This window comes from Desulforegulaceae bacterium (genome assembly GCA_034006035.1).
Taxonomy (GTDB): Bacteria; Desulfobacterota; Desulfobacteria; order Desulfobacterales; family JACKCP01; genus JACKCP01.
The window spans coordinates 173,015-274,909 of record JAVETN010000002.1 but is presented as its reverse complement, the minus strand read 5'-3'; the positions used below and the strand labels follow the sequence as shown (position 1 = coordinate 274,909).

The following is a 101,895-nucleotide window of genomic DNA, read 5'->3' as shown; positions in this document are numbered from 1 at the left end:
GAATTCCTTTTTCAACAGCTATTTCTAAAACCTTCATTTTAAATGGGTTGGCCTTATAAGTTCTTCCAGCGTTACACTCAGACTGCCCAAGGCTTACACCAAAACCGAATGAAAGCTTGTCACTGAACTTGTAAGCTACTGTAGGAGTAACTGCAACTCTCACATAATGGGATTCCCATGCAAAAAATGAAATCGGGTTTTCATAAGGATTTTTATTGGACTCAATTGTAAGTCCGTATGGTGAATAAGCCGCAACACCAAAACTTACTCTGTCTGTAATAGGCATTGCATAACCAAGGGCAGGGTTTATCAGAGTGTCATTGTCTGTTTCATTGTCGCCGGCCATTAGAACTGAGCCATCTGCCGCCTTAACTTTCATTTTTGAAGTAACGTCTGCATTATAAAACACAGCACCTGCTGAAAAAGTAGGCCCTTCAATCTGTGTAAGACCTGCCGGGTTGTAATAAACTGCAAACGGTGTGTCTGCCTGTGCTGCAACTGCTTTTCCCTGTGCTGTTTCTTTGGCCCCTATTCCAAAGGTTTCAACACTTCCGGCGTAAGCTGAAGCAGCGGTAAAACAAAAAATTATTGCAAGAATTAAAATCCTCTTCAATTGATCCTCCCGCCTAAGTTAAGTAAATATATAATTATCTTTTTTTATAACCTGTTTTTTCAGGATTAACTCTGTTAGCTCGGCGCAAACTCACTTGTCAATGATAAATAGTATTTTTGTTCTGATTTTAGAATATCAATTCTGTACAATGCTCTATTAGTCATAGATTAAGCAGATTTTTGAAGTTTGTTGTAGAATTTGTATTTTGAAAAATTTTGGCTGATAAATTGTTTAAGGTCTAAAAAAATGAATTTAGTTTTTTTAGAATAAAGTTTGTTTTCAGGTGGTAATTTGGTTTGGCCTTATAAGTTTGTTTAGCTTGTGGTACATTGTTAATTGTTTTGTGATAGCCGGGAAAGTTGACATATAAATTTATCTTGATATAATGATTTATATCTGTTAGTCATTTCAAAATTAAATCACTCAGGAGAAATTATGCTAGTTAAAGATATATTAAACTCAGTTAAAACAAGTTTTAGTTTTGAATTTTTTCCGCCTAAAACTGAAAAAGGATTTGAAAATCTTTTTAAAAATATTTCGGAATTAAAAAAACTTGAACCAAGTTATGTAAGTGTAACATACGGGGCAGGAGGAACTACAAGAAACAGAACCCATAATCTTGTTGAAAGAATAAACAAAGAAACAGGAATTACCGTTGTTTCTCATCTGACCTGCGTTGGAGCTTCCAAAGATGAAATAAGAGAAATTTTAGAAAATTACAGTGAAATCGGCATAAACAATATTTTGGCTTTAAGAGGTGATGCACCTGATATAAATTCAGGGTGGGAGCCCCATCCGCAAGGATTCCATTATGCTTTTGAGCTTGTTGATTTTATAAAGAAAAACTTTCCTCAAATGTGTGTTGGAGTGGCAGGTTTTCCAGAAGGCCATCCTGAAACTCCAAACAGAATTTTGGAGATGGATCATCTCAAAAAAAAGATAGATTGCGGAGCTGATTATATTGTGACCCAGCTTTTTTTTGATAACAGGGACTTTTATGATTTTTGTGACAGATGTCTTTTCTATAAAATCGAGGTTCCTGTAATTGCCGGAATTATGCCGGTTCTTACAAAAACCGGAATGTACAGAATGGCAGAGCTTGCAGCAGGTGCCAGATTTCCAGCCTCACTTCTCAAGGCGGTTGAAAGGGCAAAAGATGATGAGGGTGTTGCAAATATAGGAATCCACTGGGCAACTGAGCAGGTAAGGGATTTGATTGATAATAAGGTTAGAGGAATTCATTTTTATACTCTTAACAAATCTCCTGCAACAGTAAAAATCTACCATTCCCTTGGAGCTGAAAACTCAAGCAGTTTTTTAAATCATAAATAAAAAATTAAAAAAGCAGGTTTTGTAGAAAACCTGCTTTTTTATTAAAAATAAAAACCTGGTTAAAAGCTGTAGGGCATTCCAAGTTCTATAAAGTCGTGATTAACACTTTTTGATCCTGCAAGTTTTACCTGGGCAAATCTTCCTGTGCAATGACCTGTTATAAGATTTTCAATTTCAAAATCTTTAAGCTTTTCAATTATAAGATCCATTTTTTTTGAATCAGCTCCCCCAAGATGAAGCCCTCCCATTACAGTATGGAATTTATTTGAGCCAACAAGCTTTGAAACATGGGTTAGGGTGTTTATTATTCCCCTGTGGGTACACCCAAGTATAAGAACATTTCCTTTTTTTGTATCAATTACAATTCCAAGGTCATCTGGAATAGTATCTTTTATTTTTTTTCCGTTTATTTCAGAATAAAAATGCTCCTCAATCATTTCAAAGTCATTTGTAAATTCAACTTCACCAATTGTGATTATATTTTTGGAAACTTTTTGGCTTTTTTCTGAAAGCTTAAGCTTAACTCCCTTGGATTCAAGGTATTCCTTTGAAAAAGAGCATCCTATGTCAAGGTAATTTATTTGGTCAAGGGATGCCAGTTTTGGAAGAAAACACCCTGGATGGGCAAAAAGTTCAAAAGCTGTTTTTTCAGCTATCAGTCCAAGTGCTCCTGTATGATCATAGTGTCCATGGCTTAAAACAACTTTTTCAATTTTAGAAATATCTTTTCCAAGAACTTTCATATTGTTTTCAAAAGCAAGCCCCTGGCCTGTATCAAAAAGAATTGTTTCTCCATTGTTTTCAATTAAAAAAGACAACCCATGTTCGCTTATCAGGCCCATTCCTGTTGGAGCAGTATTTTCCACCACAGCTGTGATTGTAATTTTGTTCATTTTTTCTCCCATGAGGTTGAAATTTATAGAACATTAAGGCAGTCTTCTCTTTTTTTGTCTGGATGTCCCTGGGAATTTGGTTTTGCCGCTGAATTAAAAACCCCGTTTTTGTACTGCTGAATAACGTCAATAACCCTTCCTGCACCATTGACAATAATATCAACTCCTGCCTCTTTTAAAACCCTGAAAGCCTTTGGTCCTATATTGTTTGTTATTACAACTTCAGCCCCGGCGTCAATTACAAGTTTTGCAGCACTTACCCCGGCTCCCTGTTCTGCTTCTGAATTTTCTAATACTTCAAATTCAAGAGATTCAGGATTTATTAAAAGAAAGTAGGGGCATCTTCCAAATCTTTCATCCAGTTGGGATCTAAGCTCGGGGCCTTGTGAACTTATTGCTATTTTCATTTTCTCGCCTCTTGATTTTCCTGGTTTACAATTGCCATTACATCTTTGAATATTTCTTTTAAAATTGTTGAGCCCGGTCCATTGGAATACTCAACCGGAGCTTGTTTATTCATTATTGCCCTGGGAAAATCTTCATCAAAGGGGATTTTACCCATGAAAAGAGAGTTGGATTTTTTTGCATAGTCTTTAATCTGCTCTGTGATTTCAGGGTTTAAATCATATTTATTAACTATAATCATCACAGGTACTTTAAGAAAATCACAAAGATCTTTTGCCTTTATCATATCGTGCATTCCGGAAAGAGTTGGTTCTGCCACAATAAGGCTGTAATCTGCTCCTGTCAGTGCTGAGGTTGCAGGGCATCCTGTTCCTGGAGGGCCGTCAGTTAAAATTATGGAAACATTTTGCTTTTCAGCTTCTTCTTTTGCTCTTTTTCTTAATTGATTTATAAGAAGGCCCGAGTTTTCTCCGCCAATATTGAGTCTTGCATGGACCATTGTTCCCAGGTCTGTTTTTGAAACAAACCATTTTCCAGATTCTTCAGGAATAAGCTCCACTGCTTTTTCAGGACAGAATTCATGGCAGACTCCGCAGCCTTCACAATCAAGATCGTTTACAATATAGTCATCGCTTATTGCATCAAACTCGCATCTTTCAATGCAAAGTCCGCATTCACTGCATTTGTCTTTGTGGATTTTTGCCTTTACACCTGAAGTATATGAGTTTTCTTCTGAGTCAGAGGGTTCTATTATAAGGTGAAGGTTTGCAGCGTCAACATCTGCATCTATAAGGATTTTTTTATCTGTACAAAGCTTTGCAAAAGAGGCACTGACACAGGTTTTACCTGTTCCTCCCTTGCCGCTTATAATCACAAGCTCTTTCATTTTAAGCCCCTAAATTTTGAGAAATTATTGTTTCAATGGTGTTTTTAAACTCTTCCATTAGTTCTTTTCTTGAGGAAACAACCAGGTTTCCTTTGGAATAGTCCACAGCAAGATCTCTGGAATAAGGAACTTCCATTAAAATCGGCAGATTTGCTTCTTTTGCATAATCATGAATAATTGTTATTTCTTTTTCGTGTTTGTTTATGATTACTCCGCATGGTTTTTTAAGAAGCCTTGCTGTTTCCACTGCAAGTTTTAAATCACTTAATCCAAAGGGACTGGGCTCTGTAACAAGAAGCACATAATCACAGTCTTTCATTGCAGCAATTGCAGGGCAGGATGTTCCGGGTGGAGCATCAATAATTGAATGAATTTCAGGATCCAATCTTTTTTGAACCCTTTCAATAAGCATGGGAGATGCCATTTCTCCGGTTTTTAAATCTCCTGAAATAAGAAAAATGTTTTTATCTATCTGCTTTGAATATATTGAACCCAGCATTTTTTCGCCCTCGGAAATTGCATTTTCCGGACAGATATAAAGACAGCCTTTGCAACTATGGCAAAGGGTTGGAAAAATCATTACTTTATTAAGCACAACTGCAAGAGCATTGTATCTGCAAACTCTTTCACATTCCTTGCAGCCTGTACATTTATCCTGCTGAATTGAAGGAATAAAAAGATAAATATCCTCTTGCTTGGAATTAGAATCGTCAAAAAAAATTGAGGCGTTTGGAGCTTCAACATCACAGTCTGCCAGCTGGATTTTTTTACCGTATGAGGCCGCAAGAGACGTTGCAATTGTTGTTTTTCCTGTGCCGCCTTTTCCGCTTGCTACGCAAATTTTCATTTAAAGCCTCCCAGACTGATTTCTGCCTGTTCCTTTTCGGCCACAGCTTCCCATTCCACGGCCCTGGCCCATTCCACGACCACCGCGGCCTCTGCCTCCACCGCCTTGACCCATTCCTCCGCCTTGTCCAAGACCTCGGCCTTGACCTGTTCCTCTGCCTGCTCCTGAGCCTGGTGTTCCAGGTGAAGAAGGTGGACCTGCTGGCGGAAGATTCCCCTGCTTTGCAAATTCCATTGCTTCGGCCACAGTTCCTGAAAAGCTTATAAAAGAAATTCCTGCTTCATCTAAAACAGCCTGGGCTTTTGGCCCGAGATTTCCTGCAAAAAGCATTTTTACACCTTTTTCAGCTATAAGGCTTGCAGCTCCGGTTCCAGCTCCTGTTTCGCTGTTTTTAGCATTGTTATCAATAACTTCTTCTATTGAAGTTCCCTCTTCATTTGTAAGAAGAAAATAATCAGCTCTTCCAAAGCGTTCGTCTACTAATGCTGAAGAGTCTTTTCCGTTTGATGCTATTGCTAGTTTCATTTTGCATCCTCCTTAGTTTCGGATGATTTAAATTAAACTGGTGAGCAAAAACAGCTGAGTTTTTAATCAGCTTGTATTTGTTCAACCAAGATTACGCCTGTTTTTGTGTTTACCCTTAAAATTGGGGTGGATTTCAAAGTTTCCGCCTTCAATATTAATTGCTTTTCCATTAATTATTGCATCGGCAATTTTGTTTCTTGCACTTGCAAGAATTCTTCCAAAAGTCTGTCTTGAAACTTCCATTTTTTTCCCTGATTGCTCATGGGACAATCCCTTTAAATCAGCAAGCCTGACTGCCTCAGTTTCATCTATTGTAAGTATTTTCTCTTCAAGTTCCCTTAAAGGAACTCCCCTTGGCTTAAAGTAGTTTGATTTTGGTTTTTGTCTGACCATTCTTTGTTTAACAGGCCTTGCCATTACCCCTCCTTTATGAGCGTATGCTCATAACAATATTCCCATGATCCTGAGTCTGTCAAGGTAATAATCAAAAAAAAATTTGTTGTTACAAAAATCTGGCCATGTTAATTTGAAATTAATTCTACTAATACAAACTGCAGGTAATTAATGGAGCAAGTTCTTGAGGAAATAAAAAAAATAGCAATTGAAGTTGTAAATGAATCAAGGGAACCTGCCTTTTATAAAGATTATAATGAGCTTTTAAAGAGGTCTAAAATTTTTTTTGCCCAAAACGATCTTATAAGAAAAATCAGGGGTGATTTATTTGAAACCCTTCAAGACAATTTTGGTCATGGATATGGGCATGCTAAAAAAGTTGCAATTGAGGCAGGAGTTATTTTTGTCATAGAAATGGAAAGAGCAGGGGGCAATAAAAGTGAAGAACATTATTTGTCCATAGCCCAATCAGCAGGCCTTTTGCACGATATCTGCCGAAAGGAAAAGGATCATGCTAAAAAAGGGGCTATTTATTCAAGGTCTTATCTTGCCAATATTCTCCCTGATAAAAACAATATAGATTCTATTGTTCATTCAATAGCAAATCATGAAGCCTTTTGTTCTTCTTATGAGCCGCCTCCTAGTTTTGAAGCCTTGATATTGTCGGGCTCTCTTTATGATTCAGATAAATTTAGATGGGGCCCAGATAATTTTTCACATATGCTTTGGGCCATGCTTGAACATATTGATATAAGTCCTGCTCAATTTATGGGAGGATATAAAAGAGGAATAGATTCCCTTAGAAAAATCAAGAAAACTTTTAGAACTCCCACAGGAAAAAAATATGGTCCTGAATTTATTGATACAGGCATAGAAATAGGAACAATTCTTTTTGACAGGATAAAAAATGAGCTTGGAATTGGTTGATATAAATGAAGAAAATGCTTCGGAAAATGTAAGAAAAGTACCTGGTGGGGTTTATCTGTGTCAGAATGATTATCTTTCCTGCGGAGCATGTTGTGGAATTTATAATTTTTATTATAATTCTTTTAAAGATTTTTTTGAGGTGATCCTTGAAAGAACCTTAAGTTTTGACAAGGTTGAAAGGGAAATGGAAAGTGTTTTAAATTTTGGAGTAAAAGAAACACAAAGAATTGAAAAACTGGGCAAAAAACCTTTTCCAAAATTTCATCATTGTCCCTTTGCAGGATTTATGGATTCAAACTATGAAAAACCGGGTTGCCTTTTACACCCTCTTTCAGAAAAAAACAAAGGAATAGATTTTAGAGGTCTTAGTTATTATGGAGGCCTTGCCTGTGCATCTTATTTTTGTCCCACCTATTATAATGTTTCTGCTAAAAGAAAAGCTGTTTTACGCAGTGCAGTGGAAGATTCATACTCATACGGTCTTTTAGTCACTGAAGATAAAATGATTAATTCTGTTTTTGATCTTATAGAAAAAAAAAGGGGAGCAAACCTGCTTCCCCATGAACTGAATGACGAGGCTTTAATTAAGCTTGAAAAAATTTTTAAGCTGAAACTTGACTGGCCTTTTAAAACAAAAAACAATCACCCTGCTAATTATTTTTTTGGTGATAAGGAAAATGAGCAGGGTAGCTTAGTTCTTGAAAGTTCAGAAGTCGCTGAAATTTTAAAATCAGCAAAAGCTGAAATTTTTACTAAAAAAGATATTATTGATGCTGAAACATTTATAAATAAAGAGATTACAGAGTTTATAAGTCTTTTATAAATTATTTACTCTTTCTTTTTGCAGAAAGAATAGGAGTATTCAGTTCCAGGGCAGATAAGTCATCCTGTCTTTTAATATCAAGTTTTAAAGAGTTTTTGTCTATTTCAAAATATTTTGAAATTACATCAACTATATCTTTTTGAAGTGCTTCAAGTATTTCATCTGACACCTCCAGCTTGTCGTAAATAAGTGCAAACTGAAGTCTTTTTTTGGCAATATCTCTTGATGATTCTTTTGTTTTACCAAAAAATTTACCAAAGAATCCGTTCTTCATAATTCTCACCTTTAAGGGAAAAAGATTTTATTTTTTCAATCCAAGTTTTGAGCCTATCTTGCTCCAAATGCCTTTTTGATCATAATCCGGCTCTTTTATGGGAATGGTTTTGTCTCCTAACATCCTTTGAGCTATTCTTGTATAAGCTTGTCCGGCCTTTGATGTTTTGTCGTTTGTTATATAACTTCCTGTATTTGTTGCTGCTATTACTCTGTCGTCCATTTCAACAAGTCCTATAAGCTCTATAGAAAGCACGTCTTCAACATCTTTATGGCTGAGCATATCCCCGTTTATAACCATTTGGGGAACTATTCTGTTGACTATAAGTTTGGGAGTAATTGATCTGGCATATAAAAGTCCGATTATTCTGTCAGCATCTCTTACTGCTGAAACCTCGGGAGTGCATACAACAACTGCTTCATCAGCTCCTGTTACCGAGTTTTCAAAACCTTGTTCTATTCCTGCAGGGCAGTCTATGAGAATATAATCAAACTCTTGTTTTAATTTTTTGGTTACCCTTGCCATATCATCTGTATTTAAAGAATTTTTGTTGTCACTCTGGGATGCGGGAATAAGATAAAGTCCTTTTATTCTTCTATCCCTTATGGCAGCCTGCTTGACCTGGCATCTTCCAAGAGCAAGATCCACCACATTGTAAACTATTCTGTTTTCAAGGCCCATTACAACATCGAGGTTTCTAAGACCTATATCCATATCAACAACAGCAACAGTTTTTCCAAGAGAAGCAATTGCAGCTCCAAGGGAAGCAGTTGTAGTGGTTTTGCCGACTCCCCCTTTTCCTGATGTAATTACTATAACTTTGCCTTTCAAATCTGCACCTCTTTTTTGGGTTGACATAAAGCTTTGTTTTATCTGACTTCCGGCCAGGGAAGTTTTGAAAAAGGATTTTGTTCAAGATAATCGGTGATTTCAAGTTCTCCTAGATTATTTAAAAAAGCTATTTCAGCCAGGCTGGTCTTTTTTTTCTTTCCTCCCACTCCTATAACATCATTAATTTGAATCTGAGAAGGTCTGAAATCCAGAGCAAAAATTACAGAGTTGTTATTTTGTTTTTGACCGGCAATGGCTGTTCCGAATAAAGAGCCCAGGATTATAATATCTCCGCCTGCAATTATTTCAGCACCCGGGTTTACATCCCCATAAATCACAAGGTGGTTTGAAGCGTCAATTTTCTGGCCGGATCTTACCCGGCCTGTAATCAGGAGAACATCACTTTTTGAGTTTTTCCATCCCCTTTCAACTTCCCTTGTGCGAATTCTTTGTTTTAAATCAGCTTTGATTTTTTCCTGACTTTTGAAAGGTTGAACCGATTCTACAGAAAATTTATCTTTTAAAAAAGGAAACAGTTCTTGAGAAATTTCTGAATTGTCAAATTCCGAGTCAATGTAAATATGAGCTCCTTTGACAAGATGGCTTAAAGGTTCAAGAGCTTTATACACTTCTTTGTTTAATTTTTTTTTTGAAATACTTTTATCAATTACAAGCCGGAAACCGTCACCGACCCCTTTGATAAGTATTGATTTTTCAGCCATTTTAAAGCCTTTTACGGTAAGTTACCTGAAATTTTAAAAAAACAGAAGTTTTTGCATCATGACTTTATAAAAAAAAGGAGTTGATGTGTCAAGATGAGTGTAGTTAAACATACACTCTTTTAGCTCTTGAAGTAAGGGAAGATACTATTTCATAATTAATAGTCCCAAGTTTTTCTGAATGATAATCTGCAGTAATAATCTTGTCTGTAAAGATTATGGCATAGTCGCCTGGATTTACATTTTCAATTTCACTTATATCTGCAACGCAAAGATCCATGCAGATCTTGCCTCTCAGGGGTGCTTTTTTGCCATTTATAAGAACATGGGTTTTTGATGATAAAAGTCTGGAAAATCCATCTGCATACCCAATGGCAATAGAGGCAAGCTTTGAATCTTTTTTTGCCCTCCAGGTTCTGCCATAACTTACATAGGTTCCTTTTTTTACTTTTTTAACCTGGACTATTCTGGCTTTTAAGGTCATTGCCGGAACAAGATTTATTATGTTTTTGTCTATTTCAGGAGAAGGGTAGAGTCCATAAATTGAAATTCCAGGTCTTACAAGGGATTTTCTTGACTCCTTGATGTTAATAAGTCCTGCACTGTTTGCACAATGAAAAAACTCAAAGAATATTTTGTCTTTTTCAAGGTTTTTTAAAAGTGAATAGAATTTATTCATCTGAAAATAAGTATATTCAAGGTCTTTTTCATCTGCTGATGAAAAGTGGGTAAAAATTCCAATAGGGTCAATGTTTTCAAGGTTTATTATTTTTTTAACTTCTTTTGTAATCTCATTAATATCGCCGGGGATTCCCACCCTTCCCATTCCTGTGTCAATTTTAAGATGAACTTTAACCTTTGTTTTTATTTCCTTTGCTCTGGCTGAAACAGCCCTTGCAGTTTCATAGTCATAAATTGAAATATCAATATTGTTTTTGCAAACATCTTCAATCATGTTTTTGCAGGGATATCCAAGAGTTAAGATCCTTGAGTTTATTTTGTTTTCTCTTAACTCAAGAGCTTCTTCAGCCCTTGAAACTCCAAGAAGAGAAGCTCCGCTTTCAATTGCTTTTTTGCTCACTTCAACTGCACCATGGCCGTATCCGTTTGCTTTTACTACAGCCATTAAAGAAGTGTTTTTTCCTGCAAGGGTTTTTAGTGCTTTTACATTTTGACCGATTCTTTTTAAATTTATTTCTGCAATAAGATCGGTTTTTTCCATGGCTAATTCTGCTCTTTTCAGGTTTAAATATACTTACAATTTGCAGAGTTTCCTGAATAGGCGGGTAGATGTCAATGATTTAATTTTGATAACCATTTTTTTAAGAATTGATATAAAACAATGATTCTGGGTTGTAAAATTTATGGAAAGAACTTGGATAAAAAACTTCAGGGCGGAAAAATCCGCCCTTTATTTGCAAAAATTAAATAAATTTCAAGTTTTAAACGTCAAGGGTCCACAAAGAGTTTACAGATGGGCCACCGCCAACACAAAGGGAGGCACCGCCAAGGGTTTTGCCCTGTCTTTTAAGCTCATAGTAAAGTGAGACAATAATTCTTAGGCCTGTACATCCAACAGGGTGTCCAAGGGCAATACCTGAACCGTTTTTGTTTACCTTGTCCATGTCTATTTTAATATTAAAATCTTTCTTAAGCATTCTTCCTACACCAAGCCATTGAGCAGCAAAAGCTTCGTTTATTTCCCAATAATCTATATCGTCAAATTTAAGTTTTGCCTGGTCAAGACATTTTGGAATTCCCACAGCAGGTCCAAGTCCCATGAATTTAGGATCAACTCCTGCATCGCAAACATTCACAAGCTTCATAAGAGGCTTTAGTCCAAGCTCTTTTGCTTTTTTTGCAGACATTAAAACTGTTGCAGCAGCTCCGTCATTTATTCCGGATGCGTTTGCAGCGGTAACAACCCCGTCTTTTTTAAAAACAGTTTTTAATTTTCCCATTGTTTCCATACTGGCGTTTTTTATTGGATGCTCGTCAGTATCAAAAATTATTGTTTTTTTCCTTGAAGGAATTTCAACTGGAACAATTTCTTCTTTAAAAATTCCGGCTTCAATTGCAGTAGTTGCTCTTTGGTGGCTGATCAATGCCAGCTCATCGCACTCCTGTCTTGAAATTGAATATTTTTCTGCAATATTTTCTGCTGTAATTCCCATGTGGCCGGGAACAAGTTCATCAACAAGACCGTCATGAAGCATTTGATCTTCCATTTGTCCTGGTCCCATTCTGTAACCCTGTCTTGCTTTTGGAAGAAGATAAGGGGCATTTGTCATGCTTTCAACTCCAATAATAAGAGCAGATTCAGTTTTTCCAAGCATTATATTATGGGCTGCAATTTCCAAAGCTCTCATTCCAGATGCACAGTTTTGGTTTACACTTACAGCACTGCTTTCATGGGAAAGGCCTATCCTCATGGAAACCTGTCTTGCAGGAAGGGAACCCTGCATTCCAGAATATACCTGTCCCATACAGATTTCATCCAAAAGCTCAGGCTTTATTCCAGTTCTTTTTATTGCTTCTTTTCCAACACAGATGGCAAGATCTCTTGCGTTTACACTTTTAAGACTGCCAAGAAAGTCTCCAATTGCAGTTCTGCAGGCTCCAACCATTACAACATCATTTAATTCCATAAACCTTCTCCTTTTATTAAAAATTTTGATTTTTATACAGGCGATAATATGGATTTTCTTTAAAAACAGTGTTTTGCATATTTTCCAAGGGTTATCAAGTGAAAATTAAAAAATCCGATTGTAAATTGTTTTTTAAACCAGGATCTTATCGTTAAGATTACTCTTAATTTAGAGATTTTTTAATTTTTATATACTTTAAGATTTAGCTGAGTGGTAAATGAGAAGAAAAATTTTTAATTGAAAAGCCAACCCTTTCTTCAGGTGTAAAAATAAGATCAGGGTCAATTCTTTCTATGGTTTCAAGCCTTGGAAGAAGTCCTGCTCCATTGGCACTTTGAATGGCAAGTCCGGGGCGGGCATTGAGTTCTAAAAGCATTGCCCCGTAGTTTTTGTCAACTACAAGATCTGCTCCAATATATCCAAGTTTTGTCATTTCATAGCTTTTGGCAGCCAAAAGAAGAAGGTTTTCCCAGTCAGGAATTTGAATTTTATTTAAGGGGATGCCTGTGTCAGGGTGGTTGTAGACTCTTTTTGAATGCTGGATGGAATGGAGTCCTTTTCCTGTGGCAATATCAAGTCCTACTCCCACTGCTCCCTGATGCAGATTGGCTTTACCATCTGAGGCTTTTGTTGAAAGGCGAAGCATTGCCATTATGGGATATCCCATAAAAACAATAAATCTTATATCTGGAACCCCGTCATAGGAAAGTTTTTTAAACATTTTTGATGGGCGGACAAGGTCTTCAATAATTATGGAATCTGGAACACCTGCAAGGGAATAAAGCCCTGCAAGAATATTTGAAAGATGTCTTTTTACATCGGAAAATTCCATTTTTCTTCCAGATGATCTTATAAACAATCCGTTTTTTTGTCTTTTAATAATTAAAATCCCTTTGCCACCAGATCCTTTGGAGGGTTTTATGGCAAAACCATTCAGGTTTTTGACCATTTGGGGAAAATATGAGGTTTCATATTGATATTTTATAACTCCCCTGAGTTTAGGAGTGGAAACCATGAATTTTTCTGCAAGGATTTTTGTTTTGAGTTTGTCGTCAACAAGAGGGTATCTGCTTCTTATATTATATTTGTTTATATATGAAACATTTCTGCGGTTCATACCTAAAATTCCGTGTTTATAAAGAAGGGAAGGCAAAATCCACATTTACAAATCCTTTTTAATAACTCCAAAGCGTTTGAGCTCAGTAAGTTTATACCCTGTATATTGTCCCATCATTAGGATAAATGCCAGGATGATGAGGTGGATTTCCGGGAAATTGAATGTAAGGTGTCTTGTTATCTCCATGTTCATCCAGATATAGGCAATTATTGCAACACAAAGACTTCCAAGGCCTTGTATAAATACTTCATGACTTCCTTCTTCTTCCCATAAAATGCTCATTCTTTCTATTGTCCATGCAATTATTATTATTGGGAAAAAGGTAAGGGTCATTCCCAGTTGAAATCCCAGTTCATAGCCGATTACGCTTATAAGCGAAGTTAGAAAAATTACAAGTACAATAAGGGTGGATATCCTGGCAACCATAAGAAGATTGAGTTTGGAAAGATAGCCTCTTAGCATAAGGCCTAAGGCCACTATACTTACAAAAGCTGTAACTCCCTGAACAAGCTGAGTCTGGAGAAATGAAAGAGCAATAAGAACAGGCATAAAGGTTCCTGATGTTCTGATTCCTATCATTATTCTCATAAAAGTTACTATAAGGGCTCCCACAGGAAGAAGGAGAAGAAGTTTAAAAACACTTTGCTCTTCAATGGGAAGTGAATATAAATTTAGCTTTGAAAGGCCGTTATGTTCAAACTGAAGTCTTGCAAGATCCGTAGCAGGAAGAGTTTGTCTTAACATGGAAAATTTTATTTCAGAGTTTTTTCCTCCAACAACATCAATTATTGATTTTCCTTCCCTATGCCATAAAAGAGTGTTTTCAGGAATACCCTGAACACCTGTACGTGGGTTTATTGCAATCCACTCTTTTTCATGGAAAACTTCAAGCACTGGCTTCAAAGACTGATATCGTCTTGCATCTTCAAGTTCAAGAGCCATTGAAAGTCTTGCAGGAATTCCAGCATGATTGAGGAGCATCATTAAAAGATTTGGGAGACTGTGCTGGCTTAAAAGAAGGGAAGCATTTTGATCTGGATCCGGATATGTGAGAAGTTTGGAAAGCTCCCTTGCAAAGCTTGAAGGGGTGCTTGATTTTTCATAGGCTTTTTCAACAAGTTGCTGTGCTGCAATTGTTTGAAGAAGATCCCAGTAAACTGTTTTGGGCTCTGGTTTTTTAGGAATTTTCTGGGGCTTATGTTTAGGATCTTGAATCATTTGTATTTTATAATAAATGGCCTGGGGGCCTTTTGCTGTTCTTTTTGTCCATTCAGCCCTTCTTCCTTCAGGGCTTTTAATTATTGAATATCCGTATCCTGCTGAGGCAGCCTGTTCAGAAACCTGGATAAAACCCGGAGGGTTATCTGGAAGGTCAAGATTTACTTTTACCGGCTTTCCCTGAGCTGTAAAGTCAATTCTTGCCTCAATAAGCCATACAGGTTTGTTTTGTCCGGGTCTGAGGGGAACCTTGAGATAGATATGCCTGTGCCAGGAAATACTAAGTCCTGCCAGGACAAGACCCAGGATGATCAAATAAAAAGGCAGTTTTGATCTCATGGGATTTGTTTTCTGCTTTCTTTTTCTTCGGGAAGGGGAATGATAAATTCCTGGGCAACGTCAACAATCATAAGATCCCTTAAGATATTCCGGCCTATTAAAATTTGAAAGTCAAGATGAGATCTGTCTTCCAGGGTGAATTCCTCAATTCTTTTAATATTGCCTATTTGAAATTGAAGCTCTACCACAGGTCTTTTACTTGCTTCATCTGTTGAAGCTTGTTTTATTTTTGCTTTTCTGACAACGGGTTTTTCCAAATCATATAAAATATATCCTGTGGGATCTTTTATTTTAAAGCGAACCCAGGAACTGCCGTCTCTTTCAAAGGTTTCAATATCTTGGGCATCAAGAGATGAGGTGGTTGCTCCTGTGTCTATTCTTGCATGGAACACCTTGTTGGGAGGACTTAATCTGACCTTTTCAACTTTACCGATTAAAAGTTTATGGGTTGGTGAAATTTTTAAAGAGGGCTTTTCATCCTTGTCTTTTGTTTCAGGATTTTTGGCTATTTCTTTTAATTTTAAGTTTGTGTCTTTTATGCTTTTATCAATGGTTATGAGTTTTTTTGAAGTGGAATCGTGATTTTGGGCCAGTTGATTTTCTATTAATTTAAAATTTAAATTGTTTTCTTCAATTGCCCTATTAATGAGGGTTTTATTGTTTTTCTGGTTATTTGTTAAAAGATTTATCCCATCAGACTGGCTGTTAATTTGTTTTTCCAATTGTTCTTCCAGGAGAGCAAGTTTTTGGTTTATTTCCAAAAAGTCTGATTTTTTAATTAAAAATCTGTCTGCACATCCTGTAAAAAAAAAGATAATCCAGGCTGTTGCAATAAGCTTAGAAATAATCTTTAATTTTTGTTTCACGGTAGATCCTTTTTTCAAGTATTGATCAAATTAACAAGGTAAATATTAAAGACGTTAGAATTTATATAAACTTATTAAATTCAGGTCAAGAGGATAAATTTATCATAAACTCATCTTTTGTTTGGGATGTTTATAATAAGTTTTGCCATTTGGCTTTTAATACTTCAGGAAAGTTTAAATTCAACAAATCTTGAGATTGATTTTTAATGGCAAAATATAGTACTATATTTCAAAAGCTCAAATAAATTTAGCAATACTGATAAAATAAATTGCAAGGTTATCAAACAAAGATTCAACACCTTGTTGATTAAAAACCTGAAAGAGATGAGCTTGGTTGTTTTATATCAAAAACTGATTCCATTAAAGTTCCCTGAAAAGCAGACTCTGTGTCCAAAACTTTTGCTCTTATAAGAAAAAAAAGAACCTTAACTTGTTTTTTTAAAATATAGAAATGTTTATAAATAAAGGCACTTATCTTTTTGTACGATTGGTAAACCTAAAAAATGCCGAAAAGGAGTATTTATTATGCTGTTTTTTATTTTATGTGTATCTTTATTGATACTTGGGTATTTTACCTATGGTAAGATTGTTGAAAATATATTTGGAATCGATCCTGACAGGCTAACTCCTTGTAAAACAATGGAAGACGGAGTTGATTATATTTCAATGCCCACATGGAAGGTTTTTTTTATTCAACTTTTGGATATTGCCGGAGTAGGGCCGATTTTTGGGCCTATTCTTGCGGCTTTGTACGGACCTGTTGCTTTGATCTGGATTGTAATCGGATGTATATTTGCAGGTGGGGTACATGACTTTTTCAGTGGTATGCTTTCTGTAAGAGCCAATGGACAGTCAATTCCTGAAGTTGTGGGTGATTTTCTTGGAATGAGTGCAAGACAGGTAATGAGGCTTTTTTCAGTTATTTTGCTCCTCCTTGTTGGGGTTGTTTTTGTTCTAAGCCCTGCAAAACTTTTGAATAATTTAACAGGAGTAAACACCCAGATTCTTGTTGGTTTGATTTTTGTTTATTATTTTGCAGCTACAATTCTTCCCATAGATAAAATAATTGGTCGTTTTTATCCTATTTTCGGAGCTTTGCTTCTTTTTATGAGCTTTGGAGTTCTTGCAGGACTGTTTTTTAGTTCAGAAGTTAGTGTTCTTCCTAATCTTGATTTTTTTACCAATACACATCCAAATGATAGACCCATTTGGCCTCTTCTTTTTATAACTCTTTCATGCGGAGCCATAAGCGGTTTTCATTCAACCCAGTCCCCGCTTATGGCAAGGTGTATAAGAAACGAGTCAAATGGGAGGTTAGTATTTTACGGAGCAATGATTGCAGAAGGTGTAATTGCTCTTATCTGGGCTACAGCCGGTCTTTCATTTTACGTTGGTCCCGAAGCTCTAAACGCAGTTATTGCAGCAGGTTCTCCTTCAGCTGTTGTAAATGAAGTTTGTAATACTCTTCTTGGGCCCTTTGGCGGATTTCTTGCTATAATGGGTGTTGTTATTCTTCCAATTACAAGCGGTGACACAGCTTTTAGAAGTACAAGACTTATACTTGCGGAAACATTTAAAATAGAGCAGAAACTACCTTTAAAAAGACTTTTAATTGCTGTTCCCCTTTTTGTGATTGCCTTTCTTATTTCAACCCAGGATTTTGCAGTAATCTGGAGATATTTTGGATGGTCAAACCAAACTCTTGCCACTCTTGTATTATGGTCAGCTGCTGTATTTCTTGTACAAAACCATAAGTTCCACTGGATTGCTTCTATTCCTGCAACATTTATGACTTCAATTGTGTTTGCATTTATCCTTCAGGCTCAAATTGGACTTAGACTTCCTGCAATGTTTTCAAATATTACAGGTGGAGTTGTTGCTGCAGTGGTATTTATAATGTTTTTAATTTATGCTTTTAAACAGAGAAATGATGCTCCCTCTAAATCTTAATAATCAGCTGTGAAGATTGTGCTGGATTTTTTCTAGCACAATCTTTCCTTTTTCAATTCAGGTTTTCAGGATAAATTTCTGGGAGCCGTGCCAACCAAGAATTCAACTTACACTGATAAAGCATCTAGGTTATATTAAGGATAATGTTTTAAATTTTATTGAAAATGCTAAAATAAAGCATAGGTTTACCTTAAAACTAAAGCTTTGAAATTCAACAAGTTTGTAAATAAAGAAAGATTAAAAAAATAAAAGGAGAACCTGATTTTGAAAAGAAAAGTTACCACAATTATAGATAGCAATTTATGTACAGGTTGTGGGATGTGCATTAAAGTTTGTCCTTCTGACACTCTTACTATGATAGGCAAAAAAGCTGTTGTTACAGGTGAGTTCTCCCTTGGCTGTGGTCATTGTGAAGCTATTTGCCCTGTAAATGCTGTAAGTGTTGGTTTTACAGACGATAATCAGCTGAGTTTTAAAAATTTTAAAAAGCCTGAAGGCTGGATAAAGCACGGAGATTTTGACATAGAAAAACTTGTTCATCTGATGATGTCAAGAAGGTCATGCAGAAATTATCTTGAAAAGGAAGTTGATTTAACCATTCTTGAAGATCTTGTTAAAATCGGAACTACGGCTCCTTCAGGCACAAATTGCCAAATGTGGACATTTACAATCCTTCCTGACAGGAAGTCTGTATTAAAATTTGGAGAGGGAGTTTTAGGTTTTTTTAAAAAACTTAATAAGCTTAGCCAAAACAAATTTTTAAGAAAAACAATGAAAATTTTTGGAAAGCCTGAGCTTGAAAATTATTACAATGATTATTTTGAAAAAGTGAGTGAAAGAATAGAAGAATATGAAAAAACCGGAAAAGACAGTCTTTTTCACGGGGCAGTTTCTGCAATAATTGTTGGATCTAAAAAAGGAGCAAGCTGTCCTTCTGAAGATGCACTTCTTGCAACCCAGAATATTTTACTTGGGGCACATTCCATGGGACTTGGAACCTGTCTTATAGGATTTGCTGTGGAAGCAATGAAAAATGATAAAAAAATCAAAAAAACAATAAATGCTTTAGAAGATGAAAATATCTATTCTGTGATAGCAATTGGGTATCCAGATGAAAAATATAAAGAGATCTGTAAAAGAAAAAAAATAAATCCAAGAATTGTAAACTTGTAAAATGTCTGATTTCTTTTATCCTTTAAATAAATCAAAGTCTGAAATTGAAATAAAAAAATCAAAATTTGTTTCTTATGTTTTTCCATGTTTTGATGAAACCTTGGCAAAAGAAAAAATAAAAGAGCTAAGATTAGAGCATAAAAATGCAGCTCATCTTGTTTATGGATTTGCTGTTGGATTTAACAAAAATTTCACCAAAGGAATGTCTGATGACGGCGAACCTTCAGGGACTGCTGGAAAACCAGTTCTTTCAATTATTGAGGGCAAAGGTCTTGTAAATATCCTGGTTGTTATTGTCAGATATTTTGGAGGAATAAAGCTTGGAACCGGAGGGCTTGTAAAAGCATATTCAGACTCTGCAAATTCAGCAATTGAAAGAGCAAAATTTCAAAAATTTGTTGATGAAAAAAAGGCTGAAATTAGTTTCCCATATCAATATCTTGGGCCTGTTTCCGGGTACTTAAAGTCTGAAAAAATAAGAATTAAAAAAGAATTATATTCTGAAAATGTAGAGTTTGTTGTTTTTATAAAAAAAGAGATTTTTGATGAGGTTTTGTCAAAGCTTAAAGATCTGACTTCTGGAGAGCTGGTAATTAATTATAATACTTAAGAACTCCTAATCAAAAGCTTGATTCTCAGCAGATTATCATGGCTTCAACTTTGTTGCTATAAGAGTAATAGCTTAAATTCATTGTAAATTTTGTATTTAAAAACATAAAAGATTTAATTTTAGGTGAAAACTATAATTATTAGCAAAAGAACTTCAGGTAAGCCTGGTATCATAGAGGGTTTAGCCTGGGATTTTTTTTCTTCACTTTTGAACCAACCTGGTTTGAAGTAAAAACAAACGGACAACTTTTTAACGTTACCTTTAGGACCCAAACAGAGGTGTTCTTGTGTTTTGTGGTGCTAAGTCTATTGTTTTCAGCATCTTAAGGAAGTTGTTATTGGTTGTTGTGGTCTTAGTACCTCAAGTCTGAGTGTAAAATTCGCTGGAATAATATTATCGAGTTACTTTTTCCCTACAGTTTGTTGTCAATATGTGGGTGGTTTCTAGTTTTTTGTTGTAAAATCGTCTCTTTTGATTTTTGGCTTGTTTTTTGCTTTTATCTTTATATGTGTTTGGCATTTGTTTAAATATCTAATCCTCAAAATATCTATATTATCACAAGTGTTGTGGTATTTTTTAAAAATCAACTTAAAGACTCATGAAAGGAGACTTTTTTATGAAAGAAGTCGTTATTGTAAGTGCTACTCGAACTCCTCTAGGCTCCTATAACGGTAGTTTAGCATCTGTTGGTGCTACAGATCTTGGTGCTTTAGTGATTAAGGAAGCTGTGAAAAGAGCAGGCATTTCAAAGGAAGCTGTAGATGAAGTTATAATGGGTCAGGTATTGCCATGTGGTTATGGGCAGAATCCTGCAAAACAGGCTGCTGTTAAAGCTGAGATGCCTTGGCGTGTTGAGGCAATCACCATTAATAAAGTATGCGGTTCTGCATTAAAAGCTGTAATGCTTGGTGCCCAGGCAATCAAATGCGGCGATGCTGATGTGGTTGTTGCAGGGGGAATGGAAAATATGAGTATGACTCCGTATTTCCTTGAAAAAGCCAGGTTTGGATACAGGATGGGAAACGGGGTTTTAAAAGACGGGATGGTTCACGATGGACTTTGGGATCATGTGAATGATTTTCATATGGGAATGTCCAACGAAATATGCAGTGAAAAATGGAAGGTAACAAGAGAAGACCAGGATGGATATGCGGCAGAATCTTATGCAAGAGCATTTAAAGCACAAAGCGAAGGCAGATTTAAAGAAGAAATAATGCCTGTGGAAATAAAAGGAAGAAAAGGAAAAGTAACAGTTTTTAGTGAAGACGAGTGTTTTAAAGAAACCTCTTACGAAACTCTTTCCAAGATGCCGCCGGCATTCAAAAAAGATGGTCTTGGAACAGCCGGGAATGCTTCGATAATAAGCGACGGAGCCTCTGCAGTATGCATTATGTCCAGAGAAAAAGCAGAAGAGCTTGGGTGTGAAATCCTTGCAACTGTTTGTGCTCAGGCTTCCTACGCAATAGAGATGCAATATGTTCTAATGGCTCCTATTTATGCAATTCCAAAAGTTGCTCAAAAAGAGGGTATAGATATAAAAGACATAGATCTTTTTGAAATAAATGAAGCTTTTTCTGGAACATCATTTGCCATAAACAGAGAGCTTGGACTTGATCCTAAAAAAGTTAATGTCAATGGGGGAAGCGTTGCTCTTGGCCATCCAATAGGATGTAGTGGAACCAGAGTTTTAACTACACTTCTTTATGAAATGAAAAAACAAAATCTTAAAACCGGTCTTGCATCTCTTTGCCTTGGTGGTGGTGAAGCAGTTGCACTTATTGTTAAAAGATAAAGCTTTTAAATGTTTGGAAAAAGAAGCTGATTAATTAAAGTAGCTGGTGCGGGTCAGATGGACACTTTATTGTCAGATTGAGACTTAAAAAGGTTTTGATCTACAATATTAAGGATAAAAATCTTGATAGATCTGTTTTAAAAAAACTTTACCCAATAAAAAAACAATGTTCTCGTAAACTAACGAGGATTGCTTTGTTGAGGAGGTCGTATTGGAGTTTACAAAAGAACAATTGATGATTCAGAAAATGGCAAGAGAGTTTGCAAGAAAAGAGTTGGCAGAATTAGCAGCTCAAAGAGATATGGAACAGGAATATCCTGCTTCCAGTCTTAAAAAAATGGGCGAGCTCGGGCTTTTGGGAATGCTTGTTCCTGAAGAGTATGAAGGTACAAATCTAGGAACAGTTGCATACTCCCTTGCTCTTACTGAAATTGCATATTCCTGTGCTTCAACTGCTGTCATCATGAGTGTACACGATTCAATTGTTTGTGGAAGCTTGCTTCGCTTCGGGACTGAAGAACAAAAACAAAAATACCTTATTCCTCTTGCAAAAGGAGAAATAATTGGATCTTTTGCTTTATCAGAGCCGGAAGCCGGGTCTGATCCTGCTGGAATGACAGCAACTGCAGAAGAAGACGGTGATTTTTATCTTTTAAACGGAACAAAGCGCTGGATAACAGGAGGGTCAACCTCTGATCTTTTTATTGTTCTTGCAAAGACAGATCCTGATCAAGGCCACAAGGGAATTACAGCCTTTCTTGTAACACCAGATATGCCTGGTTTCGGTGTTGGAAGAAAAGAAGATAAAATGGGATTAAAGGCATCAGATACCACAGACCTTCTTCTGGATAATTGCAAAGTTCCAAAAGACCATGTTTTAGGAGAAATTGGCCAGGGGTTTATCTTAGCCATGTCAGGACTTGATGATGGAAGAATCGGTATAGCATCCCAGTCACTTGGTGTTGGTATGGCTGCTTTGGATCTTGCTGTAAAATATGCAAAGGGGCGCGTACAGTTTGGAAAGCCCATTTCTAAAAACCAGGGACTTCGCTGGATGATTGCTGACATGGCAACAGAGGTTGAGGCAGCAAGGCTTCTTGTTTTAAATGCGGCTCAATTAAAAGATAATAAAAAACCCTGCAGTAAGGAAGCTGCTATGGCTAAGCTTTATGCCTCTGAAATGGCAAACAAAGTTTCAGGCCAGGCTCTGCAAATTCATGGAGGATATGGCTATACTAAAGAGTTTGAAATCGAGCGTCTTTATCGTGATTGCAGGGTATTTACAATTTATGAGGGTACTTCACAAGTTCAAAAAATAGTAATCTCAAATGAAGTTATAGGTGACAAAAAACGTAAGAAAAAATAGCTCTTTTTTCACCATAAATTATGAGGTAAATCATGGCAAAAAAAACTAAAAGACTGGGTCTAAAAGAAGCAGTAAGTTTGATTAAAGATGGAGATATGATCACCTTTAGCGGGTTTACCATCTGGAGAAGACCTATGGCTGCAGTTTATGAAATGATAAGGCAGAAAAAAAAGAATCTTCATCTTGTGGAAGTTAACGGTGGAACCCACAGTGATGTTCTTATCGGAGCAGGCTGTGTAGATATTTGGGAATCGTGCTGGATAGGTCATGAACTTTACGGAAAAATTGGTGCTAACCTTGCACGTAAAGCAGAAGAGGGCAAAATTATTATTGAGGATTACAGCCATGTGCAGATGGTGTACAGATTGGCTGCCGGTTCAATGGGGATCCCTTATATTCCCACCTATGCAAGTATGGGTACAGATATGCTGAACCCAAAGTACGATCATCTTAAATTAAAAGGTTTAAGAGATGGTTCCAACCCCAAAATTCCTATGAAAAAATATGAGGTTGTAAAAGATAATTTTTATGAAAGTGAGCTTTTGCATATTCCAGCCGCAAATCCAGACTGGTGCATAGCACATGTTCAGACAGCAGGTGAAGGGGGTACAGTTAGGGTTGATGGGCAGGTTTATTCAGATGAAGAGGCAATTAAAGCCGCTGACAATGTAATTGTAATAGCAGAACAGGTTGTAACTGAAGAATATATAAGGCGTGAACCTTCACGAAACTTAGTAGCTTCTCACCAGGTAGGTTACCTTGTCGAACTTCCCTGGGCAGGGCATCCCACAGGCTGTTTTGGGCTATATGAGGCAGATGGAGAATTTATTAAAAATTACTATTCAGCCACAAAAACCCAGGAAGGTTTTGATAAATGGGCAGATGAGTGGATTTTTGGAATAGAAGATCATCAAGCTTATCTTGAAAAAATTGGAATAACTAAGCTTGAGACCATAAAAGCTAACCCTGCATTTGGTTATTCAACCAGAATTAAAAGGGGGAAAAAATAATGGAAAAGAAAAGTTATGCAAAAAGTACCGATTTCAAACCCATAGACCTCTTATCAGTTGCTGCCGCAAGGGAAGTTAATGATGGTGATGTTGTTTTTGCAGGAACAGGACTTCCAATGCTTGCAATTATGCTTGCTCAAGAAACTACAGCTCCTAATGCAATTTGTATATATGAGGCAGGAAGTGTGGATGGAAGACCAATTTCTCTGCCCACATCAGTAGGAGATGCACGGTGTATTTATCAGGCTGCAATAGCTTCTGGCCTTTTTGATGTTTTTAATCAGCTTCAGAGAGGAGTTGTTGACCTTGCATTTCTTGGAGGAGCAGAGGTTGATAAGTATGGAAATGTAAACACAACAGGGGTGGGAGTTTATGGTATCGTGCCTGAAAAAAGGCTTACTGGGTCAGGCGGAAATTCAGATATAAACGGGCTTGCCAGAAAAACAGTTTTTATCATGGTTCAGGAAAAAAGAAGGTTTAAGGAAAATGTTGATTTTATTACTTCTCCTGGATGGAAAATTCCAAAATGGCCTTCAGGTGAAATAGTTGACAAAAAAGAAGTATACAATAAGGCTTTTAGAGGAGGTCCTTTAGCAGTTATAACTAATATGGCTGTATTCAGGTTTGATGAAGAAGGAGTTATGTATCTTGATACAGTTCATCCGGGTTTTACTGTTGAAGATATTAAAGAAAACTGCGGGTTTGATATAAATGTATCACGATTCAGCGGTGAAACTCCTCCGCCTACCTATGAAGAACTGGATCTCCTATATAAGAAAATTGATCCTGAAGGTATCTTTTTGTAAAACTTTATTTAAAGGAGTTTAAATTGAAGTTTGAAAATATTCTTTATAGTGAAAAAGGTAAAGTAGCATTTATTACCTTTAATAGGCCCAAGGCTCTTAATGCACTTAACAATGCTCTTTTAAAAGAGTTGAAAGTTGCTCTTGATACTCTTGATAATAATGAAAACATTCGGGTTCTTGTTCTTTCAGGTTCCGGTGAAAAAGCTTTTGTTGCCGGTGCCGATATTTCAGAACTTCAGTCAATGGATCCTGAACAGGGAAGGAAGTTTGCTGATCTTGGGCAAAGTGTGATGGATAAAATCGGGGCACTTAAAATTCCTGTAATTGCAGCTGTAAAAGGTTTTGCACTTGGAGGCGGAAGCGAGATGGCATTGTCATGCGATTTTATTTATGCTGCAGACAATGCTGTGTTTGGTCTTCCTGAAGTTACCCTTGGACTTATTCCCGGATTTGGCGGAACTCAAAGACTTCCAAGGCTAATTGGCAAAAATAGAGCAAAAGAATTTATTTTGACAGCAAAAAGAATAAAAGCAGAAGAAGCTCTTGAGCTTGGGCTTGTAAATAAGGTCTGCAGCCTTGAAGAGCTTGACTCTTCTGTGGAAAAAACAGCTGATAAAATAGCTTCCCTTGGAAAATGGACATTAAGTGCTGTTAAGGAAGCCGTGGATAAGGGAATGGATGTTGATCTTAAGTCCGGATGTTTAATAGAAAAAAATGTTTTCTCCCTTTGCTTTGCAACCAAGGATGCTAAAGAAGGGACAACAGCTTTTTTAGAAAAGCGTCCACCAAAATTTGAATAGTTTTTTATTGTTTTTATTAATTGCTCAGGTTTCATCTTTATACTCTCCTAAATTAAATACAATCCTCCGTTGTTAATTCGGGGGATTGTATTTAAATTTTACTGACAAAAAATTTACCAAGATGGTTGTTTGTTGCAAAGGCCAGCTTTGGAATCCAGGGGGCAAGAAAAGCCATTGGATTTTATGTTTAGCGTTTGTTTCTGCGGTTTGACCTTTTTTTCTTCCGGTTTTTTTCCCATTCTTCATTGGCTCTTATTATATCTTGAACATCATCGTGACTTTCGGAAACTTCCACAGTAAAAGAATAATCGTTTTTGCTGACCTCTATTTTTTCTATGGGCTTGGTAAGGAACCCTTCAATTTCTGCAAGCATTTCTTTTTCTTCCGTACTGCAAAAAGACAGGGCTGAACCTTTTGAGCGACCACGACCAGTTCTTCCTACCCTGTGAACATAAACCTCTTTTTTATCAGGCAGGTCATAGTTAATAACATAATCCACATTTGGAATATCAATTCCCCTGGCCGAGACATCTGTTGCAATAAGGATATTTTTGGAACCGCTTTTAAATGCTTCCATCACAGCCAGTCGTTCGGACTGCTCTTTTTTTCCATGAATAGTCAAAGGGAAAATACCCGCCCGTTCCAATGCCTTGGCTACTCGTTCGGCTCTGACCATGGTTCTTACAAAGACCATGATTTTAGCATTTTCATGGTCACGGATAAAACTGCGAAGAAAAAAACGTTTATCATCCATTTCCACATCCAGCACATAATGGGAAACGTTTTTGGATACTGGATCATTTGGTGAAATTTGTATTCTTATAGCATTTGACTTCACCTGGGAAAAGGCCAGTTTTTTTATTTCTTTATTTATGGTGGCTGAGAAAAATAATGTTTGATGACGTTGCTTTAAATGTCGTTTAATTGATTGAATATCTTCAATAAAACCTTGGTCCAGCATTTGATCAGCCTCATCCAAAACAAGAATCCGCACATGATTGACATCAATAGCTTTTTGGCTGATCAGATCAAACATTCTGCCCGGAGTGGCAATGAGAATATCTACACCAGTTTTTAATTTGTTGATTTGACTTTCCTGTTCCACTCCTCCGTAAACTGCAAGGGGAACCACCTTGGTTTTACGGCATAGAGATGAAAAAACTCCGTGGATTTGAGCTGCCAGTTCCCGGGTCGGTACCATGACAATGGCGTGGATTCCCTTGGACTTGCGTGCATTTTTGGCCTTGATTATCCTATGGATCACAGGCAGGGCAAAGGCCACAGTTTTTCCTGTTCCTGTCTGGGCAATGGCCAGTACATCTTCATCTTTTAAAATGGAGGGAATTGCCTTATATTGAATATCTGTAGGGCGTTTCAAACCCTGATCAGCCAGGTTGTTTTTTAAATTGTCGTCAATTAAATAATTTTCGAATTTCATGAATTATCTTCCATATTATGTGATTAAATAAAAATCTGCCTATCTATTGATTGAGATCAGGTCAACCCCTTGATTTCCAAGTCCAATGTTTGAAAGGGCTATCCTGCTTTTTTTGTTTGACCCTTTCTTAATTAACATAATTATGAGTAAAATGTCTCAAAATTAGCTCTTTTGTTCCTGCTCCAAAGTTTTGGCTTTGGAGATTTGTTTTTTTATAACTATATTGATAATGGATAAAAAATGTTTTTAGGAAAACCCTGGAAGCGGGCAAAAAGACCCTGCCCTTCGGAGGTTAACTTGTACTACCGTTGTTGCCATTGGTTAGTGTTTTATGTTAAACAAATAGTTTAACATAAGATCAGGCAATGGGACTTCAACCCCATAAGATTACATCCATAGCGGGCACACGAGTTGCTGAAAGATATTTTGCCAGTTGTCAGGACTTTGTGTGACAAAAGAAGATATAAACTTGCTTCGACAGTGAGGGAGATCTTTTTTGGTTGCTTTTTTAATCTTAGCGTAAAATAAGGCCTCAATCCTGTATTACCACTATTTAGAAAGGAAATATTTCATGTCCCTATATTTTAGATATTTTTATCCCATTTTTTTGGCTGTTGCATTTGCACTTACAGCCTGCACAAGTTCTATGAATACTGGTGCAAAGGGCAACTCGGTATTCACAGACGCTGATCTTCTTGACAGGACTTTTCAGATCCAGGACGTGGCAGGCCGCGGGGTGATTGACAGTTCGAATATTACATTGATTTTTGGTCAGAATGGACAGTTCAGCGGCAGTATGGGTTGCAATATAGTGTTTGGATCCTATAAGCGTTCTGGCTCAAAACTTGAGTTTGGTGCTCTTGGAGCTACCAAAAAAATGTGTGCTCCTGCACTCATGAACCAAGAACAGGCCATTCTGGATGTTTTGTCCCAGGTTACTTGGATTGAACAGGATAAAGATGGTGCTTTGATAGTTGGGACAGCTGATGGTCGCAGTCTGTGCGGGTTCGAGTTAACACAATCTGCAACAGACACCTATTTGTGTGACAACGGTGTCAGAGTTCAGGTTGAGTATCCAACCCAGAACACAGCACGAATTGTTTATAATGGTCAGACCATCAATATGACGATTGCAGAGTCGGCAAGTGGAGCACGCTACACTGGTGACGGCTGGGAATGGTGGAGCAAAGGCGGTGTTAAAGCCTACCTTGCACCTTTAGCTGCTGATGAAACCATAGCATCGGATAAAGGGATAACCTGCAGGAAATTGTAGTTTTTAGCTTGTTTTAAAGCTCTTGCTTTTTCTGCTCCTTTCAAAGCTCCTGCTTTGCCCATTATCCACATCTTTTATTCGAGGCTTGTACTTATTCGGGGCTCGTACTTATTCGAGGCTCGTTCCCAAGCTCCATCTTGGGAGCGTAAGCATTTGAAATAATAGAGTTTATTTGAGCAGAGTCATAAGGTAAGCTAATTAGCTAGCAAGCTCTTTTATCTGAGACGTGGATTCCCAAGCAAGAGCTTTGGAATGCAAACAGTAAATTCCCGGCCCTATACTTTTGAGGTTGACATAATAGCTTCATAGTTTCTACCCCCATAGAATATATTTAATATCCTAACCACTTGCTAGTCTTCATCAACGATAAAAGCCGCAATGGTTTTTTTATTGAGAGGATGGATTCTTAACTTTTCCATTAAATCGTTGCTTTCTTGCCCTCTTAGCGGTGCCGTTTCTAACTTTTGACATTGGAGTTTAAGCTTTTGAATGAATGCCCAGGCTCTTTCAGGAAAGCCGCTTTGTTTTGAAATATATTTATAGATATGTTCCAGATCTTTGATTGCATCCGGCATCAAATAAACTTTATATATTATCATTAGAATTTTGTTTTTGTGTTTTGTTGGTGGAGTTCTTCGATTGTTTTAAAAGCTGTATTAAGGGGAACCGTTTCTCCGCTATGTTCTGAATGTGTTAAGCGTTCACGGATTGAAGAAATTCTTGCTTCGTGTTCTTCTTCTCTTTTTTGCCACAATTTCATGGCGTCCCTTATTAGTTCACTTGTTGACCCATAGGAACCTGAGCGAACCTCTTTTTTGATAGAGGCTAACATATCTTGTGGTAAGGTGATTCTGATTTTTTCAGCTTTTTCTTGTTGCATTTATGATTCTCCTTAAAGCTATGATTTAATTATATTTTTTTAAAAAGAGAGGGTCAATATGCAAAAAAACGGGTCAGGTCTTTGCTTGGCTTTATTGGTGACAAGAGGGTAAAAATTAATGTTGGAAGGTCTGTTTTTTATCGTTCCAAAGCTTTTTGCTTTGGAATCTTTTTTTCCTGATTGAGCAATCAATGAAGTACGCATCATAAGCGTATAATGCTTTTACATTTTGGGAAGTCAGGGCAGCCCCAAAATTTTGTTCCGGTATTTTGTCCTTTTTTAGCTTCTCTTAAAATCATAGGACTTCCACATTTTGGACAAATGTGCGTTTTGTTGTTTTGTTTTTCTGCGATTATACTTTTAACATGTTTAACATGCTCACGATGTGTTTTAAAAGAAGGAGAAAGTCTTCCTTGTTCAATTGCCGCAATTACAGATTTCAATTCGTCTTTTGTAAAAACAATTTCTTATCCAGGTATTAATGTTAGAAGTTAACAAATCGTTTCCAATAAGGATATTGGGAAGGGGTAAAAGAATGCAAAAAAGGTGATAAAATGGGAAAAAGAAAGCTGTTTATCGGAATTGATAAAGGATATAATTGGCAGGTTTTCGACGAGAAATACAGGGATGTAGAACGTGAGGATTTACCTGGTTGCCCTGATGAGCTGATGGGGCTTTTTGTGTCTTTATCTATTCAATAAAATAAAGTTGTATAGGCATTTGGTATTTATAGGAAAGATCTTGAAGACATGGAACCTTTCTTTGATAAATATGATTTTTTCGAAGAAGAGGTTGATTTTAAAGTTGGTTATTTTGAGGATGAATACAAACCTTTGGAAGAATTTACAGGGACTGTGGCTGATGGTTTCAGATTTATAATGAAAAAACTTGAGGGTTTTGAATAAAACAGGGTTTCCGGGATAATCTGGAATTGTAAGAATAGAATTAGGAAATGGAAAAGCTCTTGCTTTGGAATGTTGTTTTTTATAAAATATTGATAATGATAAAAAAACGCTTCTAAGGTAGCCTTGGGAGCGGGCAACACAGAGATATAGCTTTTATTCAGAGTTAGTTTTTTTCTAAAAATTCAAAATACAAGGATTAGTGCTCATGGTTAAAATCCCTTATAAAGTAAAATTTCTTTTTTGTATTATTATTCTTGTAATTGCTGTTTTTGTTTCATACCAGGTTTTTAGTTCAGATATTCCTGCTACTGATAAAGTTGATAAATTGTTTTTTCTGGGTATTTTTTTCTTTGTGCTGAATCTTATTTTTTTAAAGTTGAATTATAGTAAACAGAGGCTTATTTTTTATCTTGAAGGTTCTCTTGATGCACTTGAGTTCCCTGTTACAACAACTGATCTTAAAATGAAATGGGTCTTTGTAAATAAAGTTACTGAATCTCTTTTGGCTCAGCAGAATCTGGATAAAAAAAGTGCTATAGGAAAACATTGTTCAAATTGGAAGTCGGATATATGTGAAACTGAAAACTGCGGTGTTAAGTGCCTTAGAAGCGGTAAGCTGAGAACTTTTTATAATCAGGAATATGATAATGGTCCAAGTACATATATGCAGGTTGATACTCATTATATAATAGATGACTGGGGGAAAAAAATAGGCCATGTTGAGCTTGTTACTGATATTGAATTCCAGAAGCAACTATCAGAAACAGCTAAAATTTTAAGACCTTCGTCTGAAAAATTACTTGAGCTTTCATCTCAGCTTGCAGGAAGTTCTGAAGATACATCAGATAAATCTAAATCTGTTGCAGCTGCATCAGAAGAGATGAGTTTAAATATGGATTCAATGTCCAATGCAATGAAAGATACAACCGAAAATTCCAGTCAGGTTGCAAGTGCAGTTGAAGAAATGAATGCAACCATTAATGAAATTGCAAAAAATTCTGAGAATGCAAGAGAAATGACAAGCCGTGCCGTGCATCAGAGTGAAAATGCTTCAAGACAGGTAAGTGAACTTGGAGAGTCAGCCCAGAAGATTGAAATGGTAACAGAGGTTATCGCTGAAATTTCAGAGCAGACAAACCTTTTAGCACTTAACGCGACAATAGAGGCTGCAAGAGCAGGAGAGGCAGGCAAGGGGTTTGCCGTAGTTGCTGTAGAGATTAAAGAGCTTGCAAAACAAACATCTGATGCAACGGAAGAAATACGGCAAAGGGTTGAAGGCATTCAATCCTCTACAAAGGGGACTGTTTTAGAGATTGCAAATATTTCAGTGATTATAAACGAAATAAATGAAATTGTTTCTTCAATTGCATCTGCTGTTGAAGAACAGGCTGTAACAAGCCAGGAGATGGCAAGGAATGTTTTGACTGTTTCATCAAGGGTTTCCGAAGTGGATGACGGGATAACACAGAGCTCAGAAGTATCTTCTCAAATAGCTCAGGATATGTCTGTAGTAAACCAGTCAGCGTTCGAGATTTCTCAAAACAGCCTTGAACTTAAGAATAATGCAGAAGAGCTTTCATCTCTTGCAAAAAGACTATCTTCAATGGTATTAAGTTCTTAGGGTTGTTAGCTTGCAGTTGTAAAGCCATAGATTGTTTGTTTTTGAGTGCATGAAGAATTCCTCACCCCGGTTAAACTTATAAGTGCTAAGCTGGGGTGAGTTTTTTTCTGCTCCTTCCAAAGCTCCTGCTTTGAAATGTTGTTTTTTATAAAATATTGATAATGATTAAAGAATACTGCCAAAAAGACTTTGGAAGTGAGTAATAAATATGAGAATAACTGCTGAGAATGAGGAAATTTGATGGATAAAAAAGGAGGAACCCCTTGAGTCTATTTCAAACTGACCAAACTCAATGTTATGACGCCAAAGGGCAAATCATTCCCTGCACTGGAACCGGCCAGGATGGAGATACCCGGAAAGGGAAAGTGTGGCCAAAACCCCGTTTTATTGAAGACGAAGAAATTGTCACAGACCGGTTGACCAACCTTATCTGGGCAAGGAATGCAGGATTGAGTGATTTTCCACTTTCCTGGTCTGAGGCGTTTGATTTTGTAAAGCAGATGAATGCAGCTGGTCAATATGGATTGAACCAATGGAGACTTCCCAGCCGATCTGAATTGTTCAGTCTGGTAAGTAATGACCGGATTAATCCGGCCATTGTCCAGTCTGATCTGTTTTTCAATTTATTTAATGGATACTATTGGACTGCAACACCCTGTGCAAGATATCCTGAACAAGCCTGGTATGTCCATATGGGCGGAGGGAGAGTTGTAAAGGGCATGATTCATGGATTTTATATGGTCTGGCCCGTCCATGACAGCAGTTTTAAAAACAATAAATCTGGTAAAAGCAGAATTTTACCCCAAAATCGATTTGTCCTGTCAGAAGGTATGGTCGTGGACCAGGCCACAGGCTTATCTTGGCTGCAGAATGCCAATATTCTGGAAAAGGAAGTTACCTGGTCAGAGGCGTTGATCGGAATTGAAGAAATCAATCAAGCAAAAAAAGCAGGTTATCAAGACTGGCGGCTGCCCAATATCCGAGAACTGGAAAGTCTTGTCGATATAAACACCCATTCTCCGGCTATTTTCGGAAAGCATTACTTTAAATCAGTCCGCCCTTTTTACTGGTCTTCAACAACTAGTTCTTATCAACCTGCCTATGCTTGGACATTATATACACAAGACGGCAACATCGGCGTCGGATACAAGTTGCATCCTGAATTTTATGTCTGGCCGGTCAGAGGAGAATAATGCTGTTTTTAACTTTTGAGATTGGAGTCTAAGCTTTTCAATGAATGGCCAGGCTTTTTCAAGAAAGTCGCTTTGTTGGAAACTATCAAAAACAGATGTCTTACACATTCAACAAAGGTCATAAAATGGGAAAAAGAACGCTTTTTATCGGGATTGATCAAAAATATAAATGGGAAATTATTGAAGAAAAATATGTAGGGGTAAGTGCTGATAAGCCGGCAGGGGATTGTCCTGATGATCTTCTTGGTTTTTTTGGTGATTTGATGATTGATAAAAACAAGCTGATTTATGCATTATCACTTGATAAAAAATATCTGGACAGGCCTGAAATCTTTAAAAAACATAGTTTTTATAATGAGCAGGTAAATTTTAAAGTTGGTTTTTTTAAAGATAATTATAAAGTTTCAGAAGAGTTTTCCGGAACTGTGGCTGACGGGTTTAAGTATATTTTAGACAGGTTTATCGAATAATAAATAGAAATCTGCTCGTTCAAATCTTTACAGGCTTATTGATCAAATATCGTCATCTCATGAGCTTATAATTATTATAGGCAAAAGAGGAAACGCAGTTCTTCTTTTTGAAGGACTTGAAATCAATTCAAGAGACCATGTTTCTTTTAAATATCCCAGGTATGGGTGAATCTATTAGAGAGGGCCTTGCAGTGCCAATTGCAAAAAGGAACTTGACTGGTTAAAAATATGAAACACTCAATCCAGGTATGAATGTTAGAAGCTAATAAAACGTTCCCAATGAAAACATTGGGAACGGGTAAGAGTCAGTTCAATCAAATTTCTTCTTTAATTTTTACAATTGTTCTTCCTTTGTTTTTACCTTTAAGCATCAAATCTATTTTTTCACTTAGAAGCTCAAGGGAAATTTCAGATACAAATTTATTAATTTCAGGATTGTTCCATTTTTCAGCAATTTTATCCCAGATTTTTTTTCTCAAATCCATTGGGCATTGCTGGGAATCAATTCCTAGAAGGGAAACTCCCCTTAGAATAAAAGGGTATACATTAAGCGGCAGATCATGGGAGGCTGCATTTCCGCAGCAGGTTACCGCTCCGTGTTGTTTTGTGGACTTTATTGCATTGGCAAGAATATTTCCGCCCACAGTATCAATGCATCCAGCCCAGCGTTCTTTTAAAAGAGGGACATTTCCGGCTGAAGCTTCTTCAATACTTATTACAGATTTTGCTCCCAGACTTAAAAGATAATCGGATTCATCGTTTAACCCGTTTACAGCACAAACAGAATAACCTTCCTGACTTAAAATTGAAACTGCTATGCTTCCCACCCCTCCTGTTGCCCCGGTGACAAGGATTTCTCCTGAATCAGGAGTAATTCCGGAGTTTATAAGCTTATATATTGACAATCCTGCTGTAAAACCAGCAGTTCCAAACATCATGCTTTGCTTTAAGCTTAGTTTTTCCGGAAGAGGAACAACCCAGGAGTCAGGAACTCTTATAAATTCAGAAAATCCTCCTGAAGTATTCATTCCCAAGTCATAGCTTGTAACTATAACTTTATCCCCTGGTTTAAATAAATCACTTTGGCTTTTTTCAACAATTCCAGCTGCATCAATTCCCGGAGTGTGGGGGTATTTTCTTGTAACCCCTTTGTTTCCCATGGCGGACAGGGCATCCTTATAATTAAGGGATGAATAATAAACCCTTATAAGGACATTCCCAGAAGGTAGTTCTTCAGTTTTACGCTCTTTGATTTCACGGTGAAAAACTCCTTTTTCAATCTCGTTTACAACCAGAGCTTTAAATTTTGCTTCTGTCATTTTTCCTCCTTCTTTTGAATTTGGGATAAAAGGCCTTTTAAAGATGCAATTGTATAATCAAGATTTTTTTGGATTTATCAGCTAAAAACATTACACAAGCACCAAAAAGACCTTAAAAAAACTATTTCAGTAACCTGATTGATGTTTACATTTTCAACCAGACTACCTTTGTTTTTTTCTTAATTTGCTGAATTTTATTTGAAATTTATTGTTTTTTGCTCCTTTGGAACCATTTTTGGTTTATGAAGAGAGGTTGATCAGGATAAAATCAGAAGGTTGCCAGGCTTTGATAGTCAAGGATTCTTCCAGTTCAATCCTTGCCTGATCTTTAGCATTCAAGATTTCATCATTTATTGAGATTTGCCCCTTGGTAAGATAAACAAAAATTTTTCGTCCAGCTGTATTTTCATGTTTTACTTCTTTGTCTAGGTCTAAAGAGCAGCGGTAAATTGTTGAATCAGTATGAAAAGAAACTGTTTCTTCTATGTTTTGTCCTGAAGCCAAAGGCAAAAGTTTGTTTTTCCATTTGGATGATTCAAAGTTTTTTTGATCATAGGTTGGCTTAAGTTCAGATTTGTCAGGCAGTATCCATATTTGATAAAAGTGCACCGGCTTTTTGGCTAGATTGAATTCAGAGTGGGTAATTCCTGTTCCTGCCGACATTCGCTGGACATCTCCTGATTTTATAACGGTTTTATTACCCATGCTGTCTTCGTGGGTCATTTCACCATCTAAAACAATGGTGATAATTTCCATTTCTTCATGCGGATGGGTTGGAAAGCCTTTTCCAGGCTCAACAATATCATCATTAAACACCCGCAAAGCTCCAAACCGAACATTATTTGGATCATAGTAGTTAGAAAAAGAAAACAACCAATAAGTTTTGAGCCACCCAAAATTTGAAAAATGACGATTATCAGCTTTAATAATTTTTATCATGCTTATCTCCTTTTCAAGGGAATTAATATTAGTATAGAGGAAAAACTCTGATTTATCACCTTTATTTGTTTAATATGAAAACTTATCTTGCAAAGCTTCACATCTCATTTGAAAAAGTATTTCTCCTGATTTTTTACCAAGCTCTTTTTTTTCTTCAGGAAGCTTGATTTTTAAAATTTTTTCAAGATCTTTTTCAGCCTGATCAAAATAATCTATTCCTTTATCTGCATTTGTTATAATAAAAACTTCTCTTAAAAATCCTTTATTGTAGAGCTCCATTAAAAGCTTTACTCTTGTTGAAGGTTTTAACTCATTGTAAACACCAGTTTTCATATGGTATTTTGCTGAAGTTATTCCTGCTTTTATAAATTTTGAAGGAAGTTTTAATCTTTTTCCAATGTTATTTGCAAGCCTGGCTCCTGTTTTTTCATGGCCATAATGGGAGGGAAGAATCTCTTTTGGGGTTTTTATTTTACCAAGATCATGACAAAATGCCATCCACACAAGAAGGCTTGATCCATAAACTTTTTGCATACAGTCCAGAGTATGGTCAAATACTGTATTTTTTCCGTGAAATTTTTCAGGCCCTGCAGGGATTTTATCTGCATTTTCAAATTCTTTAAACCAGGGGCTTAAATTGCCTGTATCATTTAAAAGACTAATGAAATTTTCCGGTCTTTTAGCTTCAAATGCTTTTCTTAATTCATTTCCCACTCTTTCGGCCGAAATATTTTTTGTAAGTCCTTTTTCTTTGGTGAGTTTCATTGCATTAATAAGCTCTTCAGACACTTTAAAATCAGGAAATACAGCAGAAAACCTTGCGGCTCTAAAAACTCTTAAAGGATCATCAAAAAAGTTTTTTATTGAAACAGGGCGTAAAATTTTTTCTTCAATATCTTTTAAAGCTTTTGGGTGAGAAATGATTTTATCTTCTTCAGATTTTGCAATTGCATTAATTGTAAGATCTCTTGATTCAAGGTCTTTTTCAATGCTTTCAAATTCAGAAATTGTATATTCATTGCCCTTAGAAATATAAACAGGCTTTTTTTTTCCTATTTTTTTAATATCTGGAAGTTTTTCCAAAAGTTGTTTTTCATCAGCTTCAAATATAACATAATCAGAATCATAACTTTTTATTCCAAGAAGCTGATCTCTTATTTTTCCGCCTACTTTATAAATTTTCATTGGCTGGGTTACCTGCCTTTTTGTAAAATTAAAAATTATTTTCTTAAATATAACACAAAAATTAAGCTTGTTTGTTTAATTTTATAAACTTTTCTATGGTAGTTAACGGCGACTGAATGTATAATTTAAAAGTTGTAATCAGATATTATTATGCTATATTTAGCTGATTTTTTTTAAATAACCTCAAAGGGGGCTTTTTATGAAAGCAGTTCTTGCCCTGGAAGACGGGACTATATTTCCGTGCAAGAGTTTTACCGGGCCCGGAGAATCGGGCGGGGAGCTTGTTTTTAATACAGGTATGACCGGTTATCAGGAGGTTTTGACAAATCCTTCCTATAGCGGTCAAATGGTGGTAATGACCTATCCTCTTATCGGCAGTTACGGGGTTAATGATGAGGATGTGGAATCAGATAAAATTCAGGTTTCATCTTTTATTGTTAAAGAATATCAAAATTACCCCAGCAATTACAGATCAACCAAAAGCCTTTCGGCTTATCTTCAGTCAGAAAATATTTTAGGGATCCATGATTTAGACACAAGAGGACTTGTTGTTCATTTAAGGGAAAGCGGAACCATGCGTGGTTTTATTTCCACTTATGAAACAGATTGCCCGCAAAATCTTGTTGAAAAAGCTAAAAGTTTCCCTTTAATAGAAGGCAGGGATCTTGTAAAAAATCTTACAACAACAAAACCTTATTTTTGGGATAATAAGGGTAAAACATTTCTTGATAACCTGGATTCAGGCGACAAAGTTTGGAAGTCAAAAGGAAAAAATAAAATCTGTGTTTTTGATTTTGGAGTAAGTTTCAGTGTTTTAAACCTTTTGGATTTAAATGATTTTGAAGTTCTTGTTGTTCCGGCATTTACAAGTTCTTATGAAGTCAAAAACCTTGATCCTGACGGAGTTTTTCTTTCAAACGGGCCAGGAGATCCAAAGCCTTTAGATTATGCAGTTGAAACAATTAAAAATATTTTAGGGTTTAAGCCGATTTTTGGAATTTGTCTTGGAACCGGACTTGCCGGGCTTGCTGTGGGTGGAAACACTTTTAAGCTGAAACATGGGCATAGAGGGCCAAATAATCCAGTAAAAAAAGAAGACGGAAGTATAGAATCAAGAGCACAAAATCACGGATTTGCAATTGAAACTGAAAGTATTGATCAAGGTAAAGTTAAGATTACTCACCTGAATCTAAATGATGATACAATTGAAGGTTTCAAACACAAAGAATTTTCTCTAATCTGCGTTCAACACCTTCCTGAAGCTTCTCCAGGCCTTGAGAACTCGTCGGGTTTTTTTTCAGATTTAAAAAAAATGATAAATGATTTTAAAACTAAAGAACAATAAAAGGAAGATTTAAGGGTTATGCCCAAAAGAACAGATATTAAAAAAATTTTGATAATAGGAGCAGGTCCCATTGTCATAGGACAGGCTTGTGAATTTGACTATTCCGGCACCCAGGCATGCAAAGCATTAAGAGAAGAAGGATATGAAGTTATTCTTGTAAACAGTAATCCTGCAACAATAATGACTGATCCTGAGATGGCCGATAAAACCTATATTGAACCAGTTAATTCAGATATTTTAGAAAAAATTATTGAAAAAGAAAGACCTGATGCAATCCTTCCCACCATAGGTGGACAAACAGGTCTTAATGTGGCTGTTGAAGCTGCCAAAAAAGGTATTTTGAAAAAATACAATGTTGAAATGATAGGTGTGTCTGTTGAGGCAATAGAAAAAGCTGAAGACAGGGAGCAATTCAGGGAAGCCATGGATAAAATCGGGTTAAGGGTTCCCAAAAGCGGGTTTGCCCAATCAATGGATGAAGCAAGGCAAATTGCCGACTCAATTGGTTTTCCTCTTATAATAAGACCAAGTTACACCCTTGGAGGTACAGGCGGAGGAGTTGCCTACAACCGGGAAGAGCTTGAAGCTGTTGCAAAGTCAGGCCTTGATGCCAGTATGATTGATCAGATAATGATTGAAGAGTCTGTGCTTGGATGGAAAGAATACGAAATTGAGGTTGTAAGGGACAGAAAAGACAATGTTGTAATTATTTGCTCAATTGAAAATATTGATGCAATGGGAGTTCATACAGGAGACAGTATAACTGTTGCTCCTGCCCAGACATTGACTGATAAGGAATATAAAGCATTAAGAGATGCCTCCATTGCCATTATAAGGGAAATCGGTGTTGAAACCGGAGGCTCAAATGTTCAGTTTGCTATAAACCCCAAAAACGGAGATATGATAGTTGTTGAAATGAATCCAAGGGTTTCCAGAAGTTCTGCCCTTGCTTCAAAAGCAACTGGTTATCCCATAGCAAAAATTGCAGCAAAACTTGCAATAGGGTATTCACTGGATGAGCTTAAAAACGATATAACAGGCCAGACAATGGCATCTTTTGAGCCTTCAATAGATTATGTTGTTTTAAAAATCCCAAGATGGACATTTGAAAAGTTTCCTGAAACAAAAGACGTTTTAACAACCACAATGAAATCGGTTGGTGAAACAATGTCAATTGGAAGAACTTTTAAAGAGTCTCTTCAAAAAGCCTTGAGATCCCTTGAAACAGGAAGAGCCGGACTTGGTTGTGATGGAAAAGATATTGAGCTTCCTGAAACAGAAGAACTCATGTACAAGCTTGTGACTCCAAATTCCCAAAGGCTTTTTTATTTAAGATATGCCCTTAAAAAAGGAATGACCATTGAAGAGATATCCAAGGCAACTTCAATTGATCCCTGGTTTCTTAATCAGATAAAACAAATTGTTGATTTTGAAGAAGTTATAAAAAAAGCAGGCTCAAACATAGACAAAGAGCTTTTTTATCAAGCTAAAAAAATGGGATTTTCAGATATTCAGCTTTCAAATCTTTTAGATAAAAAAATTGAAGAAATTGAAGAGTTTAGAGATAAAAATAAAATATTTCCTGTTTATAAGCTTGTTGATACCTGCTCTGGAGAATTTCCAGCCTTAACTCCATATTTTTATTCAACCTATGAGCAAATTGATGAATCAAGAATAAATGATTGTAAAAAGGTAATGATTCTTGGGGGCGGTCCAAATCGAATAGGCCAGGGTATAGAGTTTGATTACTGCTGTGTTCACGCTTCTTTTGCTTTAAAAGAAGAAGGGGTTGAATCAATAATGGTGAATTCAAACCCTGAAACAGTAAGCACAGACTATGATATTTCAGATAAACTTTATTTTGAACCTCTTACAAAAGAGGATGTTCTTCATATAGTAAAAGCTGAAAATCCCGACGGAGTAATTGTTCAGTTCGGGGGGCAGACTCCTCTTAATCTAGCACTTCAGCTTGAAAAGGCAGGAGTGAAAATAATTGGAACAAGTCCTTCAAACATAAATAAGGCAGAAGACAGGGAAGAGTTCCAGTCAATGCTTAACAAGCTTGGATTAAGACAGCCTGAAAGCGGAATTGCCTTTTCAGAAACTGAAGCAATCACAGTAGCAGAAGAGCTTGGGTACCCTGTGCTTGTAAGGCCTTCCTATGTTCTTGGCGGAAGAGCCATGAAAATTGTTTATAATAGACAAGATCTTAAAGAGTTTTCAAAATATGGATTTGCAGTTTCAGAAGGTCATCCTGTTTTAATAGATAAATTTTTGCAAGGAGCCATTGAAATTGATGTTGATGCCCTTTCAGACGGGAAAAAAACAATAATTGGCGGAATTATGCAGCATATTGAAGAAGCAGGGATTCATTCAGGTGACAGTGCCTGTGTTATTCCTCCATACAGCCTTTCTGATGAAATAATTGAAGAAATAAGAACTGCAACAGGTTCCATGGCAAAGGAGCTTGAGGTTATTGGTCTTATGAATGTTCAGTATGCAGTAAAAAACAATGAACTTTATATTATTGAAGTAAATCCAAGAGCTTCAAGAACAATTCCTTTTGTAAGCAAGGCAACCGGAGTTCCCCTGGCAAAAATGGCCACAAAAGTTATGCTGGGTAAAACCATAGACGAACTAGGACTTAAGGATTATCATGATCTTCCCCATTATGCTGTAAAAGAAGTTGTTCTTCCTTTTAATAAATTTCCTGAAGTTGATCTTGTTTTAGGTCCTGAAATGAAGTCTACAGGTGAAGTAATGGGAATAGACAAAGAGCTTGGAAATGCCATAGCAAAATCAATTTACGGGGCAGGGCAGAAACTTCCTGAATCGGGCAGGGTTTTTATAAGTGTAAGAAATGAAGACAAGGAAAAAGCTGCTGTAATTGCAAAGGATTTTATTGACCTTGGATTTGAAATTATGGCAACAAGGGGAACATCTGCTTTTTTTGAAGAGCAGGGGATAAAAAATACAATGGTAAGAAAAGTTTCTGTTGGAAGACCCCATGTTGTTGATGAAATAAAAAACAATTCAATTTCCCTTGTTTTTAATACACCCAGCGGAAGTTCAAGAACTGAAAAAGACGGATATAAGATAAGAAGAGCTGCCTTAAGTTTTGGAATTCCATACACCACTACAACAGAGGGCGCAGCAACCTATTGTCTTGCCGTAAAGGCTCTTAAACAAAATGAAATCAAAGTAAAACCAATTCAGGAGTATTATTAAATCTAATGTTTTGTTCAGAAAACAGACCAAGGGAAGCCTGCGGAATTTTTGGGATTTTAGATCACAAAGATGCGGCACAGCTCACATATTTTGGACTTTATGCCCTTCAGCACAGAGGTCAGGAAAGTGCTGGAATCAGTGTGCTTTCTGATGACAAAAAAATTCAATGCAAAAAAGGGATGGGTCTTGTTCCAGATGTTTTTTCAAAGGAAGATCTTGAAAGTTTAAAAGGAAATCTTGCCATAGGCCATGTAAGATATTCCACTGCTGGTAACTCAATGGTTGAAAATACCCAGCCTTTTCTTGTTCAACATAAAAATATGTCTTTTGCCCTTGTACACAATGGAAATCTTACCAATTCCCATATCCTGAAAAAAGAGCTTGAGGATGACGGCTCAATTTTTCAGACAACAATGGACAGTGAAATTGCCATCCATGTGTTTGTAAAAAATCTTAAAGGAAATAATCTTGAAACAGCTCTTGTAAAAACAGCTGAAAAACTTGAAGGAGCATTTTCCTTTATTGCCATGACAAGTAATGGAGAACTTATAGGAATAAAAGACCCCCATAGTTTCAGGCCTCTTTGTATTGGTAAATTAAATGGAAAATATGTTCTTTCTTCTGAAACCTGTGCCCTTGATCTTGTTCAGGCAGAGTTTTTACGAGAACTGGAACCAGGTGAAATTGTAATTATTAACAAAGACGGAATCAGAAGCATAAACAGCCCTAAGCCTGCTAAAAGAGCATTTTGCATTTTTGAGTATATTTATTTTGCAAGACCTGATTCAACTTTTTTCGGGAAAAATGTTTATGAGATGAGAAAATCACATGGAATTCAGCTTGCAAAGGAAGCTCCTGTTGATGCTGATATTGTAATGCCTTTTCCAGATTCAGGGGTTTATGCTGCCATAGGTTATTCTAAAGAATCAAAAATTCCTTTTGAAATGGGTATGATAAGAAACCACTATGTTGGAAGAACCTTTATTCAGCCTACCCAGGAAATGAGGGAATTTGGGGTGAGAATCAAACTTAACCCTGTTAAAGAGGTTTTAAAAAATAAAGAAATAATAATAGTTGAAGATTCAATAATAAGAGGCACAACTGCAAAAACAAGGGTGAAGGCTCTAAGGGATCTTGGAGTTAAAAAAATACACATGAGGATAAGCTGCCCTCCCCATAGATTCCCTTGTGTTTATGGAATAGATTTTTCAAGCAGGGGAGAACTTGTTGCAGCCAAAAAAACTGTGGATGAACTAAGAACTTATCTTGATCTTGACACTCTTCATTATTTAAGCCTTGAAGGACTTCTTGAATCAACAGGAATTTCACTTCCAGATCAAGGGTTTTGCAAGGCTTGTTTTGACGGAGAATATCCTGTTTCATTTTCTAAATGAATGTTTAAAAAGTTTTCATCTAGATGAATTTACCTGAATTATCTAAAAGGATATAGGTTCACTTAAATAACAAAATATGTAATCATGAGTTGTTGAAAATTTTAAAAAGTTTATATTATTAAAATAGATGTAAATTCAGGTAAAAGATGGCTTAGTAAAATTTGTGTAAAGGGATTTGCCGTGAAGGAAACAAAATATTTAAAAGACAATATTGAAAACATTCAAAAACTCATGAGAATACCTGCTCTTAGAAATTTTGAACTTGATAGTCTTTCCAATCTTTTAAGGCTTAGCAAAATCAGAAAATATAAAGATGGTGAAACAATTATCAGGGAGGGTGATTCAGACCCTTGGCTTTATTTTCTTCTTGACGGAGAAGTAAGGATTGTAAAAAACTCCCATGAAATTTCCAGAATAAAAAAAATGGGAGAAATTTTTGGTGAAATGAGACTGATTGACAAGCAGGGTAGATCAGCTTCTGTTCTTTCAGTTAATGAATCCATGTGTCTTGCAGTAAATACCGGAGCAGGGGACAGGATAATGTCAGAAGACAATAGAGAAGAAAGACTTGACTTTCTTTTGCTTTTATACAGGATATTTGCAGAGTATCTTTCTGCAAGATTAAGACTTGCCAATGATGAGCTTATAAAGGCTAAAGATGAGATTGAGTTTTACAAATCCAAACAGGAATAAGTTAAATTTTCAACTATCACTTTCATGGTTTATTTGAGATTAATTTAAATATAATAAGGAAATTCAAGGTTTTATTATAAAATGAAACGGACAGTAGATTTTAAAAAACATGCAACAAATATTTTTTTTCATATTCTCACCCAATGCAATCTTAAATGCAAACATTGCTATATAAATCCTTCTCAGCACGGAACCAAAACACTTTCTGAGCAGGAAATTTATGAGTGGCTGAAGTTTTTTTCAAATAAAAACAAAGAGGCCAATGTGATTTTTCTTGGGGGAGAACCGACTTTAAATCCCAATCTTGCCTATGGAGTAAAAAAAGCAGGAGAACTTGGTTATTCATCAATTACAATTGATACCAATGGATATCTTTTCAATGATATTTTAAATAAAATCAAGCCTTCAGATCTTGATTTTATTAGCTTCAGCCTTGACGGAGCTTCCCCTGAAACAAACGATCCCATTAGAGGGAAAGGTGTTTTTGATACTTGCACCAGGGGTATAAAAGAAGCTGCTGATAAAGGATTTACCACAAGCTTGATATATACAGTAAGTTCTAAAAACATCCATGAACTTGAAAATATGTATGATCTTGTCAAAGATCTTGGAATTTCACGATTTTTTATTCAGGTGATAGGAATAAGAGGCTCTGCAGATGAAAAAGGAAGCTCATTACAGCTTACAAAAGGTACTTGGGAAAGTGTAGTTCCTGAAATAGCCGATAAAATTGCAAGGGATCATAAAATTATAGTCACTTATCCAAAGGTTTTTTTAGGCTTAGATGAAAAATTTGAATGTGCGGGTGTTGTTGCTGACAACTACTTTCTTTTTCCAAATGACAGGGTATACAAATGCCCTCTTTGCGAAGATTATCCTGTTCATTCCTATGAGTTTGATAAAAATCGTTTATTAAAAAACAGCGGCATAACAGAAGAATCCCTTTTTGATCTTGATATACCTGAAGGTTGTGTTTTGAATAAAATAATTCAGCCGGGTAATTTGAGTTATGACAAAAATGGAAAGCCTTTTTATAAAATTGCCTGCTGTATGTTAAAGGAAGAAATTTCTTATCTTTAGTTGGTAGCGATTAGCTGTATTTGTGGGTATTTTTGTTTTTTTATTAAAAGCTGAAAGCCGGGGAAAACCCCCGGTTTGTTATGGATTAAAAAGCATCAAACAGAATTGAATCTTCTTCCACTCCCTCGTTTATAAGCATTTTAATTACTGACTCAACCATTATTGGGGGGCCGCAAAGATAATATTCAATATCTTCCGGTGAATTATGCTGTTTAATATAATTATCATAAAGGGCCTGGTGGATATATCCTGTCATTCCATCCCATTTTTCCGATTCAATTGGTTCAGATAAGGCTATATAAAATTTGAAATTATCATGCTTTTTTTCAAGATCCCTGAAAAGGTCCTCATAAAAAATTTCCCTTACAGATCTTGCTCCGTACCAGAAGGTGATTTTTCTTTTTGAATCAAGGGTGTTTAAAAGGTGAAGTATATGACATCTCATTGGAGCCATTCCAGCACCTCCTCCCACAAAGCAGATTTCATTGTCTGTGTCTTTTACAAAGAAATCCCCGTAAGGACCTGTGAATCTGACCTTGTCTCCGGGTTTAAGTGTAAAGAGATATGAGGTACCAAGGCCTGGCATTACATCAGGTTTGTCTTCAGGCGGATTTGCTATTCTTATTGTAAGAATCACGTCTTTTTCATAGGGGGCATTTGCAATTGAATAGGCACGGATGACTTCTTCACTGGAAGAAGCTGTGAGATTAAGAAGTCCTTCGCTTTCCCATTCTTCAATGTATTGATCATCTATATCAAAATCACTGAATTTTATGTTTTCATAGGGGGGCACTTCTATTTGGATATAAGTACCTTCTTTGAATTCAAAGGTTTGGGAATCATCAACTTTGAGGATAAGTTCTTTTATATAGGTAGAAATGTTGTCGTTTGAAACAACTTCAGCATCATAAGCTGAAATATTAAATATTTCATCGGGAATTTTTATTTTAAGGTCATCTCTGACCCTCATCATACATGCAAGTCTTACTTGATCTTTTTTTTCGCTTCTTGTTATATGGCCAAGTTCAGTGGGAAGAATTTCTCCTCCACCTTCAAGGACCTGAAGTTTACACAATCCACAGGTTCCTCCTCCTCCGCAGGCAGATGGAAGTAGAATCCCTTCGTTTACAAGGGCGTTTAATAGGTTTGTTCCGCTGGATACTTCGATGCTTTTTGATTTATCTTCGTTTATTATTATTTTATTTTTGCCTGCCGGAGAAAGCTTGTTTTTTACAATTAAAAGAAGAACCACCAAGGAAAGGGTTACGCCTGTAAAAACTGAAAGGCTTACAAAATATATCACTTCAAAATCTCCTAATAAGTTTTGTTTAAAGAGAAATCCCTGAAAAAATCATAAATCCCATTGACATAAGACCTGCTACTATCATGGTCAACCCGTAACCTTTGAGTCCTTCAGGGGGATCAGCATACAAAAGCTTAATTCTTATAGCAGCAAGAGTTATCATGGCAAGAAACCATCCAAATCCAGAGCCAAATCCAAAAACTATTGTTTCAGTAAGAGAGTATTCCCTTTCAACCATGAAAAGGGAGGCACCAAGGATTGCACAATTAACTGCAATAAGCGGAAGAAATACGCCAAGTGCAGTATAAAGAGGTTGAGAGAACCTGTCTATTATCATTTCAACAATTTGTACCATGGCAGCTATTGAGGCAATAAAAGTAATGTATTTTAAAAAACTCAGGTCCATGTTTGGCAAACCTGCCCATGACAAAGCTCCAGGGGCAAGAAGATAATGAAATACAAGCCAGTTTACAGGTGCTGTAACAGAGTTTACAAAAATAACGGCAAATCCAATGCCTACTGCAGTTTTATAATTATTGGAAACCGCAACAAAAGCACACATTCCCAAAAAATATGATAAAAGAATGTTTCCTACAAAAACTGAGTTTACAAAAAGACTTAATAGGTTTTCCATTTATGTCCTCCACCAACTATTGGGATTTGAAAAGAGAGTTTTGAAGCCAAACAAGAAGCCCGATTATAATAAAAGCCGCCGGCGCAAGAAGCATAAATCCCATGTCAGTATATCCTGCGTTGTATAAAAATTCAGGAATAACTTTATATCCAAAAAGACTGCCCGAGCCAAAAAGTTCTCTTACAAAAGCAACAAAAATTAAAACAAAGGAATAGCCAAGTCCGTTTCCAAATCCGTCCATTAAAGAAAGACCCGGAGTGCTGCCAAGGGCAAAAGTTTCGGCTCTTCCCATCACAAGACAATTGGTTATGATAAGACCTACAAAAACAGAAAGCTGTTTGCTTATTCCAAAAAGATAAGCTTTTAAAAATTCATCTGCAAGAATAACAAGTGTAGCTATAACACAGAGTTCAAATATAATTCTTATGCTATCAGGCACCAGCTTTCTAAAAATAGAAACAACCAGGTTGGAAAAGGTAATAACAAAGGTAAGTGCCAGACCCATTACAATGGCAGTTTTGAGCTGAACTGTAACTGCAAGAGCTGAACAGATACCAAGCATCTGAACATTTATGGGGTTGTTGCCTATAATAGGCTCAAGCATGGTTTTTATATATTGGTTATTTAAAAGTTTCATGGCTCACCTTTTAATTGTTTTTTTGTTGTATTGTCGGTGTTGAAATCAATATTGTTGTTGCGAAATTTTTTTGAAATAGGTTCGTATTTTTCAAGGGTTTCTATCATCCCCTCACCTAGAAATCTACCTGTGAGAGTTGCCCCGCTGATTCCGTCAACATAATGATCTCTTTCTGAAATTGAAATGGAGTCTGCAACTCTGCCTTTGGCAACCATCACTCCTTTGAAATTGTTGTTTTTATCTATTATTTTTTTGTTTGTATAATTGTCTAAAAACGGTCTTTTATCAATTTCAGCTCCAAGTCCGGGAGTTTCCTGGTGTTGATAAATACTTACACCAGAAATGGTTATTCCATCGTTTTCTAAAGCAATATAGCCGTAAATTCTTCCCCAGAGTCCACTTGATTCAAAAGGTACTATATAACCTGAAATTTCACCTGAATCGGCATAGGTAAGATAAAGTTCAAGATCTGGGTTTTCTTTTGAGTTGGCAGGGATAATTTTTTCTTTAAAAATTTCCCTTATTTTTTCTGCTGGAGGCTGAACTGAGCCTATATATCCTGCGGCCATCAATATATTGGCTTCTTTGTTTACAAGGGCGTTTTTTTCCTGAAGAGGCTTTAGTCTTGAGGCTGCCAATGTAAGCAAAAGGCTGGCTACAGTGCATAGAACAATAGTAAATAAAATAGATTTAAAATTATCAGACATTGGGTATCCTCTTTTTTAATCTGAATTTAATTGCATAATAATCCAGAAGCGGAGCAAAAAGGTTCATGAAAAGAATTGCAAGCATTGTTCCTTCAGGGTATGCAGGGTTGAATACTCTTATCAGGATTGTAAGCATTCCTATTAAAAACCCGTAAACCCACCTGGCTCCTTTGATTCCCGGAGAAGTTACAGGGTCTGTTGCCATAAAGAAAATTCCAAATGCAAATCCACCCATTACAAGATGATAAAGTGGGTTTAGTGATAAATATGCATTGTCTGAAACACCTGAAAAAAGATTTAAAAACAAAGCTGTTAAAACTGCACCGGCAATTCCTCCAATTATTGTCTGGAAGCTTGCAACTCCGGTTATTACAAGAAAAATTCCTCCGATAAGACAAAGAAGAGCAGATGTTTCTCCTATGGAACCAGGAGTGAATCCCATGAAAAGATTATAAAAATCAAATCCGTTCTGATTAAGGACGTTTGTCAAATCAGCTCCTCTTTCAGCTGAGGCTGAAAGAGCAAGAGGTGTTGCTCCTGTAACTGCATCAGGTGAAAAGTTTTTGATCCAGACTGTATCTCCGGATAAACTTGCAGGATAAGCAAAGAACAAAAAAGCCCTTGCTGTAAGAGCAGGGTTTAAGATATTTCGGCCTGTTCCTCCAAAAACTTCTTTTCCTATAATTACTCCAAAGGAAATACCCACAGCTGCCTGCCATAAGGGTATGGTTGGAGGAAGAATAAGGGGATATAAAAGTCCGGTTACAAGGAATCCTTCGCTTACTTTGTGCCTTCTTATAACTGAAAACAATCCTTCCCAGAAAAGTCCCACTCCGTATGAAATAACAAGAAGGGGCAGGAAAAGTATAAGCCCTTCAATAAAAGAAGAAAAAATTTCTGGTGAAACCCCTTTTGCTTGAAGTGAATAACTTCCGCTGTTGTATATTCCAAAAACCGTACACGGGATAAGAGCCACGATAACAATGGACATAAATCTTTTGAGATCCAGAAAATCTTTTACGTGGGGGCTGCCCGAGGTAGTTTCTTCAGGAACAAATAAAATTGTTTCAAAAGCATCGAAAACAGGTTCAAATCTGTTGAATCTGCCTCCATCCTGAAAATGTTTTCTATTGGTGTCAAAAAAATTTCTAATCAGCTTTTTCATAAATCTTTTATGCCTTTTTCTCTTTTAGATAATTATCCTTTGCCTCTTTGAAAACCTGGGAAAGAGGAATCTTTGAAGGACACACATATGAACAAAGTGAACATTCTGTGCAGTCAAGGAGTCCATGTGCCAATGCGGAATCCAGGTCATCACCGTAAAGAGCTTTCATGGTAAACTGTGGAAGAATATCTAAAGGACACACTTGTTCGCAGTATGAGCAGTTTATGCAAGCTCTTTTTTCACCATGGAGATTGCAGTTTGTTGATAAACCTGAGGGCAGAATAGAAGATAAAAATGTTTTTGAATAACTTTCCTTGTTTCTGCCTGGTTTTAAAAAACCAAGGAATTCTTTTTCATCTCCTTCAGGAATTATTGTAATTGAAGGCTCATAAAATCCTGAATATCCGTTTTTAGAAGACTTGGTTCCCCTGAAGATATCCCCTGAAATAAACCTTTGGTTTCCACTTATTTCTTCAATGTTTTTTACAAGAGAAGATATAGGTGCTCCTATTCTTGATTTGACATGATAGGGTTTTTTGGAGTCGCCTGGATATACAATAAATGTCTTGTCTGTAAAATATCTTCCCTGGGAGAGGGTTTCTCCAATATTTATAAGTGCCTGTCCGTCAATATACCAGGCATTAAGTTCAGGTTTGTTTTTTAAGTGGTAGAAAATCACCCCGGGATCAAAAGCAGGATATTTGCCTTCAACAAGATAGTTTATTGATGAGGCGCATTCACCTATACTGTGATTGTTTTTATCTGCATAAACAATTACTTTATCAGCCAATTTCTTTAAAACAGAAATTCCATGATTAAAAGCTTTTAACCTGTGCTTCAGCCAGGTCTCAGGAAGCGGATAAAAAGGTACGTTGTCCGATAGTTTTACAAGTATAATATCGGGCTTTTCATCGGGCATAGGAATTGTATTGAAAGGCAAAGATCTAAGATAAGGCCAAAGTCCGTCTTTTAGTAGAATCTCAGTCAGTTCATTGGCTGAAAGGCTTCTTAAATTGCTTTCAGTAACAGTCTGGAGTTCTTCATAGTCTTCAGTTTCATCAAGAGAGATTTCAATTTTTTGGATTATTCTTTTTGCCCCGATTTCAATTTCAGTTATTTTACCGCAGCCTGGAGAAAGAAAAACAAGTTCAGGGTCTCTTTTGGCTGTAAATAGAGGGGTACCTGTTTTTACATAATCATTTTTATCGACTAAAAGCCTTGACCTTATTCCTTTAAAAACAAAAGGAAGCACTGCTATTTTTTCAGGTAAAGGCAAGTCTGATTCAAAATTTGCAGTAATTTTAATTTCCGAGAGAGGATGGTTAAATCCTTTGTTTATCCGAATTTTTTTCATTTGTTTACCAAGCTCATAAAGTTTGGGTTAGTTAAAAAATAAAGGAAAAATTATCATATTAAAATTTATATTACAAGTTGATTTATCAGTTTTTCCTTGACATAAAAGAGTTCAAAGTCATATAAGAAATTTTTACAACCTAAAGGCACGTAGCTCAGCTGGCAGAGCACTACCCCGACACGGTAGAAGTCTCCGGTTCAATCCCGGACGTGCCTACCACCAACACTTCCAAAGGGCAAAAGGATTTTCCTTTTTGCAGTTTATAATGAAAACGCTCCTTATTCAGCTTCCCATCCCAAGATTAAATTCAGGACTTAAAACAGGCAATGTTCCTCTTGGTGGTGCTTGTCTGAAGCTTGCAATTCCCAAACCCTATGATGAACAGGTAGAAATTGTTCCTGAAAGTATTGGATCTTACTTAGGAGATTTTGCTCTTATAGAACTCATTTTGTACAAAAGACCTGATATAGTATGCTTTACATTGTTTTGTTGGAATGTAAAAAGAAGTATTTATATAGCAGAGAAACTTAAGAAACACAATATAAGAATTGGTTTTGGGGGACCCGAAGCCTGCCCTGACAACAGGCTTGTTTTGGATAGTTGTGCTGATTTTGTGGTTTTTGGCGAAGGAGAGTCTTTTTTTAAAAAAATTATTTGTCCCCAGGTTTTTACTAAAGAAGACAAAGACAATTGCTTTATTTTTAAAAATCTTTCAAGCCCTTATGTACAAGGAATGCTTGAGCCCCATATCCAGGATTCAATCCTTGTTGAAACCCAAAGAGGCTGTCCTTATTCCTGCGGATATTGTTATTACAATAAATCAAGAAGCAAAGTTTGTGTAAGACCTGCACCAAGAGTTTATGAAGCAGTTGAATATGCTATTTCAGAAAAAATTTCAGAAGTTTATTTTCTTGACCCTTCTTTAAACACAAGGCCTGATCTCGAAGGTTTTTTAAAAGATCTCTCTTTAATAAATAAGGATAAAAAAACAGGATTTCACAGCGAGATAAGAGCTGAATCCATTACACCTAAACTTGGGGACTTGTTTTTTGAATCTAATTTTAAAAGCTTTGAAATAGGCCTTCAATCTGTAAATTCATCAGCCCTTTCTATTATGAAAAGACCCACAGATCTTTCAAAGTTTATTAAAGGGGTAAATATTTTAAAAAAGCGGGGGATAAGCCCTTGTGTTGATCTTATCACTGGTCTTCCAGGAGATGACCCCTTGGGGATAAAAAAATCCATAGACTTTATTTTAGAAAACAACCTGGAAGAAGATGTTCAGTTTTTTCCTTTGAGTGTAATTCCTGGAACAGATTTCAGGCTTAATCATCAAAAGCTTGGGCTTAAATTTAATCCTGAGCCGCCTTACAATATAATTTCATCTCCCGGGTTTAGCGAAGAAGATATTTTAAAATCTTTTGAATATGCTGAACAAATGCTTGGGATTTCATTTTTTCCCATGCCTGAAATTGAGCTTTCCCATAAATCTGAATCTGGAAAAGATATAAAAGTAAAACTTGGATCTTTTGATTATATTTCCAAACTTATTATTTTTGAAAAAAGGGATTTAAGTGAAATTGGAAAGATTTCAGAAAAGATGGCTTCTCCTTATCAGATAATTTTTGGCAAAAAAATAAAAGATAAAGATTATATTTTAAAAACAATTGAAATCCTTTCTTTAAAAAATCCTTTTATCCCATTTGAAGTTGTTTTTATTGAGCCGGAATTTAAACCCTGTAAAAAAGAAATTTTATCAAGGACCAGGCTTGAAAGGCCTCATTTCCTTGATGGTGATTTAAGATTTCTTTACCCGGATCAAGGAAACAGGGCGGTTTTATTTACCATTGCAACATCTGAAAACTACTTTGATTTCCGGGGGGAAATGGAAAGGGAGGTTTTTATATGGAAAAGAAATGTTTTGCCAGAAATTGAATACCTTGAGTCAATGGATGATTATGACGGAATTCTTCTTGATTCAAATTTCAGTGAGTTGGAAATAGAAAAATGGCAGGATGAAATTGCAGATAAGGCAGATGATTTGCTGCATATTACTTTTTCTGATTTAAAACATCAGAAACGGTGGATAAAACTTGCCATGGCTGATACTTACAATATGTTTTTTTATGACTCAGTTTTTTAAATCCAGGTGTTTTTTATAGTTAAACTAAAGGTCTTTAAAATTCAGCTTATCCATATAATTTAATAGAATCTGTTCCTTAAGAAAATTTATAGGAAATGATATTAATGATAAAGCGTTAAAATAACAAATCTGGTTTTTGAGTAAAATATAAAATATTCAATCCAGGAAAAGTTTAAACAAGGGCTTGTTAAAATGGTAAATATAAAAACAATTTATACAAAATCGGAACCTTTGGCAAAAAAAGTTATTGAAGAGCTTGCTTTAAAAGACGGCTTTGAACTTACTTTTTCAAAGATCAATGGGTTTTCTTCAGGGGAAGAGCAAATCAAAGAGGGTGATTCCCAGACTGTTTGTCTTTTTCTTTTTCTTGAGCTGAGAAAACATGAAATGTCAAAAGGCTGGCTATGGGCAAGGGGAATTAAAAAAATTTCAGAAAAAGAATCAATTTTTCATTCATGGCTAGAATATGACGGGTTTGTTGTTGATCCCCTGCCAGGATTTGAGATCTCAGGGAAAAAGTATCTTCCAGGAGATATCCTTATAACAAAAAAAGATAAATACCGCAGCTTCTCCGGTTTTAAACCCATGTCTTTGAAAAACGAAAAACAGGTTTTGAGGTGGATTGAAAAAATCAACAATAAATATTCAAATCCAGCCTGACCAGACTTGTAACTTTCCCTTAGATAAGGGGAGCTGAAGTTTATCCTGATCAAAATTTGGAACTCCAGAATTTGTGGGTGAAGAAAAAAGGCTGGTATAATTGAAAAGGCAAAAGAGTATAAAAAGCCGGAAATTAAGTTTTTTCCGGCTTTTTAATTTGGACTAGTCAGGATTTGGAGGAGGATAAACCCCTTCACTATTGTGATCTTCACTGCCTGTTAAAGGCGGATTAAAAACGCAGATCAGTCTTAAATCTTCCGAAGCTCTTAAAAGATGTTTTTCATGGCCATTGAGAGCATACATTGTTCCGTCTTCAATTTTTATAATTTCATTGGTGTCAAGGCGTTCAAGTTCACCTTTTCCTCCAACGCAGTAAACAGCTTCAAGGTGATGTTTATACCAGATAAGAGTTTCTGTTCCGGCAAAAATTATTGTTTCATGGAATGAAAAACCCATTCCATCGTCCTTTAAAAGAAATCTCCTGCTTACCCAATTTCCGTTTTTGGCTTTTTTATCTCTTTTTGTTCCAACAATTTCCTTAAGAGTTCTTACTATCATAGGGTGAATTCTCCAGATGCTTTTTCAAGTTTTTCATTTAAAATTTTTTCAATTGAGCTTTCAATTATTGAAATTCCCTCTTTTAAAAGAGCTTCATCAATAATAAGAGGGGGAAGAAGTTTTAAAACCTGATCTTCACCTCCTGCAAGCTCAATTATAAGACCGTTTTCAAAGCATTTTTTTGAAATTTCAGTTCCAAGATTAAGCTCAGGTATTTCCAGTCCGTAGATCATTCCCCTTCCCCTGACTTTTGCTTCAAGCTCAGGGAATTTTTCTGCAACTCTTTCAAGTTCTTCTTTCATTATTTTTGATTTGTACTTTACAGATTCGCTTAAGTCATTGGTGTCCCAATAGTCAAGGCATTGGGCTGAAGCTATAAAGGCAAGGTTGTTCCCTCTAAATGTTCCTGTGTGCTCTCCAGGCTTCCATTGGTCAAGATCTGGACGCATAAGAACCATTGCAAGGGGAAGTCCTCCTCCTATTGCCTTGGAAAGTGTTATTATATCAGGTTTGATTCCTGATTCTTCAAAGCTGAAAAAATCACCGCTTCTGCCGTTTCCAACCTGGATATCATCAACAATAAGAAGGATTTCAAACTCCCGGCAAATATCTGAAAGTTCACTTAGCCATTCTGGGCTGGCAATATTAATACCACCTTCTGCCTGGATGGTTTCAAGGATAACAGCAGCTGGAAGATCCAGTCCGCTACTTTTATCTGTAAGTGCTTTTCTAAAATAATCCAAGGTATTGAAATCGGTACCAAGATAGCTGTCAAAAGGCATGAATGAAACATTTGAACGGCTTATATGGGCTTCATCACGGTAAAATTCATTTCCTGTTACAGCAAGAGAACCCATGCTAAGTCCATGAAAGGCATTGGTAAATGCCACAATATTTGATCTGCCTTTGATTGTTCTTGCAAGTTTAAGTGCACTTTCAACTGCGTTTGTGCCTGTTGGACCTGTAAACTGAATTTTATAGTCCATATTTCTTGGTTCAAGAATTGTTGATTTAAACTTTTCAAGGAATTTTTTCTTTGCTGTTGTAGCCATATCAAGGCCGTGAAGAACCCCGTCTTTTTCCAGGTATTCGATCATGGCTTTAATTACATGATCGTTATTGTGTCCATAGTTAAGGGTTCCTGCACCTGCAAAGAAATCAATATATTCCTTTCCCATTTCATCTTTTAAAATTGCACCTTTAGATGATTCAAACACCACGGGAAAAGATCTTATATAGCCTCTTACCCTTGATTCTAAGGTTTCAAAAATTCTCATAATATCTCCTGTTTTAATTTATATTTAAATTTAAAAAGACTGATTTTTCAGAAGCTTAGGTTTAAATTAGAAAATCTAAGCATTCTTATAATCAATCTGAATAAGTTTTTTATTAAACGTCAGTTTATTGGGCCTATTTGAAATAGTTTTTCAGGCTCATGGCCGGTTTCACCAAAAAAGTCTTTGGGATAAATAATCTCATCAAATTTATAATTTGAATCAAGAGATTTTGCTGTTGATTTAAAAAGGGCTATGGAAGCCTTGTTTGAAGTCGTTATCGTAGCATGTAGATATTTAACTTTTTGAGATAATTGAGATTTTGCAAGGGTTGTAATCATTGTTTTTCCAAGATTGCGACCCTGAAATTTTTTGGAAACGCCAACCTGCCATACAAAAAGAGTTTGGTGTTTAATTGGTGGAAAATAAGCTGTAACAAAGCCTGCCAGCTCGTTATCTTTAAAAGCTGCTATTGATGATTCATTGAAATGGTCTGCCATAAGAACATAGTGGTAAATAGAATTGAGGTCTAAGGATTTGGAGTTTTTTACAAGTTCCCAGATTAATTTACCATCGGAAGGAACAGGTTTTTTTAATTTAAATTTATTTTCTTTATCCATCACAACCATACTGTTGACCGGCTTTTAGTATGTTTTTCCTCCTTGTTTTTAAATTAAACAATAAACTTGAATAATTTTATTATTGAAGAAAGTCTTAATTTAAGCTGCCGGATTTGATTTTGCTAATTTATTCATAGGGAAGCTGATTTGTCAAGTTAGGACAAAATTAATTTTATCTGAATTGAGGGTTTTATGTTTTTAAATATAAAATTTAGAGTGAATCTAGGTTTTAAATAGATTTTAACTTAAATCTGATTTTTCAATTTGAAGAAGCTGGTGATAAAATTGTTATTTATGGGTTAAATTGATTAACCCATAAGATTATTAATTGTTTTTTAAACTTTTTAAACTTTTTAAAATTTCTCTTCCCCCATTTTCAAGAACATAGGAGGCAAGTTTTGTTCCGGCTTCCTGGGGATTTTCTGATTCAAAATCATTTAAAACAATTGTTTGTCCATCAGTGGAAACTATTCCTCCTTTAAGACATACTTTATTGTTTTTTAGAATTCCGTGGCAAAAGGCTGGGATGCTGCATCCTCCTTCAAGAATATTTAAAAATTGTCTTTCACCTAAAAGTATTTTTTCAGTTGTTTCTGAGTTCAAAGCCTTTCTTAATTTGTTTTTTATTTCCAAAGGAAGGTTTTTTGAAGCTTCAATGGCAAGGCATCCCTGTCCCACAGGAGGAATGAAAACTTCAGGATCAAATTCATAAACAATCAGGTCATCATAGCCCATTCTTAAAACCCCTGCCTTGGCAAGAACAAGACCGTCGCAATCTTTATTGTCCATTTTTTTAATTCTTGTCTGAAGATTTCCCCTCATATCTGTAAGTTTTAAATGGGGAAAAAAGTGTTTAATAAGGGAAGTTCGCCTTACAGACGAGGTTCCAAGCACAAAGGATGAATTTTTATCTTCGGGATTAAGAGGTTTTCTTGAAACGATTACATCATTTGCTTCTTCCCTTTCAGTAAAAGCTATGATTTCAAAGTCTTTGGGAAGATTTGACTGGAGATCTTTTGCACTGTGAACTGCTATATCAATTTCAAGATTCAAAAGTTTTTCTTCAAGCTCTTCAGTGAAAACTCCCTTACTTCCTATCTTTGCAATTGATCTATCAAGGATTTTATCCCCTTTTGTTTCAATTGGGAAAAGTTTTGATTTAATATTGTTTTTGGCTAAAAGTTCCTGGATATATTTTGCCTGCCACATAGCAAGCTTACTTTTTCTTGTTCCTATTTTGATTTCCATTTATAATTCCCCTGAAATTTTTAATTTTAAACTGAATTGAGCAGAAATTTAAATTAAGGTCAATGACTTAATATCATTTTTAGGATTATTCAAAAAGTTAAAACTCAAGGAGCCAAGCTTGAATAAAGCATATATAAACAATAATCTTCCTTCTCCCCCTGAAATACCATCAAGGAAAAGCTTAAGTTTAAAAAAAAAACTGATGGTATTTATTATAACCGGAATTTTTATTTTTATATTTTTTCAAACAAAGGGCTTAGAATCGGTTTTAAATTCTCCGGGGATTAAAAAAATTGCAGAATTTTTTATTTTTAAAGGGATTTTTCTTTTTGTAATTTTCCCGCTCTTTCTTTTGGGGTTTATTAAATACCTTAAGTTTAAAAATATTATTTCTGATTTACCCACAAGTAAAATACGTTCTGCTTCAATGGGAATGGTTGAACTTAAGGGAACAGCTAAAAGGAAATACAATCTTTTATCACCATGTGCCAATCTTCCCTGCATTTATTATAAGGTGAATAAATACAAAAGAGCAAACAAGGCCAATCAGTCGGGCTGGACCTGGTATGAAACCATTGTGTCAGGAAGCACTCCTTTTTACCTTGAAGACGATTATGGAAGGGTTTGTGTCTATCCCGAGGGAGCCCAGGTGCTTCCTTTAAAAAAAGAGACATATATAAATACCGGTGGAGTTTATTCCCAGGGGATTTCGTTTATGGTTCCAATGGGGCAGAAATGGGAAGAAGAGGTTATTCTTGACAATAGTCCTCTTTATATTCTTGGCTGGGCAGAATATCCACTGAATTCGGATAAATCAGAAATAAAAAAAATCCGTCTTGAAATTTTAAGAAAAATAAAAAAAAATGAAAAGCTTCTTTCTTTTTATGATACTGACAAAAATGGAAAAATTGATGCCCATGAATGGGAAAAAGCTATATCAGATGCTGATAAAAAAGCTTATAAGCAATTCCTTTCAGGGTCTGGCAATAAAAAAGAATCTTTTATTGTTTTGGATCCTCCATATAAAGGATTTCCCATGATTATTGCACCAACAAGACTTGAAGATAAAATTTTGAAAAAATTTAATTTATATATCTGGGTTAATCTGGCAGGTGCTGTTTTTGCATTTGTTGGAGGAAGTATAATGTTTTTTACAAATTGAAAACAGGGGAAAATCAGTTATGTCTATAATCGGAGTCGGTGTTATTGCGGGAATTTTTGTTCTTTTGGCAATTTTGGTTCTTTTTGTAATTATTACTTACAATGGGTTTATTCATCTGAAAAACAATATTGATAAAACCTGGAGCAATATAGATATTCTTCTCAAGCAAAGATACGATGAAATTCCAAAGCTTGTTGAAGTCTGCAAAGGCTATATGACCCATGAAAGAGAAACTCTTGAAAGGGTTATCAGGGCAAGAAATATGGTTGGGAGCCCAAAAGACTCAAAAAAGTTTCTTGAAAACCAGGGGGAACTTACAACTGCTTTGAAATCACTTTTTGCAGTGGCTGAACAATACCCTGAACTTAAGGCTGACAGCATGTTTGCAAGGCTTCAGTCAAGAATAACAGAAATTGAAGATTCAATTGCAGACAGAAGAGAAATGTATAATGAAGTGGTGACTATTTATAATATAAAACTTCAGAAATTTCCTGATACTATGGTGGGCTCTGCTTTTAAGTTTGACCAAAGTGTTTTGTGGGAAATTGATCCTTTACACAGGGAAGATGTAAAAATCAGTTTTTAAAAATAAATTTATTCAAGGTTTAAAAAACGGCTTATATTTTCACAATAAAGTTTGGTTTTAAATGAGTTATCAAGGTTATTTTCCTCTATTTCTTTAAAATATCTTTCAGGTGAGATAAGAGGCCAGTCTGTACCGAAAACAATTTTATCTTTTAGTTCATCAGAGCTTAAAATTTCATAGATATTTTTTTTGTAGATAAATGGAATTGCTGCAGTATCAAAAAGAATGTTTTCCATTGAAGGAGGGGTTTTTAAAAAATTGAAAAACAAAACTCCTCCTCCAAGATGGGCTAAAATTATTTTGTTTTTTTTAAATTCTTCAATAAAGTTTAAAATTCCTGAAATTGTCATTGGTGATTTGCCAGGATATTGATGACCAGCCTCTTCATTTGTATGAAAGATTACTGGTATGGATTTTTTTTGTGCAAGTTTCATTATGGGCTTGAGTTTGTTTATAATTTCAAAATCAAAATCCCTGGTGTAAAATCCAAGTTCACCAAAACCTTTAAATTTGTTTTTCAAAGCTCTTTTTGCTTCTTTTAAGGCATAGTCTTTAGAAGGATTAAAGCAGGCAAAAGGAATAAGCCTTTTTTTAAACTTAATTGACTTTTCAAGAACATAATCATTGTGAAATTTTGATTTATCTTCATTGTTCCATGGAAATCCAAAAACAATGGTTTTATCTATTTTGTTTTTATCCATTGATTCTATAAGTTCTTCAGCTGTGGATAGTTTTGATTTGGGATTTTTATAAAGCCAGGAAAATTCTTTTTCATTTTCAAAAAAAATTTCCCTTTTGTTTTTTATTTTTTCAGGAAAAATATGTGCGTGACAGTCAATTATCATTTATATAGATTCCGTTTTTTTTAAATTTACTTAAAAAGTATCAGAGGTTTTTTATTATGGAAAGAAATATTGTGCTTATAAGTCCTGATGTCCATTGGAATACTGGAAATATAGGAAGAACCTGCCTTGGAACCGATACCAGCCTTCATCTTGTAAAACCCCTTGGGTTTTTGCTTGATGATAAGCATTTGAAAAGGGCAGGGCTTGATTATTGGAAAAATGTAAAACTTTTTGTCTGGGATGATTTTCAAGATTTTTTAAAGAACTCAAAACCTGAAAAAGGAGAACTTGTGTTTTTTTCAAAGCTGGGTAAAAAAAATTATATTGAAATTCCAAAGCTTAACAGACTTTTTCTTGTATTTGGGTCTGAAACAAAAGGGCTGCCGGATTCAATAATAGAAAAATACCAGGAAAGTACTTATTATATTCCAGTAAAAAATTCTATAAGATCTTTAAATCTTTCAACATCTGTTGGTGTTGCTTTGTATGAAAGTTTGAGAGGCTTTGAAGATTTTCATCAGTGGAAGTAAAAGGAGAAATAAAAAAGGGGGAAATAAAATTCCCCCTTTAGGCTCTTTTTAAAAAAAGAAAAAATTGTTACATCTTAGATCCGCTTGCAGCACCATGGGTCTTGATTTCAACTTTTTCTGTAAGACCTTCATAGTACTCACGAAGAAGAGCAAGAACTTCATCACGACCAAAATGATCTGGAATTGGAGTTCCTTCTGAAAGACCTTTTCTAAGCATTGTACCTGAAAGAATAACTCTGTACTGCTTATCATGTGGGCATGTTCTAAGTGAAGCCATTCCATCACATTTTTCACAATAGAATGTCCAGTCAATTTTTAGAGGCTCGCACTTAAGAGCTTTTCCTTCTTCTTCAGGATAAGGTATTGTTTCAAAAATTTCCTGAGCTTCAAAAAGACCGTAAAAGTCGCCAACGCCTGCATGGTCACGACCGATAATCATTTTGTTTACACCGTAGTTCTGACGGAAAGTAGCATGAAGAAGAGCTTCACGAGGTCCAGCATATCTCATGTCCAGAGGATATCCGCCCTGTACAACGTTTTCTTCAACAAAGTGATGCTTAACAAGGGTGTCAATACACTTAACACGTACTTCTGCAGGAATATCACCAGGCTTAAGGTTACCTACCAGAGAATGAATAAAAGTACCGTCGCATACTTCAATACCAATTTTTGCAAGGTATTCATGTGAACGATGCATTGGGTTTCTAAGCTGAAGAGCTGCAACTGTTGCCCAGCCTTTTTCGTCAAAAATAGCTCTTGACTCGGCAGGTCTCATGTAAATACCTTTGTACTTTGTTGGGAATTCACCTTCAGAAACCAGCTTGATTGGTCCTGCAATGTTAAAATCTTTTTGTGCCATTACCTGCTGAACACCTGGGTGATCTTCTTCAGCTATTTTCCAGAATTCGTCAGCATTGGCTGTACCTGTACCCATGAAAACTTTTTCACATTCCCACTTTTTGTTAGCTTCTGTCATTTCAAACTTTTCAGTAACATTCATTGTACCCATAACTTCACCGGACTGGGAAACAAGAGCTACTTCATCGCCTTCTTTGATTGCGTCAGCGTCAGCTTTATCAACTGAAAGAGTAACAGGAACAGGCCAGAATGTACCATCAGCAAGAAGGAAGTTTTCACAAACGCCTTTCCAGTCTGCTTTTGTCATGAAACCTTCAAGAGGACTGAAACCGCCTGTACCAATCATTATAAGGTCGCCTTCTTCTCTTGAAGACATTTCAATTTTTTTAAGACCTTCTGCTTTTTTAAGCTCTGCTTCTTTTTCTGCACCTTCAAGCAGTTTGTTAATAAGACCTTTTCCACCATGTGGTGCTACCAGTTTTGACATAATAAGCTCCTTGTCTTTAATATTTTATATCTTTGAAGTTGTCCTCTTGACAACTTCATTAGTTCAATTTAGTTGAAGAAACATAGAAATTGCTTATAAAGGATATTGATTTTTGTCAAGTTATTTTACCCTTGAACTTAAATAATGTTGTTGGTTAAAAAGAGATATAAGTTCTTGAAAAAATTTAAAATTTGAAAGGAAGTCCCATGCTTGAAGAGTATAGAAAACATTTGGAAGACAGAAAAAAACAGGGGATTGAACCAAAACCCCTTGATAGAAGTCAGGTGAAAAAGATTTTGGACCTGATAAAAAACCCGCCCCGGGGGCAAGAGGCCTTTGTAACAAGTCTTATAGAAGAAAGAGTGTCTCCAGGAGTTGATCCTGCAGCATTGGAAAAAGCAGCTATCCTTTATGAACTTGCAACCAAAAACATTGTTTCACCCTTGATTACCCCAAAAAGAGCTGTCTTTCTTTTGGGTAATATGAGGGGAGGTTATGCTTTAGATTATTTGATCAAGCTTTTAGAAGATGGATCTCTTGGTGACAATTCTGCCAAAGCTTTGGGAAAAACTCTTCTTGTTTATGATAAATTTGAACTCATAGCAAAGCTTTCAAAAACCAATGAGAATGCAAAAAAAGTTATAAGATCATGGGCTGATGCCCATTGGTTTAATTTTTTATCAGAGATACCTGAAGAAATTCATTTAACAGCATTCAAGGTTGACGGAGAAATCAATACAGATGATTTGTCCCCTGCATCTGAAGCCTGGAGCAGGCCAGATATTCCCCTCCATGCCCTTTCAATGCTCCAGTCAAGAATAGATTCACCTTTAAAAATTATTGAAGAATTAAAAGAAAAAGGCCGTCCTCTTGCCTTTGTAGGTGATATTGTTGGAACAGGATCTTCAAGAAAATCAGCAGGTAATTCTCTTATCTGGCATATTGGAGAAGACATTCCCTTTGTTCCCAATAAAAGAAAAGGCGGATTTGTAATAGGAGAAAAAATTGCCCCTATTTTTTATAATACAATGGAAGATTCAGGGGCTTTTCCTGTTGAAGCTGATGTTAAAAAAATAAAAAATGGAGACCATCTTATTTTAAAGCCTTTTGAAGGCAAAATTTTAAACGGCAAAACTTTGGAAGTTGTTTCTGAATTTGAAATTAAAAATAAAGTTCTTTTTGATTCATACAGGGCAGGGGGAAGAATTCCTCTCATAGTAGGTAAAACACTTACAGACAAATCAAGAAAATTTCTTGGAGAAGGTTTTGCTGATTTTTTCAGAAACCCTCCAATGCCTGAAGATACTGGCAAAGGTTTTACCCTTGCACAGAAAATAATTGGAAATGCCTGTGGAAAAAAAGGGGTAAGACCTGGTGAATATTGTGAACCTTCCACTGCAACCGTTGGTTCCCAGGATACCACAGGACCAATGACAAAAGATGAGCTTATGGAGCTTTCATGTATGAAGTTTTCAGCAGGACTAGTAATGCAGTCGTTTTGTCATACAGCTGCTTATCCAAGGCTTTCTGATATTGAAATGCATTCTTCCCTGGCAGATTTTATGATTGAAAGAAAGGGGATTGCCTTAAAACCCGGAGACGGAATTATCCATTCATGGCTTAATAGAATGATTTTGCCAGACACTGTTGGTACAGGAGGAGATTCACACACAAGATTTCCCTTTGGAATAAGTTTTCCTGCAGGGTCAGGACTTGTAGCTTTTGCAGCTGCCATGGGAAAAATGCCCCTTGATGTTCCAGAATCTGTTCTTGTAAGTTTTAAGGGAAAAAGAAAAGAGTATTTAACAATTAGGGATCTGGTCAATTCAATTCCTTATTTTGCAATTAAAAAAGGGCTGCTCACCATTGAAAAAGAAGGAAAGAAAAATATATTTTCCGGAAGAATTTTAGAAATGGAAGGAACAGAAGAACTTAGTGTAGATGAGGCTTACGAACTTACTGATGCTTCTGCTGAAAGATCAGCTGCTGCTGCAACAATAAAACTTTCAGAAGAAATGGTTACAGAGTTTCTTGAATCAAATATTTGTTTTTTAAGAGAGCTTGCAGACAGGGGATATATGGACAAGTCAGCTCTTATTCAAAGATCCAAGGAAATGGAAGCCTGGGTTGAAAATAAAAGTCTTTTAAGGCGCGATAAAGATGCTGATTTTATAGAAAAGCTTGAGATAAATCTTGATGAGCTTAATGAACCTGTTCTTGCCTGTCCAAATGATCCAGACGATGTAAAACTTTTGTCAGAGCTTTCAGGCACAAAAATAGACGAAGTATTTATTGGTTCCTGTATGACTCATATAGGTCATTTCAGAGCTCTTGCAAAAATAGTTGAAGGAAAGACAGCAAAATCAAAACTCTGGGTTTGTCCTCCCACTGAAATGGATAAAGATATTTTAAGAAATGAAGGGGTTTATAGTATTTTGGGAAAAGCAGGGGCAAGAATTGAAATTCCAGGATGTTCGCTTTGCATGGGAAACCAGGCAAGGGTTGATCCAGGCTCTGTTGTTTTTTCAACTTCAACAAGAAACTTTCCCAATAGAATGGGGGATAACACTAAAGTTTTCCTGGGTTCTGCAGAACTTGGGGCTGTTATTTCAATTCTTGGAGAAATACCAAGCCCTGAAGAATATGAAAAAACAATGAAAACTGAAATTATTCCATTCAAAGACTCAATTTATAGATTTATTAGGTTTGATTTGGAAAACAAAGGTTCAGAGGGGTGGAAATAAAGAAAAATTATTTGGTTGGTGATTGGCTGAAAAATTGGGATTAACTGAAGTTCTATCCGGGCGGCTGGTAAAATATAATGTTGAAGTCTTTTAAGTCTTTTGCTAACGATATGGCGATATATTAATGAATTTTTTATAACTAAACTTTTAAGCACCGGGGAGGAGAGGTAGTTATGGCTAAAAGAGAAAATTGGGGCACCAGAACAGGTTTTATTCTGGCAGCCGTCGGGTCAGCCATAGGACTCGGCAATATCTGGAGATTTCCTTACATGGTTTATGACAATGGCGGTGGTGCATTTCTTATACCTTATTTTTTTGCACTTATAACAGCAGGTATTCCTATTATAATAATGGAATTTGGCCTTGGTCATAAGTATCATGGTGCTGCTCCAAAAACTTTCTCATTAATTAATCCCAAATGGGAATGGTTGGGATGGTGGCAGGTTTTGATCTCTTTTGTTATTTCAGTTTATTATGTGGTCATAATAGGCTGGGGGGTCAATTATTTAAGATTTTCTTTTACCCAGTCCTGGGGAGAAGATACAAAAGGCTTTTTCTTTGGAGATTTTTTAAACCTGTCTGATTCAGCCATGAATATCGGTGGGATAGTATGGCCTGTTTTTATTGCAACTACGGCTATGTGGCTTGTTTGCTGGTTTGTTCTTTTCAGCGGAGTTAAAAGAGGTATTGAAGCTGCAAATAAAATTTTCATGCCTATTCTTTTTGTTCTTATCCTTCTTTTAATGTTTCGTGCTGTAACTCTTGACGGAGCCTTAACCGGACTTAATTATCTTTTTAAGCCAGATTTTAGCAAAATTTTTGAACCTAAAGTTTGGGTTGCTGCCTATGGTCAGATTTTCTTTACCCTGAGTATTTGTTTTGCAATCATGGTTACTTATTCAAGCTATCTTCCAGAAGATTCTGATATAAATAACAATGGAATGATGACAGCTTTTATAAACTGTGGATTCAGTATGCTTGCAGGTATTATGGTTTTTGGTATTTTAGGTTATATGGCTGCAAAAGAAGGGGTTGGAATTGAAGATGTTGCTGGTGCAGGTGTTGGTCTTGCTTTTGTTACAATTCCAAAAGCAATCAACCTTCTTCCGGCTCCATGGCTTTTTGGGCCGCTTTTCTTTACCTGTATAGTCTTTGCAGGTCTTTCTTCAATGATTTCAATTTCTGAGGCCTGTTGTTCGGCTATAATGGACAAGTTTTATGTTACAAGAAAAACAGCAGTTACAGGCTATGTTTTTATAGGATTTCTTTCAAGTATAATTCTTATGACCCAAGGTGGTCTTTATGTACTTGATATCACAGACCATTTTATCAATAACTTTGGAATCGTTTTTGCCGGTATAATTGAAATCCTTTTTATTGGATGGCTTTTTAGGCTTGAGTCTGTAAGAGAGCATGTAAACGCCATTTCAGATTTTACAGTTGGCAAATGGTGGAATTTCTGCCTGATGGCTGTAACTCCAATAGTTCTTGGGTATATGGGAGTAATGAACCTTGTAAACGATCTTACAAAACCCTATGAAGGTTATCCTTTTGAAGCTCTTCTTATGTACGGATGGGCTGTTGTTATAGGTGTTTTTGTGGTTGGAGTACTTCTTCATTCCGTTACTAAAAACAATTAATTTTAAGGAGAATATAATGGAGTTTTCAGCAGTATTGATGATGATTTTCGGTCTTGGGGTTACTTGGGGCGGAGCTGCTATTTGTATAAGAATAGCAATGAAAAAAAAGTAATTAATCATATTTTGTAAAATTCTGAAATTTAAAAAACTTTAAAAAGGGTGGTTAACCTGCCCTTTACCATAGGGATTTATAATTTCTTAAAAAATTCGGCATAGTCGTTGTAGCGGCTATGCCGTTTTGCTTTCTTTGCTAGGGATATTGGTCCAATTCAGTTATAGTGTATCCTGATTTTCTAAAGATTGGTTGAAAAAGAGGAGAAAGATCCATGGGAAACAGAAAAGAACAAGAAAGAGCAGAATTACACCGCACCATCTGGAGTATGGCCAATGATTTAAGGGGTAGTGTAGATGGTTGGGATTTTAAACAATATGTTTTAGGTATGCTCTTTTATAGATATATCTCAGAAAATATTACTTCATACATAAATAAAGGAGAGCATGAAGCAGGATTTAAAGACTTTGATTATGCAAGATTATCTGATGAAGATGCTGAATCTGCTAGAGAAGATCTGGTAAAAACTAAGGGCTTCTTTATACTGCCAAGCGAGCTTTTTGAAAATTTAAAAGATAGGGCAGAGGGTGATGACAACCTTAACGAAACTCTTGAAGCTATCTTTAAAAACATAGAAGCTTCCACAAAGGGAACAGAAAGTGAAGTTAATTTTAAAGGTCTTTTTGATGATTTAGATGTAAACTCTAATAAATTAGGTAGTTCAGTAGTAAGAAGAAATGAAAAACTAGTTAAACTTATAAATTCAGTAGCAGAAATGAAACTGGGATCTTACCAGGATAATACAATAGATGCCTTTGGTGATGCTTATGAATACTTAATGTCTATGTATGCTTCTAATGCTGGAAGATCTGGTGGAGAATATTTTACCCCTCAAGAAGTATCAGAGCTTTTAACCAAAATAGCCCTGGTTGGAAAAACAGAAGTAAATAAAGTTTATGACCCTGCCTGCGGATCTGGTTCCCTGCTTTTACAATCTGCTAAAATTTTAGGAAAAAACAATATAAGGCAAGGTTTTTTTGGGCAAGAAATTAATATGACAACTTACAATTTATGCAGGATAAATATGTTTTTGCATGATGTAGGCTTTGATAAATTTGATATTGCCAATGCAGATACTTTAAAAGATCCTCAGCACTGGGATGATGAACCATTTGAAGTAATTGTATCTAATCCTCCCTATTCCACTAAATGGGATGGAGATGCAAATCCTATTTTGATAAATGACCCTAGATTTTCACCGGCAGGGGTTTTAGCACCAAAATCAAGGGCAGATTTAGCCTTTATAATGCATTCATTAGCTTGGTTGTCAACAAATGGAACTGCTTCTATTGTATGTTTCCCAGGGGTCTTATATAGAAGCGGAGCAGAGCAGAAAATAAGAAAATATTTAATAGATAATAACTATGTAGATGCGATTATTCAACTTTCAGATAATCTATTTTTTGGAACTTCTATAGCTACTTGTATTATGGTACTTAGGAAGTCTAAATCAGAAAACTCAACTCTTTTTATTGATGCATCTAAAGAGGCTATAAAAGTTACTAATAACAATAAGTTAACTGATGAAAACATAGAAACAATCTTGGATATATACAAGGGCAAGGAAGAAATTCAATATGTGTCTAAGTTAGTTCCTAATGATGAAATAGCGAAAGAAGATTACAACTTATCAGTTTCTACATATGTGGAGATAGAGGATACAAGGGAAAAGATAGATATAAGGGTTCTCAATAAGGAAATAAAAGAAATCGTTACTAGACAAGACGAACTAAGGAAGGCCATAGATGAGATAGTAGCAGAAATTGAGGTGGAATAGATGGCTAGGCTAGATAAATTAATAGAAGAACTTTGTCCACATGGGGTGGAGTATGTGGAACTTAAAAACATATCTCAATTATTAAATGGATATGCATTTAAAAGTAATAGATACAGTAAAGAAGGTATTAGAGTAATAAGAATATCTGATGTACAAAAGGGAAGTATTTCTAATAAAGATTTAAAATTTTACTCTGAAGATAGTATTGAAGATATCCAAAGATATTTGTTGAAAGAAAATGACTTAGTTATGTCCTTAACTGGAAATGTTGGAAGAATTGCAATGATATTAAACAAACATCTTCCGGCAGCTTTGAATCAAAGAGTAGTATGTATAAAAGTGAATGAAGAAAAAGTTTTAAATAGATTTTTGTTTCACTTTTTTGACCAGGATTCCTTTGAAAATATAGCTATGAGGAATTCAACAGGTGGAGGCCAAAAAAATCTTAGTACTACATGGTTAGGAAACTTTTCTATCCCCCTACCCCCACTCCCTGTCCAAGAAGAAATTGTCCGTATTCTGGACAATTTCACAGAGCTTACAGCAGAGCTTACAGCAGAGCTTACAGCAAGGAAAAAACAATATGAATATTATAGGGATGAGTTATTGACCTTTGGAGATGAGGTGGAATGGAAGACTTTAGGGGAGGTAGGAGAATTAATAAGAGGTAGTGGGTTACAGAAGAAACACTTTAGGGCTGAAGGGGTGCCCTGTATTCATTATGGTCAAATATATACTTATTATGGTACTTTTGCAGATGAAACTATCTCTTTTGTAACAAAAGAACATTCTAAAAAACTTAGAAAAGCACAAAAAGGAGATGTGCTTATTTCTGGAGTGAGTGAAAACATAGAAGATATTTGTACCCCGTTGGGATGGTTTGGAGATGATGTTTGTATAAGTGGAGATATGTTTGCATTTAGACATAATCAAAATACTAAATATATAACTTACTTATTAAAAACTACTGATTTTAGTAGATATAAAGAAAGGTATGCACATGGTGCAAAAGTTACAAGATTAAGTAGAGATAGATTACTTGAATATAAAATCCCTATACCTCCCCTAGCCGAACAAGAACGTATAGTATCTATCCTAGACAAGTTCGATGCCCTAGTTAATGACATCTCCATAGGTCTACCAGCAGAAATAGAAGCAAGGCAAAATCAATATGAATACTATAGGGAAAAACTGCTTACCGTCAAAGAATTAAATTCAAATGAGGCTTAGAAATGACTTTTTATAATATAGTAGCTTCTACTGAAGAGCAAACTGTAGTTGCTGAATATATTTCAGAATTTGGGGGTGAAGGAAAAAAGCATCAATCAGAAGCTGAATTGGAAAAAGAATTTATCAGCCTGCTTAAAGAGCAGGGCTATGAATATTTAAGCATATTATCTGAACAAAACTTTATTGATAACTTAAGAAAACAATTAGAAAAGTTAAACAATATTACTTTTTCTGATAAGGAATGGGAAAGATTTTTCAAAGAGTCCATTGCTTCTGCCAATGAAGGAATAATAGAAAAGACCAAAAAAATCCAAGAAGACCATATCCAGGTACTTAGGCTTGACAATGGAACTTCAAAAAATATTTATCTGATAGACAAAAAAGACATTCACAACAATAGATTACAAGTTCTTAATCAGTACGAAGAAGACGGTGGAACTTACAAGAGCCGTTATGATGTTACTATTTTAGTAAATGGCCTTCCTCTTATTCATATAGAATTAAAAAGAAGAGGAGTAGCCATAAGGGAAGCTTTTAATCAAATTAACCGCTATCAAAGGGATTCTTTTTGGGCTTCCCATGGGCTTTTTGAGTATGTTCAGCTCTTTATTATATCCAATGGAACTCATACTAAATATTATTCTAATACAATAAGAGATACCCATATTAAAGAACAGCTAAAAGGCAGACAAAAGAAAACTAATAAAACATCCAATAGCTTTGAGTTTACTAGCTTTTGGGCAGATAACAACAATAGAATTATTTCAGATTTAGTTGATTTTACCAAGACTTTTTTTGCTAAACATACTATTTTAAACATTTTAACTAAATATTGTGTTTTCACCAGTGAAGATTTGCTTTTGGTAATGAGACCATATCAAATAGCTGCATCAGAAAAAATTTTAAATCGTATATTAATATCTACTAATTATAAGAAAACCGGAACAAAAGATGCAGGTGGCTATATTTGGCATACCACAGGTTCTGGTAAGACCCTAACTTCCTTTAAGGCTGCAATACTTGCCACAGAAATACCCACAATCGATAAGGTTATTTTTGTAGTAGATAGAAAAGATTTAGACTATCAAACCATGAAAGAATATGATCGCTTTGAAAAAGGAGCTGCTAATGGTAATTCCTCTACTAGAGTACTTCAAAGACAATTAGAAAACAAAAACCAGCATGGTGGTTATGAGGATTATAAAATAATAGTAACTACCATTCAAAAACTAGATGTCTTTATAAAAAAGAATAAGAAACATGATATTTATAATAAACACGTTGTTCTAATCTTTGACGAGTGCCATAGGTCTCAATTTGGTGATATGCATAGGGCTATTATTGGAAACTTTAGGAATTACCACATATTTGGCTTTACAGGAACACCCATATTTGCAGCCAATGCACCATCTGGAGGCAATCCAGCTTTCTCTACTACTGAGCAGGTTTTTGGCGAGAAACTCCATACCTATACCATAGTAGATGCTATAAATGACGGAAATGTCCTGCCCTTTAGAATTGACTTTATTAATACCATAAGAACACCAGCTCATATAGAAGATGAAAAGGTTTATGCCATAGACAGGGAAAAAGCCCTAGCTGCACCAGAGAGAATATCTGAAGTGGTAACTTATATACTAGACCATTTTGACCAAAAGACAAAAAGACAGTCCTTTTATTCCTTTACAGCTAAATGGGAGGAAAGAGAAAAAGATAGTAAAGAAATTATAGAAAAAAGAGAATCTAGAAGGGTGGCAGGCTTTAACTCTATTTTTGCAGTTGCCTCTATTCCTATGGCTATTAAATATTATAGTGAATTTAAGAAACAAATAGAGGAAAACAATAAAGACTTAAGAGTAGCCACAATCTTTTCCTTTGCTCCTAATGAGGAAGAGATAGACGGCATACTTGCTGATGAAAACTTAGATGCAGATAATTTAGATCAGTCATCTAGGGACTTTTTAGAATCAGCCATAAAAGATTATAATAAACTTTTTTCTACTAACTTTGATACTTCCTCAGACAAGTTTCAAAACTACTATAAGGACCTGTCTCTAAGGGTTAAAAATAGAGAAGTTGATATTTTGATAGTAGTAAATATGTTCTTAACTGGATTTGATGCTACCACTCTAAACACTCTTTGGGTGGATAAAAATTTAAGACAACATGGATTAATACAGGCCTTCTCAAGAACAAATAGGATTTTGAACAGTGTAAAGTCCTTTGGCAATATAGTTTGTTTTAGGGACTTGAAGGAGGAAACTGATAAGGCAATAGCTCTTTTTGGTGATAAAGATGCAGGAGGAATAGTCCTTCTTAAAACCTATGAAGAATATTATGAAGGTTATTCTAAAGACGGAGTCTATCAACCGGGTTATAGAGATCTTGTGAAAGATTTAAGGGCAAAATATAAATTAGGACAACCTATTATAGGTGAATTTGATCAAAAAGAATTTATAAAGCTTTTTGGCAAAATCCTAAGACTTAGAAATATATTAATTTCATTTGATGAATTTGAAAATGACAGGCTTTTAGGTGAAAGAGAGCTTCAAGATTATCAAAGTGTTTATATAGATCTTTACCAGGACTTTAAGGGTGGAAAAACTGGTGATAAAGAAAACATCAATGATGATATAGTTTTTGAGATTGAGCTTATCAAGCAAATAGAAGTGAATATAGATTATATTTTAATGCTGGTAGCCAAATATAAAGACTCTAATTGTAAAGATAAGGATATTTTGACGACCATTGATAAGGCTATAAATTCATCCATAGAGCTTAGGAGCAAAAAGGATCTTATTGAAAGTTTTATTGCCCAAGTTAATGCCTCTACTGAGGTAGATGAAGATTGGAAAATCTTTTTAAACGATAATAAAGAAAAGGATATAGAAAAACTAATCAAAGAGGAAAACTTGAGGGAAGAAGAAACTAGAAAATTTATTGATAATGCCTTTGAAGATGGTTTCATAAAAACTACAGGAACAGATATAGATAGGATAATCCCTCCAATATCTAGGTTTGCTTCTAATAGTAGGAGTATTAAGAAACAAACAATAATCGACAAGCTATTGGCTTTTTTTGAAAAATACTTTGGACTGGTATAAGAAAAAAACTTTTATGCTATTTCATATTTAAAGATATGACAATCTGGGTATAGGTTATTGGTCTTTTTTTTTAAGTAGCGAAATTTTTTTAAGAGAAATAAAAATCTAAAACCGGGTGGTAAAATGCGAGCTGGAATTGTTGTTAAAGAAAGTGATTTAAAAGTTAAAAAAACTTCTAAAGATTTCGGAGCCTGGCTTGAAACAAAAGGTGTGGAGGTTATTTTTAGAGAAAAAAAAGATCATTTAAGCCCTCCAAATCCTTTTACTGCACCCAAAAATTTGGATATTATTTTTGTTTTAGGGGGAGACGGAACCTTTCTTTCAGCAGCAAGATGGGTTGGAAAAAGTGAAATTCCTTTAATGGGTATAAAATTTGGAGAAGTAGGGTTTCTTGCAGAAACAGAAGGCTCAATGCTTTATGAAGCCGTTGAAAAAGTTATAAACAAAAACTTCTCTGTTGAAAAAAGAATGAGATTCCAGGTTGAATTAATAAGAGAAAACCAGGTTGTTTTTTCCCAGCTTGCATTGAATGAAGCAGTAATAGGCAAGTCAGGGCCGGCAGGGCTTTCAAGAATTGATATTGAAATTGACAGCCACCATGTAACCAGATATTCGGGAGACGGACTTATAATATCCACTCCTACAGGATCTACGGCATATTCCCTTGCTTCAGGAGGGCCTGTGGTCCATCCTGTTATTGAAGCAATGCTTCTTGTTCCCATTTGCCCGTTTACTTTGACCAACAGACCGCTTATAATATCTGACAAAAGTACAATTTGTGCAAGACTTTCGCCAAAGTCTGCTTCTCCTCTTAAGCTCAGTGTTGATGGACAAAAGGAGGCCGAGCTGTTTCACGGAGACTGGGTGATAATAAAAAAGTCCAGTCCCGTTCACCTTGTAACCCTGCCAGACCAGTCTTATTTTGATATACTTAAGACCCGGTTGAAATGGAGTGGAGAGAGAATATGACCAACCAAATTTCATTTGATATGTTTTCATTAAAAGACCAGCTTGAAACCTTGAGTTCTTTTCATCCTTTTTATGAATACACCATAGATAGGTTGCAAAGGGTTTCTATTATAGGCAATCTTTTGAGAAGACAAAGTTCTTTGTTTTTTAAGGATATTGAAAAAGGGCAGCCCCCTGTTATTTCATTTAATTACGAGATAATTATGGATGCCCGTAAATTTGACAAGCCTGTTAATTATGCTCTTACAAAAATTATTGAAAGAAGGAGCGATGAAAAAAGAAGAAAAGAAGAAAAAGAGAAAAAAGAAAGGGATTTAAGAACTCTTGCTGATAGAAGAAATGTTGAAATTACTCCCCTTGCAGCATCTGATGAAACCAAGATCAGGCCCATTATAATTATTGATCCAAGGTCTGGGGGAGGGCCTGGAATAGCAGGTTCAAAAAAGAATTCAGAAATTGGGATGGCTCTTCAGGCGGGGCATCCTGTTTATTATATTATATTTTTTCCTGAGCCCGAAAAGGGTCAAACCCTTGAAGATGTAAAAAATGCAGAAATTAAATTTATTGAAGAAGTTATCCGGCTTCATCCTAATGCCCCAAGACCCTCTGTAATAGGAAACTCCCAGGCGGGATGGGCACTTGCAATGCTTGGAGCCGAAGAACCAGATCTCATGGGTCCTCTTATTTTAAATGGCTCTCCAATTTCTTATTGGGCCGGAGTTGAGGGAAAGCATGTAATGAGATACAGAACCGGAATTATGGGTGGATGCTGGTATGTGTCTTTTTTAAGCGATTTGGGAAATGGATATTTTGACGGAGCACATCTTATTTCAGGTTATGAGGCCGTAGATCCTGCAAATACGTTTTTTAGGCATCCTTACAGGCTTTTTTCCAATGCTGACAAGGGACACGGTAATTATTTGAATTTTGAAAGATGGTGGAATAGTTATTATATGATGACTGAGGAGGAAGTGAACTTCATAATCAACAAACTTTTTATTGAAAACAGTCTTGAAAAGGGCGAGCTGGGATTTAAAGACGGTAAAAAAATTGACTTAAAGGATTTAAGAGATCCTCTTGTGCTTTTTTCCTCAGATGCAGACAATATAACTCCTCCCCAGCAGGCATTGAACTGGATAGTAAAAGTCTGGGGATCTGTTGATGAAATTAAAAAAGAAAATCAGGTAATTGTTTATCTTCTTCACGATAATATAAGGCATATGGGAATTTTTGTATCTGATAGAATTGCAATAAAGGAGCACAAGGGAATAATAGAAAGTGTTGATAAACTTGGTTATCTTTCCCCGGGTCTTTATGAAATGATTATTGAAAAAAGCGACCCAAGATACAGTGAAAAAGAATATGATATAAGGTTTGAGGAAAGAACTTTTGAAGATATAAAAGATCTTGGTGATTCAGGCGATGATGATGAGTTGAGTTTTTATCCTGTTGTTTCAGTATCCTGGTGGAATGACAGGCTTTATATCAGAACTTTAAGACCTTTGGTCAGAGCTATGGTAAACAAATGGAACGCTCCTTTTATAAAAATGAATCACCCACAAAGAATTGTAAGATATGTTTTTTCTGATATCAATCCTTTGATGTATTTGTTTAAAGTAACTGGAAAACTCTCACACAGAAACAGGGTTCAAGCTACAAGGGAAAATCCTTTTGTAATCTGTGAGGAAAAACTTGCCGATTTTATTGGTGACTGCCTTGATTTCCAAAGAGACTTAAGAGACAAGTATCAGGAACAACTTTTTAGGCAAATTTATGGAAATCCCTTTGTAAGAGCAATGTTTCCTTCAACTTCAGATGAAAAAATTAAAAAAGAAACTTCCTCTTTTCAGTCTGCTGATAGATTTAAAAAGTACAGGGGAGGTTTTGAAGAGGCTGTTATAAGAATGATGGTTGCAGTTGCACTGGTTGATAAGTCGTTTAGTGAATATGAAATCAATGCCATAATTGCTGCTGCCAACACCCATCCTAAACTTAAAATTATTGACGATAAAAAAATAAAAACTATTATTCATCAGCAGTCTTCAGTTTTAAATCAGGATTTTAAAGGGGGAATTGAAAGCCTTGAATATCTTATCAAAAACCAAGAGGAAAGGCTTGAAGCTGTTGAAATGATGAAAAAAGTAGCTGCTTCTGATTTTGACACTTCTTCTGAAGAAGATAAATTGATAATTGAAGTGATGGAAATTTTTGATATTATATAAAATAAATTTACAAATTTTATTGATTAGATTCTAAATAAAAAAACCGGGAGCTTTTTCAGGCAACCGGTTTTTTGTTTATATAGTTTTTTCTGTATTTTTACCTATATAAATCCTTTTTTAAGTCAGCGTATCGAAGCATAACCACCAGGAATTCCTCCTTTTGAAAAAACAATCTGCCAAAGAGAAGTCTTCCTTGCTTTGAATATCCCGGCACACATGAGAAGATAGTATTTCCACATTCTGTATAATTCATTATCTTTGTTTTTTTGTTTTACTTCAGTCCAGTACTTATCAAAGTTGTTAAACCAGGCTTTTAAAGTTTTGTAATAGTCAAATCCAAAATTATGCCAATCTTCAAGAACAAAAAGTTCATCTGTGTTCTTTGTAATTTCACCTGCTTTTGGAATAACTCCTCCTGGGAAAATATATTTGAGAATCCATGGATCGCCTCTTCTTTGATCCTTTGGGGCTCCAATTGTATGAAGAAGGAACAAACCCTCATCTTTTAGTATAGTTTGCATGATTTTAAAAAAAATTTTAAAATTTTTTGGGCCTATTGCTTCAAACATTCCAACAGATACAATTTTGTCAAATTTTTCTCCTGGCTGAAGGTATTTTTCCGGGTATCTATAATCGCACAAACAAAAATTTACTTTGTTTCCGCAAAGGTTTTTTGCATAATTATGATGTGACTCAGATATATTTACACCTGTGACCCTGCATTTGTATTTTTCTGCCATGTATTTTGAAAGTCCTCCAAATCCGCTTCCCATATCAAGAACTTTTTCGTTTTCTTTTAAATCAAGTTTTTTGCAGATTAAGTCAAATTTGGCAATTTGTGCCTCTTCAAGGGTTTTTGCTTTATTCCAATAGCCGCAGGTATAGCTCATTGTGCTGCCAAGCATTTTTTTGAATAACTCAAGATCAAGATCATAATGCTGTTTTGCCACTCTTTTTGATTTTTTAAAGGTTTGCTGGTTAAAAATTTTGGCAATTAAAAGACTGGCTATTAATTTTATGTTTCTTTGGATTTTGTTTCTGACCTTTGCTTTTATAACCCTGTAGAAAAACTCATCAAGCTGTTGACAATCCCACCAGCCTTCCATATATGCTTCTCCAAGCCCTAGAGAACCTTTGGATAGAAACTTTTTATAGAATTTTTCATTGTGAACTTTGATATCCCATGGGTTATCGCCTATAGTAACTTCGGCCAGTTTTCCAAGATCGAGGACAAGAGATTTGTAACTCATTATTCTCCTCCTTAATATGCAAGACTGATCAGTTGAGGGACGAAATAAATTTTAGATTTTCAACCAATTGTTGGCTGAATTTTAGTGTTTACTTTAAAAAATATGAAACACCCAGTTTCGCTTTTAGTCAAGGAAATATTTGTTTTTTTATTTAAAGTATTACAAAGTAAAAAGTTTTTATTTTCTATAGTCCTTTAGTTTTAGAATTTGCTCTGCCATTTCAGTCAATGAAAGAGTTTCAATCCTGCTGTTTTTATAAAGGTCAAAGCTTTCATTGCTTTTTTCAAGATCTTTTATAGATTGATCAATTCCTGAAATATCAGAAAGATGAGAAACTCCCCATAAAGCACATCCTTTTACCTGGGGGTTTTTATGATCAAGTAAAACTTTAGTTACATATTTTGTATAATGGTCTATTTCCTGAGTTTCTTTTAAAATTTTTCCCACTGCCCAGGCAGCTCCGGGATGAAGAGCTTCATGATCAAGAAAAGATGAGCTTAGAGGATCTGAATAAGAAATTATTATTTTAAAAAATTCATTGAGTATTTTTTTATTATTTGAGGCTATTTCAGCCATTGCTTCAACAGAACCCCAGCCTATTCCCCCTGATTCTTCATTGAGATTCCACATCAGCTGTCTCATTAAGTCTCTTACCTGCTCTATATTTTCTTCAGCAGCATCTTTTGCCAAAAGACCTAAAAGCTCTGAAGCTCTGAATTTTATAAGAGGATCCGGGTCAAATAAAAGTCCTTTTAAAGGTCCTGCAAGCTGTTTGAACTTAAAAGAATTTAATTCTTTAACTGCCTCAGAAGGAGGGGCAGACTCAATTTTGGTTTTTATAAGTTTTTTTAGTTTTTTATAATTCAATTGTGCCTCCTTTTATAAATTTAACCTGGATTTAACAGGCTGAACAGATCTTGGCTTACAAGTTTTGAACAACAACTATGGCAAAGATTAAGTTCATATATAAATTATAAACTAAGAAGCTTATTTGAAAATTCAATGAAAAATATAAAAAGATGGGGATGGAATGGAGCGGGAGACGAGTTTCGAACTCGCGACATTCAGCTTGGAAGGCTGACGCTCTACCAGCTGAGCTACTCCCGCTAAAATAAAAAAATTGGAGCCAACGAAGGGACTCGAACCCCCGACCGGCTGATTACAAATCAGCAGCTCTGCCAGCTGAGCTACGTTGGCTTTCATTTTTACGAAACAATTTGTTATCAGAATATTTTTTGTTTGTAAAGAGGTGAATTGAAATTATCCAGTGATTGGCAAAAGTTGTTTACTTTGGGCAGGTAAATTAATCATAAAATTTTTATTTAAGTAATTGTTTGTTTTTCCCCTCTAAAGAGTTTGTTGTTATCCTTGAAAACCGATAAATCATTTGATTTTAACTAGTTACTGGATCTAATTTTTTTATAAAAATCAACTATAATAGCTATAAATTGATAAGTTCAATAAAAAAGTGTAAATATAAGTTTGGATAAACTTTTGTTTTTTATTGAAATAAAGTTTAAGGATGCTTTTATGAATAAAAATAAAGGGTTCACTTTTATAGAGGTAATTACAGTAATTGTTATTATTGGAATTATTTCTGCGGTTGCAATTGCAAAAAGTTTCAATTTTCAGGAAACAGCAAATGAAAATTCTGCTGTTGCAAAGTTTAAAACCCATCTTGTTTATGCACGTACAAACGCTCTTAATTCTGATAAAAAATGGGGAATAGGTTTAGAAGGTAATTTGGGTTATTATTTGTTTAAAATAGAAAATAATGCTTCTAAAAAACAATATCTCCCTGGTGAAGAAAATCTTGTTGTTAAACTTTCTGAATCTGGGAATTTAAGTATTTCAGGACACGATATTGTTTTTAATAGCTTTGGCCATCCTTCATTGCCTTCAGATTCTGAATCTACAATAACAGGTTCTGAATTTACAATAAATTTTTCTTTGGGAAATAAGTCTTTAAAAGTTCATAAATCAGGTTATATAAAATGATAAAACTTTCTTCTAAAAACGGGTTTACCCTTATTGAAATAATTGTCTCTCTTATAGTAGCTTCAATTTTAGCCAGTATTCTCATCACTTTAATGCAGTCGGTTTTTTCCAAAACAGGACAATCTCTTCTGGAAACCTCTGCTGCTCATCGTGTGGGAGTGGCCATGGACAGAATTACAGCTGTTTATACAGATACTGGTGCAAATTCAGCAGCTTTTCTTGAAAAACTCAGTGATGAGACTTCCAATAAAAACTTTAAGCTTATAAAAACATGGTATGACTCCCCGCCTTTTAACGATGAAGGTGTTGGTTCGGAATCAGGAGCATTATTTTTAAAAATCGAGATTATTGATAATTTATCTCCTTCAATATCTTTAACCTCAATTTTTTGGCTTAGGAAATAAAATGATAAAAAATATTGCTGATAAAAACGGATTTACCCTGGTTGAGATTATTGCAGTTCTTCTTATAGCTTCCTTTTTAACTGCTTTGGCAGGGCTTGGAATAGTTCAGCTTACAAAAAGTTATCTTATGGCAAAAGAATCTTCTTCAATTTCAAGCGAAGCAGACTTTGCTCTTATAAGAATAAGAAAAAGTGTGAGAAATCTTGTGGATATAGAATCTGCTTCTGATAATGAGCTTGAAATTGTAAGGGTAAATAATGAAAATATAAGGATAACAGAAAAGTTTAAAAAAGAAGATAAGTCTTTAAATCTTTGGGTTGATGGTGAAAACTTCGGGCCTTTAGCTCAAGGTTTTGAAAATTTTAAGTTCAGTTACAATAGCGGGAAAAAAGGCCAAGGCAACTGGGATATTTCAAAAGATGATAAAAAAGACCTTGAATCAGTAACTGCAGAAATTGAATATTTAAACCCTTTTAATACAAATCTTAAATTTAAAGATACAATTCTTCCAAGAAACACTTTTTATGGTTCGGGGCTGGACGAATTTACTCCGTCAACTCCAGGTGATGATGAACCTGATCCACCCCCTGGAGGAGGGGATGATCCCACCCCGGGAAATCCTTCTTGTTTTATATCAGCAGGAGAGTTTGAAAAAGCTTTAAGCTTAATTAAGAATATAAAAACAAATTTTTTATCCAATGAAAATTTTTCAACTTTAATTTTAAAAAAATATTCTTTGATTTGTTTTTTCATTTTTGGAATTTTTTTGGTTATGGGAAAATTTATAATCAGTTTTTTAAATAAGAAAAGAAAATTTTCTTTTGCTAATAATAAGGGCAGTATTTTAATTGCAATTATAGCTACAATTGCTGTTGCAGGTATTCTTGGAGCCGGAGCCATTGCTTTTTTAACTTCAGGAGAAAGCCAGAATGTGTCCAGGCTTTTTGGCCAAAGGGCATATTATAATGCTGAGTCAGGTTTTAGATATGCTTTATCTGCTATTATGGAAGAAAAAGATAATGACACTGCTTTTGCAGAAAATATAATAAATAAAGGCAAGCTTTTTAAAACCGGTGATTCAGAAGGGTTTTATCTTGATTTTCAATCCTATTATTTCAGGCCTTCTTCAGGTGTACTTGTATCTGTTGGAAATCCTCCTGATTCAATAAAAGCAGGTATAAACATTTCACAAGGGAAGTTTGAGCTTAAAGTCAAAGATAAGTCAAAAAGGGAAATTTATTCTGTTAAAGATATTAATTATGATTCAGGAAAAATCACAGCTAATGATTTTCCAAAAAATATGGATAAAGATGAAAATGCTTTTATTGTAATAAGTGCAGACGAAGACAAAATTGTTAGTGAAGGCGGTGAGATTAAAATCAAGGGAGAACTTAAAGCCTTTATTCCCCCTTTTAACGGAGTTGTGGCTATAAATGGACATACTCTCATGTATGAAAGGTTTGAGGGGGATACTCTCAAGGGTTTAAAGGCCTTGCCTTTATCAGGTAGTCAGTTCCCTGGTTCAGGGGTCGAAATTAATGATGATACTGATATTGTTTTCCGCAGATATGTAAAAATAGTTTCCACAGGGGTTGCTGGAGAAGGCAGTTTTAAAGAGGCAAGGGTTGTTCTTTCACGCAATCAGCCCCTTTATTCAAAAGACGATTTTGCAATTTTAAGTGAGGTTTTTGATGGACTGAAAGAATATGAAAAAAGTCAGAGTGTTATTGGAGGTCATAAGCTTGACAAAGATACAGGTATTTTAAAGGTTACTGAAACCAAAGGAGCTCCTCCAAAGGGAAAAGAAAGCCTTTTTGAATATAATTGGAGTGAAGAAGAAAAATCTTTTTTAGAAAAAATGTGGAAAAAATCAGGTAATACTCTTTCCTATGAAGGTCAGGTTAAAATTAAATTTACTGAAGATGAAGATGATCTCACTGGTGAAGCTAATTATCCCGGGAATTATATGCCGGGAATATCTTTCAGGCTTAGGGGAGAATCAGATTATTATGGAATTTCTTTTATGAGGGGTGTTACTGGAAAGACCAAAGGGGAGGATAACGATGATATTCCAGATGAGTTTTTTTATTTAGATAAAAAGGATAAAAAGAATCACCAACTAACAGCTGGTTGTGTTGATCCAATTTATAATATGGTAAGTTGGGATGAAGATCCTCCCCTTGATGGTATTCCCTATCTTGTTTTTTGGCAGAAAGAAGGAAAAAAGTTTGACTGGCTTTCTTATATGCCTCTTGTTAGTGCTGAACTGTGTATTATTTATCAGTATAGTCAAAGTAGTGAAAAAGTAATGTTTGATAGAACTGTATTTCTTGATTTTGAACTTGAGGCAGGAGATTATGCGGATTTTGGGTCTGTTACTTGGCTAGTTTCGGGAGGAGTATACTTGAAAGAAGTTCAAGTTCCTGAAGGTTTTGAAGTAACTCTTTATACTAAACAAAATTTTAAAGGCGAAGCTGTAAGCTTTACCCAGACTACAGGGTTTGGTTTGTTAGGAAAATTTTTTGCCTCAGCAAAAATTACTTATACCGGTGGTTCTGGCTATTATGATGGAGAATTGTCTGATTATACCTATGACAATTCATTCCTTGCATGGAAACTGACAGATAAATTTAATATTTTAAAAACACATACAATTGATGGTCAAGACAATATTTTAGGGCTTCCCGGAGAAATTAAAGTTAAAAATCCCGACGGGTCAGAAGATCTTATGGAAAATTTTGCTTATATTATTGTTCCAACAGATTTAAATGACCAGGAAAAAAAGAAAAACTATAATTACAGGCTTTATATGAAACCCTGGGTAACCCTGGGTTTTAAAATAATGGAACAAGAGGGTGATTTTAATTGTGATGGCAAGAATGAAAAAATAAATAAAGTCACTGCTTTTATAGGTTCAGAAGATGGTTTTTTAAAGGACGGAAAAACAAAGAGGAAAAAATATCTTAACAATTCAGAAAACTCAGAAGATTATTCAGTAAAATGGCCTTCCAGCGGAAATTATTTTACAAATGCTCAATGGGAAGGATTAGGTGTTAAAAAAGATTCAGATGAGCCTGATTTTCCAACAAAGGGAGGATATAGATTTAAAAAAGATAAGTCTATCTGGGGTAATATTGTTGCAAAAGATAAAGATTTAAATAATAAAATTGTTTTTAGTCAAACTTTTTTAACTCCTGATATTAATGACAAAAAACCTGAAAAATATTTTGATGATAACCCTGAAATCGGTCTTCATACCCTGGGAATTGATGCTTCAGAAAAGTTACCAGAAGATAAAAGAGAAACAATTTATTTTAAAGATTTTTACTTTCGCTTTCTTCAAGAAGGTGGAAGTTCAATTGATCTTCCCAGTATAGTAACAGAATAGGAGTAAAATTTAATCTTAAACTGGTTTATAAATTCAAGTTTGTGAATCCAATTGCTTAAAATTATATTGTTTTTAGGGCTCGTTCCCAAGCTCCAGCTTGGGAATGTAATTGACTGATATAATTGTGGTTTTGTTTGAGTGAAAGACTTCTGGTCAGGAGCTTGGGAACAAGTAAAATATCTGATATAAATAAGTTTAAATGAATCAACTAATTCAGGAAAAATTATGCAGGAAAAATTTATAAAAATTATTTCAAATGGAATCAAAAACGGCTCTTCAGATATTCATATAACAGGGGGCCATAGGGTGGTTTTTAGAAAAAACGGTGAAATTTATTTTACCGATGAACAAGGATTTACCAGTGAAGAATTAGATATACTTGTAAAACAAATCCTTAGTCCAAGTGAACTTAAAATTTTAAAAAGAAGATATTCTGTAGATCTTGCAAAAAGTTTTTTTCATATAAGAGTAAGAATTAATATTTTTGTAACAACAAGAGGGTTAAGTATTGCAATGCGTCTTCTTCCCGGAGCAATACCTGATTTTGAAGCCCTTAATCTTCACCCCTGTTTCAAGGAAATTTGTCTGGAGACTTCAGGTCTTATTTTAATCTGCGGTGCAACAGGGAGCGGGAAAACCACAACAATGGCTGCCATGCTCAATCATATAAATCAAAACAGAAGAGCCCATGTTATAACTTTGGAAGATCCTGTTGAATACAGGTTTTCTTCAAAAAATTCTTTTTTTGAGCAAAGGGAGCTTGGAGCCCACCTAACTTCTTTTGATCAGGGACTTTTAGATGTTTTAAGGGAAGCCCCTGATGTGATAATGGTTGGTGAGCTTAGGGAACCTGAAACCATAAGACTTACATTAAATGCAGCAGAATCAGGCCACCTTGTAATCGCATCCCTTCATGCAGCAAATTCTGAAGATGCTCTTTACAGAATTTGTAATTCCTTTCCATCTGAAGCCCAGGACATTGTAAGAACTCAGCTATCATCTGTTTTATCTTTTCTTGTTGTTCAAAAGCTTGAATTTAATGAAAAATCAGGTTTTTATTTGCCTGTTCTTTCCATTTTAAAAGGTACAAGAGCTGTAAAATCTGTAATAAGAGAAAATCGTTTTACACAAATTGAAGGAATGCTTCAAACATCAGCCAAAGACGGGATGTTTACCCAGGAAAGATATATTAGTGATTTTTTGAATAAAAAAACTGTTTTTAATTCCCCGGGCAATATATTTAAGCCTTCAAAAGAATCAACTAAAGAAAAGGAATACAGATCTTTTGTTATTGATTCAAATGAGGGTTTTGAAAGCCATGGTTTTAAAGAAACTTTGGAAAATAAATATCCAAAAATAAAGTTTGAAAATTCAGATAAGGTTCATCGTCCCTTAAAAAAAGCAAGGGATGAAGATTTAAAAACTTATCATCTTCAGGAAGATGCTTCTTTTGAAGATATTATTGCCTCTTTTAAGTCTGAGGATGAAAAATGATAATGTCAGTCCATAATTTTTTTATTTTGAATTTAGGTTCCCTCCGACTCGTTCCCAAGTTCCTGTTTAAAAATGTAAGTATCTGAAATAACAGAGTTTATTTGTATAGATTCATAAGGCGAGCTAATTATTGGCAAGCTCTTTTATCTGAGACGTGGGTTCCCAAGCAAGAGCTTTGGGAACCAGTCAAAGTTACTTCTTACGGTGTCGTTTCTGGTCCTAGTGGAAAGGTTTTCGTTTTTTTAGCTGCATCTACATCTTCAAACCATGCAGGGGTAAGACTAGGAGAACTTGCCTCCTTTACAATTGTAACGGTAACTTTGCCAGTAGTTGGAGCATATTCGTAGGTTGCATCAAAGTCTCCTAATTTAATAGGAATTTCTACAGGTGTAGCGTTAGCAGCTGCTTTTCTCCAAGCAGCATCATAGATACCAGCAGGTTCAAAGCCATTAGAAAGAATAAATTTAGCGTAAGTCATGGTAGCATTGGAAACACCAGCTGCAAGAGCTGCTTCTACTGCTTTTTCTCTGGCTTCAGTCTGCAAATCAACAAACTTAGGCACAGCAACAGCAGCCAGAATACCAAGAATCACAAGTGTTGCAATAATTTCAATAAGGGTAAATCCACCCTGATTGTTAATAAAATTTCTTTTGTTTTCCATTAATTCTCCTTAAATATAATAATGATTAATAAATGTTTTTAATTACTAATTAACTATTAGTATCTTAAATCTAGCATTTTCTATGCCAAATCAATTGGGTTTGTTTAATCTCTTAATTCAACCCTTATAAACCCTTTTAAATCAACCATCTTAAAAAAGGATCTACAAAAAATGTAGATCCTTCATCAAAATCTGTTAGGTTTTAAACTCTTCCACATCAATGGAAAATTTCTTAATTCTGTTCCAAAGGCTTCTTTGTGTTATTCCAAGTTCAATTGCAGCTTTCGATTGAATACCCAAATTGTTTTCCAGAGCTTTTTCAATAATTGAAATTTCAATTTGAGAAAGGGTTTGATCTAAGTTTTGATTTTCTTTTGTATTAGAATCAAAATTTTTTCCAAGTTCAATGGATTTTATTCCTCCAATTTCAGAAGGAAGATTTTCTGGAGATATTTCTTTTTTACCTGAATAAATTCCGGCCCTTTCAATAATATTTTTAAGCTCCCTTATGTTTCCTGGCCAATCATAGTTTTTTAAAAGTTCAAGGGCAGATTTTGAAATTGAAGGAGAATCTGTGTGGTTTTTAATAAAATAATTGGTTAAATCTTTTATATCTTCTTTTCTCTGTCTTAAAGGAGGAAGATTTATCATAATTACTGAAAGCCTGTAAAACAGGTCTTCTCTTAATTTTTTTTCTTTTATAAGGGTTTCAGGGCTTATATTTGCCGCTGCAATCACCCTTACATTGATTTTTATTGTTTTTTCTGTTCCAAGGGGATTGATTTCCTGATTTTCCAATACTCTTAAAAGCTTTGCCTGAACATCAAGGGGCATATCTCCTATTTCATCAAGGAAAATTGTTCCATTGTTTGCCAGAAAAAATTTTCCTTTTTTATTTGAATCTGCTCCTGTAAAAGCACCTTTAGAGTATCCAAAAAGCTCTGATTCCACAAGATTTTCAGGAATGGCAGAGCAGTTTATTTTTATAAGGGGATTATTTTTTCTTTTGCTGTTTGAAACAATAGCATCGCAGACAAGCTCTTTTCCTGTTCCGCTTTCACCTGTTATTAAAACTGAAGCATTGGTTGGAGCCGCCTGAAGGGCTTTTTTAAGCTCGGATTTCATAATATTGGAATTTGTTATTATATCCGGAAAATATTTGAGCTTTTCATCTGATTCCAAAATCTTTTCAAGATAAACAAAAGTTTTTTTTATTTCTTTAAGCTGATCTTTTTCATAGTTTTTTTTGATTTTATCTTTTTTATCATTTGTATTTATCTGGAATTTTTGAGCCAGTTTTTCAGCAGGTTCAAGTAAAAGTTTTAAAATATAAAAACTAAATCCTCCTGAAAAAAACCCAAAGATTATCCCTGTTAAATAAAGATAAGCACAGTCTTTAGGAAAAAACGAACCAATGATCACACTTAAAAAACCCAAAAGTCCTGAAATAAGGGGAATTAAAAAATAAAGATTTAAATTGATTTTCAAATTTATATAGGGCTTCATTTAATTTACCATTTTTGTAAGATCCCACATTGGAAGAAAAATTGCCAAAGCAAAAAATCCCACCACCCCTGCAAGGGCAAGGGTTAAAAAAGGGCCCAAAGCATCTGAAAGCTGTTTTGTTGTATATTCAACTTCAGAATCATAATGACTGGAAATTTCAGCCAGCATTTTATCAAGCTCACCTGATTCTTCACCAATGGAAATCATATTAATAACCATGGGAGGAAAATATTTGGCAGATTTCAAGGGGGTGGAAATTCCCCTGCCTTTTTTAAGTTCTTCGCTTATTTTATTAAATTGTTTTGTAATTGCGGCATTTCCAATTGTATTTCCCAAAATATCAAAGGCTTCAAGCACAGGAACCCCGCTTGTCTGGAGAATTGAAAATATACTGGCAAATCTTGACATTGATGCTTTTACTATAAGTTCGCCAATTATGGGAATTTGAAGGAGAAAACCGTCTTTAATTAAAAGTCCCTTTGGGGTTTTTAAAAATTTTTTCAAAATAAAAAGAAAAACTGCTCCAAAAATTAAAATATAAACCCAATACCCTGAAATAAAACTATAAAGAGTAAGACAAATTTTTGTGGGAAGGGGAAGATCTATTCCTGCACTTTTAAAAATTGTTACAAATTTAGGAATAACAAACATAAGAAGAACAAAAAAAGCAACTCCAAGAAAACAAAGCACAATTATGGGATAATTCATGGCTGATTTTACATCGGATTTTACTTTTTCTTCATGCTCTATTATATAAATCAGTCTTTCAAGAATATTTATAATTGACCCTGAAGATTCACCTGCCTTTAGCATGCTGCAATATAGTTCTGAAAAAATATGGTCATGATTTTTAAAAGCTTTATAAATGCTTATTCCTTCTTTTAAATCACTCCCTATGGTTATTATTGCTTTTTTTAGTTTTAAATTTTCAGTCTGATTTTCCAGGGTGTCAAAAATCTGGATAATTGGAACTCCTGCTGAAAGCATGGTTTTAAGCTGTTTGGTAAATAAAATTAAATCCCTTGATTTTACAGGGGTAAAATAAAGATTTATTTTTTCAAAGGGGTTTTCTTTTTGATCAATTCCTCCTTTTTTAACTTCAACAGGAATATAACCTTTTGCTGCAATTGCTTCTTTTGCTTTTTCAATTGAATCTGCTTCAATTTCTCCTGAAATCAGGTTTCCGTTTTCAGTAAGTCCTTTGTAGGAATATTTGGCCATTTTAGTTCATTACTCCAGAAGCTGCTTCTTCAATTGTTGTAAGGCCCTGGGCGGCTTTTTGGGCTGCGTCTTTTTTAAGGGTTCTTAATTTCCCTTTGGCTATTGAATCCAGTGAAATCTGTCTTGAAGTTTTTCCACTTAAAATCATTTCCTGAACTTCATCATCAATTTCAAGGATTTCATAAATTCCCATTCTTCCTTTGTAACCTGTATTAAAGCAATAACTGCATCCTTTTCCTTTTTTAAATTCATTCAAATCAGATGGTTGCAAGTCCATAAATTCCAAAGCTTTTTGTGGAGGAGAATAGGGTTCTGCACAATAGGGACAGATTTTTCTAATAAGCCTTTGGGCAATGGAAACAACCATTACTGAAGAAACAAGAAAAGGTTCAATTCCCATGTCTATAAATCTTGTAATTGCTCCTGCTGAGTCGTTTGTATGAACAGTTGAAAAAACAAGATGGCCTGTAAGGGCTGCCTGGGTTGCAACTCCTGCTGTTTCACTGTCTCTTATTTCTCCCACCATGATTACGTCAGGGTCCTGGCGGAGAATGGATTTAAGTCCGTTGGCGAATGTCATTCCGGCTTTTCTATTTAGCTGGGCCTGTCTTATTTTTTCCATTCTGTATTCTACAGGATCTTCAAGGGTTATTATATTTATATCCGGTTTGTTTATTTCATTTAAAAGTGCAAATAAGGTCGTGCTTTTACCGCTGCCTGTTGGGCCTGTGGCAAGAATCATTCCGTAAGGTCTTTTTACTGCTCTTAAAAGTTTTTCTTTATCTTTTTTATAAAGTCCCATCTGATCCAGGGTTAAAATCCCGGTTGAGGTATTAAGAAGCCTCATTACAAGATTTTCCCCATAAATTGTTGGAATTGTGGAAACCCTTATATTTATTTCTTTATTATTTATTTGTACTGAAAATCTTCCGTCCTGGGGAATTCTTGAAATAGAAATATCTAAATGGGCAAGAATTTTAAGTCTTGAAATAATTGATAAAAACATTGATTTTGGAGGGCCCGGCACTTCCTGGAGTTTGCCGTCAATTCTAAATCTTACCTGAACATAGGTTCTTTCCGGGCTTATATGAACATCACTTGCCCCTTGTTTGATTGCCTGGGATAAAAGAGCATTTACAAGCCTTATTACAGGAGCTTCTTCGGCCATATTCTGAAGTGATGAGATTTCTGTATCTTCTGAATAACTTCCTTGATCCGGCTCATCTTTAAAATCCATTTCTTCAGCTGCAGCTCTTCCTTCTTCAATCAGCTCATTTTCAACATCGGAACCGTAAATTATACTGAAAAGATGGTTGAACTCCTGTTCTGTGCAGATTACAGGTTCAACTTCCATATTGGTTTCAACTTCAATGGAATCCACAATTCTAATATCAAGGGGATCTGTCATTGCAACCTGAAGAAGGTTGAATTTTTTGTTTAAGGGAGCTGATAGATATTTTCTTGCTGAATTTTTATCAATATATTTTGAAAGATAAGAACTCACAGGGTAATTGTCTGGGTTGTATTTTTTTATCCCTGCTTGTTTTGATATCATGTCAACAATCCTGGCTTCACTTACAACTCCTTCTTTTATAAGGAATTCTCCAAGTTTAAGCCCTGATTTTTTTTGAACATTTATATGTTTTAGTAAATCTTCTTCTGTAAGATGCCCGGAGTCTACAAGCATTTCTCCAAGTCTTTTTCTTCTATTCTGAGTCATAGCCATTTTATGCCTTTGCCTAGTTTGAAATTTCTGAATACTGATTATGGGATTTCAGAATATGGGGAGTTATGAAAATTAAAATTTCTTCATAACCATTGTTTTTTTCAGAACCTTTAAAAAGATATCCAAGAAGGGGAATATCCTTTAAAAAAGGAACTCCATAACTGCTTTTGTTTTGAGTCTCTTTGTTAAGACCGCCTATAACTGTAGTTTCCCCATCAAAAAGAATCATTTCTGTTTCAGCACTTTTGGTTATCACTGTAGGGTTTCCCTGTGAAATATTGGCTTTTGACCAGTCTAATTCATCTTTATTTGTTTTGATTTTAACTTTTAAGGTTTTATCGTCAATTATATGGGGAACCACTTCAAGTTTAAGCACTGCTTTTTTCCATTCAGTACTTACTTCCCCGTCTTCAACTGTCTGGTATGGAACATCGCTTCCGCTTTCAATAATTGCAGTTGAATTATTTAGGGTTGAAATTGAAGGTCTTGAAAGAATATTTAATCTTCCTTCATTTTCAAGGGCTGTAAGCTGGGCTGAAATAAGGCTTACCCCGAGATCTTCATAAATATAGCCAAGGGAAAAACCCTTTTCTGCAACATCAACTCCAAAGTTTGCTCCCCAGCCTCCTTCTGGATTTACAGGAGTGTCCAAAGAATGGGAAGAAGGATCTATAGTTCCGGTTGTTATATAATGATTGTTTTTTCCTTTTCCAACTCCACCCCATTGGATTCCAAGTTCACGGGCTGTATCTTTACTTGTTTCAACAATCTGGGCTTCTATTAAAATTTGTTTTACAGGTTTGTCTGTTTTTTTAAGAAGGTCTTCACATTGGGCTATATCCTGAGCAGAAGCATGGACAATAATGGCGTTGTTTCTTTTATCTATTGCCACGGCTTTTTGAATTGAATCTGCCTGGGAATTGGTTTTGCTTATAAAAGGCCTTATAAGTTCAGCAGAAGTTTCAGGGTCTGAGTATTTGAGAAAAAATACTTTTGTAATAATTTCCTGTTGTTTAAGGCTTTTTCTTTTTTGTTTTTGATCTATAAATTGATTTTCAATTTCAAAATCCCTTTTCATGTCTTCAAGGGTTTTGATTCTGATTGTATTTCCAATAATATTGTAGGTGAGTCCATGACTTCTTAAAATACTGGCAAAGATTTCTTTCCAGGGAGTGTTTTCTGCATGAATATCAGCCTGTCCGCTTATATTTTGACTCAGGATTATATTTTTACCAGCACCTTTTGCAAGAGCTCTTAAAAGAGTGGCAACCTCAACATTTCTCATTTTGATTGTCATTAAGCTGTCAGGTAGTTCATCCATTCCTGAAAGAGCGTCTAAGTCAACTCCGCCCGGAATAAATTGAGGTTTTACCTGGACAACTTCCTTGTCTCCAGGTTTTTGAAAAATAGTTTCTTCAGTTATTTCCTCTGACAAAGGATCAGGAGGGGAATATCCCCTTGAAATTTCTGCTTTTGCTTTCCACTCTTTAAAAAAATTGTCTTTGCCCACTTCAGTTTCTTTTGATGAACATGAAGAAAATGCAAAAATAAAAATAAGAACTAAACCAAGAAGTTTTAAAGCTGTTTTTGTATTTATCATTTATTTTAACCCTGATTTTGTTTCTTCGTTGAATATTTCTACGCTGGTTAAGCCGTCGCTTAAAATAACACTTGAAGGTGAAATTTCTTTTAATTTATATTTACTGCCTTCTATTTGTTCATTTTTTAAATAATCCAGATTGTTTATCACAGCTATTTCAAGCTCGTTTATTTTAATATATCCAAGATATTTGTAGGAAGTAAGTTCTGGAATTACTCCTTCTCCTTTATTTCCAGCCTTTGTCGTGCCTTTTGTATTCATTGATTCCAGTTCCTTAAAATTTATAAAAGGGTCTTTATCAAGGCTTTGGTTGCCTTTTGAAATTATCAGCTTTTCCTTTGCACTTAAATCAGCAGAAGAAACTTGGGCTGAAATATTGGCGGTAAGAGTGGAAATATCCTGGTCAATTTCTGCCCTTGATTTTAGTGTTCCAGGGGATTTGGAGTCTTTGTTCCAAATATAGGTTGAACCAATTTCAAAAATTCCCCACAAAAGAGCTATCCCTGCAAAAATAAGAATAATTTTTTCTCTTGCACTCATAGTTGTTTATCCATGTTTAGCCAAAGTTTTATTAAATAAGTTTTTGTTTTTTCAGAGCTGATTTCGATTGACTCTAAATAAGTAATTTTCTTTTCAGCTTCAAAGGCAGAAAGAAGATTTGGGAAATCAAGAAAATCCCCTTCAAGCTCCAGGTTGAGCAGGAGTTTGTTTTTGTTGTTTTTTGAAGAATTAATATCAGGAGAACATGAAATCATCTTCATCTTTGATTTTGAGGCAATTTCTTTGAAAGAGTCTGGCAGTTTTAGAAGATTGTTGTGGTTTAAAAAACTTTCAAACCCTGTGCTTTCAATTTCTTTTATTTGTTTTTCAATTTCCTTGTTTTTAATCAAAAGCTGGGTGTAAGAAGGATTTAACACCTCTTGTCTTTTTATTTTTGAATCAAGGGCATTTATTTCTTTATTAAGAGAAGAAGATTGTTTTTTAGCAGGGTAAACAACTAGGATTATAAAAATAATAATTAAGCCAAATCCTGAAATGGCGTAACTTATACTTTCGGCTTTTCTTTTTTGTACTTTTGTTCTTTTTGTCATAAAAAACCTAAATTTTGATTAAAGCTGAAAAAGCTATTATTGTTTTGTCATCAAGGGTTAACTTATTTTGTGATTCTAGAGAAACATGGGTAAAAAGGCCTGATGATCTTAAATCCTGGATATAATTTGCAAGTATTGAATTAAGAGAAAATTCTTCTCCAAAAACATAACCTGAAAAAAATATTTCTTCTTTTTTATCATCTAAATCTAAATTAAGTTTTAAATCCTTAATTTTTATATTTTCACAGGTAAAATCTGAAAATTCTTTTAAGAGAACCCGGGGTTCCATTTTTTTGGCTTTTTCTTTTAAGAAACCCTTGTTTTTACGGGTTTCTAAGGCTTTTTCACTAAGCATTGAAGAATTTATTTTTGGCTGATATTTTGAAAGCTGATTTTCAAGATTTTGTTTTTTTTGCTTTAGATTGCTTATTTGATTTTTCTGGACAAAATAAAACCCTGTACAAAAAATTATTGTTAAAAAAACACCTGCAAAAACAGCTCTGTTTGCAAGAGTTATTGTTTTTGAAGCTTTTTGATGTCTTTGGGTGAATAAAATATTGGGAGTGTTTTTATTTGAGCAATAAATTGAGCCAAGTGCTGTGAGAAAGTCATTGTTTTTAAAAATTTCATTTTTATGGCTGGCTGCTACAGATTCATTGATAATATCAAGTGAAGAAAAAACATTTGTTTCTGTGTACCGGGCAATCATTTCAGTAAGAGGGGGATAATCTGCAAGTACTCCGTTGACTATCACTGCTTCAATATTATCTGAGTGAATCTGGTTGTTATAATAGTTTACAGTTCTTTCTACCTGCCTGGCTATTCTTTCAATGGTGCTTTCTATGTTTTTATCTATTTCATTGTTTTCTTCATTATCTTTTTTGCTTTTTATATGTTCTAAAATAATTTCAGTAAGTTCTTCAGGTGTTTTTGATTTGATTTCTTCATTATTATTTTCCAAAGCATTGAGGATAAGAGATTCAGCAAGGCTCATTATTCCGGTTTTTGTCTGCCTTACAAGCTTTATATATCCTTTGGTAAATATGTAAATTTCAAGTGAATCATTTCTGGGATTAATAAAACATATATTTTTGGGACCCTGTCTTAATTTTTCATTTTCAACTATAGCTCTAACTGCAAATGGAATAGAAGTAATTCCAACTACATTGAAGCCTGATTTTTCAAATAGAGATTTTATGGAGTAAACAGTTGATTTTTTGGCAATATAAGCACAGGTACCTTCTTTTGTTACCCCTTTTTCGGTTATGGTTTCTGTTTTTTTAAAATCAAGGAAATAATTTTTTATATCAAAATCTATTTCTTTTTTAAGGGTCCAGTATACTGCGTTTTCAGCTTCCTTTTCATTGGTTTTAGGGACTTTGATATATCTTGTTTCCATTTGGTCATAGGGTAAAATCACCCATACCCTTGATGAAATCTCCCTTGGAATTGTTTTTAAGCACTTAGATACAAAACTACCAAAATTTTCAGATAAAAATGAAATGTTGTCAGGGTAGTAAAATTGTTTTATCCGACCCAGAGTTTTAACTTTACTTTGAGTGTAATCGGGAATTGCAAAGGTGAGGCTTTCTTTGGATATTATTATACCTAAATGGAGTTTTGAATTGAACTTTTTTTTAAGATTTATCTTTTTTTTATGGCAGAGAAAAAGTTTTGCTTTATTCCCATTACACTACCCCGATAATTTTTTAAATTAAGTTTAATTTTTATGCCTTTATTGGCATTATGTCAAGTTTCAACCAGTTTGGTTTAACAAGTCTTTTTAAGCGGCTAAGCCAGTCTTGATTTGGACTTAAGCTAATAAAACTTCTTGGATGAAGTTTGAAAAATAACTTTTGGAATTTAAAAGAAACAATGTTTTCTTGGCCCGGGTTGATTATTAAATGTTCATTAGAGTTTTTCCAGGGCTTTAGGAAGTTAAAAACACCAGAATGATGTCTTGAAACACCATTCTGATTTGAGGTTAGGAAAATAATAAAATCTGAATTAAAAGTAGATTTAAAAAGTAATTATTTCATAACCTTCTTCAATATATGAGGTCATTGAAGGATGGCCGCTCATATCTCCTTTAAGGGGAAGATTTTGTTCTTTTGCAGAATCTAGCCCGCCAAGTTTATATGCACATGCCTTGCAAACAGCATCAACTATATTTTTGGATTTAACTTTTTCCCATAAATCAGGTATTGGCTTGTCTAAAGAATCAAGTTTGGGAATAAGTCCTGCTGAAGCTCCTTCTATGACAAGTTTGATATCATATCCTTTTTCTTTCATATCAAGGCTGTTTAAAAGTACATGAACAAAACACATGGGATCTCCGTTGAATACAAAAAAAGCTATTTTTTTCAAAATTTATCTCCTTGTAAAAAAAAGCCGGCAATAGCCGGCTTTTTAGTGAATCAAATTAAGTTATTCCATTAAGAATCTAGTTTTTCAAGCATGTCGGCGATTTTATATCCAAGTTCCCGACATTTTTCAAGGTCTGACTCATCTGGAACATATTGAACTTTAACACCGGGATCAGCAAGCTCATATCCGGCCTCTTCAATATATTTATTTAAAATTCCCACAGCTTCTCCACTCCATCCGTAAGAACCAAAAGCTGCTCCGATTTTGTTTTTCGGCTTAAGCCCTTTCATATAGGTAAGTATGTCTGAAAGAGCTGGGAAAATATTGTTGTTTAAAGTTGGCGATCCTATAACCACTGCTCCGCAGTCCATCACTTCTGTGATTATATCGCTTCTATGGCATCTTCTTGTATTCATACATACAACTGAGATGTTTTTTTCAGATATTGCATTTGCAATTTCATCAGCCATTCTTCTTGTGCTTTCCCACATTGTATCATAGATAAGCACTGCTTTTTTACCAGGTTTCTGCTCAGCCCATTCCTTGTATTTGTTTATAATTTTTCCAGGGTCTTTTCTAAACATCACCCCGTGGTCAGGGCAAATAAAATCTATTTCAAGATTCATTTCCTCAACATCTTTAACAAGTTTTTTTACAAGAGCAGAAAAAGGAAGGAGGATGTTTGCATAATATTTTTTTGCATGACCAAGCATTTCCTCTTCAGTCAGCTGATCGTCAAATGCTGCAGGGCCTGCATAATGCTGACCAAAAGCATCACTTGAAAAAAGTACCTTATCTTCCTTTGCATAGGTGAACATGCTGTCGGGCCAGTGAAGCATTTTTGTTTCAAGAAAAGAAAGGGTTTTGGTTCCTGTGTTTATTTCTTCTCCTGATTTTACCACCTGAAAATTAAACCTGTCCTTGCCAAAATGAGCCTCAATATTGTTTTTTCCGGCTTTTGAGCAATAAATAGGCTTGTCTATACCTATATGATGCATGATGTGAGGGAGTGCCCCTGTATGATCCATTTCAGAATGGTTGCTTATAACCATGTCAATTTTTGTGGGATCAATTATTTTTTTAATATTTTCCAGAAGCTGGGTTGTAAAAGGTTTTTTCACTGTATCAATGAGAACAACTTTTTCATCTATAATAAGAAATGCATTGTAGGTTGTTCCCTGATAAGTGGAATACCCGTGAAAATCTCTGATATCCCAGTCTCTTACTCCAACATTGTAAATACCTTTGCAAACTTTAGTCATATCCATTGTGACAAATTACTCCTTTTCAAATTCTTCTTTGCCTACTCCGCATACAGGGCAGGTCCAGTCGTCCGGGAGATCTTTAAAATCAACTCCAGGTTTAATTCCGCCTTCTGAGTCACCTTCTTTGGGATCATAGGTATAACCGCAAGTTGTGCATTTATATTTATCCATTAAGTTTTATCCTTTGGGTTAGTTTAAAGTAGGGTTTATACTTTTTCAAAATACTCTTTTTCAGCTCCGCAAAGTGGGCAAACCCAGGTATCCGGGATATCTTTAAAAGCAGTTCCGGGCTCAACCCCGTTATCAATATCTCCTTCTTTTGGATCATAAACATAACCGCATGGGCATTCGTACTTAGACATAATAATCTCCTTTGTTGTTTATAATTAAATTTGTTCTGTTTAAAAAAATTACTAATTTAAATTTAAAAAAATTCAGGATTTACTACCCGCATAAGGCAAAAGCTGAGGCAATTGTCCTTATGTGAGACTTTTCCTCCTGGGCAATTAAAAGAAAAGTTTCTTTTGCTGATTTTTCTTTTTCTGCCATTACTTTGTACAAATCATAGGCCATAACTTCCATCAATACAAGAAATTCAAGAAGGCCTATACATAGATTGGTTTCCACTGATTCTATTTTTTTTAAGGCTTGATCTGTTGAAATTCCTGACTCCATAAGATCTCCTTTAAGGGATGCAAAATATGAATCAAATTCTTCCATTGGCTTCCCAAGTCTTTTAAAAAGGATTTTTCCATGGGCGATTTCTGCTTTTTTAAGCCTGTTGATTAAGTCTATATATGGAAGATTTTTATATTTTTCAGAAATGGAATTGTAAAGATTAAATGCTCCTTTTTCAAGCTCCATTGCCCTTATTAAAAGATCTTCAATTTTTGTTTTCCCTTTGAAAACATCGAATTTAGGTATTTCTTCCAGCTGAACACCATCCCAGCCAAGAATTCCGGATTTGAGATTATACACAACCTGGGTTTCCTTGGAGTTTTCCGAATCAAGGAAAATTCTTGCTGCAGCAAAAGATCTTGCCCCTGATCTGCAGTAAAAAACAACCTCTTTTGATTGGGGAACAAGGGAAGGGTTTTTTTCAAGTTCTGAAAGCTTTATCCAGGCTGCACCCGGAATATGGCTTTCATTGTATTCAAAATCTTCCCTTACATCAACAAGGGCAAAATCCTTTTCTTTTTTTTCTGCAATAAACTTTCTCAGTTCATCGGACTGGATATCAGAGATAGTTTTTGGAGCCATTATTCCTCTGCTCCTTTGATATCTTTTTTGTCCGGGTGGTATTTTAAAAGACACTCATGGCATTCAAGTTCAATATTTGGAACATCTCCGTATTTTTCCTTAAGATCCTTTTCACTTAGATGAGCTATGTTGGAGCATCCACACTGAGGACATGATGTTTGGATTTTACGTTTTTTTCCCATTTGACTGCCTCCTGGTTTTTAGTTTATTAACATTGACCTGGGTCTGCCTGACATTTTTTTTCAGACTGTTTTACTTTTAACCTTATTTTTTTTCTATATTCTGCTTGTTTTATCCGTCTTTTTTCATCTTCTGTTACAGGAAGAACCTGGGGAACTTCAACAGGTTTGCCTTGGTCGTTTACGGCAACAAAAGTTAAATATGCTGAGGCTACATGCCTTACTTCTCCGGTTAAAAGATCTTCTGCCTCAACTCTTACTCCTATTTCCATTGATGACTTCCAGGCTTTGTTTATTGATGCTTTGATTGAAACAAGATTTCCTATAAAAACCATATTATGAAAGTCGATCCTGTCTATTGAAGCTGTAACTGCGAGCTTTCTTGCGTGTTTTATAGCAACAGCTCCAGCTGCATTGTCTATTTCTTTCATTACCACTCCACCGTGAACTATTCCACCTGGATTGGCGTGTTCAGGCTGCATTAAGTGGCAGATGATAACTTTGGAAGGATTTACTTTTTTTGGTTCCATTTAGATTCCCTATTATTTTCAAGTTGTGATTGTCTTATTAAAATCAGCATTCAATTTGCTTATGTCAATAGCTAAGCAAATTAAATGCCAAGGTTTTTTTCTCTGATTCAAGCTAAAGTCTTTTTAGGTAAAACTATATAAACACTCCATAAAATTAAGATCTTGTATGCTTTGACAAATTGTTTCCAATGGTTATTTTTTTAAAAATAATAAATTAAATTTTGATGCTGATTTTGGATTTGATACAAAATTGTCTCAAATCTTGATACAGTTTTGATTGTGTTTATTTCAATTTTTCCCCTGACAATTGAAACCAGAAGATAGGCTGCAATGGCTGCAAAAAGAAGTTTACTTCCAGGGGATAGTTTTTTAACTTCTCATAATAAAAATGTCGGTTGGACAAGATCCAAAACTTTTGTAATTATAAAGAACAATATCATTTTTATAAAATTATTAAAATTTGTTTTTTTAAGGAAAAGCCTTTATGGGTAAGAACTGTGTTTTTCAATGTGACATCTGCGGAAATCTGGTTTCAGTTTTAAGGCCGGGAAAGGGAAAGTTGGAGTGTTGCGGTGAAAAAATGTTCTGGTTAAAACCAAAATCAGGAGATCCTGCCTCGGAAAAGCATCTCCCTTTTATAAAAGAAACAGACTCAGGTTTTGAGGCAAAAACAGGTAAGCACCCCCATCCCATGGTCAAGTCTCACTATATTGGCTTTCTTCAGGCAGTAGATGAGAAAAATGAATTGAGGCATTTTTTTAGACCAGGAGAAAATCCAAAATTAAAGTTTGCGAAAACAAGTGATAAGATGAAGGTAAGTTCTTATTGTCTTATTCACGGTGTTTATGAATCCAAGGTTTAAATTTCTTGCAAAATCTTGAATTTACTTCTTATAATCAGAATTAAAAACTTTTTTGGTTCAGGCTAAAATCAAATAAAAAATCAGTCTTTTTAGTTTTTAGAAAAATAAATTTGCTAAAGTCATTTAAATAAAATATCGGAGAAAAAATGAAAAAATATTTTTTATTTTCAATTGTTTTTATCCTTTTTGGAGTTTCTTCTGCTTTTTCAATGGATCCTTGCAATTTGCCCAAATACGGCTCAATGGTAAAAAAACTTTCTTTAAAAGAAGCTATAGAAACAGCCCTTAAAAACAACCCCGATGTTCAAAAAGCCCTTTATGACACAAAATCTTATATAGCAGAATATGATAATGCTGTTTCCGGATTTATGCCTGAAATTTCAGCATATGTGGAATATCTCCATGGAGATTCTCCTTCTTCTTATCTTTTCAAGGCAATAGATCAAAGAAAGCTTCCTTTAGATGCAAATTTTAACGATCCTGGAAGTTTTGATAATTTTGAAACCGGAATTTCTGCCAAAATGAGACTTTTCAATGGAAACAGAACATTTAATTCTAAAAAAATGGCCAAAGAAGGTGTTGTTGCAGGGGAATTAATGGAAAATGAAATTAAAAATTCTCTTATATATTTGGTTATTTCAGTTTGGTACGATATTTTAAATGCTAATGATATGGTTAAAATAGCCAATGAATCAGCAACAGCCATTGAAGAGCAGGTAAGAATAGCAGGAATTAAATTCAAAGGGGGAAGTGTACTTGAATCGGATCTTTTATCACTTAGGGCAAGATTTCTTGCAGCTAAAGAAAATCTTATGGAAGCAGAAAACAGATGCAGGATTATAAGAGCCCGGCTTGCAATGATTTTAGGGCTTGACCCTTCGGCTGAAATAGATGCTTTAAAAGATGATTTTGAAATTAAAAACCTGCCTTTATCATATGAAAACCTTGTTCAAAAGGCCATAATCAACAGTCCTTACCTCAAGGCTGTAAAAAAGCAGACTGAAATTGCAAACTATCAATATAAAATAGAAAAAGGGGGATATCTTCCCACCCTTGATTTACAGGCAGATTATTATCACGATGACCCTGATTTTAAATTTTCAAAGGAAAGACAAAATTACAGGGTAGGGGTGGTGATGGGAGTAAAGCTTTTTAGTGGATTTTCCACTTCGTCAAAAATAAAAAAAGCTGATGCACTTATGAAAAAAGCATTGGAAAATGAAAGAAAAGTTCTTCTTGATATAAAAATGCAGGCAAGAAAAGCATGGTTTGATTTTGAGCTTGCCAAAGAAAGACAAAAAGTTGCCAAACTTCAGAAAAAAGATGCCCAGGCTTCTTTTGAACTTGTTAAAAGACAATATGAAGGTGGTTCTGTAAGTATTACAAGATATCTTGAGGCAGAACTTGCCAGAAATTCTGCAAGCACAGCAGAAAGAAAAGCATTTTACAGGATAAAAAAAATTGAAGCCAAATTAGCTGAGACAGGGGGGAATTTGTTCTCTCTTTTTGAGCTTTAAAAAATATAAAATTTTAATTCAAATAAAAGCTTCAATTTTGCAATTATTATACAAATTATGGAGATAAAAATGAGAAAAACAATATACATTCTGGCTTTTGCTATTTTTTTAGTTGGCTGCGGTTCAGATAAAATTAAGGGCGACGAAGAAGTTCAAAGCTCTTCTAAAGTTTTAAATCCTCCGTCTGAAACTGTATTGGCAAGTATTGTTGAATTGACTGAAAAATATGAGGCTGTTGGAACAATAAGACCTAAAACAGAATCACGAATAGACTCCCAGATTCAGGCCCAGGTTTTAAAAATTAATTATAGGGCAGGAGACAGGGTTAAAAAGGGCGATGTTATAGCTCTTTTAGACAATAGAAGTCTTGGTGCTAAGCTTAGCCAGGCAAAGTCAAATTTAAAATCTGCATATTCTTCAAAAAGTCAGGCAAATCAGGAAGTGGTTTCTGCAAAAGCAAATTTTGATCAGGCTAAATCCGATTATCAAAGAGTAAAAAAATATTATGATTCAAAGGCAGCCACTAAAAGAGAATATGAAAAGGCAAGGTCAGCCTATCTTCAGTCAAAGGCGGCTTATGCAAGGGCAAAGGATGCTTTTGAATCCTCAGATTCTTTTATAAGTGCAGCATCACAACAGGTAAAAGAAGCTGAAGTAGCTTTTGATTATACAAAAATTATTGCCCGTGAAGACGGGGAGATTTTGAAAAAAATGGTTGATGAAGGAGACCTTGCCCTTCCTGGAAAACCTCTTTTTATTATTCAAACCTCAGGTGCTCTTGTGGCGGAGGTTTATGTAAGGGAAGGTCTTGTTTCTTCACTTGAAAAAGGGAATAAGGCTGAAATTTTTGTTGAGTCTGCAAAAAAAAAATTAAGCGGAATTATTGAAGAAATAGTTCCCTATGCTGATCCTGAAACCCGTACTTTTTTGGTTAAAGCTTCAATTGGAGATGTAAAAGGGCTTTATCCGGGAATGTATGCCAAGCTTCTTATTCCTGTAAATAAAAGAAAGGCTGTGGTTATCCCTGCAAATTCAGTTATTGAGGTGGGTCAGCTTAAAATGGTCAATGTTTTTGAAAATGGAAAATTTATGAGGGTTTATGTAAAAACAGGTGCCCATACTGAAAAAGGTGTAGAAATTTTAGCGGGGATAAATGAAAACGACAAGGTTGGAATAAATTAAAAACTCAGCTTGGTTAAGTGCTTGATTTTTAAGTGAACAATCATGGAGATATTTTAAATGAACAATGATTTTCAGAACAATTCTTTTGGACCTTTGATGAAAACAGTAAAAGCTTTTTTATCAGCCAGGCTTTCAATAATTTTTCTTTTAACAGCCTTTATCCTTGGAATAAGTGCTGTAATTTTAACTCCCAAGGAAGAAGAACCCCAGATAATTGTACCAATGGCAGATATAATTGTCAGTGCACCAGGAGCAAGTGCAAAGGAAATTGAAAAGCTTGTGGCAACACCCCTTGAAAGACTTTTGTGGCAGACCAAAGGTGTTGAGTATGTATATTCAACTTCCCAAAAGGACATGGCACTTGTAACAGTGAGATTTTATGTTGGCGAGGACGAAACAAGGGCTCTTGTAAGACTTCATGATAAAATAATGATGAATAAAGACATGGTTCCTTCAATAGTTAAAAACTGGGTTGTAAAACCAGTTAGTATTGATGATGTTCCAATAGTAAATATTACTTTATATTCCAAAATTTATGATGACCATGCAATGGAAAGAATTGGTGAAGAAGTTTTATCAAGACTTTCAGAACTTGATAATATTTCAAAAGCTACAATCACAGGGGGAAGACCCGAAGAATTAAAGGTTGAAGTAAGCCCTGAAAAAATGAAAAGTTTAAATGTTTCCATCAATGAAATTGTAAATGCCCTCAAGGCTTCTGATTCTTCAGTTACAGCAGGCACTTTTTCAGAAAACAATAAAGTTTATAAGGTTGAAAGCAACTCATTTTTAAGTGATGCTGATGATGTAAAATCTCTTGTTGTGGGAGTAAAGGATGGAAGACCGGTTTATTTAAGGGATGTGGCAAAAATAAGCTGTTGTGCCAAAGAGGCAAAATCCTATTCAAGAATAGGTTTTTCATCTTATTTCAGGCAGGCAAAGGGAAATGAAAACTATCCTGAGTCTGCTTCAGCAGTTACCCTTGCAATTGCAAAGAAAAAAGGCACCAATGCTGTAAATGTTGCAAAAACTGTAATAAGTGAAGTTGAAAAGCTTAAAACTGAAATTATGCCTGAAGGTATTTTTATTGAAGTAACAAGAAATTACGGCGAGACTGCCAGCGAAAAAGTCAACTCTTTGTTAACTTCCCTTGGATTTGCAATTTTTTGTGTTGTTATTCTTCTTGCCTTTACCATAGGTAAAAAAGAAGCCATGATAGTTGCAATTGCTGTTCCTGTAAGTTTTTCTCTGGCACTTTTTTGTAACTATCTTTTTGGATATACAATAAACAGAGTTACTCTTTTTGCCCTTATTTTATCCCTTGGACTTGTAGTAGATGACCCAATTACCAATGTGGATAATATTCAAAGAAACCTGAGACTAAGGCCAGATGACCCTGAAAAAAGCACACTTTTTGGTGTGTCTGAGGTTTTAACTCCTGTTGTAATGTCAACTTTGGCTATTATTGTTTGTTTTATTCCTTTGTTTTTTATTACAGGAATGATGGGGCCTTATATGGCTCCCATGGCAATCAATGTTCCCCTTACAGTTACTTTTTCAACTTTGTGTGCAATTACCATAGTTCCTTTTATGTCTTATCAGCTTTTAAAAAATCGAAAGCCTTCTGAAAAGGATTCTTCAAGTGGAGTAAATCCTGTTGTTGATAGACTTTATAGAAAAGTAGTAGGTCCTTTTCTTG

94 protein-coding genes and 3 tRNA genes (1 of these 97 running past the window's edge) are annotated in these 101,895 nt (G+C 35.2%); 45 read left to right on the top strand and 52 right to left on the bottom strand.

Translation table 11 applies throughout. The annotated features are described in order from the left end of the window. On the bottom strand, positions 1–613 hold a 613-nt coding region (locus tag RBR53_03205; protein ID MDY0131654.1), incomplete at its 3' end, for an outer membrane protein transport protein. A 435-nt stretch (positions 614–1,048) separates the two neighbouring features. On the opposite strand from RBR53_03205, the gene metF reads away from it, so the two are divergent. After that, positions 1,049–1,945 carry a methylenetetrahydrofolate reductase [NAD(P)H] gene (gene metF, locus RBR53_03200; GenBank protein ID MDY0131653.1) on the top strand — a complete coding sequence of 299 codons (897 nt, stop codon included), beginning with the start codon at positions 1,049–1,051 and terminating at the stop codon, positions 1,943–1,945. A gap of 59 nt (positions 1,946–2,004) precedes the next feature. Here metF and RBR53_03195 read toward each other — a convergent pair whose 3' ends face one another. From RBR53_03195 to RBR53_03170, 6 genes are all read right to left on the bottom strand, one after another. Continuing rightward, on the bottom strand, positions 2,005–2,838 hold the full coding sequence (locus tag RBR53_03195; protein ID MDY0131652.1) for an MBL fold metallo-hydrolase: 834 nt from the start codon (positions 2,836–2,838) through the stop codon (positions 2,005–2,007). Positions 2,839–2,861: 23 nt separating this feature from the next. Next, positions 2,862–3,245, bottom strand: a complete 384-nt coding sequence (locus tag RBR53_03190) for a NifB/NifX family molybdenum-iron cluster-binding protein (GenBank protein ID MDY0131651.1) — start codon at positions 3,243–3,245, stop codon at positions 2,862–2,864. Beyond that, a complete protein-coding gene (locus RBR53_03185; GenBank protein MDY0131650.1) occupies positions 3,242–4,129 on the bottom strand; it encodes an ATP-binding protein in 888 nt (295 codons plus the stop codon). Before RBR53_03185 ends, RBR53_03190 begins: the two co-directional genes overlap by 4 nt. Position 4,130: 1 nt before the next feature. Then, positions 4,131–4,976: an ATP-binding protein gene (locus tag RBR53_03180; protein ID MDY0131649.1), complete on the bottom strand. Its 846-nt coding sequence runs from the start codon at positions 4,974–4,976 to the stop codon at positions 4,131–4,133. Continuing rightward, the gene (locus tag RBR53_03175) at positions 4,977–5,501 is read right to left on the bottom strand and encodes a NifB/NifX family molybdenum-iron cluster-binding protein (protein ID MDY0131648.1); all 525 of its coding nucleotides are present in this window, start codon (positions 5,499–5,501) and stop codon (positions 4,977–4,979) included. It abuts the gene before it with no gap. A gap of 81 nt (positions 5,502–5,582) precedes the next feature. Then, positions 5,583–5,918, bottom strand: a complete 336-nt coding sequence (locus RBR53_03170; protein MDY0131647.1) for a DUF134 domain-containing protein — start codon at positions 5,916–5,918, stop codon at positions 5,583–5,585. 147 nt (positions 5,919–6,065) lie between these two features. On the opposite strand from RBR53_03170, the gene RBR53_03165 reads away from it, so the two are divergent. Both RBR53_03165 and RBR53_03160 read left to right on the top strand, forming a co-directional pair. Then, a complete protein-coding gene (locus tag RBR53_03165; protein MDY0131646.1) occupies positions 6,066–6,821 on the top strand; it encodes a hypothetical protein in 756 nt (251 codons plus the stop codon). Next, positions 6,802–7,644 (top strand): hypothetical protein, encoded by an 843-nt coding sequence (locus RBR53_03160; protein ID MDY0131645.1) that lies wholly within the window; start codon positions 6,802–6,804, stop codon positions 7,642–7,644. The genes RBR53_03165 and RBR53_03160 overlap by 20 nt, the downstream gene beginning before the upstream one ends. 1 nt (position 7,645) lies before the next feature. On the opposite strand, the gene minE is transcribed toward RBR53_03160, so the two are convergent. From minE to RBR53_03120, 8 genes are all read right to left on the bottom strand, one after another. Beyond that, positions 7,646–7,918, bottom strand: coding sequence for a cell division topological specificity factor MinE (minE, locus tag RBR53_03155; GenBank protein MDY0131644.1), 273 nt, complete (start codon positions 7,916–7,918; stop codon positions 7,646–7,648). A gap of 27 nt (positions 7,919–7,945) precedes the next feature. Next, positions 7,946–8,749: a septum site-determining protein MinD gene (gene minD, locus RBR53_03150; GenBank protein MDY0131643.1), complete on the bottom strand. Its 804-nt coding sequence runs from the start codon at positions 8,747–8,749 to the stop codon at positions 7,946–7,948. A gap of 38 nt (positions 8,750–8,787) precedes the next feature. After that, positions 8,788–9,471, bottom strand: a complete 684-nt coding sequence (locus RBR53_03145; GenBank protein ID MDY0131642.1) for a septum site-determining protein MinC — start codon at positions 9,469–9,471, stop codon at positions 8,788–8,790. 103 nt (positions 9,472–9,574) lie between these two features. Next, on the bottom strand, positions 9,575–10,690 hold the full coding sequence (gene alr, locus RBR53_03140) for an alanine racemase (protein MDY0131641.1): 1,116 nt from the start codon (positions 10,688–10,690) through the stop codon (positions 9,575–9,577). Between the two features lie 220 nt (positions 10,691–10,910). Further along, entirely contained in the window at positions 10,911–12,116 is a 1,206-nt protein-coding gene (locus RBR53_03135; protein ID MDY0131640.1) for a thiolase family protein, read from the bottom strand. Between the two features lie 202 nt (positions 12,117–12,318). After that, the gene (locus tag RBR53_03130) at positions 12,319–13,278 is read right to left on the bottom strand and encodes an alpha-L-glutamate ligase-like protein (protein ID MDY0131639.1); all 960 of its coding nucleotides are present in this window, start codon (positions 13,276–13,278) and stop codon (positions 12,319–12,321) included. Beyond that, positions 13,279–14,790, bottom strand: a complete 1,512-nt coding sequence (locus RBR53_03125; protein ID MDY0131638.1) for an inactive transglutaminase family protein — start codon at positions 14,788–14,790, stop codon at positions 13,279–13,281. Next, complete coding sequence (locus RBR53_03120) at positions 14,787–15,656, bottom strand: ATP-dependent zinc protease (protein ID MDY0131637.1); 870 nt, start codon at positions 15,654–15,656, stop codon at positions 14,787–14,789. Before RBR53_03120 ends, RBR53_03125 begins: the two co-directional genes overlap by 4 nt. A gap of 525 nt (positions 15,657–16,181) precedes the next feature. On the opposite strand from RBR53_03120, the gene RBR53_03115 reads away from it, so the two are divergent. The 8 genes from RBR53_03115 to RBR53_03080 all read left to right on the top strand — a co-directional run bounded on the left by RBR53_03115 (position 16,182) and on the right by RBR53_03080 (position 25,163). Further along, positions 16,182–17,606 carry a carbon starvation protein A gene (locus tag RBR53_03115; protein MDY0131636.1) on the top strand — a complete coding sequence of 475 codons (1,425 nt, stop codon included), beginning with the start codon at positions 16,182–16,184 and terminating at the stop codon, positions 17,604–17,606. Positions 17,607–17,870: 264 nt separating this feature from the next. After that, entirely contained in the window at positions 17,871–18,779 is a 909-nt protein-coding gene (locus tag RBR53_03110) for a nitroreductase family protein (GenBank protein MDY0131635.1), read from the top strand. Position 18,780: 1 nt separating this feature from the next. Continuing rightward, the gene (locus tag RBR53_03105; GenBank protein ID MDY0131634.1) at positions 18,781–19,389 is read left to right on the top strand and encodes a YigZ family protein; all 609 of its coding nucleotides are present in this window, start codon (positions 18,781–18,783) and stop codon (positions 19,387–19,389) included. Between the two features lie 616 nt (positions 19,390–20,005). Next, entirely contained in the window at positions 20,006–21,181 is a 1,176-nt protein-coding gene (locus tag RBR53_03100) for an acetyl-CoA C-acetyltransferase (GenBank protein MDY0131633.1), read from the top strand. A gap of 211 nt (positions 21,182–21,392) precedes the next feature. Next, entirely contained in the window at positions 21,393–22,547 is a 1,155-nt protein-coding gene (locus RBR53_03095) for an acyl-CoA dehydrogenase family protein (GenBank protein MDY0131632.1), read from the top strand. A 32-nt stretch (positions 22,548–22,579) separates the two neighbouring features. Then, entirely contained in the window at positions 22,580–23,557 is a 978-nt protein-coding gene (locus tag RBR53_03090) for a CoA transferase (GenBank protein MDY0131631.1), read from the top strand. Then, positions 23,557–24,363 carry a CoA-transferase gene (locus RBR53_03085; protein MDY0131630.1) on the top strand — a complete coding sequence of 269 codons (807 nt, stop codon included), beginning with the start codon at positions 23,557–23,559 and terminating at the stop codon, positions 24,361–24,363. Before RBR53_03090 ends, RBR53_03085 begins: the two co-directional genes overlap by 1 nt. A gap of 23 nt (positions 24,364–24,386) precedes the next feature. Then, positions 24,387–25,163 (top strand): enoyl-CoA hydratase-related protein, encoded by a 777-nt coding sequence (locus RBR53_03080; protein ID MDY0131629.1) that lies wholly within the window; start codon positions 24,387–24,389, stop codon positions 25,161–25,163. A 187-nt stretch (positions 25,164–25,350) separates the two neighbouring features. Here the strand turns inward: RBR53_03080 and RBR53_03075 are convergent, their stop codons facing one another. Beyond that, the gene (locus tag RBR53_03075) at positions 25,351–26,601 is read right to left on the bottom strand and encodes a DEAD/DEAH box helicase (GenBank protein ID MDY0131628.1); all 1,251 of its coding nucleotides are present in this window, start codon (positions 26,599–26,601) and stop codon (positions 25,351–25,353) included. Positions 26,602–27,172: 571 nt separating this feature from the next. On the opposite strand from RBR53_03075, the gene RBR53_03070 reads away from it, so the two are divergent. After that, positions 27,173–27,874, top strand: a complete 702-nt coding sequence (locus RBR53_03070; GenBank protein ID MDY0131627.1) for an META domain-containing protein — start codon at positions 27,173–27,175, stop codon at positions 27,872–27,874. A 350-nt stretch (positions 27,875–28,224) separates the two neighbouring features. Here the strand turns inward: RBR53_03070 and RBR53_03065 are convergent, their stop codons facing one another. Beyond that, complete coding sequence (locus RBR53_03065; protein MDY0131626.1) at positions 28,225–28,449, bottom strand: type II toxin-antitoxin system RelE/ParE family toxin; 225 nt, start codon at positions 28,447–28,449, stop codon at positions 28,225–28,227. A gap of 23 nt (positions 28,450–28,472) precedes the next feature. Then, the gene (locus RBR53_03060; GenBank protein ID MDY0131625.1) at positions 28,473–28,754 is read right to left on the bottom strand and encodes a type II toxin-antitoxin system ParD family antitoxin; all 282 of its coding nucleotides are present in this window, start codon (positions 28,752–28,754) and stop codon (positions 28,473–28,475) included. A gap of 216 nt (positions 28,755–28,970) precedes the next feature. Here RBR53_03060 and RBR53_03055 point away from each other — a divergent pair, with 216 nt between their 5' ends. The 6 genes from RBR53_03055 (at position 28,971) to RBR53_03030 (ending at position 32,943) form a co-directional block, all read left to right on the top strand. Beyond that, positions 28,971–29,249 (top strand): hypothetical protein, encoded by a 279-nt coding sequence (locus RBR53_03055; protein MDY0131624.1) that lies wholly within the window; start codon positions 28,971–28,973, stop codon positions 29,247–29,249. Between the two features lie 59 nt (positions 29,250–29,308). Continuing rightward, positions 29,309–29,455, top strand: a complete 147-nt coding sequence (locus RBR53_03050) for a hypothetical protein (GenBank protein MDY0131623.1) — start codon at positions 29,309–29,311, stop codon at positions 29,453–29,455. 48 nt (positions 29,456–29,503) lie between these two features. Beyond that, complete coding sequence (locus RBR53_03045; GenBank protein MDY0131622.1) at positions 29,504–29,659, top strand: hypothetical protein; 156 nt, start codon at positions 29,504–29,506, stop codon at positions 29,657–29,659. A 205-nt stretch (positions 29,660–29,864) separates the two neighbouring features. After that, positions 29,865–31,280, top strand: a complete 1,416-nt coding sequence (locus RBR53_03040; GenBank protein MDY0131621.1) for a methyl-accepting chemotaxis protein — start codon at positions 29,865–29,867, stop codon at positions 31,278–31,280. Between the two features lie 263 nt (positions 31,281–31,543). Then, positions 31,544–32,473, top strand: a complete 930-nt coding sequence (locus RBR53_03035; protein MDY0131620.1) for a DUF1566 domain-containing protein — start codon at positions 31,544–31,546, stop codon at positions 32,471–32,473. Between the two features lie 125 nt (positions 32,474–32,598). Continuing rightward, entirely contained in the window at positions 32,599–32,943 is a 345-nt protein-coding gene (locus RBR53_03030; protein MDY0131619.1) for a hypothetical protein, read from the top strand. 314 nt (positions 32,944–33,257) lie between these two features. Here RBR53_03030 and RBR53_03025 read toward each other — a convergent pair whose 3' ends face one another. The 3 genes from RBR53_03025 to RBR53_03015 form a co-directional block, all read right to left on the bottom strand. Beyond that, positions 33,258–34,262, bottom strand: a complete 1,005-nt coding sequence (locus RBR53_03025) for a YhdH/YhfP family quinone oxidoreductase (protein ID MDY0131618.1) — start codon at positions 34,260–34,262, stop codon at positions 33,258–33,260. Between the two features lie 240 nt (positions 34,263–34,502). Next, a complete protein-coding gene (locus RBR53_03020) occupies positions 34,503–35,201 on the bottom strand; it encodes a pirin family protein (protein ID MDY0131617.1) in 699 nt (232 codons plus the stop codon). 69 nt (positions 35,202–35,270) lie between these two features. Beyond that, a complete protein-coding gene (locus RBR53_03015; GenBank protein ID MDY0131616.1) occupies positions 35,271–36,386 on the bottom strand; it encodes an HD domain-containing protein in 1,116 nt (371 codons plus the stop codon). A 199-nt stretch (positions 36,387–36,585) separates the two neighbouring features. Between RBR53_03015 and carA the strand changes: the two genes are divergently transcribed. The 5 genes from carA (at position 36,586) to RBR53_02990 (ending at position 44,126) form a co-directional block, all read left to right on the top strand. After that, complete coding sequence (gene carA / locus RBR53_03010; protein MDY0131615.1) at positions 36,586–37,731, top strand: glutamine-hydrolyzing carbamoyl-phosphate synthase small subunit; 1,146 nt, start codon at positions 36,586–36,588, stop codon at positions 37,729–37,731. 18 nt (positions 37,732–37,749) lie between these two features. Beyond that, on the top strand, positions 37,750–40,959 hold the full coding sequence (gene carB / locus RBR53_03005; protein ID MDY0131614.1) for a carbamoyl-phosphate synthase large subunit: 3,210 nt from the start codon (positions 37,750–37,752) through the stop codon (positions 40,957–40,959). Positions 40,960–40,964: 5 nt separating this feature from the next. After that, positions 40,965–42,353, top strand: a complete 1,389-nt coding sequence (gene purF, locus RBR53_03000) for an amidophosphoribosyltransferase (protein MDY0131613.1) — start codon at positions 40,965–40,967, stop codon at positions 42,351–42,353. Between the two features lie 180 nt (positions 42,354–42,533). Beyond that, on the top strand, positions 42,534–43,046 hold the full coding sequence (locus RBR53_02995; GenBank protein ID MDY0131612.1) for a cyclic nucleotide-binding domain-containing protein: 513 nt from the start codon (positions 42,534–42,536) through the stop codon (positions 43,044–43,046). Positions 43,047–43,127: 81 nt separating this feature from the next. After that, positions 43,128–44,126 carry a radical SAM protein gene (locus tag RBR53_02990; GenBank protein ID MDY0131611.1) on the top strand — a complete coding sequence of 333 codons (999 nt, stop codon included), beginning with the start codon at positions 43,128–43,130 and terminating at the stop codon, positions 44,124–44,126. Between the two features lie 85 nt (positions 44,127–44,211). On the opposite strand, the gene nqrF is transcribed toward RBR53_02990, so the two are convergent. From nqrF to RBR53_02960, 6 genes are read right to left on the bottom strand one after another with little or no spacing between them, the layout of a single operon-like run. Next, complete coding sequence (gene nqrF / locus RBR53_02985; protein ID MDY0131610.1) at positions 44,212–45,429, bottom strand: NADH:ubiquinone reductase (Na(+)-transporting) subunit F; 1,218 nt, start codon at positions 45,427–45,429, stop codon at positions 44,212–44,214. 25 nt (positions 45,430–45,454) lie between these two features. Continuing rightward, positions 45,455–46,063: an NADH:ubiquinone reductase (Na(+)-transporting) subunit E gene (gene nqrE, locus RBR53_02980; protein MDY0131609.1), complete on the bottom strand. Its 609-nt coding sequence runs from the start codon at positions 46,061–46,063 to the stop codon at positions 45,455–45,457. A gap of 16 nt (positions 46,064–46,079) precedes the next feature. Then, positions 46,080–46,700 carry an NADH:ubiquinone reductase (Na(+)-transporting) subunit D gene (locus RBR53_02975; GenBank protein MDY0131608.1) on the bottom strand — a complete coding sequence of 207 codons (621 nt, stop codon included), beginning with the start codon at positions 46,698–46,700 and terminating at the stop codon, positions 46,080–46,082. After that, positions 46,697–47,407 (bottom strand): FMN-binding protein, encoded by a 711-nt coding sequence (locus RBR53_02970; GenBank protein MDY0131607.1) that lies wholly within the window; start codon positions 47,405–47,407, stop codon positions 46,697–46,699. The genes RBR53_02975 and RBR53_02970 overlap by 4 nt, the downstream gene beginning before the upstream one ends. Then, complete coding sequence (locus RBR53_02965) at positions 47,400–48,572, bottom strand: NADH:ubiquinone reductase (Na(+)-transporting) subunit B (protein ID MDY0131606.1); 1,173 nt, start codon at positions 48,570–48,572, stop codon at positions 47,400–47,402. The genes RBR53_02970 and RBR53_02965 overlap by 8 nt, the downstream gene beginning before the upstream one ends. A gap of 7 nt (positions 48,573–48,579) precedes the next feature. Continuing rightward, positions 48,580–49,926: a 4Fe-4S dicluster domain-containing protein gene (locus tag RBR53_02960; protein MDY0131605.1), complete on the bottom strand. Its 1,347-nt coding sequence runs from the start codon at positions 49,924–49,926 to the stop codon at positions 48,580–48,582. 143 nt (positions 49,927–50,069) lie between these two features. On the opposite strand from RBR53_02960, the gene RBR53_02955 reads away from it, so the two are divergent. The 3 genes from RBR53_02955 (at position 50,070) to RBR53_02945 (ending at position 52,729) form a co-directional block, all read left to right on the top strand. Further along, positions 50,070–50,145, top strand: a tRNA-Val gene (locus tag RBR53_02955). Positions 50,146–50,191: 46 nt separating this feature from the next. Then, positions 50,192–52,069, top strand: a complete 1,878-nt coding sequence (locus tag RBR53_02950) for a radical SAM protein (protein ID MDY0131604.1) — start codon at positions 50,192–50,194, stop codon at positions 52,067–52,069. A gap of 192 nt (positions 52,070–52,261) precedes the next feature. Next, the gene (locus RBR53_02945; protein ID MDY0131603.1) at positions 52,262–52,729 is read left to right on the top strand and encodes a hypothetical protein; all 468 of its coding nucleotides are present in this window, start codon (positions 52,262–52,264) and stop codon (positions 52,727–52,729) included. Positions 52,730–52,891: 162 nt separating this feature from the next. On the opposite strand, the gene RBR53_02940 is transcribed toward RBR53_02945, so the two are convergent. From RBR53_02940 to hemC, 4 genes are all read right to left on the bottom strand, one after another. Beyond that, positions 52,892–53,287: an ectoine synthase gene (locus tag RBR53_02940; GenBank protein MDY0131602.1), complete on the bottom strand. Its 396-nt coding sequence runs from the start codon at positions 53,285–53,287 to the stop codon at positions 52,892–52,894. Further along, on the bottom strand, positions 53,284–54,564 hold the full coding sequence (ectB, locus tag RBR53_02935) for a diaminobutyrate--2-oxoglutarate transaminase (protein ID MDY0131601.1): 1,281 nt from the start codon (positions 54,562–54,564) through the stop codon (positions 53,284–53,286). The genes RBR53_02940 and ectB overlap by 4 nt, the downstream gene beginning before the upstream one ends. A 119-nt stretch (positions 54,565–54,683) precedes the next feature. After that, positions 54,684–55,190: a diaminobutyrate acetyltransferase gene (ectA, locus tag RBR53_02930; GenBank protein ID MDY0131600.1), complete on the bottom strand. Its 507-nt coding sequence runs from the start codon at positions 55,188–55,190 to the stop codon at positions 54,684–54,686. Between the two features lie 315 nt (positions 55,191–55,505). Next, on the bottom strand, positions 55,506–56,429 hold the full coding sequence (gene hemC / locus RBR53_02925; protein ID MDY0131599.1) for a hydroxymethylbilane synthase: 924 nt from the start codon (positions 56,427–56,429) through the stop codon (positions 55,506–55,508). 118 nt (positions 56,430–56,547) lie between these two features. Between hemC and RBR53_02920 the strand changes: the two genes are divergently transcribed. Beyond that, positions 56,548–57,591: a GIDE domain-containing protein gene (locus tag RBR53_02920; GenBank protein MDY0131598.1), complete on the top strand. Its 1,044-nt coding sequence runs from the start codon at positions 56,548–56,550 to the stop codon at positions 57,589–57,591. A gap of 19 nt (positions 57,592–57,610) precedes the next feature. Beyond that, positions 57,611–58,177 carry a LemA family protein gene (locus RBR53_02915; protein MDY0131597.1) on the top strand — a complete coding sequence of 189 codons (567 nt, stop codon included), beginning with the start codon at positions 57,611–57,613 and terminating at the stop codon, positions 58,175–58,177. Positions 58,178–58,185: 8 nt separating this feature from the next. Here RBR53_02915 and RBR53_02910 read toward each other — a convergent pair whose 3' ends face one another. Further along, the gene (locus RBR53_02910) at positions 58,186–59,022 is read right to left on the bottom strand and encodes a TatD family hydrolase (protein ID MDY0131596.1); all 837 of its coding nucleotides are present in this window, start codon (positions 59,020–59,022) and stop codon (positions 58,186–58,188) included. 56 nt (positions 59,023–59,078) lie between these two features. Here RBR53_02910 and RBR53_02905 point away from each other — a divergent pair, with 56 nt between their 5' ends. Continuing rightward, positions 59,079–59,552, top strand: coding sequence for a tRNA (cytidine(34)-2'-O)-methyltransferase (locus RBR53_02905; GenBank protein ID MDY0131595.1), 474 nt, complete (start codon positions 59,079–59,081; stop codon positions 59,550–59,552). A 67-nt stretch (positions 59,553–59,619) separates the two neighbouring features. Here the strand turns inward: RBR53_02905 and sat are convergent, their stop codons facing one another. Continuing rightward, positions 59,620–60,897 (bottom strand): sulfate adenylyltransferase, encoded by a 1,278-nt coding sequence (gene sat / locus RBR53_02900; GenBank protein MDY0131594.1) that lies wholly within the window; start codon positions 60,895–60,897, stop codon positions 59,620–59,622. Between the two features lie 206 nt (positions 60,898–61,103). Between sat and RBR53_02895 the strand changes: the two genes are divergently transcribed. The 8 genes from RBR53_02895 to RBR53_02860 all read left to right on the top strand — a co-directional run bounded on the left by RBR53_02895 (position 61,104) and on the right by RBR53_02860 (position 74,695). Beyond that, complete coding sequence (locus tag RBR53_02895; GenBank protein MDY0131593.1) at positions 61,104–63,641, top strand: bifunctional aconitate hydratase 2/2-methylisocitrate dehydratase; 2,538 nt, start codon at positions 61,104–61,106, stop codon at positions 63,639–63,641. A gap of 173 nt (positions 63,642–63,814) precedes the next feature. Further along, entirely contained in the window at positions 63,815–65,281 is a 1,467-nt protein-coding gene (locus RBR53_02890) for a sodium-dependent transporter (protein ID MDY0131592.1), read from the top strand. A 16-nt stretch (positions 65,282–65,297) separates the two neighbouring features. Further along, a complete protein-coding gene (locus tag RBR53_02885) occupies positions 65,298–65,393 on the top strand; it encodes a MetS family NSS transporter small subunit (GenBank protein ID MDY0131591.1) in 96 nt (31 codons plus the stop codon). A 214-nt stretch (positions 65,394–65,607) separates the two neighbouring features. After that, positions 65,608–67,170 (top strand): type I restriction-modification system subunit M, encoded by a 1,563-nt coding sequence (locus RBR53_02880; GenBank protein MDY0131590.1) that lies wholly within the window; start codon positions 65,608–65,610, stop codon positions 67,168–67,170. Continuing rightward, complete coding sequence (locus tag RBR53_02875; GenBank protein ID MDY0131589.1) at positions 67,171–68,400, top strand: restriction endonuclease subunit S; 1,230 nt, start codon at positions 67,171–67,173, stop codon at positions 68,398–68,400. A 2-nt stretch (positions 68,401–68,402) separates the two neighbouring features. Continuing rightward, positions 68,403–71,504 carry a type I restriction endonuclease subunit R gene (locus RBR53_02870; GenBank protein MDY0131588.1) on the top strand — a complete coding sequence of 1,034 codons (3,102 nt, stop codon included), beginning with the start codon at positions 68,403–68,405 and terminating at the stop codon, positions 71,502–71,504. Positions 71,505–71,627: 123 nt separating this feature from the next. Then, positions 71,628–72,473: an NAD(+)/NADH kinase gene (locus tag RBR53_02865; GenBank protein ID MDY0131587.1), complete on the top strand. Its 846-nt coding sequence runs from the start codon at positions 71,628–71,630 to the stop codon at positions 72,471–72,473. Further along, entirely contained in the window at positions 72,470–74,695 is a 2,226-nt protein-coding gene (locus RBR53_02860) for a DUF3141 domain-containing protein (GenBank protein MDY0131586.1), read from the top strand. Before RBR53_02865 ends, RBR53_02860 begins: the two co-directional genes overlap by 4 nt. 122 nt (positions 74,696–74,817) lie before the next feature. Here the strand turns inward: RBR53_02860 and cfa are convergent, their stop codons facing one another. The 4 genes from cfa to RBR53_02840 form a co-directional block, all read right to left on the bottom strand. Then, positions 74,818–75,945: a cyclopropane fatty acyl phospholipid synthase gene (gene cfa / locus RBR53_02855; protein ID MDY0131585.1), complete on the bottom strand. Its 1,128-nt coding sequence runs from the start codon at positions 75,943–75,945 to the stop codon at positions 74,818–74,820. Positions 75,946–76,122: 177 nt separating this feature from the next. Continuing rightward, the gene (locus RBR53_02850) at positions 76,123–76,812 is read right to left on the bottom strand and encodes a hypothetical protein (GenBank protein MDY0131584.1); all 690 of its coding nucleotides are present in this window, start codon (positions 76,810–76,812) and stop codon (positions 76,123–76,125) included. A 164-nt stretch (positions 76,813–76,976) separates the two neighbouring features. Then, positions 76,977–77,052, bottom strand: a tRNA-Gly gene (locus tag RBR53_02845). Between the two features lie 14 nt (positions 77,053–77,066). Further along, a tRNA-Thr gene (locus RBR53_02840) sits at positions 77,067–77,142 on the bottom strand. A gap of 333 nt (positions 77,143–77,475) precedes the next feature. Here RBR53_02840 and RBR53_02835 point away from each other — a divergent pair. The 4 genes from RBR53_02835 (at position 77,476) to RBR53_02820 (ending at position 83,229) form a co-directional block, all read left to right on the top strand. After that, positions 77,476–77,943, top strand: a complete 468-nt coding sequence (locus RBR53_02835) for a prepilin-type N-terminal cleavage/methylation domain-containing protein (GenBank protein MDY0131583.1) — start codon at positions 77,476–77,478, stop codon at positions 77,941–77,943. Then, positions 77,940–78,347, top strand: coding sequence for a type II secretion system protein (locus tag RBR53_02830; GenBank protein ID MDY0131582.1), 408 nt, complete (start codon positions 77,940–77,942; stop codon positions 78,345–78,347). The genes RBR53_02835 and RBR53_02830 overlap by 4 nt, the downstream gene beginning before the upstream one ends. 1 nt (position 78,348) lies before the next feature. After that, the gene (locus RBR53_02825; protein MDY0131581.1) at positions 78,349–81,735 is read left to right on the top strand and encodes a type II secretion system protein; all 3,387 of its coding nucleotides are present in this window, start codon (positions 78,349–78,351) and stop codon (positions 81,733–81,735) included. A 225-nt stretch (positions 81,736–81,960) separates the two neighbouring features. Further along, positions 81,961–83,229, top strand: coding sequence for a PilT/PilU family type 4a pilus ATPase (locus RBR53_02820; protein ID MDY0131580.1), 1,269 nt, complete (start codon positions 81,961–81,963; stop codon positions 83,227–83,229). Between the two features lie 199 nt (positions 83,230–83,428). Here the strand turns inward: RBR53_02820 and RBR53_02815 are convergent, their stop codons facing one another. The 15 genes from RBR53_02815 to RBR53_02745 form a co-directional block, all read right to left on the bottom strand. Beyond that, positions 83,429–83,890, bottom strand: a complete 462-nt coding sequence (locus RBR53_02815) for a prepilin-type N-terminal cleavage/methylation domain-containing protein (protein ID MDY0131579.1) — start codon at positions 83,888–83,890, stop codon at positions 83,429–83,431. Between the two features lie 195 nt (positions 83,891–84,085). Continuing rightward, complete coding sequence (locus tag RBR53_02810) at positions 84,086–85,396, bottom strand: sigma-54 dependent transcriptional regulator (GenBank protein ID MDY0131578.1); 1,311 nt, start codon at positions 85,394–85,396, stop codon at positions 84,086–84,088. Next, positions 85,397–86,617, bottom strand: a complete 1,221-nt coding sequence (locus RBR53_02805; protein ID MDY0131577.1) for a type II secretion system F family protein — start codon at positions 86,615–86,617, stop codon at positions 85,397–85,399. A gap of 1 nt (position 86,618) precedes the next feature. Then, positions 86,619–88,343 (bottom strand): ATPase, T2SS/T4P/T4SS family, encoded by a 1,725-nt coding sequence (locus tag RBR53_02800; GenBank protein MDY0131576.1) that lies wholly within the window; start codon positions 88,341–88,343, stop codon positions 86,619–86,621. A 13-nt stretch (positions 88,344–88,356) separates the two neighbouring features. Next, a complete protein-coding gene (pilQ, locus tag RBR53_02795; protein ID MDY0131575.1) occupies positions 88,357–89,943 on the bottom strand; it encodes a type IV pilus secretin PilQ in 1,587 nt (528 codons plus the stop codon). After that, positions 89,944–90,483, bottom strand: coding sequence for a hypothetical protein (locus RBR53_02790; protein ID MDY0131574.1), 540 nt, complete (start codon positions 90,481–90,483; stop codon positions 89,944–89,946). Beyond that, positions 90,480–91,034 (bottom strand): hypothetical protein, encoded by a 555-nt coding sequence (locus RBR53_02785; GenBank protein MDY0131573.1) that lies wholly within the window; start codon positions 91,032–91,034, stop codon positions 90,480–90,482. The genes RBR53_02790 and RBR53_02785 overlap by 4 nt, the downstream gene beginning before the upstream one ends. A gap of 7 nt (positions 91,035–91,041) precedes the next feature. After that, positions 91,042–92,454 (bottom strand): hypothetical protein, encoded by a 1,413-nt coding sequence (locus RBR53_02780; protein ID MDY0131572.1) that lies wholly within the window; start codon positions 92,452–92,454, stop codon positions 91,042–91,044. Positions 92,455–93,053: 599 nt separating this feature from the next. Further along, positions 93,054–93,401, bottom strand: a complete 348-nt coding sequence (locus tag RBR53_02775; protein MDY0131571.1) for a DsrE family protein — start codon at positions 93,399–93,401, stop codon at positions 93,054–93,056. Positions 93,402–93,469: 68 nt separating this feature from the next. Next, the gene (locus tag RBR53_02770; protein ID MDY0131570.1) at positions 93,470–94,669 is read right to left on the bottom strand and encodes a flavodoxin domain-containing protein; all 1,200 of its coding nucleotides are present in this window, start codon (positions 94,667–94,669) and stop codon (positions 93,470–93,472) included. 9 nt (positions 94,670–94,678) lie between these two features. Beyond that, positions 94,679–94,837 carry a rubredoxin gene (locus RBR53_02765; protein MDY0131569.1) on the bottom strand — a complete coding sequence of 53 codons (159 nt, stop codon included), beginning with the start codon at positions 94,835–94,837 and terminating at the stop codon, positions 94,679–94,681. Positions 94,838–94,872: 35 nt separating this feature from the next. Continuing rightward, complete coding sequence (locus RBR53_02760) at positions 94,873–95,028, bottom strand: rubredoxin (protein ID MDY0131568.1); 156 nt, start codon at positions 95,026–95,028, stop codon at positions 94,873–94,875. A gap of 82 nt (positions 95,029–95,110) precedes the next feature. Then, the gene (locus RBR53_02755; protein ID MDY0131567.1) at positions 95,111–95,926 is read right to left on the bottom strand and encodes a rhodanese-like domain-containing protein; all 816 of its coding nucleotides are present in this window, start codon (positions 95,924–95,926) and stop codon (positions 95,111–95,113) included. Continuing rightward, on the bottom strand, positions 95,926–96,108 hold the full coding sequence (locus RBR53_02750; protein ID MDY0131566.1) for a hypothetical protein: 183 nt from the start codon (positions 96,106–96,108) through the stop codon (positions 95,926–95,928). The genes RBR53_02755 and RBR53_02750 overlap by 1 nt, the downstream gene beginning before the upstream one ends. Before the next feature lie 26 nt (positions 96,109–96,134). Beyond that, complete coding sequence (locus RBR53_02745; GenBank protein ID MDY0131565.1) at positions 96,135–96,635, bottom strand: acyl-CoA thioesterase; 501 nt, start codon at positions 96,633–96,635, stop codon at positions 96,135–96,137. Positions 96,636–97,119: 484 nt separating this feature from the next. On the opposite strand from RBR53_02745, the gene RBR53_02740 reads away from it, so the two are divergent. From RBR53_02740 to RBR53_02725, 4 genes are all read left to right on the top strand, one after another. Further along, positions 97,120–97,497: a desulfoferrodoxin family protein gene (locus RBR53_02740; protein MDY0131564.1), complete on the top strand. Its 378-nt coding sequence runs from the start codon at positions 97,120–97,122 to the stop codon at positions 97,495–97,497. Between the two features lie 146 nt (positions 97,498–97,643). Further along, positions 97,644–99,014, top strand: coding sequence for a TolC family protein (locus RBR53_02735; GenBank protein ID MDY0131563.1), 1,371 nt, complete (start codon positions 97,644–97,646; stop codon positions 99,012–99,014). A 69-nt stretch (positions 99,015–99,083) separates the two neighbouring features. Next, complete coding sequence (locus RBR53_02730) at positions 99,084–100,196, top strand: efflux RND transporter periplasmic adaptor subunit (GenBank protein ID MDY0131562.1); 1,113 nt, start codon at positions 99,084–99,086, stop codon at positions 100,194–100,196. 57 nt (positions 100,197–100,253) lie between these two features. Continuing rightward, positions 100,254–101,895 carry the 5' portion of an efflux RND transporter permease subunit gene (locus RBR53_02725; protein MDY0131561.1) on the top strand. Its footprint extends 1,571 nt past the window's final position, so only the first 1,642 of its 3,213 coding nucleotides appear in the window; it begins with the start codon at positions 100,254–100,256; its stop codon lies beyond the right edge, outside the window.

Bases quoted from the DNA above. Each gene is read 5' to 3' on its own strand.
- RBR53_02970 (MDY0131607.1), bottom strand. From the start codon at position 47,407: ATGTCTGATAATTTTAAATCTATTTTATTTACTATTGTTCTATGCACT.
- RBR53_02895 (MDY0131593.1), top strand. From the start codon at position 61,104: ATGCTTGAAGAGTATAGAAAACATTTGGAAGACAGAAAAAAACAGGGG.
- metF (MDY0131653.1), top strand. From the start codon at position 1,049: ATGCTAGTTAAAGATATATTAAACTCAGTTAAAACAAGTTTTAGTTTT.
- RBR53_02905 (MDY0131595.1), top strand. From the start codon at position 59,079: ATGGAAAGAAATATTGTGCTTATAAGTCCTGATGTCCATTGGAATACT.
- RBR53_02910 (MDY0131596.1), bottom strand. From the start codon at position 59,022: ATGATAATTGACTGTCACGCACATATTTTTCCTGAAAAAATAAAAAAC.
- RBR53_03025 (MDY0131618.1), bottom strand. From the start codon at position 34,262: ATGACAGAAGCAAAATTTAAAGCTCTGGTTGTAAACGAGATTGAAAAA.
- RBR53_03020 (MDY0131617.1), bottom strand. From the start codon at position 35,201: ATGATAAAAATTATTAAAGCTGATAATCGTCATTTTTCAAATTTTGGG.
- cfa (MDY0131585.1), bottom strand. From the start codon at position 75,945: ATGAGTTACAAATCTCTTGTCCTCGATCTTGGAAAACTGGCCGAAGTT.
- RBR53_02830 (MDY0131582.1), top strand. From the start codon at position 77,940: ATGATAAAACTTTCTTCTAAAAACGGGTTTACCCTTATTGAAATAATT.
- RBR53_02915 (MDY0131597.1), top strand. From the start codon at position 57,611: ATGTCTATAATCGGAGTCGGTGTTATTGCGGGAATTTTTGTTCTTTTG.
- RBR53_03045 (MDY0131622.1), top strand. From the start codon at position 29,504: ATGGAACCTTTCTTTGATAAATATGATTTTTTCGAAGAAGAGGTTGAT.
- RBR53_02875 (MDY0131589.1), top strand. From the start codon at position 67,171: ATGGCTAGGCTAGATAAATTAATAGAAGAACTTTGTCCACATGGGGTG.
- sat (MDY0131594.1), bottom strand. From the start codon at position 60,897: ATGTCAAAACTGGTAGCACCACATGGTGGAAAAGGTCTTATTAACAAA.
- ectB (MDY0131601.1), bottom strand. From the start codon at position 54,564: ATGAGAATTTTTGAAACCTTAGAATCAAGGGTAAGAGGCTATATAAGA.
- RBR53_02805 (MDY0131577.1), bottom strand. From the start codon at position 86,617: ATGGCCAAATATTCCTACAAAGGACTTACTGAAAACGGAAACCTGATT.
- RBR53_02945 (MDY0131603.1), top strand. From the start codon at position 52,262: ATGGTAAATATAAAAACAATTTATACAAAATCGGAACCTTTGGCAAAA.
- RBR53_02950 (MDY0131604.1), top strand. From the start codon at position 50,192: ATGAAAACGCTCCTTATTCAGCTTCCCATCCCAAGATTAAATTCAGGA.
- RBR53_03060 (MDY0131625.1), bottom strand. From the start codon at position 28,754: ATGCAACAAGAAAAAGCTGAAAAAATCAGAATCACCTTACCACAAGAT.
- RBR53_02890 (MDY0131592.1), top strand. From the start codon at position 63,815: ATGGCTAAAAGAGAAAATTGGGGCACCAGAACAGGTTTTATTCTGGCA.
- RBR53_03105 (MDY0131634.1), top strand. From the start codon at position 18,781: ATGTCTGATTTCTTTTATCCTTTAAATAAATCAAAGTCTGAAATTGAA.
- RBR53_03165 (MDY0131646.1), top strand. From the start codon at position 6,066: ATGGAGCAAGTTCTTGAGGAAATAAAAAAAATAGCAATTGAAGTTGTA.
- pilQ (MDY0131575.1), bottom strand. From the start codon at position 89,943: ATGATAAATACAAAAACAGCTTTAAAACTTCTTGGTTTAGTTCTTATT.
- carA (MDY0131615.1), top strand. From the start codon at position 36,586: ATGAAAGCAGTTCTTGCCCTGGAAGACGGGACTATATTTCCGTGCAAG.
- RBR53_03125 (MDY0131638.1), bottom strand. From the start codon at position 14,790: ATGAGATCAAAACTGCCTTTTTATTTGATCATCCTGGGTCTTGTCCTG.
- RBR53_03030 (MDY0131619.1), top strand. From the start codon at position 32,599: ATGGGAAAAAGAACGCTTTTTATCGGGATTGATCAAAAATATAAATGG.
- RBR53_02880 (MDY0131590.1), top strand. From the start codon at position 65,608: ATGGGAAACAGAAAAGAACAAGAAAGAGCAGAATTACACCGCACCATC.
- RBR53_02960 (MDY0131605.1), bottom strand. From the start codon at position 49,926: ATGAAAAAAATTCGGATAAACAAAGGATTTAACCATCCTCTCTCGGAA.
- RBR53_02965 (MDY0131606.1), bottom strand. From the start codon at position 48,572: ATGAAAAAGCTGATTAGAAATTTTTTTGACACCAATAGAAAACATTTT.
- RBR53_02990 (MDY0131611.1), top strand. From the start codon at position 43,128: ATGAAACGGACAGTAGATTTTAAAAAACATGCAACAAATATTTTTTTT.
- RBR53_02835 (MDY0131583.1), top strand. From the start codon at position 77,476: ATGAATAAAAATAAAGGGTTCACTTTTATAGAGGTAATTACAGTAATT.
- RBR53_02765 (MDY0131569.1), bottom strand. From the start codon at position 94,837: ATGGATAAATATAAATGCACAACTTGCGGTTATACCTATGATCCCAAA.
- RBR53_03050 (MDY0131623.1), top strand. From the start codon at position 29,309: ATGGGAAAAAGAAAGCTGTTTATCGGAATTGATAAAGGATATAATTGG.
- RBR53_02815 (MDY0131579.1), bottom strand. From the start codon at position 83,890: ATGGAAAACAAAAGAAATTTTATTAACAATCAGGGTGGATTTACCCTT.
- RBR53_03175 (MDY0131648.1), bottom strand. From the start codon at position 5,501: ATGAAACTAGCAATAGCATCAAACGGAAAAGACTCTTCAGCATTAGTA.
- RBR53_03135 (MDY0131640.1), bottom strand. From the start codon at position 12,116: ATGGAATTAAATGATGTTGTAATGGTTGGAGCCTGCAGAACTGCAATT.
- RBR53_03065 (MDY0131626.1), bottom strand. From the start codon at position 28,449: ATGCCGGATGCAATCAAAGATCTGGAACATATCTATAAATATATTTCA.
- RBR53_02825 (MDY0131581.1), top strand. From the start codon at position 78,349: ATGATAAAAAATATTGCTGATAAAAACGGATTTACCCTGGTTGAGATT.
- RBR53_03015 (MDY0131616.1), bottom strand. From the start codon at position 36,386: ATGAAAATTTATAAAGTAGGCGGAAAAATAAGAGATCAGCTTCTTGGA.
- RBR53_02745 (MDY0131565.1), bottom strand. From the start codon at position 96,635: ATGGAACCAAAAAAAGTAAATCCTTCCAAAGTTATCATCTGCCACTTA.
- RBR53_03055 (MDY0131624.1), top strand. From the start codon at position 28,971: ATGCTTTTACATTTTGGGAAGTCAGGGCAGCCCCAAAATTTTGTTCCG.
- alr (MDY0131641.1), bottom strand. From the start codon at position 10,690: ATGGAAAAAACCGATCTTATTGCAGAAATAAATTTAAAAAGAATCGGT.
- nqrE (MDY0131609.1), bottom strand. From the start codon at position 46,063: ATGGAAAACCTATTAAGTCTTTTTGTAAACTCAGTTTTTGTAGGAAAC.
- ectA (MDY0131600.1), bottom strand. From the start codon at position 55,190: ATGGTTGTGATGGATAAAGAAAATAAATTTAAATTAAAAAAACCTGTT.
- RBR53_02810 (MDY0131578.1), bottom strand. From the start codon at position 85,396: ATGAAGCCCTATATAAATTTGAAAATCAATTTAAATCTTTATTTTTTA.
- RBR53_02785 (MDY0131573.1), bottom strand. From the start codon at position 91,034: ATGACAAAAAGAACAAAAGTACAAAAAAGAAAAGCCGAAAGTATAAGT.
- RBR53_02820 (MDY0131580.1), top strand. From the start codon at position 81,961: ATGCAGGAAAAATTTATAAAAATTATTTCAAATGGAATCAAAAACGGC.
- hemC (MDY0131599.1), bottom strand. From the start codon at position 56,429: ATGGAAATCAAAATAGGAACAAGAAAAAGTAAGCTTGCTATGTGGCAG.
- RBR53_03160 (MDY0131645.1), top strand. From the start codon at position 6,802: ATGAGCTTGGAATTGGTTGATATAAATGAAGAAAATGCTTCGGAAAAT.
- RBR53_02760 (MDY0131568.1), bottom strand. From the start codon at position 95,028: ATGTCTAAGTACGAATGCCCATGCGGTTATGTTTATGATCCAAAAGAA.
- RBR53_03170 (MDY0131647.1), bottom strand. From the start codon at position 5,918: ATGGCAAGGCCTGTTAAACAAAGAATGGTCAGACAAAAACCAAAATCA.
- RBR53_03090 (MDY0131631.1), top strand. From the start codon at position 22,580: ATGGCAAAAAAAACTAAAAGACTGGGTCTAAAAGAAGCAGTAAGTTTG.
- RBR53_02860 (MDY0131586.1), top strand. From the start codon at position 72,470: ATGACCAACCAAATTTCATTTGATATGTTTTCATTAAAAGACCAGCTT.
- RBR53_03100 (MDY0131633.1), top strand. From the start codon at position 20,006: ATGAAAGAAGTCGTTATTGTAAGTGCTACTCGAACTCCTCTAGGCTCC.
- RBR53_03085 (MDY0131630.1), top strand. From the start codon at position 23,557: ATGGAAAAGAAAAGTTATGCAAAAAGTACCGATTTCAAACCCATAGAC.
- RBR53_03180 (MDY0131649.1), bottom strand. From the start codon at position 4,976: ATGAAAATTTGCGTAGCAAGCGGAAAAGGCGGCACAGGAAAAACAACA.
- RBR53_02940 (MDY0131602.1), bottom strand. From the start codon at position 53,287: ATGATAGTAAGAACTCTTAAGGAAATTGTTGGAACAAAAAGAGATAAA.
- RBR53_02870 (MDY0131588.1), top strand. From the start codon at position 68,403: ATGACTTTTTATAATATAGTAGCTTCTACTGAAGAGCAAACTGTAGTT.
- RBR53_02735 (MDY0131563.1), top strand. From the start codon at position 97,644: ATGAAAAAATATTTTTTATTTTCAATTGTTTTTATCCTTTTTGGAGTT.
- minE (MDY0131644.1), bottom strand. From the start codon at position 7,918: ATGAAGAACGGATTCTTTGGTAAATTTTTTGGTAAAACAAAAGAATCA.
- RBR53_02770 (MDY0131570.1), bottom strand. From the start codon at position 94,669: ATGGATATGACTAAAGTTTGCAAAGGTATTTACAATGTTGGAGTAAGA.
- RBR53_03070 (MDY0131627.1), top strand. From the start codon at position 27,173: ATGTCCCTATATTTTAGATATTTTTATCCCATTTTTTTGGCTGTTGCA.
- RBR53_02740 (MDY0131564.1), top strand. From the start codon at position 97,120: ATGGGTAAGAACTGTGTTTTTCAATGTGACATCTGCGGAAATCTGGTT.
- RBR53_02730 (MDY0131562.1), top strand. From the start codon at position 99,084: ATGAGAAAAACAATATACATTCTGGCTTTTGCTATTTTTTTAGTTGGC.
- RBR53_03040 (MDY0131621.1), top strand. From the start codon at position 29,865: ATGGTTAAAATCCCTTATAAAGTAAAATTTCTTTTTTGTATTATTATT.
- RBR53_02865 (MDY0131587.1), top strand. From the start codon at position 71,628: ATGCGAGCTGGAATTGTTGTTAAAGAAAGTGATTTAAAAGTTAAAAAA.
- RBR53_02975 (MDY0131608.1), bottom strand. From the start codon at position 46,700: ATGAAACTTTTAAATAACCAATATATAAAAACCATGCTTGAGCCTATT.
- RBR53_03130 (MDY0131639.1), bottom strand. From the start codon at position 13,278: ATGTGGATTTTGCCTTCCCTTCTTTATAAACACGGAATTTTAGGTATG.
- RBR53_02800 (MDY0131576.1), bottom strand. From the start codon at position 88,343: ATGGCTATGACTCAGAATAGAAGAAAAAGACTTGGAGAAATGCTTGTA.
- RBR53_03145 (MDY0131642.1), bottom strand. From the start codon at position 9,471: ATGGCTGAAAAATCAATACTTATCAAAGGGGTCGGTGACGGTTTCCGG.
- carB (MDY0131614.1), top strand. From the start codon at position 37,750: ATGCCCAAAAGAACAGATATTAAAAAAATTTTGATAATAGGAGCAGGT.
- RBR53_03075 (MDY0131628.1), bottom strand. From the start codon at position 26,601: ATGAAATTCGAAAATTATTTAATTGACGACAATTTAAAAAACAACCTG.
- RBR53_02750 (MDY0131566.1), bottom strand. From the start codon at position 96,108: ATGGGAAAAAAACGTAAAATCCAAACATCATGTCCTCAGTGTGGATGC.
- RBR53_03195 (MDY0131652.1), bottom strand. From the start codon at position 2,838: ATGAACAAAATTACAATCACAGCTGTGGTGGAAAATACTGCTCCAACA.
- RBR53_02790 (MDY0131574.1), bottom strand. From the start codon at position 90,483: ATGAGTGCAAGAGAAAAAATTATTCTTATTTTTGCAGGGATAGCTCTT.
- purF (MDY0131613.1), top strand. From the start codon at position 40,965: ATGTTTTGTTCAGAAAACAGACCAAGGGAAGCCTGCGGAATTTTTGGG.
- RBR53_03115 (MDY0131636.1), top strand. From the start codon at position 16,182: ATGCTGTTTTTTATTTTATGTGTATCTTTATTGATACTTGGGTATTTT.
- RBR53_02885 (MDY0131591.1), top strand. From the start codon at position 65,298: ATGGAGTTTTCAGCAGTATTGATGATGATTTTCGGTCTTGGGGTTACT.
- RBR53_03185 (MDY0131650.1), bottom strand. From the start codon at position 4,129: ATGAAAGAGCTTGTGATTATAAGCGGCAAGGGAGGAACAGGTAAAACC.
- RBR53_02755 (MDY0131567.1), bottom strand. From the start codon at position 95,926: ATGGCTCCAAAAACTATCTCTGATATCCAGTCCGATGAACTGAGAAAG.
- RBR53_03190 (MDY0131651.1), bottom strand. From the start codon at position 3,245: ATGAAAATAGCAATAAGTTCACAAGGCCCCGAGCTTAGATCCCAACTG.